The following is a 115,343-nucleotide window of genomic DNA, read 5'->3' as shown; positions in this document are numbered from 1 at the left end:
CTTCTGCATGTTTTGGTGCTGATCGGATGGGTGGTGATCTATTCCTACGATCAGGTCAGTGCAATCGGCGACGCAGAACGACCATCAGTTGAACGAAACCGATGAGCGCCAGGCTCACACCGACAAGACTCGACATCAGTGTGACGAGATCCGTTGCGCCCGGGGCCAGCCCGCAGCCGATCGTGACCACCAATGCCGTCACCACCCGTGATGGCCGCTCCCATACCGTCAGAATGCCGATGTCGTCCAGTCCGGCGCCGACGGCCCGGGCACGCGCGGACTCCTGAAGCAGTGTCAGTGTGGCTATCGCAACCACCAGCGCCGGGGGTGCGCCGAGAACGTATGCACATGCGAGAAAGCACAATTCGCTGCACCGGTCCGCAACCGTGTCCAATACGTAGCCCCAACGGCTTTCGGACTGGCCGATGACGGCAACGGCGCCGTCCACACCGTCCGATACCGCCGATATCAGGATGACGACACCGGCGAGCAACGGCCACCGCGAACCTGCAGCCGACGCCGCGATGGTGGACACGGCCAACGCAACGCCCAACGACGTCACTGTGTTGGGTGATATCCCGCGTTCGACGAGTGGCCGACCCAGCGCATACATCGACCGGAGCCATGGCGCAAGAAACCGTGTGGATATCGGATCGACATTGCTGTGCAGTTCCGACCACCTGGTGAAATATTCCCTCTGCCCGAGTGGTGATGTCGGGTCCGTACTCCGGCGGAGCACGTCAGTGAGCGCGCGCCGCGAAGCCGATCGCGCCCATCAGTGAACTGCCGAACCTTCCCGCGCCGCCAACGTCATGGAGATCGCGAACAACGGTACTTCTTGTCGTCATCGGGAGCCTTTCGAGAACCTGTCAGCGCACGCGTCGCGACTCGTGCGTTGACACGGGAGGGTAGCGCAGACGAAACGGCTTTGGCTGCACCGATTTCTGCTGATGAGTGCGATACCCGAAGGTTGCTACTTCACACATCGATCGCGAACAGGCAGTGACTGTGCACGGGTTTGCCACTCCAGCGTGAGGGTAGTTCATCGTCATGCGGGGTAGCTCAGTTGTGCGCAAGATCGGCGGTCCTTGGTTGGTGGCCGCCGCCAAGTCGACCATCGCGGCTCTGGTGGCGTGGTGGCTGTCCGATCGCGTGATCGAAAGTCCGCAGAGCTTTCTCGCGCCGTACACGGCCCTCTTCATGATCGGGGTGACAGTACGTGCGTCGGGCACAGCGGCCTTGCGGCAGGTCGGAGTCGTCGTGGCGGGGGTCACCGTGGCTGCGGCCACGGTCGTAACGCTGCCGCCGGTGGCCGCCCTTGCCGCCTCGGTGGCAATCGGAACGGCTGTCGGACGATTGCGTATCTTCGCGCCCGACGGGATGTGGGTCGCGATCACTGCCCTGCTGGTTCTCCTCTATGGAAGCGCGATGGACGAGACCATGGTGATGTTCCGTATTGCCGACGTCGCCCTCGGCGCGCTCGTCGGGGTGTGTGTCAACGCACTCGTTCTGCCACCGGAGTTTCTGTCGGAAGCGAGGGATCTCGTCGTCGAGCGGTCGCGGGGGCAGGCCCAGCTTCTGCGAGATCTGGCTCGTGCGGTCAAGGACGGAAAGCACGTGCAGGGGGAACTTCGAACTGATCTGTGGGCGCTGTTGAAGGCTACCGGAGTTACCGCAGCGCTCGATCGAGGCAAGGACAGTCTGCGCGGAAACATCAGGCGAACGCGATGGAGCAGGGTCGGCGGGGAACGGATCTATCGCCCGGTCGCCATCGCATTGGATCGCACCCTGATCTCACTTGCAGCAGTCGTAGTGGGGGTCGAGGCACTCTCGCACAAGGCGGACGCGTGTCAGGAAGGACTTCGCGCGGACGTTGCCGATCTTCTCGAGGCAGTCGCGGATGCTCTCGACGAACTTGGGTACGACCCCGCCCGTCACCACAGCCCGTACGCGCAGATGATGAACCTTCGCCTTCCCGAGGCCATGCGGCTGAATGATGTCGTGCGCGCCGACCTCGACGGCGCAGGTTCGGAGGCGGAGGCGATCTCGGCTATCGTCGTCGCCGTCGACACTGTCAACGCGACCCTGTACGGTCTCGGACACGACCGCACCCCAGCCTCTACATGATGGCGTGTCGTTACTCGCGTTCGAGGGCGAAGTAGTAGTGATGACCGCCGTCGAGAACCAGGGCGGACTTGCCGTTCATGATGCCCATCAGTGTGTCGGGGGAGACCATCTTGAAGTGATCGAAGATCGGTGCGCCGTCGTAGACCATGGTTGCGTGGTCGAACCGCGTGGCTCGACCACATCGAAAGGTACGCCAACGCGGTGCCTCGTTCCGAATAAGTGACTGCAACTAGAAGTAACTGGTAAAGTGGGTAACACATATGCGGCTTCACTGTCGATGGAAGGATGGATGCACCCATGACCAGCACATCTGCAACAGGGACCGGCGTTCTCGATGCCGAGGATGTCTCGCTCCGATTGCTCGATTCGGCTGCACAGCTTTCATATGACCCAGCTGAAGACGTGGCGTGGGAAGAGGAACTCGACCCGAAACTCTACGGTCTGAATCCTCAGTGGAGCACGCTGTACGGCACGGATCTGTGGAACGAAATGTCGGAGGACCAGCGCATTCTGCTGACTCGTCATGAGGTGTGCTCGATCATGAGTACCGGCATTTGGTTCGAGATGATTCTTCAGCAGATGGTCCTACGAGATCAGTACTGCAAGGATTCGTCGGATTCGGACTTCCAGTTCGCCCTCACTGAGATCGCCGACGAGTGCAGGCACTCGATCATGTTCGCTCGCGCGTGCACCAAGATGGGAATCAAGGCCTATCTGCCGCGTCGGATGAGCATCGAGCTCGGCCGCGGGTTCAAGGCCCTCGCATCGGCCGAGGCAGCGTACGGCGGAATTCTCGTCGCGGAAGAGGTTCTCGACGTGATGCAGCGCGACTGGATGCGCGGCGAGGACGTGCTTCCGTTGGTGCGCACGACGAGCAAGATCCACGTCGTCGAGGAGTCCCGTCATATGACATTCGCGCGGCAGCAGATGCGGGAACGGATCGAAGGCAAGGGTGTCGCGCGGCGCAAGACGAGCGCACTCGTGGTTGCGATAGCGGCACGCATCATCGTCTCGAACATGGTCAACAAGGGTGTGTACGCGGCCGCAGGGCTGGACACCGACCGCGCGGTCCGCGAGGCGAAGAACAACGCTCACCACCACATGATGATGCGGACCAGCAGCGAGCACCTCATGGCATTCCTGCACGACTGCGGGCTTGTCACCAAGCCGGCCGAGGCGATCTACAAGCGCCTGCACATGCTGTGATCGGACTCGTTGTGATCACCACTGTCAGAGCCGATTACGAGGATCCAACGTGGCTTTCGCGATAACTCAGAACTGTTGCAACGACGCATCGTGCTTGTCGGTTTGCCCGGTCAACTGCATCCACCCGACGCCGGGGGAGGCGGATTTCGGCAAGACCGACCTCTTGTACATCGATCCCCGTAGTTGTATCGATTGCGGCGCGTGCGCGGACGCCTGCCCGGTGGACGCGATCACTCGGGTGTCGAGATTGACCGATGATCAAGCGATCTATGCCGACATCAATGCCGAGTATTACCAGAACAAGCCGGCCCTCGCGCAGTGGGATCCGCCTAAGTTCCCGCCCGCCGCGGTCAACGACTTCGCTCGGTTCGATGTGGCGATCGTTGGAACGGGGCCGTCCGCGAGCTACACGGCACAGGCGCTTCTGCGAGTTCCGACCAGCCGAATTACGTTCTACGACAAACTCGATGTCGCGGGCGGTCTCGCCCGATTCGGCGTCGCGCCGGACCATATCGGTACACGGCAGATCAGTGAGCACTTCCGAAGCCTGTTCGTTCACCCACGGGTCACGATGAAGCTGGGTGTCGAAGTCGGCGTCGACATCACGCACGAGGAAGTGCATCGCAGGTACGACGCTGTCGTGTATGCGGTCGGCGCAGACAGTGATCGGCCGCTGGACATCCCGGGAATCGACCTTCCAGGCTCGGTCAGCGCACGAACGTTGGTCGGGTGGTACACCGGCCATCCAGGTGTGCGTACAGACGCAATCGATCTCGACGGCATCGAGCGAGTTACGATCATCGGCAACGGAAATGTCGCACTCGACGCGGCCCGGATTCTCACGGCAGATCCCGAAGACCTCGTCGGCACGGATATTTCGTCGCACGCTCTCGCAGCGCTACGTCGCAGCACCGTGAAGGAAGTTGTTGTCGCGGCCAGGCGGGGGCCGGAGTTTGCGGCATTCACGCGCTCCGAATGCCAAGCACTCGTGTCCCGGCGCAGCGTCGAGGTGGCAGTGAGTGGCCAACCGGAAGCCCTGTCCGTCATCGATGATCTGCCGATCTCGGCACCTGCGTCCGCTCTACAGGGTGTGGTGAATTACGAGGGCGCGATTCCGACAACCAAGCGTCGGATTGTCTTCGCCTTCGGTCGTGCGCCTGTGCGAGTGAACGGCACAGATCGGGTCGAGTCGGTCGACTTCGCCGGCGCAACGACGGTCGCGTCCGATCTCGTTCTGCTTGCTATCGGCTATCGCGGAACTCCTTCCCCCGGACTACCTTTCGATGTCGAGCGCGGTGCGATTCGCAATGTCGGGGGACGCATGACCGATGAGGACGGAACCACCGTGAACGGACGGTACGTCGTCGGATGGGCCAAGCGCGGCGCCACCGGAGGCATAGGCGACAACAAAGTCGATGCCGAGGAGACGGTGGACGCGTTGCTGCAGGACCTCGCGAACAATCCTCCCGGCCCGAAAAGGCGGCTACCGCGCGTGCTCGCCCGCAAGGTGTAGCCGCCCCTCGGCACGGGGGACAGGAGTCAGTCCGGTGGGAGCAGGCCCAGCTGTTCGAGGTCGCTCAGGTACTTCTCGATGAGTGCGCGGTCGAGATGCGGAATGTCGTCGCCCCGCTCGACGACGGCGCCGCGGAACACGTCCGCAGGAAGATGTGCACCTGCTGCAGGTACCTCCGGCTGCGCGTATGCGTGCAGTAGTGGCAGTAGCGAACGTGACCTCTGCGTTTCGGGCAGCTCGTCGATCGCGGCCGAGAACCGGGTGAACCACTCGTCGTAGTTCTCGACCCGTTCGATACGACGGCCGGACTCGATCATCCAGTCGACGAACGTGTCGAGGGAGATGCCGTCGTCGTGCGGGTTGAGCACGTCGTACGTGGTATAGCCGTCGACAGCGGCACCGCCCAGCGCCGTGATCGCTGCTGCGCTGAAATCGGCGGGCAGTCCGTCGTAGTGAGCGCGCGGACGCCCGGCTTCGTCGAGCGGAGCCCCAGTGTCGGTGCGGTAGAAGCTACGGGGTGCCAATCCCGTCGCGGCGACGGACAGCATCAATCGGGTGAACACATCTGGGACGTTGAGCTGGCCCGTATAGGCGCTGTGCGCGAGGATCATGTCCGATCGGAAGACGGCTACCGGCAGCCCGAAGTTCTCGAAAGCGTTGCGCAACAGAACTTCACCTGCCCATTTGGATGTTCCGTACCCGTTTGCGTACGATTCGTCGACGCTTCTCGACGGGCTCTCGACGCGGATGTCACCGTTCTCGACGAAGTTCTCGACGCCCGCTGCGACCGCAACCGTGGACGGGTAGGTCACCGGCTTGAGATGATCGGTCGTGGCGAGTCGAACGATCTCGGCAGTGCCGACGACGTTGGGGCCGAACATGTGCTGGTATGGGAGAGCATGATTGACGAGTGCGGCTGGATGGACGATCCGGTCGATGCGTCGAGCCAGCGAGTCCCACGTCCGTTCGTCGAGTCCGAGCCGAGTCTCGCCGATGTCGCCGGCGACGACCTGCAACGCAGCGTCGGCAAGTTGCTGGTACCGAGCGGACAAGGTTGGGTCACCCGAATCGAACGCCGCATCGAGCCGCGCCCGTGCGTCCGAAGCGTTGCGCCCGCGCACCAGGCATACGACGGTCCCGCCGACGTCGGACATCCGCTGCAACCATTCCAGGCACAGGAAGCGTCCGAGATAGCCGTTGGCACCGGTCAACAGCACAGTGCGGGTATCCGTACGTGGCAACTCGGCCGATGCCGCAGCATCGAGTGCATCGGCGTCGAGGAAAGCACCGAGCTCGAGATCCGATGCGTGCACGCGCGTAGCCGCCTTGCCGTGTACCGACTCGAAAGTGATGGTGTCGCCGTTCGAACCCGACCGCGACGCGATGTAGTCGGCAAGCGCGCTCAGGTCGGTGGACGGACCGGTGACGACCCCTACTGGAACTTCCACTTCGAAGATGTCCCGCAGCAGATCCGAGAACGTCAGCGCGGACAGGGAATCGCCACCGAGGTCGGCAAACCGGGCATGGGGACGTACCTCGGTACTCGCGCATCCCAGTAGTGCCTGCGCGGCGTCGCCGACCGTGGCGAGTATCGGTGCGTCCGGGCCCAGCCTCCGAAGTTCACGAAGGCGGTCGGTCTGCGACAGCTCGAGTTCGGTGTAACGGGACTCGAGAACCGAGGCGTACTTCTCTACCAACTTGGGGCGCAGTTGTTTTCCTGCACCCGAGAGTAGCCCGTTCTCCTGCGTGAACGCCTCGTGTTCGACGATCACCTCACGGGGGATCTCGTAGGAATTCAACCCCTGCTCACGAGCGATCCTGTTGAGCGACGCCGTGACCGCGCCCCGCTCGTGCGCGCCGGCGGCAGGGACGACGACAGCGAGGAGGTAGGATCGCTCGCTGTTGCCGTACAGGAAGATCTGGTCGACGAGCTCGCTGGCTCCGAACAGTGCTTCCAGGCGAGCAAGCGCAACGAACTCGCCCTGTGCCAGCTTGAGGACGTTCTTTCGACGGTCCACGTATGCGAGCCGGTCGGGCGCGAGCTCGGCGACGATGTCGCCGGTTCGGTAGTAGCCCTCGGCATCGAACATCTCCGCCGTGACGTCCGGGCGCTTGTAGTATCCGGGCGTAATGGACTCGGTCAGGAGCAGCAGCTCGCCGCGGGGGTGAGGTGTGTCGGTACCGAAGTATCCGAGCTCGGGAACGTCGTCGAGCTTGTAGTCGATCACGGGCGGACGCCTGACGACGCCGTCCTGCAACACCATTCCGGCCTCGGTCGACCCGTAGTTGTCCTGGACCTGTGTGTCCAGGAGTTCGGCGACGAAGTTCTTGACCTCTGCGGCGATCGGAGCAGTCCCGACGACCGCGGCGAGTATGCGACCGCCGAACGTGTGGTCACGGAACTCGGTCAGAACGGTCTCGCGAACGGAGTCTGGGTCTGCGCCGGCGTCGATGCGTCGGTCGATCTCGGCAAGGGCGGTGTGGCGGATCATCTCGCACACGCGTGGCACCAACAACGCAAGCGTAGGGCGGGTGAGGGAAAAATCCTCGAACAGAGTCGAAAGGTCGCTGGCAGCAGTGAAGTTCACCGTTCCACCCGCTGCCAACGTCGAGAACACCAGCCCGCGTCCGGCAAGATGGCTCATCGGCAAGTAGTCGAGGGTGACGACCGGGAAGCCGGGGCCGGTGTCGTCGGACGAGCCAGTGCTGTGCCAGGCACCTGTCCACGTTCCCGACACGATTCGCTCGGTGTGAATTGCACCCTTTGGGGTTCCGGTGCTTCCGGATGTGTAGATGAGCGTCGCGAGCCGTTCGGGGTCGTGGGATTCGACCAGAGGATATGTCGAGTGCTTTTGGCCGCGCGCAATCGCGTCGGCGATCGGTTCGACGTGAACGTCGAATGTCTGTGCAGCTGTGAGGCGATCGCGGTCGGCATCTGTGCGGGCATCGTGATCGAGTACGAGGATCATGCGTACAGACGGGCAATGCTGCGCCACGTCGACCGCCACTGCCAGATTCTCCGAGTCGGCGGCGATGAGCTTCGGTTCGGCCTCGGACACGATGTCGACGAGGCGGTGCGCGGTGGCTCCGGCCTGGAGTGGCACGGCGACTGCACCCAGGCGCACGGTTGCCAGCTCGGTCACGACGTAGTCGACGCCGGCGAATCCGAGTGTGGCAATGAAATCGCCTGGCTCTATCCGATTTTCGCCGTCGGCAAGTGCTGCAGCCACTGCGCCTGCTCGGTCCCAGGCTTCCGCGTACGTGACTGTATCCATCCGCGAAAGCAGTTGAGATTCTGTTCGGCCGTCCGTGGTCACGGTCTCCCGGCCGCGGAAGCCGAGCGCAGGCCGGTCGGCGTATCGGTCCATGATTTCCGACACGATTCGGGTCAGATTCGGTCGGAGGGCTCGCGCAGTATCGGCTACGCGTGGATTCGGTTCTGCTGCGCGAAATTGTTCGTCGATGCGATGCAGTTCGGCGAATCGATGTTCGAGCCTGGTGTCCATGGTGGATGTCATACGCGAATCCCCTCCGTCGTCGGCGTAAATTCGTTACCTTGGGTAAGGATATGCCCAAGGTTGCGTCGTTCGAAGCGTGATGCTGCTCATAGCCCGAAATGTCGCACTGCGAAATTGGCTGTGCTCTTTGGTATTTGCCACGACCGCAGGCTCGAGCCTCGCGGTCGACGAGCGCCGTTTTCGCAGCAGGGGAGTCGGGGGTGTCGTATGGTCGGAACATGGAGCGGACCCGAAAGGACGAGCTGGCCGCGGCTGCGGTCACGGTGCTCGCCGAAAAGGGATCGCGTGGACTGACGCACCGTGCGGTCGACGCGGCCGCCGGGTTGAAGCCGGGTGCGGTGAATTATCACGCCCCCAGTCGGACGCAGTTGCTGACCATGGCTCTGCGGGAGGTGTTCCTCAGGGACATGGACACCGCGACGAAGCACTTCTCGCTCGAGGAATGGTCGCACCGAGCCGTGGTCGATGCCGTCGTCGGGTTCGTCACGGACATGTGTTCCGAGGCCAACCGAGCGAGAGTGATCGCGAGGCATCATCTGCAGGGGGAGTCTCTGACGCATCCTGAGCTGCGGGATGCGTTCGACGTTCAGCTAGCGGCGTTCGTGCAGCTGGTGCGGGATGGACGGGCTGCGGCGGGTGCGCCGCCGAGCACTGCGGCAGCCGAGTTGTTCGCGATGTCCGTCGACGGCTTACTCAGACGGCAGGTCATGATCGGTACGCATCCGCTGGCTGCCGAAGACGTGCGCGCAATCGCTGACATGGTCGCAGTGCAGTAGCTCCGTCGTCCATCACGATTCGGCTGCGTTCGAGTAACGGGTTCATAAACCGACGGTTGCGATTCGAAGTTCGACTGGCAGCAGGCCATCGGTTGCGGGCACGATCGGTCGAGTGACGATGGCGCGGGCTAGCTGCCGCGCCGAGAGGCACATCCGGAGGAGCTGTGGTCTCAATTCCTCCGAACATGCCGGCGGCGGCTCGGACATTCGGGTCGCCACCGGTTGCCGAACTACCCACCACAGCGCTCACTACAAACATCTCAACTTCTCGCGGGACTCGACGGCTGGTCATCCACCCTTCTGTTCGATGCGCTGCGCCCAACGGTGTGACGGGTTTCGCCGAGTCTGGAAACATGGAGCTCATGCCAACGACACCATCTCTGGTCACCGAACACGTCGTTCTGGTCGACGAGGGCGGATCGGCCGTCGGAACGCAGCCGAAGGCGACTGTTCACACAAGACGCACGCCACTGCATCTCGCGTTCTCCTGCTATGTCTTCAACTCTCGCAACGAAGTTCTGATCACACAGCGAGCCGACGACAAGAAGACATGGCCTTCGGTGACGACGAACAGTTGCTGTGGTCACCCGTCGCCCGGGGAAGATCTCGGAGTTGCCGTCGTCCGCAGGCTCGAGCAAGAGCTCGGCATAAAGGTGTCCGGAATCCGGTTGTTGCTCCCCGAATTCCGCTACCGAGCGGTCATGACGGACGGCATTGTCGAGAACGAGCTCTGTCCGGTGTTCGGTGTTGTCTACGACGGTCCGGACCCGAATTCGAATCCGGCAGAGGTCTCACGGGCGGACTGGTATCCGTGGCAAGACTTCGTTCGATTCGTCGACGACGGTGGCGATGTGTCGCCCTGGTGCCGAGAGCAGATGGTGCAGCTGAAAGGGCTCGGTGACGATCCCCTGCATTGGCCGTCCGGCAACACAGCTGACTTACCTCAGGCGGCCCTGTACAGGTCGGACCACGCCTGACCTCGGGCGGCGTCGGGCAATGTCGTTCGAACAACCTACGTCGAAGCGGATATGGTTGACCGGTGCACTACACGTGGAGAACGCCGAGCGCGAGCGAACGAGTAGGCGGATGGGTCGGTAATAATGCAGCAGCGTGCTGAGAACACCCGCCAAGCCGTCCTGCTGGGCGCTGCGATCAGCTTCGAGAAGTTCGGTTACGGAACCTCGAGTCTGTCGACCATCCTCGCCCATGCCGGGGTGACCAAGGGCGCAATGTATTTCCATTTCGCGTCCAAGGAGGAGCTGGCGCACGCGGTGATCGAAGCGCAGCATCAGTTGGCCATGAATGGCGTGCAGGCCGTCACCGAACAGGTACCGGTCGCCCTCGACGCACTCGTCTTCGTCAGCCAGGAGATGGCTCGTCAGCTGGTAGAAGAGCCGGTCGCCCGTGGGGGAATGCGTCTGACGCTCGAGATCGGCAGCATTCAGGGCCCGGTCCAACGGCCGTATCTGGACTGGATCGACTCGATCCGGACACTCGCGACCCGAGCTGCGGGGGAGGGCGACCTCGCGGACGGTATCGATGTGGAAGCGTTGGCGAAATTCGTCGTCGGGGCGTTCACCGGAGTGCAAGTGCTGTCTGAAGTGCTGTATGGGCGTGTGGACCTGTACGAGCGCCTCGCTGAGATGTGGGCGCTGTTGCTCCCTGCTGTCGCGGCGCCTCACGCTGTGGAGCGCGCCATAGCGTGCGCAGCACGTGCGCCGCGCGACTGGACAGTGCCGAGGGCCGGTCTCGATGTGAACGCCTAGTGTGAGGGTGCATACAACACCCCCGCGTGAACGGATCCATCAGATGACCGACGTACTGTCCCGCCGCGACCTCGATTTTCTCCTGTACGAATGGCTCGATGTGGAGTCCTTGACGGCCAGGAAGCGTTTCGCGGAGCACTCCAAGGACACCTTCGACGCAGTGCTCGACCTGTGTGCCGACATCGCGCACAAGCACTTCGAACCGCACAACAAGCTCTCCGATTCCGTCGAACCGAAAATGCGACCGGACGGTACCGTCGAGATGATCGACGAGGTGAAGGCAGCCCTCGACATCTATGCAGCTGCAGGTCTGATCGCCGGTCAATTCGACGAGTCTCTCGGCGGGATGCAACTTCCGACGACGGTGGCGCGGGGCGCGATGGCGTGGTTCCAGGCCGCGAACGCGTCGACCTCGGCCTACCCGTTCCTGACCATGGCCAATGCGAACCTGATCGCCACCTATGGCACTTCCACTCAGATCGACGACTATGTACGCCCGATGCTGGAGGGCAGGTACTTCGGCACGATGTGCCTGTCCGAGCCGCAGGCAGGCTCGTCACTCGCCGATATCACCACGCGCGCGGTGAATAGGGGTGACGGTAGCTACCGGATCTCCGGGACCAAGATGTGGATCTCCGCGGGTGACCATGAGTTGACCGAGAACATCGTCCACCTCGTACTGGCGAAGGTTGCTGGTGGAGGTGCTGGAGTCAAGGGCATCTCGTTGTTCATCGTTCCCAAGGTTCTTCCCGACGGCATACGTAACGACGTCACGCTCGTCGGTCTCAATCACAAGATGGGCAACCGCGGAACCACGAACACGCTACTCGAATTCGGCGACGGAACACATTCGGTGGCGGGCGAATCCGGGGCCGTCGGCTACCTTGTCGGTGAGGAACACCGTGGGTTGTCCTACATGTTCCACATGATGAACGAGGCCCGGATCGGTGTCGGATTTCTGGCGATTTCGCTCGGCTATGTCGGGTACATGAAATCGCTGGAATACGCGAAAGTTCGGACGCAGGGCCGCCCCCTCGGGGCGAAGGATCCGTCGTCACCGCCGGTGGCTCTGATCGAGCACGCAGATGTCAGGCGGATGCTCCTGGCCCAGAAGTCGTACGTCGAAGGTGCGCTGGCTCTCGGCCTGTACTGCTCGCGACTGGTGGACGAGCAGGACACCACCGAAGACGATAGGCTGAGGGCCGACACGACTCTGTTGCTGGACCTGCTGACGCCGATTGCCAAGAGTTGGCCATCGCAGTGGTGTCTCGAAGCCAACAATCTGGCCATCCAGGTGCACGGCGGTTACGGCTACACCAGGGACTACGACGTCGAGCAGTACTACCGGGACAACAGGCTCAACCCGATCCACGAAGGCACGCACGGCATTCAAGGCCTCGACCTGCTCGGTCGAAAAGTCACGATGCACGGCGGCGCGGCGCTGGAGCTGCTGGGCTCTCGGATCGCGGACACCGTACAGCGAGCACTCGAATTAGGCTCGGACGCAGCACAGTACAGCGTCCAGTTGGAAACATCGTGGTCGGATGTCCTTGCCGTCACGGCAACGTTGTGGTCCACCGGAGAACCGGATGTGGCGCTTGCGAACTCTTCGGTGTACCTCGAAGCAATGGGCCACATCGTGATCGCCTGGATGTGGCTCGAGCAGCTTACCGCCGTCCATGGCAAGAGCGGGCACTTCTACGACGGTAAGCGCCAGGCCGCCCGGTACTTCTTCGTGTACGAACTCCCCAAGGTCGCACCGCAACTCGATCTACTGTCCAGCTTGGACCGAACGACGCTCGACATGGACCCGGCCTGGTTCTGAGCAGATCAGCGAGCCAACAACGTGAAAGAATGCTCGCGGATGAGGATCGACGGACCTGAACTTTCGTACGCCTGATCCGGGTCACTGGAGATCACCTGCCGCCAGTCCGCTGACGGCAACGTGAATTCCACGGCGCTGCCCGATGAGTTCACCAACCAGCCGAAGGTGGAATCGTCGTCTGTCGAGGCCAGCTCCACCATCAGCGAGTGGGCGGCTCCGTCGGTCCAGTCGTCGTCGGCGAGCTTGTGGCCGTCGGCGCGATAGAAGTCGACGTACGTCGCGGCGTCGGAGTCGCTGTCGTGCCGGAACCACGTCGGACGTAGCGCTGGGTGCTCTGTCCGTAATGCGATCAGGTCCGCGGTGAACTGCTGCAGTGAACGGTCGGCCCCCGCCCAGTCGTACCAGGAAATCTCGTTGTCCTGGCAGTACGCATTGTTGTTGCCGTGCTGCGACCGACCGATCTCGTCTCCGCCGAGGATCATCGGGACGCCAGCCGACAACAGCAGTGTGGCAAGGTGATTGCGCTGCTGGCGTGCCCGAAGTGCGAGCACACCGTCGTCCTCGGTCGGCCCTTCTGCGCCGCAACCCCACGAGCGGTTGTCGGACTCACCGTCCTCGTTGTTCTCGCCGTTCGCGTCGTTGTGCTTGTCGTCGTAGCTGTTCAGATCGGCGAGGGTGAATCCGTCGTGGGCGGTGACGAAATTGACGCTGGCCAGTGTCGGGCGCCGCGTACTTTCGTATACGTCAGGACTGCCGGTGATCCGTTGTGCGAAGGCGCCGAGCGAACCGGCTTCACCGCGCCAGAAATCTCGGACATCGTCGCGGAACTTGCCGTTCCATTCCGACCATCGGGCGGGGAAACCGCCGACCTGGTAGCCGTGGGTGTCCCAGGGTTCGGCAATGAGCTTGACCGAGGCCAATGTGGGATCTTGATGAACGAGGTCGAGGAAGGCGCTGTGCTTGTCCAGATCGGAGTCCTGGCGGGTCAGTGTGCTCGCCAGATCGAACCGGAACCCGTCCACGTGCATTTCGGTGACCCAGTACCGCAGTGAATCCATGATCAGGGCCAGTGCAGCCGGGTGTCCGACGTTGAGGCTGTTGCCCGTACCCGTGGTGTCGAAGTACGAACTTCTCTCCTCTTCGACCAGGCGGTAGTACGAACGATTGTCGATTCCCTTGAGAGACAACGTCGGGCCCAAATGGTTGCCCTCGGCCGTGTGGTTGTAAACGACGTCCAGAATGACTTCGATGTTCGCTGCGTGCATGGCTTTGACCATGGACTTGAATTCGTCGACTTGTCCGCCGGTGTCACCGGCGCTGCTGTACTCGTTGTGCGGGGCCAGGAAGCCGATGGAGTTGTAGCCCCAGTAGTTCCGTCTACCTTCTTCGAGGAGGTGCGAATCCTGGACGAACTGGTGAACAGGAAGCAGTTCGACCGCGGTGACACCGAGATCGACAAGAGTCTGCACCGCCGCTGGATGCGCGAGACCGGCGTACGTCCCGCGGATGCTCTCGTCGACGTCAGGATGCTGTGCGGTGAAGCCTTTGACGTGCACTTCGTATACAACGCTGTGGCTCAGGGGAGTTCGCGGAGGCGCGTCCGAACCCCAGTCGAACTCGGAGACGGCAACGACCGACAGCATCATCGACGGCGCCGAATCGGCGTCGTTCAGCGTCTCCGGTGCTTCGTGATGGTGCGAGAACACCGACTCGTTCCAGTCCACGGAGCCTGCGATTGCGCGTGCATACGGATCGAGTAGAAGCTTGTTTGCGTTGTGACGCAGCCCCTCCGCCGGATCCCACGGTCCGTCCACTCGAAGCCCGTACTTGGTGCCGTTCGACAGACCCTCGACGAAGCCATGGAAGACGTGACCGGTTCGGTGACGCAACGCCGTCGCGGACACCTCGTCGCCGTTGTCGTCGACGACTACGACAGTGACGGAATCGGCGGTCTCCGAATAGACGGCGACGTCGGCGGTGCCGTCGGGCAGTAGGGAAACCCCAAGGGGGTAAGGGGTGCTCGCATCGATCATTGCTGCTCAGTACCCCACGGGAAGGTCGGTAAACACGTTTGGATGTCCCCCTCCGACGGGTACGGGATCCTTATGGCTGATTACAGAGTTCTGAACCCGACCGGCGACGTCGTCGCGACCAAAGACATCGACAGTGCAGAAGATGCGTACGCATGGTTCATCGACGAGAAAGCCGACAACAGCGAGTTGGGGTGGAGGTTGGAGGTCAACCACGACGGCGAGTGGGCCTTCGTGGACGACACCGAGGGAAACTCCGCAAGTAAATAGGTCGGCTACCGCTGGTTCCGTAGCAACGGAACCAGCGGTACTCCGTTGTCCAACCGCTCCTCGCCGGACTGGACGAATCCGTGGCGGGTGTACATCTCGACGAGGTAGCTCGGCGAATCGATTCGGCACGGTGCTTCGCCGACATCCGCCAATGCCGCTTGGAGTAACCGGGTCGTGTGGCCGTGGCCGCGATCGCTTCGGCGGGTGCACAGATGGCCGAGGCTATAGACGCGTGCGCCGTCTTCTGTCCCTTCCACCAGCCGTACGGTTCCGATCACTGCACCCTGGCGTTCGACCCAGAAGTGTCTCGTGCGCGGCAGCAGGTCGTATCCGTCGAGCTCCGGATGGAACCAGGCTTGCTCGACGACGAACACTTCCACCCTGAGCTTCAGCAGTGCGTAGAGACGATCTGGATCCAGATCCGGCGCCCACGCCCTGGTGAGCGTCGGTGGCCGGTCCGCAACGGAACTGGTGTGAGGTGTTGGCATCGTCGAATAGTCCTCGGTGTTCTTTGGTATAGGTATCGGTTGTGTACCCCGAGACGGTGAAGTTCACCCGTCAACCGATGCGACGTATCTCTCCCGAGTCGTCCCTCTCGATCAACCCACGCCGTTCGAATTCGTCGAGCCAGCCTGTCATAGGCCACCTGTTCCAACGTCGGTGGAACAGAGCCGAATTACGGATGATGTCATCGAGGCGCTCGACGGGAGGTGACGACACCGGGTGGTGCTGATGGTACGCATGTGCGCCGCCGACCCATCTCAGTCCGACACCTGCTGCGCGCGCGGTGGCTGCGAAGTCGGTGTCCTCGCCGCCGTAACCGACGTAGTTCTCGTCGAATCCACCGGTCGCGGCCCACGTGTTCGGTGTCGATGCGAAGGACAGAGACCAGAACAGGTCGTAGTCGGTGCCGACCAGTACCGCGTCCGGCGGTGGGTTCGGACGCGCCGGGTGCGGATCGGTGGCAGCATGCAGACTTTCGGCCGACCACCCGGACGGACTCGGTGGCAGATACGTGACGGGGCCGCACAAGAGGTTCCGGTCGCCGCCTCCGCCGTCCGCTGCAGTTGCGTAGCGTGCGAGCATATCGACGCCAGGTATGCAGTCGACGTCGAGGAAGACGAGGAGATCGGCGTCATTCGACATCGCAATACGAGCGCCGAGATTCCGGGCCGACGCGAGCGGAAGCAACGGACCTGACGTGTCCATCCGAACGACCGTGGCGTTGCTGCCCGCGGCACGGACGACATCGGTGATGTCATCGTCTCCCATCGACACCACGACGTGCTCCGACGGTGGTAGCGACGATCGATGTAGTCCGTGGATCTGCGCGGTCAGATGCTTGTGCCGACCCGAGACGACGGTGATCACCGTCGTCTTCACTGGGCGGACCTGCTTTCGGCGACGGAGCTGAGAATCCGCGCTGCTCGTGCGGCGGCGCCCGGTTGACGCACGGAGCCCCACGCCGCGGAATCGAGAGCACGTGCGCGCGTCAGTAAACTCGTCCACGTCCCGGGATCGGGCCATCCATCGACCAGCACGGCGACGCCTGCAGTCTCGAGTGCCTTCGCAGTCGCGCGCTGTTCGCCGTGCGGGCGCTCCTGTGGGATCACTATCGTCGGCACCCCGGCGCACGCACAGTCGGCTATTGCATTCTGCCCGGCGTGCGTGACGACGACGGTGGCCGAACACAACGTCGGCCACACGTCATCGACCCAGGATCGATCGTCGACACCTGCTGGTACCCAACGGTATTGCGCATTGGCAGATGCAGCGTCGCCGACATCGGACGTGCTCAACGCTGTTCCGCCCGCTCCGCCGAGCACTACAACGGTGGAATCGGTCGACGTCGACTCCCGTGGGCGCCCGTCGAATCGGCTGATTGCGCCGACATAGCTCGTCTTGGCGGCGTACGGATGCAGCCACGGCGGATCGTAGAACGACTGCGCCCACGGCGCAATGATCTGTGTCGCGGCCCGATAGGCAAGCTGGTGCGGCTCGTCGGTGCGGTCGCCCGGCATCGCCATGACCGCGACGTCGACCCCGAGTAGTCGGACGAACAATGCGACCTCGATCGACACGTCCACGACGAACAGGGTCGGCCGTTCTCGCGCGACCCATTCGGCGATCGTGGCCATACGGTCGGTAAGTCCGCGCACCCCTGTCGGTGCCCAGTGTGCGATGCCACCTGCCGTCGGATCGTGAGAATCGGCGGTTGTCTCATCTGTATCGAGGGGGAGGACAATCCACTCGACCTCGCTGTGCGCGGGTCGGTTTCGCGAGGACAACACAGTGAGCGGTTCATCGAGGGAGGTAGCAATCGATGTCGCCCGCGTCACGTGCCCGGATCCGTGATGGTGTGCGTAGTACCCGATCATGCGGCACCAACGATCGATACGGAGTCGCGATCTCTCATCGGCTCGCTCCGGCCATGCCGAATCGACGTGCGAGAGCGCGCGCGTAGATTCCCTCGTGCGCCGACGCTATGTCCGTGCGCTCGCGTTCTCTCGCTTCTCGGGTAGCGGCGGGGGTGTCGAACCGCGCGGCGTGCGCGTGACGCAGCGAGCTGGACAAGCCTGTCGGATCGAATCGATCGATGCCGAAACCGAATGTGTGGCAAGGTCGTTGATCGGAGAAGTAACCGCAGTCGGGCACGACTGCAGCGGTCCCCAGATCATGGCACGCTTCCAACCAGCCGGAATGGGTCCCGAATCGGTACGGGAGTACGGATACGTCGATCTCGGTCAAGTATTGCCACAGTTCTGCATCGGTGAATCGGGGGTGGACTCGAACGGCCACGCCGGGCACGGAACGATAGTGCTCCAGCACGGCCTCGATACGGGCGCTGTCCGGCCCGCCTTCCGATAGGACCTCGAAGTCGATGTCGATTCGGACGGTGGAGTCCGGCAGTTCCGCGATCGTGTCCACGACGGTGTCGATCACCGCCAGGGGATCGAGATTGGACCGAAGGCTCTTCATGTGTACGCCCACGACGAAAGTCGGTGATTCGCCTCGTGGTCGGCCGATCAAATGCAGGGGCGCAACATGCGGATGTGGCAGAACCGTCGCGCGACGGTCCCACCTAGCGGCGATTTCCTGTGCGGCACCTGGGGTGAGTGTGATGAGTTCGTCGGCTGCAGCGACGAGCAAATCGAGGTGGGAGGTGTGCACGGTGTTGTCGACGAAGTGCGGATTGTGCAGATCGTGCACCGTGAAGATCAACGGTTTGCCCGCACTGTCCAATACACGTACGACGTCCTCCAGCTGCTCGACGCTCAGGGAGTCGAATCCGAAGTGCAGGTGCAGCACGTCGAACCGGTTTGTGTGCGCGCTCAACCACTCGGGATCGAGCCATCGCGGTGGCCACCACCGGCCGGTTCCGTCGGCACCGGGTGGTACGGGATCCGGCAGGCGCATGACGCTGCGGCTCCCGCCGACGGGATCGAGGTGTGCGACATAGGCATGGGCAGTGGGCACCGAGGCGACAGTCATCGAGTCAGGATCGAACAATCGAGGATTCCTTTGCGGCAGATCGGTTATACGGGGTGTGGCGGACCCGGCCCGGCTGCTCGAGAGGGAGTGTCTTTGGAGACAACCGAATACTACAGCGAACGTCGACCAGTCTCCGTTGGAGAGATCGACGGACGAACACGGCACTACGGCGAGTTCTACGGAATCGATGAGCCCGCCGACGACCGTCCGGTCCTTCTGGTCTGGGGAAACTGCCAGGCCGAGGCACTGCGAATTGTGCTGTCGAGCTGTTCTGACCTGCCGTACCGCACGCTGCGAGTCCCCCCGGTCCACGAGCTGACGCGAACGGACATGCCGTTTGTCGAGCATGCAGCGAACTCGGCGGCCGTGTTCGCCTCGCAACCCATTCGAGCGGGGTATCGGGGGTTACCCATCGGGACCGCCGACATGCTCGGACGGCCCCGGTCACAGCAGAAGAGCATCGTGTGGCCGGTGATCCGCTACGGCGGTCTCTATCCGTTCCAAGTCATCGTGCGGCACCCGTCCGATCCCTCCGCGGTGCCTCCCGGCGTCCCGTATCACGACCTTCGAACTGTGATCAGTGTGGTCGAGGCCCGGACAGAGTTCGACGAATGGGCTGTGGACATAGCGTCGGAGCGGCTGCGTGCGGCTGCCGAGTGGAGCGTGGAACAACTAAGCATGCGCGAACGCCGCGACTGTGATGTGGGGATCTCGGATGTGCTGCTCGGACTCGGAGACAAGGCGGCGCACACGATCAACCACCCGGGGAACGAGGTGCTGGGCGAGCTCGGTAGCCGCATTCTCGGGGCGCTGGGGTGCGCCGACCCGGTTCTTCCGCAGCGGGAACTGCTCGGCAACATTCGGGCACCGTTGGAAGCTCGGATCATCGATGCGTTGAAGCTCGATGCGCGAGTACGCGAGGCGTGGTGTGTCGACGGCGAATCGGTCGGTCAGAAATCCATCTATGCCGCCCAGACGCGTTGGTACCAAATTCATCCCGAATTCGTCGATGCAGCGCTGTCGCGATACGCAGAACTGATCGACATACTGGGACTGACATCGTGAACTTCGATACCGGCCATCTCGTCATCGGGCCGATCACTCATGGAGTCGTCCGATGCGCCGTGTCGGTTCACCAGGCACTGGCGAGCATAGGCGAACAGCACCCGTTGGCCCGATTGGACAATCCCGATGCTGACATTCCGACCGATGTGCAGCAATGTGGGCTGGTCCACATGCACGTGACAGACAGGTTGTTCGGACGGACCCCTGCAGCGGCCGCACACGCGTTGCGCACGACGGTACGACGCTTGGGCCGTCCCATCTCCATTACGCTGCACGATATTCCGCAGCCCTCCGACGGAGCCGCCATGCTCGCCCGCGTCGAGTTCTATCGGCAAGCAGCGTCCTGTGCTGTCGGTATAGCCGTGTCGAGCGGCCACGAGGCGACATTGTTGGCCGAGCACGTCGACGCGGACCTGAAACCGGCGATCGTGCCGCTGATGATCGAGCGCTACCCCGTCGCCCGGCCCGCGCCGATTGCCGAGCGCACCGTCGGAGTCCTCGGATTCCTCTACCCGGGCAAAGGTCATATCGAAACTCTCGAGGCGCTACGTGATCTGCCGCCCGCGGTGGGTTTCGTCGCTCTGGGGGCGCCCTCACCCGGCCACGAGGACCTGGCCCGCGAACTTCACGCCGCTGCGGCGAGTTCGGGAAGGCCGTGCGAGGTGACGGGGTTTCTCGTCGATGCGGAGCTGCGCGCGAGAGCGTCGCAGGTGACCGTGCCCGTCGCCTATCACCGTCACATGTCTGCCTCGGGATCGATCAACTCGTGGATCGCAGTGAGGCGCAAGCCGCTCGTCCCTCGGACGCCGTATACCGAGGAGCTCGACGCGCGATCTCCCGGCATGGTCCAACTGCACGACAACGACGAGCGAGCACTGCGGACTGCGATCGCCCATGCTGTCGAGAACCCGTCGAGTACATGGCTCGATGCCTCGACCGTGCCGTCGCCGTCGCCGTCCGATGTCGCGCTGGCCTACGCGGAACTGCTTCGGACATGGTCTCGATGACGCCGCGTCCTGTTCGGCTGAACGACGGTCGATCGCTTGTGCCGGACAATCGCTGGGATCTCACGGTCGATCCCGTCGAGACGCCGTCCGTGAGTGTGGTCATCCCGTATTACCAGCAACCGCATCAGCTTTCACTCGTACTGGAGGCATTGACCGCGCAGACGTATCCGTCCACGCAGATGGATGTAGTCATCGCCGACGACGGTTCTGCTGAACCTCCGCCAGTGGACCGGTGGACGTCACGGCTGGACATCTCGGTTGTACGACAGGACGACGAAGGGTTTCGAGCTGCCGCTGCGCGGAATCTCGGCGCCGACGCTTCGAGGGGGTCGATCCTGTGCTTCCTCGACGCGGACACGGTGCCCGGCCCAGACTACGTGCGGCAGGCCGTTCGACTCCCGGCGTCGATTCCCGATGCAGTCGTCGTCGGCCGTCGAAAGCACGAAAATTTAGCTGCGGTAGAAGCTGATTCGCTGGAGTCGTGGATGGTTGAAGTGTCGGCGCGGGCCGACACGAACGACGGCGAACCGCAGTGGCTGATCGAGGGTTACGAGCGTACCGAGAACCTGTTGCGACCAGGATGGGACGGATACAAGTTTATTCTCAGTGCGGTCCTGACGTGCAGCCGTGAATTGTTCGATTCAGTAGGCGGTTTCGATCCCTCCTTCGTCCGATACGGGGGCGAGGACTGGGAGTTCGCCAATCGGGCATTCATGATGGGCGCGGTCTTCGTCCATGAACCGGCAGCGCTCGCCTGGCATGACGGTCCCGACTGGGCCGAGAGGGAGGTCGCTGACCGGACAAGCGAGAAGAACGCCGAGGCACTCGCTCTGGCTCCGCTGATCACCGATCCTGCCGCTCGCACTTCGGGTGTGCACCACGAAATCCCCGACACCGTGGTCCTGATGTCGACACTGGGCCAAACCCCGGCTTCGTTGTTGGCGACGGTTGCGTCCGTGCTTCGTGGATCCGACTGTGGGGTGTGGCTCATCGGTGACGATGCGCCTGCTCATCATGCCGCGCTGGGGATTTGGGATTGTCGGGTGCGCGCAGGGTTTCCCGATGACGAAGTACTTTCGCGGTGCCGCTTCGTCGTCGAAATGTCAGGTCGCGTGCTGTTCTCGGACGAATCGTTGTCGCGCCTCGCAGGGGAGCTTGGTCCAGGTAAGGCAGGAGAGGTCGTGGTGGACTTCGCGCGATCTGACACTGCCGCGCTGACGATGTCGACGTCAAGGGCTGTGCACCGGTCGAGGCGATGGTTCGCTCGGGCGGGAGTGGACGAGCGAGACCTACGTCATGCGTTGTTCGGGGTCCGGCACGTGAGTTGTTCGGAGGCCGCATTGACGGTCGCGGACTCCGAGCCCTGGCTGTCCTGGTGATGCCTCACCGGCGGACCCTCGGCCGCCGATCGCTGATTTGACCGATGTCATGGTCACGTTCCTGGACTCGATCATTTCTCGCTGAGTGACGTGTGGTTAGGTCGCCTCGATCGCGGAGTGTGACGCGTTGTCGAATCGAGACAACACTGCTCGTGCGCAACGAACGACGGTTCCTCGGTCGTGGGAGACCACGTATTCGAACGTTCGCCCGAGTTCGCCAGGTCCCCAACGCAGATCGCGCGCGGACAGTACGCAGCAAAAGAACTGGCCGAGAACGACCACGTTCCATTCCTCGACCAAGGTGTCGGAGGGGTCTATGGACGAGGTGATTATGCCGGGGACCGTCAGGCCGGCCATGTCGATGCCGTAGATGCCGGTATATGCGATGTTTCCGGCCATCCGCTGCCAGCGACGCTGCGTCGGAGATGCGAATTGTCGGGCGTGTTGAAAAGTGCCGAGAACCATCGTGTCGGGCCCAGCGTGCGATGCCTGCGATTCGATCTGACAGCTCATTTCGACGAGTAGCTTCTTCGTGCTGACTGCGCTCGACTGATCGGTCGACGCGATATCGAAGGGCGATCGAGAATCAGATGTCGGCGTACTCCATGTCGGCGAAGCCAGTGCCTCGCGCGGGCCTGTCCCGTCGATGGGGGTCGGTGGAAACAGTGCTCCGATCCCGAAGGACGCGCCGAGCGCCAGCGCCCTCGTCCGGTCTCGCTCCGAGTCGACTCCACTGGCAACGATGACCGCGCCCGTCCTCTCTGCCTGCGCGGCGAGGACGTGCAAGGCTTGGGCGGCCGCGGTGTCCGGAACTGCACATGTCAGCTCGGGCGCAAGAACGATGATGTCCGGTTCGATGAGAGGAAGCAGCGTCATCGACTCGGGCCGAGCACCCACGTCGTCGACAGCGATTCGACGGCATTGGTCCCTGGCTTTCTCTACCTGTATGAGTATTTCCGCCGGATTGTCCACGAGAGACCGGTCGTGGACCACATACGTCTCGGACAGTAGATCGATTCGGCGGGGACTCGGGCACGAGGTAGTGAGTTCGGAGGCCGGAGCATCCAAGGGGCTCACCCTGAGCCGCGCACATCGGTGGCTGCGCAGCTGGGGGACAAAGGATCGTCCGCCTCTCTCGTCTTGTTCGGTCGGACTTACAGTGCAGCGAGACCGATATGCCTAGATTGTTCATTCCTGCTGGCCTTACCTAATCGTGACGGATCCAGATTTCTATGCAGGCGTCCGAAGTATCACGACTTCATAACAAAAGTAACGAATAGATAACGTCAATGAACCGCAGGCACCTTGAATATGTTGTAGTGCAGCAGTATTGCGCCTCTGTAGCCACCTGTCGTAGCTGTCTGCCAAGGTATGTCCATGACCGATTCCATGAAGAGGGAGCTGCACAGGTACCTACAACTCGGACGCGACGCGATTCTGTGGAAGCTCGAGGGGCTCTCGGAGTACGACATGCGTAGGCCCATGACGCCGACTGCAACCAACCTCCTCGGCATCGTCAAGCACCTCACGGCAGTCGAACTCGGATACTTCGCGTGGACATTCGACCGACCGTTTCCCGGTGTCGTGCCCTGGGCCGAGGACGGCGCCGACATCAACTCGGACATGTGGGCGACGGCGGACGAGTCCTCCGATTACGTCATCGACCTGTACCGGCAGATGTGGGCGCACTCCGACGCTACGATTTCCGAGCTACCACTCGACGCAGAAGGCCAGGTACCGCACTGGCCAGTAGATAGAGCCACGGTCACGCTTCACCGGATCATCGTTCACGTGATCGCGGACATGGACCGCCATGCCGGCCACGCGGACATCGTTCGTGAGCTGATCGACGGTTCGGTAGGACTGACCGTCGGGAACAAGAACATGGCGCCCGGCGACGAGGACGAGTGGCTCGACTATCGGCGAACGGTGGAAGAGTCAGCTCGTCGCTTTGCGGATTGATCGACGAGAGCGCGTCGGTGGGCCGTGGCACACTGGCGCCCATGACCGGAATCGAGGTACCCAGTGCCGTAATCGAAGTGGCACGTTCGGCACGGTCGGTTGCCGTTCTCACCGGCGCGGGTGTCTCCGCGGAGTCGGGAGTTCCCACATTCCGTGACGCTCAGACCGGTCTGTGGTCCAATTTCGATCCCGCCGATCTGGCGAGTCCAGAGGGCTGGGCGCGCGACAGTGATCTGGTGTGGGGCTGGTACCAATGGCGAGCCCAGCTGGTTCGGCGGTCGGAGCCCAATGCAGGTCATCTCGCGCTCACGGAATGGCAGCAGCGCGTCCACCTCGACATTGCTACCCAGAACGTCGACGACTTGCACGAGCGGGCTGGGTCTACGGTGATCGCGCACGTTCACGGCAGCCTGTTCGATCCGAGGTGTTCGGAGTGTGGGCTCCATTCTCAGCCGGAACCGGATCCATTCGACGAACGCTCCGATCGGGTGCCGCCACCGTCGTGTCCCGACTGCGGCGGGGAAATGCGGCCAGGCGCTGTCTGGTTCGGTGAACCGCTTCCGGAAACTGAATGGACGGCGGCGGTCGAAGCTGTCGAATCCGCTGACCTCGTGTTGGTGGTCGGTACGTCCGGCGTCGTCTTTCCATTTGCTGGACTTCCCGCGATGGCTCGGAGTACCGGCGCCACTGTGGTCGAGATCAACCCGGTGGAAACGGAGATCTCCGACATGGCCGACTTTCGCTGGCGTACCACTGCGGCGACCGGGCTTCCAGCGCTCGTCGATTCTCTCCGTTAGGCATCGTCGGCAGTCATGCGCTGTCGGCGGTCATGCGCTGAGGAATGCGGGCACCGGGGCGCCATCGAGAAGATGCTCGACGGCTGCGCGCGCGGCAACTGGTCCGACCAGGTTTCCGGTGCCGTTGTATCCGCCGAGGGCGATGACTCCGTCGTCCACAGTCGTGCAGAGTGGGCGGCCGTCCGCGGTGAAGCCGACCGACGCCGCCCACCTACTGGTCACCGTCACCGGATGCGCTGCCATCGACCGGGCCACCGATTCGATGTGTTGTTGAACTGTGGCCGTCGGTTCGTCCGATTCGGACCATTCGTCGTCCGCGAAAAGGTCGCGACCGCCGCCTACATAGAGTCGCCCATCGCTGTCCTGTTGTGCGTAGTCGTATCCCCAGCGCCCGTACACCGGGCACGGCAGGCGACGCGAGAGGACCGGCTCGGTCGCCAGCATCTGCAGTCTCGCTGTTCGTATTCGACCTCGTAACCGAGGGAAAATTCTTTCGAGGTTTCCATCCACTGCGACGATCACGAATGGCGCACTCACCGAGCCGTTTCGGGTATCGACGCGGCCGGATCGAATGGACGTGACAGGGGAATGCTCGAACAGTTGGGCGCGTCGGCGTAGCTGCGAAGCAAGTCCGAGTGCGCGGAGGGCAGGGTTCATGACCGCGTCGTCTGGAAGGAAGATGCCCTGACCCAATTCGTCGTCGTAGGTCTCTACAGCGATGCCGTGCTCGCCCAGAACCCGAGCCAAGATGCGGCAGTCGGACAACTCGACATCGTCGGTGCTTCCAGGGAGTCCGGCGAGCCGGATCGACCCGGTCCGCCGGATGACGCTCGAACCGAGCTTCGCTTCCAGCGAATCGATCTCGACGAGCGTCTTGCGGTACAGCTCGACAGCAACCTCCCCCCAGGACTCGATTGCAGAATGGAGAAAGCTGGCAGGACCACCGAGCAGGAAGCCGCCGTTTCGGCCGGCAGCTCCCGCTGCGGTGCGTCCGGCGTCGATACCGACCACGTCGAGGCCGCGACAAACGAGCGCATCCACCGCCGCGAGCCCGGACCCACCGAGTCCGACGACGCACACGTCCGCCGTCAGTGCATCATCGAGTACAGGTAGCCCTGCCCATGAGGCCACGATCGGGTCGTCGTCCCACGCCGGTCGGGTGCTCACTCGAACTCGAGCCTCATCGACCTCGATGCGAAGTGCAGCACAAGCACGAATCCACCGATCGACACCACTACCGGCAGCCAGACCACGACGGACATCAGCACGGCCACGTCCTCATATGCCACAACGTAAACCGCGATGAAACTCGTGGCGAGAACACAAAACAAGACATGAGAGGCCAACATCCACCGCTCGAAGAAGAATCCGACGAACATTCCGATCTCGATGAAGAACGCAGTCTTGCCCAGGGTGATCTCGGGTGGGAAGTCCGCCACTATCGTCGCTGCGAAGATCGCAATGTTCGCGATTACCACGAACGCGAACGCCTGGTTGAGCGTCGGCCAGGGTCCGAAGAGCCAGAACAGCCCCATGACGTACGCCGCGATCATCGAAGTCCATTGAACAGCTGTGGGGATGGGTGTGGTGGCTCCATACCCGAATCCGATCTCGAGGGTGACGACCAGTGCCATGCTGAGAGTTGCAAGCGCGATGATCTTCTTGACGATGCCTTGGACGGCAAGGGAGGACATCAAGTCCACTCCCCACTCGTAGTGCACTTCGGACGATGTGACTGCACTGCTGCTCATCCAATTCACCCCTTGTGTAAGGACCGCTGGTCGATTCAAACACAGAGGGTCCGGTTCGGGAGTCGCACCGCGCTGGATTGCTCTGTACGTGAACGGGGTTGGAGCGGCGATCGGTCGTCGGGGCGTCCGACCCTCCTTACGTCGTGTTCAGGACGGCTGCGATCACTGACAGCGCCCGCCGGCCTTCCGGAATCGGCAGCAACGGATAGACATGCAGCATCGAAGATGCTTCGTGGTAGTGCAACGAGGCACCGATCGACCGGCAGGCTTTCACAAGAGATCGGGCGTCTGCGTTCGCAATGTCCCGGGTTCCACTGAAGAGTGTGATGGGTGCGAGACCGTGTAGGTCGCCGCGAAGAGGACTGACCCTAGGGTCGTCGACCGGAAGTTCACCTCGGTAGAGTTCACCGGCAAGCCTCGTTCCCGGCACTGCGAGCCATGGATCGTGGGGTGCGATCTTCTCGATCTCGGGGTCGGTCATCGCGACATCCAACCACGGCGAGATCAGCACGATGTGTGCTACCGAAGTGACACCGGCGTCGCGAAGTTGTTGGGCCACAGCGAGCGCCATGCCGCCGCCGGCCGAATCGCCCATGAGTACGACGTGTTCGGAGCCGTACTCCATTGTCACGGACTCGGCGATCTCCGAGGCGTGTCCGACGGTCGTCGACGCCGTCTCTGTCGGGGCCAGGGGGTATATCGGTACGACGAACGTCGTGTCCGTTGCAGCTGCGAGTTTCGCGATCGTTCGCCAATGAGTGGCTGTTATCTCGGCGATGTACGCGCCGCCGTGGAAGTACACACTCGCGCGTGGAGGTGTCGAGTTGTGAGGGGAGACGCGGTACACCGGCCATCCTGAGGTGTCGTCACGCGTCACCGTGACTTTGCTCGTGACCGAACGTGGCGGTTCGTACGACCCCGGTGTCGCAAGGGTCTTGTCGATCCGAGCCATCGTGCGGTCGGCCGAACTGAATCGGCGTTTGGACCCCCGCAACGAAATGGCGAGGGGCATCAGGCGGGCGGCAAGACTGGTCACGCCTTCACTCTTGCACGAGAGTTTCCACACGAACGAGGCCCCACACTTTCAAGTGCGGGGCCTCGCCGAATGTCCACTACCGATGGATCAATAGAAAGTCTTACGTCCGCCCACCGCGCGACCGGTTGCGCCGAGGATGGTCAATACTGCGCCGACGACGACGAGAATGATGCCGATCGTGGTCAAGATGCTGATCGATGCAAAATACCCGATCAGGGCGAGGATGATTCCCAGGACGATCACTGTCTTACCTTCTTTCGATTTTCGGTGCCGCTGTCGCGACATCCGCCGACCTACGTTCGTTGATCGCCGAACTCTCACTGCGTACCCGGGGCGTTCCTCGCGTGGACGAAAACGCCACGACACTCCAAGTTGGAGCGCCGGGCAATTGGTATTACCCCGACAATTCGGGTTCGAAACGTTAACTAACGCCTACATTCTCGGATCGAGTAGTTAAAAGTGAAGCGAGCTGGTATTCCTTACTCATGCAGAGAGGGGCAACAGGGTCGGACGCGCGGTTGGACCTCCCGCCGGATAGCCCTTTCCCGTTCACCGTGGGAACTTTCGTGTACGACATGGCCAACGGTGTGTTGTCTTGGTCGGACGCGCTGTACGGCATCTACGGCTACGAGGTAGACGAGGTCACGCCGACGAAGGACCTGTTGTTGGATGCATGCCACCCTGACGATCGCGCCCAGGCGGCGGCCGCGATGTCGTTGACTGTCGCGTCCGGCATCGGGTGCGTCAACGCTCACCGCATCATCACCCCGTCGAACGACGTCAGGCATATCGTCATCGTGGGCTGTGGAATCACGGACTCGCACGGGGTAACGGTCGAGATATCCGGCTACGCCGTCGACGTCAGTCCAACTACGAATACCGTCGTTGCGGAGAGCGTGAAAGACGCGGTGGAGTCGGTAGTCACCTCCCGTGCGGTGATCGAGCAGGCGAAGGGCGCGCTGATGCTGGCATTCCGCGTCGACGCCGACACTGCATTCGGTGTTCTGTCCTGGCAATCCCAGATGCACAACGTCAAACTTCGGTCGCTCGCGGAACAAGTGATGCTCGACCTCCAAGGCTCCGGTCCGCTCGACGGCGACCTCCGCGCTAACGTCAGTCATCTCATTCTCACAGCGCACGAGCGTGTGCCTGTAGGCAGCGTAAAGCGCGCCCGTGCGAGGACGGACGCGCTTTACACCGATGTGTAGTGCGGCTGGGGAGTGTCAGCCCGCGTTGCTCGCAGCTTCGTTCTCGCTCTTCGCTCCCGACGTGGAGAGCTGGCCGCCCGAGTTCTCGAGGTGCGCGCGGACGAACCAGTGGAACAGTTCCAGCTGACCAGTCTGACCGATCAGCAGATCCTCTGTAACCGGATCGATGTCGCCGATCTCTTCGATCGCCTTGCGGGTATCCCCGATTACGCCGACGTAGACGAGGTCGAGTGCGCCGAGGTGCTCGATGGCGGTCGCACGACCGATCGAGTAGTCGTCCCACGTGCGTCCGTCGACGATCGTTCCCGGCGTTCCGTGGGCGGAGGAACCGAGTGTGGCGATCCGCTCGGCAATCTCGTCGGCGAACCCGCGGACAGCCTCGACCTGTGGGTCCAGCATCTCGTGGACCGAGATGAAGTTGGGCCCGACGACGTTCCAGTGAATGTGCTTGAGAGTCAGATGTAGATCGTTGTACGCGTTCAACCGATCTTGTAGGCGCGCGGCGATGTTTGCGCCCTCGTCGGTGCTCAATCCGGGCACGGTGTAGGAATTCGAATTGCTCATGACACACGGCTACCCGGGGTGGCTTCGTGTGAAACACCCCGGGTAGCGGACATTCGTCTTACTTCTGTTCCGAGTCCTTCGTCAGACTCGAGGTCCCCGCATCGACCGCGCCGGTACCAGCATCGGTTTCGGTTGCAGGGCCCTCGGCGACATCCGCGCCGACTGCGTCGGCGTCTTCCTTCGGCGGCTTCTTCAAGCTCAAGATGATCGAGCCTGCGAGTACACCGATGATCACCACCAGGCTGACCACGGACGGAATTTCTGGGATGGACGTGCTGATCACCTTGTGGCCGGCCTGCAGAATCAGCTTGACGCCGATGAATCCGAGGATGATCGCAAGACCCTTGGACAGGTAGTGGAACTTGTCGAGCAGCCCGGAAAGCAGGAAGTACAGCGCACGTAGTCCGAGGATCGCGAACGCGTTCGAGGAGTACACGATGAACGGATCGTCACTGACCGCGAGAACGGCGGGAACGCTGTCCACGGCGAATACGAGGTCGGCCGCTTCGATGGCAACCACCACGGCGAGCAACGGGGTAGCGACGCGCTTGCCGGCTTCCTTGACGAAAAACTTGGTGCCGTCGTACTCGTCGCGGACCGGGATGATCTTGCGGAGTAGCCGCACGGCGATGGACTGGCTCGGGTCGTACGATTCCTCGTCGTCCTTCATCAGCTTCCAGGCGCTGTACAGCAGGATCGCGGCGAAGACGAACAGAACGACGGTGAACTTGCTGACGATTGCCACGCCGGCCGCTAGGAAGATGCCACGGAAGACGAGAGCGCCGATGACACCGAAGAACAGCACGCGGTGCTGGTACTCGCGGGGCACCTTGAAGTACCCGAAGATCAGCGCGAACACGAAGAGGTTGTCGACAGACAGACTCTTCTCGAGCAACCAGGCGGTGGTGTACTCGACACCTGCTGTGGTTCCGAGGGTGGCGAAGACGACTCCGCCGAAAATCAGGGCGACGCCGACCCACAGTGCGCTCCACCACGCGGCCTCTTTGAAGCCGATGATGTGAGCTCCGCGGTGGGCGAGGAGGTCGATGGCCAGGAGGATGACGACGACGGCGGCGAATGCCGCCCATGCCCATACCGGGACGTTCATCGGCGAGTGTCCTTACTCGTAAGCCGAGACCCGAGGCTCTTCAACTTTGCCTGGTTCTCGGGTTTGGTGGCGTACGCACGTGCTTGCGCAATCAGCTTCTTACCTCGGGGGCTGCGGGAGAACACCTGCAGCTTCTGCATCAGTGACGCCATGAAACGGTGCTCCTTTCGGGCGACGATGTGGAGCGGCGGACCAACGGCCGCGACTACTCCAGTGTGCCTGTTGTGAATACGGCAGTCATCGTCGGATGTCGGACATGTATGCCCGTTTTCGATTGCCGGAAACCGGCAATTTTCGGCTGGTCTTTCAGTCGGCGGAAGGCCAGCCCAGAAGTCGAGCACCGTAGACGGCCGTTTGCAGAGCGAACCGCTCACTCGGTTCGCTCACGTCGTGGCCGGTCAACTCCGCTATTCGCGCGAGGCGGTAGGTGACGGCGCGGACCGACAGGTGCATCGAACGCGCGGTCTCCGCGGAGTTGCCGCCGGTACCGAAATATGTGAACAACGTGTTCAACAGAGGTTCGGCTCCGCCCCTCGCCGACAGCAGCGGTGTCAAGACTGTGTGCACGAGATCCGAGATCGCCGGTCGATCGTCCAACAACACCCGGTAGACAAGCAGCTCGCGAGCGTCGACCACCGGCGCATCCAGCCCGAGCTTGGCTCCGAGGTCGAGGGCATCGAGGGCTTCCCGATAGGACGACGCAACGCCGGTCACGCTGGGGCCGGTCCGCCCGACGCCTATCCTTCGGACCCACCCGGTCGAATCGCTCCGTCTCTCGGTGGCACTACGAACTCGCTCGACTACGTACTCGACCGCGGTGCGATCGGGCGCCGCGAATACGACGACCAACCGACCCTCCTTGCTGGCAACCAGGGTCTCGGAATCGGCCTTCCGGCCTTCCACTGCTCGCTCGACGTCGGTGATCACCGCACCGCCGTCGGTGAACGGTGTCGATGCTGTCACTACGACCACGGCATGCGGGCCGCTCAGATCCAGCCCGAAGTTCTCGGCGCGTCCCATCACCCCTGCGATGTCGGCACTTCCGGAGAGCAAGTCGTCGACGAACTCTCGCCGCGCCGAAACCTCCGCTCGAACGAGAGTCCGGCGCGCGAGCTGAAATCCTTCGGTGAGTTCGGCTACCGCGTCGTCGACGGCATGCAGCATGACCTCGCCCGCGGTGACGACGGCGTTCGGGTTTCGTTCTGCATCGACTACTGCCGGGAGGGTTCTCCACAACCGCCACGCCGAGGACAGATACAGATCGAGAAGTGCGCGAAGAGCGACTCCCTGGAGTGCGGCGGTGTCGCCGTGAGTACGCAGCGTACGAAGTTGTCGCCTCGACAATGGTCGGCCGTCGGCTACCGCAGACGTCAATACGTCGAGGAAGTCGCCGAGGAGGGCGGTGGACAGTCCGCCGGCGTCTTCGGCTGCGAGATCGGCCACGCGACCTCGAGTTTCGTCGCGCGCAGCCGCAGCGGGATCAGGTGTCATCGCGCACCATGATAGGTGTTCAGCGGTTCAGGGCCAGGACCGACAGAAGTTCGTACGCGACGTGCGCCGCAGCGATACCGGTGATTTCGGCGTGGTCGTAGGCAGGAGCAACTTCGACGATGTCGGCGCCCACCACATTCAGCCCGACGAGCCCGCGCAGCGTGTTCAGTAGTTCGCGAGAGGTCATGCCGCCGGCCTCGGGCGTCCCGGTACCGGGGGCATGGGATGGATCGAGCACATCGATGTCGACCGAGACGTACACGGGGCCTGTGTCCAGACGGGCTCGCATTCGGTCGACGATGCTCGCGACGCCGTCGAATTCGTAGTCGTCGGACCTGATGACTTGGAAGCCGAGGACGCGGTCGTCCTCGAGATCCTTTTCGCTGTAGAGGGGCCCGCGAATACCGATGTGCTGGGAGCGTTCCAGATCGATCAGGCCCTCTTCGCTCGCGCGCCTAAACGGGGTCCCGTGCGTGTACGGGGCTCCGAAGTAGGTGTCCCAGGTATCGAGATGGGCGTCGAAATGCAATACGGCCACGGGCCCGTGATCGCGAGCCAGCGAACGGAGAATGGGGAGCGCGATCGTGTGGTCACCACCGAGTGTGAGGATGGACGAGCCATCGGCACGGAGGCCTGTCACTGCGGATTCGACGGTCGCGAGAGCTTCGGCGATGTCGAAGGGGTTGACGCCGATATCGCCGAAATCGGCCACCTGTTGGTTGGCGAACGGCGACACCTTCAGGGCAGGGTTGTACGGGCGTAGCAGTTTCGACGACGCGCGAATGTGGCTCGGGCCGAACCGAGCTCCCGGCCGGTAGCTGACTCCGGAATCGAACGGCACGCCGAGGATGGTGACGTCGGCCCGCGAAACCTCGTCGAGACGCGGCAGGCGCCCGAACGTGGTCGGCTCGGCGTAGCGAGGCACCTTGGTGGCGTCGACGGGGCCAACGGGAGTGGCGGGACTGGCAGGTGAATCCGGGGTGCTCATCTTCCGCTTCTTTCGTCGAAGGTGACTCGCATCGACTGTGAGCGTCGTCGTGGTCGACCGACTTGTCAACTCATGTTTCCTCACGTGATACTCGTGGTGCACGCGCGAAGGAGGAATGACGATGTCGACGGTCTCGATGTCCACTGCAGCTGAACCGACGGCTGCTGAACCCACGGCTGCTGCGCCCAGAATCGGTAGGCGTCTCAAAGATGCGAGACGAGCGCGTCGACTGACCCTCGACGATGTCGCCGAAACGTGCGGTGTCACCAAGGGGTTTCTCTCGAAACTCGAACGTGACCACGTCAACCCGTCGGTGGCGACGCTGGTACGGGTGTGTGCTGCCCTCGATCTCGAGGTCGGATCCTTGTTCGACACTGCACCTGCCGGTGAGCTGGTGCGGGCAGGAGCGCTTCCTCGAGTCGCGTTCGGCGGCGAGAAGATGACGGAGTTCCTCCTTACGCCGTTGGGGGAGCGGAGAATTCAGGTTCTCCTCGGAGAGCTGGAGGCGGGCGGAGGTAGCGGTGCAGAAAGCTACTCCCTGCCGCTGGACGTCAATTTCGTGCACGTGCTCAGCGGCGGGTTGACCATACGGTTCGACGGCGATGTGCCCGGGGGCGTCGTTTCCGAGGAGGTCGTACTCGAATGCGGCGACGCCTTCACGTTCTCCCCGCGCCGACACCACAGCTTCGAAGCCGGTGACGTCGGTGCTCGCGTGCTCTGGGTGCTGAATCCTGCTCTACCCGAAAAACCTCCGTCGGTCAGGGGATGACATGGTTGCGCACCTACGAGCAACGCTGTTCCAAGGTCCGGAATTCTCCGGCGAGACGTCCGACAATCTCGACGTGATCGCCCGCGCTGCCGAAGATGCATCTTCGGTCGGCGCGGACATTCTCGTCACTCCCGAGATGTCGGTAACCGGTTACGACATCGGCGATCTCGTCCGGACTCGTGCCGAACCGGCGGACGGTCCCATTTTCGACGCTGTGGCAGCGCTCGCGCGGCGAACGGGGGTCGCAATCGTCTACGGCTACCCCGAGCTGTCCTTCCAGACCCACGAGAATGCGCCGGGCGTCTACAACGCGGTTCAGGTTGTCGGGGCCGACGGCTCCTCGCTGGCCAGGTATCGCAAGACCCACCTGTTCGGCGATCTGGACCGCGGGCACTTCTTACCCGGTGCCGAACTCGTCGTCCAGTTCGAGATGAACGGAGTAACTTGTGGACTGCTGACGTGTTACGACGTCGAATTCCCTGAAGCGGTTCGCGCGCATTCGGATTCCGGAACTCAGTGGCTCATCGTTCCCACTGGTCTCATGGTTCCCTTCGACATCGTGGCAACACATGTGGTGCCGGCACGGGCATACGAAAGCCAACTGTTCGTCGCCTACGTGAACAGGTGCGGTCGCGAAACCGATCTGCAGTACTGCGGACTCAGCTGTGCCATCGGGCCGGACGGGGCCGAACTCGGTCGCGCTGGACGCAGCCAGGAGTCCATCACCGTCGACATCGACACCGCCGCGTTGGCACAGTCGAGATCGGTCAACACCCATCTGGCCGACCGCAGGTCGGACCTGTACTCGGCAGACGGAAGAGGAAGTTCATGACCACACCCGTGACTCCGGACAGCACGTCCGCCGACGAGGACGAACGCCCGTTGACGATGTTCGGACCCGACTTCCCGTTCGCGTATGACGACTATCTGGCTCACCCCGGTGGACTCGGCCATGTACCGGATTCCGCGGTGGGAACGGAAGTGGCGATCATCGGCGGCGGATTGGCGGGCATGGTCACCGCATTCGAGCTGATGAAACTCGGCATGAAACCGGTTGTCTACGAATCGGACCAGATCGGTGGACGCATGCGGTCGGTACCTTTCCCGGGACATCTCGGTGTGGTCGCCGAGATGGGTGCGATGCGTTTTCCTCCGTCGTCGACGGCGCTGTTCCGCTACCTCGACATGCTCGGGTTGCAGACCGAGCCGTTTCCGAACCCGCTTGCCGAGGCAACCCCCAGCACCGTCATCGACCTGAAGGGCGAAAGCCACTACGCACACGTCCTCGACGATCTCCCGGAGATCTTCGCGGAGGTTGCTCGCGCATGGCAACGCACCTTGGAAGACCACGCCGATCTCGTCCCGCTGCAGCGGGCGATCCGTGCGCGGGACGCCGCAGCGATCAAGAGACTGTGGAACGAACTGGTCGTCCGCTTCGACGACCAGACGTTCTACGGTTTCCTTGCTGCGTCCGAGCACTTTCGGTCGTTCCGACTGCGGGAAGTCTTCGGTCAGGTCGGGTTCGGAACCGGTGGGTGGGACACCGACTATCCCAACTCGATACTGGAGATACTCCGCGTCGTGGTCACCGCGGCCGACGATCACCACCGGGGCATCGTAGGTGGGGCGCAGCAGTTGCCCGTCGGACTGTGGAACACAGAAGTGGAATCGAAGTATTGGCCTGCCGGTACGTCGGTGGCGTCGCTGAACGGTGGGACTCCGTTGCCGCGGGTAGTCGGTCTGCGGCGGACCGCCGCGGGAATCGTCGTGCGCGACAGCAGCGGCGACGAACGGACGTTCCCCTCGGCGGTGGTGACAGCTCAGAGTTGGATGCTGCTCAGCACCATCGCGTGTGACGACGACCTGCTCCCGATCGATCATTGGACCGCAATCGAACGTACCCACTACATGGGGTCGACCAAGGTCTTCGTCCTCGTGGACCGACCGTTCTGGAAGGACAAAGATCCCGCGACCGGACGCGATATCGTCAGCATGACGTTGACCGATCGGATGAGCCGTGGAACGTACTTACTCGACCAGGGTGACGGGCGACCAGGATTGATCTGCCTGTCCTACACGTGGTCCGACGATTCCTTGAAGCTGCTGGCACTCGACGCGGCAGAGCGGACCGACATCGTGTTGCGTTCACTGGAGGGGATCTATCCAGGAGTCGACTTTCGATCCCACATCGTCGGCGAACCGGTCAGCCTGTCCTGGGAGACAGAACGGGACTTCATGGGCGCCTTCAAGGCCAATCTGCCCGGACACTACCGGTACCAGGAACGGCTGTTCGGCCACTTCGTGCAGGACTCGTTCGAAGATCGCCACCGCGGGATCTTTCTTGCCGGCGACGACATCTCCTGGACCGCCGGTTGGGCCGAGGGCGCCATCCAGACCGCGCTCAATGCGGTCTGGGGCGTCGTACATCATTTCGGCGGTGCGTCTGTTCCCGGCAACCCCGGGCCCGGAGATGTTTTCGGCGAGTTGGCGCCCCTTCGGCTCGGCGACCTCTAGCGAGTCTCGATCGAGAGGAATCCCTCGATGGGCTACCGTCGAAGTAGATCGGCGCCGCGTCGGGGGCGGCGCCGGTTCGAGACTCGTATCAGCTGGATTGTCTTCCTGAGGCCCGGTCGAGCAGGGGTTTTGTCCGGTATGGGATGAGTTCGCTCATTGCTATGGACATGTTGGTCCGTTCCACTCCAGGAACTTCGAGAATCAACCCGGCGACTCTGTAGAGGTCGTCCGCATCGACTGCTGCGATCCGAATGTGCATGTCCGAGGCGCCGGAGAGGCCGAAAACCTCGAGCACCTCCGGAATTGTCTCGAGGTGGTCGGTGACTTGGGAGAGCTTGTGCTGATCGACCCGAGTCGTCACGAATGCCTGTAGCGCGTAGCCGAGACTTCGTGGTCGGACCCGATGATCGATCGGGGTGAGAGCCTCCTTGTCCTCCCACCGAGTCAGCCGTGCCTGAACGGTGTTGCGAGACAGGCCTAGGCTGTTCGCCAGCTCTACACCGGTCGCGCGTGGCTTGTCGCACAGAGCGAGCAGTAGGCGGGCGTCGGTTCGGTCGAAATCGGTCATCGGTTCACGGTAGTGGGCCTGCGTTCGTGGCACCCGATCGGCCTGGGGCCAGGTCAGCTACGCGTAGACCACGAGACACAAGGTCGTCCGGCGGATTGTCACCGCGCACGAGGGCAGCGCCGACGCGAGCGAGCGCGGCGCACGTCTGGATCCCATATCCACCCTGGCCCGCGCACCAGAAGAAGCCGTCGAGTGTGGGATCGAACCCCACCACGGGGGTTCTGTCTGCGACGAAGCTGCGCAGGCCTGCCCACGAGGATCGGACGTGGCGAGCCGTCAGAGTCGTTGCCTCGGCGATGGCGTCGAGTGCACGCGCAATTTCCATCTCGTCGGGGCGAGCATCGCGCGGTTCGCTCGGCGTCTCGTCAGCGGGCGAGCACAACATCTGGTGCCCTTCCGGTTTCAGGTAGAACGATTCGTCGATGTCGCTCAGCGTCGGCAACGTCGTGGTGTCGAGTTGCTCGGGTGCAGCGACCATGAAGATCGTTCGCCGCAAGGGACGGAGGCCGACTCGGCGGGCACCTGCTGTCTCCGCGATCGAATCCGCCCAGGCGCCTGCGGCATCGACGACGACCGGTGCTCGATGGACGGTTCCGTCCGCGGACTCCAGATGCCATAGGCCGTCCCGACGCTGGAGGCTCGCGACTCGGCTCGACGTGGCGACGACGCCACCGCGGGCGCGCAGGCCGCGGACGAAACCTTGGTGCAGCGCATGGACGTCGACTTCCATCGAACCTGGTTCGTACAGAGCCACATCGACATGCTCGGGGCGAAGGAGCGGGAAGAGGTCCTTGGCTTCCTGCGGGGTGAGCAACTGTGCGTCGGGCGTGAAATCGCGTACCCGAGCGAACACGGACTCCAGTGCGGCCCCGCGGCCACGTGCTGCGAACTGGAGCAGCGACCGAGGCGAAAGCAGTGCGGAGTCCCAATGGTCCGGCGGGTCGGTGAGGAAACCCCGGCTTGCCGTGGTGAGGGCGCGGATGGCGTCGTTGCCGTACGTCTCGAGGAACAGTGCGGCCGACCGTCCGGTCGTATGGAACGCCAACGTGGATTCGCGTTCGAGCAGACATACAGATCGATCGGTGGCGAGTTCGTATCCGATCGACACACCGGCGATACCACCGCCGACAACGATCACGTCGAACGCCGCATTTCGATCGCTCATGCGCCTGAACACTACCGGCCGCCGAGGTCTGGGCCGCCGAGGTCTGGATAGTGTGCTCACATGCCAGGAATCGAATCGACCGACCAGTTTCGGTTGTCGGGCGCGTGGAACTTTCGTGACGTCGGAGGTGCGCGTACCGCTGACGGGGAGGTCGTGCGTAGCGGAAAGCTGTTCCGGTCGTCCGAACTCAGCCGGCTCGACCCCCGGGGTGTCACTGAATTGGAGACACTCGGCGTCCGGCACGTATTCGATTTGCGTGGTGCGTCGGAGATCGAACGCAGCGGCATCGACCGGGTACCTGCGAGCGCGACAGTGCACAACGTCCCCTACGAGCACCGTAAACGTGAGAAAGCACCGCACGAGGTCGGTGCTGTAGTGGACCCGAATGCCCAGCGGGAATACATGATCCGCGCGTACACGTCTTATCCGTCACTCGACGGTGCCCGGGCAGCCATCAACACGGTTGCGGGTGCACTGATCGAGGGTGACGGTGGAGTTCTGGTCCACTGTGCTGCGGGTAAGGACCGCGCCGGATGGACTGTTGCAACCGTGCTGCGGGCGGTGGGAGTCCACGAGCAGGACATCCTCGCCGACTACATGGCCAGCAACACTGCCATCGAGCCGCTCAGAGCGCATCTCCGATCGGTGTGGCCGACCGGAATCGACGGATCGCCGATCGAATTGTCCGATGCCGTCGTCGGCGTCACAGAGGCGTACTACCTGCGCGGGCTGGAGGCCGTTCGGGAACTGTACGGTTCGTTCGACGGGTACCTCGACGCACTCGCGCTCGACCGCGCATACGTCGACAAATTGAAATCCGCACTGCTGGAATCGACCGATTGAATCGACACGTACCCTGACCACCATGCGTACTGGCCAAACGGCGCCGGATTTTCGGCTACCGGATCACGAAGGGACCACCCGGTCCCTCAGTGAACTGTTGGCCAAGGGTCCGGTGGTCCTGTTCTTCTATCCAGCTGCCACCAGCCCGATCTGCACTGCGGAGGCGTGCCACTTTCGTGATCTGGGCCGTTCGTTCGAGGCACTCGGTGCTCAACGGGTCGGAATCAGTACCGATACGACCGACAAGCAGTCGCATTTCGCGTTGCAGCGATCCTTCGATTTTCCCCTGCTTGCAGACTCGGATGCCTCGGTCGCGGAGCAGTTCGGGGTGCGGCGCGGCAGTTGGTTCGCCAGGCGCAGACGCAAGAAGGAAATAAAGAGCCGTTCCTCTCACGCAGCACAGCGAGGGTTTATCCGGCAGCTGCTGTCAGTGAAGAGGACGACGTTCGTCATCGATCGAAATAGGGTGGTGCGATTGGTTGTGACCAGTGAGCGCGCCCATGTGCACGCCGATCGAGCGTTGGACTACTTACGCTACCTGTCCTGAGTTGTCTTCTCCGCTGAAGAGCGTCGTGTAGACGGCAGGCTTCGTGTTCTCGGCAGGGGCGTCGACTGAAGAGTTGTCGACGTGGCTGAACAAAGCCTCGGTTTTCTTCGATGGTTCCATTCCACGAGCATGCTCTCGATTTCGGTAAAACGCCACTCGGACCCGCGGAGACGCACAGCAATAGATTCGATACGTCCATCGTGTTTGGAATGCAGTCGAACGGAGTGGGAGAATCGCTTTCGTGCCAGACCTCGAAACGGTCCTTGCGGGACTTCGCCGCCGCCCCGACGCCGAGGCAGCGAACCTCTTCGCCGTCGACGCCGCAGATCGACTGATCCTCGACGCGGTGAGCGAGGCTATCCCGGATCTCGAAACTCGGACGATCGCCGTGATCGGGGACCGGTACGGCGCTCTGACGCTCGGGCTCGCGGCTCGACATGGGGTGACCGGTGTGCGCGTCCATCAAGATTCGTACACGGGAGAGATCGCCCTCTCGCACAACGCAGTCGATGCCGGACTGTCGGGTGTATTCGAACACCGCGGTCTGGATGAGACGCTGCTGGACGGGGTGAATATCGTTCTGATGCAGCTCCCTCGGAGCCTTGCCGAGCTCACCGACATCGCCGAGACCATCGCACTGTTCGCAGCCCCCGACGTCCAGGTGTTCGCCGGCGGACGAGACAAGCACATGACGCCCGCGATGAACTCGGTGTTGGGTGCGTCCTTCGAATCCGTCTCCGCGGGCAGAGGCCGTCAGAAAGCCCGCGTTCTCCGCGCCGCGCTGCCGGTTCGTCCGCAGTCCCCGACCTATCCCGTCACTGCGGTTCTCGGTGACGTAGATCTCACGGTGGTCGCCTACGGGGCAGTGTTCGCCGGTGCGAAATTGGACATCGGCACTCGATACCTCGGTGGCTTCGAGAAAAAGATGATGCCCGGCGCCGGGCAGATCGTCGATCTCGGCTGCGGCACCGGCATCCTCGCGTGTCTGCTGGCCCGGGCCCGACCCGACGCCACAGTGCACGCCACGGATCGTTCCGCAGCGGCAGTGGCGTCGGCTCGCGCAACTGCGGCAGCGAACGGACTCGACATCGAGGTGTCGCGAGACGATGCCATGTCGACCTACCCGCAATCCTCGGTGGATTTGATCGTCTGCAATCCACCGTTCCACGAGGGCGCTTCGCTGCACACGGGCAGCGCCGAGAAACTGTTCGAGGCAGCACGGAGGGTGCTGAAGCCCGGCGGCGAGATGTGGACGGTGTACAACTCGCACTTGAACTATCGGCGGGCACTGGCCGATACCGTCGGACCGACCGCAGTGGCGGGGAAGAACTCGAAGTTCACCGTCACCCGGTCGGTCGTCTGAGCTCAAGGCTGCGGAGTGACTGGATGCTGCGCAGCTATTCGACCGGCCCGCCGTCCTCGGGCGTCCCGCTGATCTGACCGCGATCGCGCCCACGGTCCTCGACGAGGGTTCCTTCGATGATTTCCGCTTGGCGCTGGCCATCCGCATAGTCGATGTCGGGGTCCTCGTCGGAGGCGAGGATTTCGTGATCGACGAGTTCTTCTGTCAACTCCTCGTCAGGAGTTTCGGCTACGGAACGCCCGTCGTCCTCGAGTGCGGTGTCGGGCTCTTCTTCGCTCAGCTTCTCGTCCAGGCTTTCACCTTCGAGCGCTTCGTTCGCTGTGGTGCCGAACCTATCGGATTCGCTGTAGTGATCGGGCGGATCCACCACGGTGTCGCCGTCGTCGTTGCGAAGCTCGTCCGAGTCGAGGCTTTCGCTTTGGTCCAATGTGTCGCCGGGTCCGTCTTCGATACTCATCACGCTATTGTCCATGCCCGCAACGGCACGGGAGGAAACTCGGTCGCCGGATGCTCTATCGAGGGGTAGACACGGTAAAGTCCGAATTGTCGGATGTTGGGGTCAGTCCGACTGGGAACTTTTGTCCGTATGTGGCACGTTCTACGTACAACAGCTGGGGAACTCCCCGGCGAAGGCCTGAAACATAGAAGGGCTCGCGCTCTTAGAAGGGAAGTGACACGGTGCGCACCTCCAGCAATCCGGTCTTCCGCAACCTGCCCAAGCAGCAGGGCGGCGGATACGCAACGTTCGGCACTGCAACAGCAGGTGCCTCGCAGGCCGCGCAGTTCGGCCAGCCACAGACTCAGGCCGATCCGTACCAGACCGGTCCCGACTCGCGGGCGATGACGATCGACGACGTCGTCACCAAGACCGGCATCACGCTCGGTGTTCTCTCGATCACCGCGATCGTGGCGTACTTCCTCGTCGACAACAACACCACCCTCGCTGCGCCCTTCGTCATCGGCGGCGGTCTCGTAGGACTCGGCCTCGTGTTGTTCGCGACGTTCGGGCGCAAGATGGACAACAAGGCCGTCGTGCTCGCCTACGCGGTCGCCGAGGGCTTCTTCCTCGGTGCGCTTTCGTTCATGTTCACCGACGTCGAGTTCGGTGGAGTCGGCGGCAGCGCCCTCATCGCACAAGCCATCCTCGGCACGTTCGGTGTGTTCTTCGGCATGCTCGTCGTCTACAAGACCGGTGCAATTCGCGTCACTCCGCGTTTGACGCGCATGATCATCGGCGCCCTCATCGGCGTCGTGGTTCTTGCCCTCGGCAACCTCGTCGCCAGTTTCTTCATGGACGGCGGCTTCGGCCTCCGTGACGGCGGCCCGATTGCGATCATCTTCAGCCTCGTATGCATCGGTATCGCCGCGTTCAGCTTCCTGCTGGACTTCGACCAGGCCGACCAGCTGATCCGTGGCCAGGCTCCGGAGAAGGCAGCGTGGGGCGTCGCGCTCGGACTGACCATCACCCTGGTGTGGTTGTACGTCGAGATCCTGCGACTGCTCAGCTACTTCAACAACGACTAGCAGTACGGCAAAGGCCCCGCACTCACCGTGAGTGCGGGGCCTTTCGCATGTCAGGCCGACATGCCAGGGCTAGCGATCAGCTGAGGCGTTCGAGCACCATAGCCATGCCCATTCCGCCGCCGACACACATGGTCTCGACACCGAACGTCTTGTCCTGCGTCTTCAGGTTGTTCAGCAGGGTCGTGGTGATGCGTGCACCGGTCATGCCGAAGGGGTGACCGACTGCGATGGCACCGCCGGAGATGTTGAGCTTGTCGTGGTCGATTCCCAGGTCACGGGCAGAGCCGAGAACCTGGACCGCGAATGCCTCGTTGATCTCGAACAAGTCGATGTCGGAGATCGACATGCCCGCGATGGCCAGGGCCTTGCGGGTTGCTTCGATCGGCCCGAGGCCCATGATCTCGGGGGACGTGCCGGTGACGCCGGTGGACACGATCCGTGCCAGTGGCGTCAATCCGAGTGCCTTCGCCTTGGTGTCGCTCATGATGACGAGCGCCGCAGCACCGTCGTTGAGGGGGCACGCATTGCCGGCGGTCACGGTGCCGTTCGGCCGGAACACTGGCTTGAGCCCGCTGATCTTCTCGTAGGTGGTGCCGGCGCGCGGGCCGTCATCGGTGGACACGACGGTGCCGTCGGGCAACGTGACCGGGGTGATCTCGCGCTCGAAGAAACCCGAGTTGATTGCTTCCTCGGCGCGGTTCTGGCTGCGGACCGCCCAGTGGTCCTGTTCCTCACGGCTGATGCCCGTCAGGATCGAGACGTTCTCAGCGGTCTGGCCCATCGCGATGTAGGCGTCGGGGAGGTCGCCGTTCTCGCGGGGGTCGGTCCAGGTGTCGGCGCCCTCTTCCTGTGCCTTCTTGGTGCGGGCTTCCGCGTCGGCGAAGAGGGGGTTGTGGCTCTGCGGGAGCGAATCCGAGCTGCCGTGGACGAAGTTGGAGACGCTTTCGACGCCTGCGGAGATGAACACGTCACCTTCGCCTGCCTTGATGGCGTGCAGTGCCATGCGGGTGGTCTGCAGCGAGGACGAACAGTAGCGGGTGATGGTCGTTCCCGGCAGGGAGTCGTAGCCGAGGAGAACGGCAACGATGCGTGCGAGGTTGTTTCCCTGCATGCCGCCGGGGAGACCACAACCGAGCAGCAAGTCGTCGATGTCCGTCGGGTCGAGCTCGGGCACCTTGGCGAGCGCGGCGGCCACCATCTGCACGGTCAGGTCGTCGGGACGAATGTCCTTGAGTGATCCCTTCATCGCGCGGCCGATCGGGGAACGGGCGGTACTGACGATTACTGCCTCTGGCATGAACTCTCCTTGGTTGGCGTGCTTAGAGAAGAAACGACCTGTACTCGAACTTATCGCTACCCGTTCTGCGCCTCGATCTCGGCATCGCGACGGCGCAGAAACCGATCGAGTGACGCAGCGGCACGGGGAACGAATTTTCGAGATTCCGCAGCAGCGGACACCTCGGGAAGGTCGGGGAGTGGACCGCCGTGCCACTCGCCGAGAGCGGCGGCGAGCACCGGCAGCAGTTGACGCGCCGCGAGCTCGTATCCGGCTGCCGATGGATGGAAGCGGTCGGCAGAGAACATCGTGTCCGGGGCCGCAAGGAATTCGGGCGCCAACAGGTCGGCCAACGCCACCGGATGACCTCCTGCCTTCAACGTCGCGTCGGTCTGCGCCCGGGCCAGGCGTCGGCCCCAATTTCGCACCACGGTTCGCAGGGGTTGGGGGATCGCGGTGACGACACCGAGATCGGGACAGGTTCCGACGACCACCACCGTCCCCTTCGCCGTGAGGCGTTCGACGGCATTGCCCAATCGGGCGGCGGAGGCTGCGATGGAGAACTTCTTGGTGACGTCGTTGGCGCCGACGAGGATGACCGCGGCGTCGGGCGGCGGGCCTGCGACGAACATGGCGTCGACCTGTCCTTCCAGCCCCTTCGACGTGGCCCCGGCAATTGCTTTGGTGCTCAGCCGTATTCGCTTGTCGGTCTCCTCGGCCAGACCGCGAGCCACGAGCACTCCCGGCACCTCGGCGGCGACAGCGCAGCCGACCCCGGCCGCGGTCGAGTCCCCGAAGATCATCAGATGAATATCGGCCGAACTTCCGATACGCCACCGCTCCGGGGTGAGGTCCCCCGGTCCGTACACGCCGTCCGCCTCGGGTGGCTTCGCGGTGGATCGCCCGATGACGCCACGCGCCGACGTCGCCTGCGACATCAGGTGCTTGTACGCGGCCCACGATGCGGTCCCTGCTGAGGAGCCTGCGATCACTGTTGCGGCGCCGGCTTTGGCGGCACTGCGCCACCTGTTCACCGGCACGGTTTCACTCCTACGATCTGCGCCACGCCCTACATCGTATGCACTCTTGCCGAACACTCCCGGCGGTACCGAGAAGCCGACTTCCCGTCATCTGGGAAGATAGGTGCATGCGCATCGCTCAGCACATCACCGAACTCATCGGCAACACCCCGTTGGTCCAGCTCTCCTCTGTTGTCGGTGACAACGCGGGGACGGTCGCTGCCAAGATCGAATACCTCAATCCGGGTGGTTCGTCGAAGGATCGGATCGCGATCAAGATGGTCGACGCCGCGGAGGCCTCCGGCGAACTGAAGCCGGGTGGAACGATCGTCGAACCGACGTCGGGCAATACCGGCGTCGGATTGGCACTCGTGGCCCAGCAGCGCGGATACAAGTGCGTGTTCGTGTGCCCCGACAAGGTCGGCGAGGACAAGCGCAACGTGCTGCGCGCCTACGGAGCCGAGGTCGTCGTCTGCCCGACTGCCGTGGCACCGGAGGACCCCACCAGTTACTACAGCGTCTCGGACCGACTCGTCCGTGAAATCGACGGTGCCTGGAAGCCGAACCAGTATTCCAATCCGGCAGGACCGCAGAGCCACTACGAGACCACAGGGCCCGAGATCTGGGCCGACACCGACGGAAAGATCACCCACTTCGTCGCGGGTGTCGGCACCGGCGGCACGATCTCCGGAACGGGCAAGTACCTCAAGGAGATCTCCGGCGGAAAGGTCAAGGTCATCGGAGTCGACCCCGAAGGCTCCGTGTACTCCGGCGGAACGGGTCGTCCGTACCTGGTCGAGGGTGTCGGCGAAGACTTCTGGCCGTCCGCGTACGACGCGTCCATTCCCGACGAGATCATCGCTGTCTCCGACGCCGACTCGTTCGACATGACCCGTCGTCTTGCTCGCGAAGAGGGTCTGCTGGTCGGCGGATCATGCGGAATGGCGGCTGTGGGCGCGATCAAGGTTGCCGAGCGTGAGGGGCCCGACGCTCTCGTGGTGGTGTTGCTGCCCGACGGCGGACGCGGCTATCTCGCCAAGATCTTCAACGACGACTGGATGTCGTCCTACGGTTTCCTTCGCTCACGGCTCGACGGCAAGGTCGACGAACCATCCGTCGGCGACGTTCTGCGTGGGAAGTCGGGTGCGCTGCCCGACCTCGTGCACACGCACCCATCGGAGACAGTGCGTGACGCCATCGAGATCTTGCGGGAGTACGGCGTCTCGCAGATGCCGGTTGTCGGTGCGGAGCCGCCCGTCATGGCGGGCGAGGTCGCGGGCAGCGTCACTGAGCGTGATCTGCTCAGTGCGGTGTTCGAGGGGCGGGCGTCGTTGGCGGACTCGGTCGCACAGCACATGAGCGCGCCGTTCCCGCTGATCGGTGCCGGCGAGCATGTCTCGGACGCCACCAAGGCGCTCGGCGAGACCGATGCGTTGATGGTGGTCGAAGAAGGCAAGCCCGTCGGCGTCATCACGCGCCACGATCTGCTGGGCTTCCTGAGCAAGGGGGCTTAGCTTCGGGGCGACTCCGTCGCCAGTGGCATGGTTATGTGCACCGGAGTGCACATAACCATGCCACTGCGCGGAGCGCCTAGCGGAATGCGCTGGACCCGGTGAGTGCCTGCCCGATCACGAGCTGGTGCACCTCGGATGTCCCCTCGTAGGTGAGGACGGATTCGAGGTTGTTGGCGTGCCGGAGCACCGGGTATTCGAGGGTGATTCCGTTGGCACCCAGGATGGTTCGGCACTCACGAGCGATCTTGATGGCTTCGCGGACGTTGTTGAGTTTGCCGGCGGACACCTGCTCGCCGCGAAGTTCGCCCTTGTCCTTGAGGCGTCCCAGGTGCAGCGCGAGAAGTTGGCCCTTGCCGAGTTCGAGCGCCATGTTTGCGAGCTTGGCCTGCGTCAGTTGGTACGCGCCGAGCGGCTTGTCGAACACTTCGCGCGTCTTCGAGTACTCGACGGCGGACTCGATGCAATCGCGAGCGGCACCCATTGCCCCGAAGATGATCCCGAAGCGCGCCTCGGTCAGACAGCCGAGAGGTCCACTGAGCCCCCGAGCCTCGGGCAGCATCGCCTCGGCCGGTAGTCGTACGTCCTCGAGCACGAGCTCACCGGTGATCGACGCACGCAGGGACAGCTTCTTCTTGACGGTGTTGGCGGAGAACCCGGGCGTATCGGTCGGCACGACGAAGCCGCGGACCTTGTCGTCCGTCTGGGCCCACACGATTGCCACGTCGGCGATGGGCCCGTTGGTGATCCACATCTTGCTGCCGTTGAGCACCCAGTCGGTGCCGTCCTTCTTCGCACGCGTCCGCATCCCGCCGGGATTGGAGCCGAAGTCGGCCTCGGTGAGCCCGAAGCAGCCGATGAGGCTTCCTTCGGCCATGCCCGGAAGCCATTGCTGCTTCTGCTCCTCCGAGCCGTACTTCCAGAGCGCGAACATCGCGAGCGAGCCCTGCACCGACACGAGACTGCGGATGCCCGAGTCCATTGCTTCGAGCTCGAGGCATGCGAGTCCGTAGGCAGTGGCCGAAGTGCCTGCACAGCCATAGCCCTCGAGGTGCATGCCGAGCAATCCGAGCGCACCGAGCTCCTTGGCCAGCTCACGGGCGGGAACCGTCCCTTCCTCGAACCAGTCGGCCAGGTGCGGACGGATGCGTTCGTTGCCGAGCTTGCGCACGGTGTCACGAATTTCTTTCTCCTCTGTATCGAGGAGGGTGTCGAGGGAGAACAGCTCGTCGACGCTCTGCGAGCGGTGCGAATCGGCCACGGTGGAAAGCCTCTTTTCGTCAGCGGTGTCTCCCGCAGGCTACCCACTTCGCTCGACCATTAGTCTGGAAGTCATGAGTGAGCAGCGCAGCAAGGCAGACAGCAACTCCGGGAGTGGAGCCCGCGGAACGACCCACGCGGGTGGGCAGGGATTTTCGACGAAGGCGGTTCATGCCGGTTACGAGCCGGACTCCCTGACCGGCGCGGTCAACGTCCCGATCTACGCGAGCTCGACGTTCGCGCAGGATGGCGTCGGCGGGATGCGGAGTGGCTTCGAGTACGCCCGCACCGGCAATCCGACGCGTCGGCCGCTCGAGGCCAATCTCGCGGCCATCGAATCGGGTACGTACGGTCGGGCGTTTTCTTCGGGCATGGCGGCCACGGACGCTCTGCTGCGGGCGTCGCTGCGACCCGGTGATCACCTTGTCATCCCCAACGATGCGTACGGTGGCACCTTCCGTCTCATCGACAAGGTCTTCACTCAGTGGGGCATCGAGTACTCGGTTGCCTCGGTATCCGACCTAGACGCCGTTCGCGACGCGATCCGTCCCAACACCAAGCTGGTGTGGGTGGAGACGCCGACGAACCCCCTCCTCAACGTCGGTGACATCGCCGCGCTCGCCGAGGTGGCTCACGAGAAGAACACCAAACTCGTGGTCGACAACACCTTTGCGTCGCCATACCTGCAGCAGCCTTTGCAACTCGGTGCCGACGTCGTGTTGCACTCCACGACGAAGTACATCGGCGGCCATTCCGACGTCGTCGGCGGCGCGTTGATCACCGACGACGAGGAACTGGACGCGGCAATCGCTTTCCTGCAGAACGGTGCCGGTGGCGTACCGGGACCGTTCGACGCCTTCCTCACCTTGCGTGGCATCAAGACTCTCGCGCTGCGGATGGAACGGCACAGCGACAACGCAGAGGCGCTCGTCGACCTGCTCGACGGTCATTCCTCGATCTCCCAGGTCATCTACCCGGGATTGGAGTCGCACCCGTCGCACCGCGTTGCCGCCAAGCAGATGCGTCGCTTCGGAGGCATGATCTCGGTGCGTCTCGCGGGCGGCAAGCAGGCTGCGTTGGATTTCTGCTCGCGTACCGAGATCTTCACTCTCGCCGAGTCGCTGGGCGGCGTCGAGTCGCTCATCGAACACCCGGGCGCGATGACGCATGCGTCGACGGCCGGCTCGTTGCTGGAGGTCCCCGACGATCTCGTCCGACTGTCGGTGGGTATCGAGGACGCCGCCGACCTGATCGGTGACATCGAGCAGGCGCTGGGCGCGTGATCGTCGGACTGATCGACTCGGGATTGGGCATGCTGCCCACATCCGCGTGGCTGAAGAAGCTGCGTCCCGAGCTCGATCTGGTCCTGCTGATGGACCCCGACCAGGCGCCGTGGGGTCCCAAGCCCGACGACTGGGTCGTCGCGCGGGTGCTCGGCGCAGTCGACCGAGCGATGGCCGCGGGCGCCGGGGTCATCGTGCTTCCGTGCAATACCGCGAGTGTCACTGCGCTGAGCCACGTGCGTGCGCATCTGGGATCTGCTGTGCCTGTCGTCGGCACAGTTCCTGCGATCAAACCTGCCGCGGCGGCGAGCACCCGGATCGCCGTATGGGCAACGGCAGCCACGACGTCCAGTGCATACCAGGCTCGGCTCATCGAGGAGTTCGCGGCGGACCGGGCAGTGACGCCTATCGCGTGCCACGGTCTTGCGGACGCCATCGATCGCGGCGATGCGGAGGGTGTGTCGGCCGCCATTCGCGCCGCTGCTGCCGCCACTCCGCCCGACGTGGAATCGGTGGTTCTGGGGTGCACGCACTATCCATTGGTGGCAACGGAGATCGTGGCGGCCCTGCCGTCCGGAGTGCGCATTTTCGACAGTGCGGACGCGGTTGCGCGGCAGACGCTTCGGCGGATCGACGAACTCGGCGACGGGGATCAGGGCACGGGTGCGGTCACGGTGTCGCTCAGTGGACGTGACGGCTTTCTGCCGGCCAGTGCCCTCGCTTACGCCGAAGGGCGTCTGTTGGCCGGGGAGCAATCGGTTCACCGGTGACACTCGCGAAGTGCGTTCCCGCACGCTGAATAGAGCTCGAAGTTCAGCGCCGATCGGCCTATTGTTTGCTGAAGTAATTAGCTGTGCTTCAACCGATCGGGAGATGCGATGGTCAACACCGAGCTGGGCGCCGGGACTTCCAGCGCCGCGCCGAGGAAGCGGATGCCCATGGCAGCGGCGTTCTGGACCGTCGGATTGACGTACCTGGTGATCATGGCGTCCTCGGCCGCACCCTCGCCGCTGTATCCGGTCTATCAGCAGGCCTGGGGGTTCTCGTCCACAACGCTGACCGTCGTGTTCGCGGTGTACGCCGTGGCTTTGCTGTCCGCGCTACTGACCGTCGGCAGTCTGTCCGACCACGTGGGTCGCAAACCGATTCTGATCGCTGCGCTGATATTGCTGGTGATCAGCCTGGTTCTGTTCATCGTCGCGGACGGCGTCCCTGGTTTGATTGCAGCCCGCGTGGTGCAGGGCTTGGCCGCAGGTACGGCAACCGGTGCGCTCAGCGCCGCGGTCATCGACCTTCAGCCGAACGAATCGGCAGGCCCGCTCGTCAACAGCGTTGCGCCGTCGATCGGCCTCGCCACCGGCGCGCTAGGTGCTGGACTGCTGGTGCAGTTGGCCCCCGCGCCGACGACACTCGTCTACGCACTTCTCATCGGAGCGGTGGTACTCCTGGCGACGGCGGTGCTGTTCGTGCCCGAAACCTCTGCGCTGCGGGAAGTCGAATCGCGGCGGCATCTTTCACTGCTGCTGTTGCCGAGGGCTTCGTTCCCCACAGGCGCGCGCGTTCCGTTCCTGCTGATCGTGCCCGCACTGGTCGCGACGTGGTCGCTCGGTGGTTTTCACCTCTCCCTCGGCCCGTCGATCATCGGTTCAGTGTTCGGCGTCGACAACCACATCGTCGGCGGTCTCGACATTTTCGCCTTGTTCTCCTCCGGAGCCGTTGCGGCGGCATGTGTTCGAACTCGTCCGCCGAGGGCCGTCATGGTCGTCGGGGCGGTCGTGCTCGCGCTCGGTGTCGGGTTGTCACTGGTGTCGGTGTCGATGGTCTCGGTTCAGCTGTATTTCCTGGGTTCGATCGTCGCGGGTGCAGGCTGGGGGAGTGCGTTTCTCGGGGCCATGCGCACCCTCGGTGCGCTCGTGCCTGCAGATGAACGCGGAAGTGTTTTCGCAACCACGTTCGTGCTCAGCTATCTGGCGTTCAGCGTCCCTGCAGTGATCGGCGGAGTTGCGGTGCACTCGTTCGGGCTCGAGCCGACTGTGCTGGCGTACGGAGGTTTTGTCATCGTCTTGGCTCTCGTGTCGTCTGCGGGTTTCGGACTTGCTTCCCGGCAGGAACGGAGGGCCCCTCGGCCTACCCGATAGGCCAGTTCGCCGGTGATGAACGGGTGGTAGGCGCTCGATCGCGGGCACACGCGCACACCCTGTGACACCATTCGTCCATCTGAACAACTGCTCAGATGAACGAGGAGGGTCTTGTGATCCGGACTGGATCTGTGGTTGCTGTCGCGGTGGGCGCAACGTGTGTGTTTGCGCTCGCATCGTGTAGTGCGCCGACGAATTCTGCGAGCGAGTCGAGTGCAGGCGGATTGGTCCTCGCCGACGGCTACGAGCTGGGCGGCTACAACCCCGTGGCGGGCTACGGTGCTGCGGGCGAGGCCAAGATGTACGACGGTCTGCTACGGCTCGACGGTGCCGATGGCCTACCGGGATTCGAACCCTCGCTGGCGACGGAGCTTCCGACCCCGAATGCCGACGCGACGGTGTGGACGGTCCCGTTGCGCGACGGTGTCACGTTCTCCGACGGTTCGTCCTTCGATGCGGCCGACGTCGTCGCAACGTACGGCGCGATCCAAGACCCCGCCTCGGCGTCGGAAGTGCGGTCCTCGTTCGACATGATCACCGACGTCGTCGCCGTCGACGACCGCACTGTCGAGTTTCGGCTCGCCTACCCGTATGCGGCCTTGCCGACCAAGCTTCTGATCGGCATCGTTCCATCGGAATCAGTCGCTACACCGGGGCTCGCAGCGGAATCCAGTTTGAACACGGCACCGATCGGTACCGGCCCGTACACGCTCGTCGACCTCTCGCCCGATCGTGCGGTCCTGGAGGCCAACGAGAACTACTTCGGTGGCGCGCCGGCAGTGAAGAAGCTGACCCTGCTGTATGTCCCGGACGACAACACCCGCGCCCAGAGGATGGCTGCAGGCGAGATCGACGGCACCAACCTGCCTCCGCTGCTGGCCAAGACGCTCGACGGACAAGATGGTATGTCGTTGTCGTCCAATGCTTCTGCCGACTGGCGAGGGGTATCGTTGCCGACCGACAATCCGGTCGCGGGTGACAAGGCTGTGCGAATGGCATTGAACCTTGCCGCGAATCGGCAGTCCATGGTGGACAACGTCCTGGGCGGATACGGCAAGAGTGCGGCGACGCCGATTCCCGAGGTATACGGCGACGCCTACGATCCGAGCGCGGTGTTCCGATACGACCCGGCCGGGGCCGAGCGCCTACTGGACGAAGCCGGCTGGATCCGGGCTGATGACGGAATCCGCGTCAAGGACGGCACCCGGGCCGAATTCACCGTGATGTACAACTCGACGGACACAGTCCGGCGAGACCTGGCTCAGGCCTTTGCATCCGACGCTTTGGCCGTCGGAGTGGAGGTGAACCTCGAAGCGTTGTCGTGGGACCGGATCGACCCCCGTATCTCGTTCGATTCGACGTTGCTCGGGGGCGGATCCGAGCCGTACGACCCGGATACCCAGGCGTACAACACACTGGACTCGGCGTTCGTGAATCCCGACGTGGGCAGCATCTACGACAACGCGAGTGACTATGTCAATCCTGCTGTCGACGCGGCGCTCGAAACGGGACGGCGAAGCCTCGACATCGCAGAACGCGACGCGGCGTACCGCGATATGCAGCAGGCGTACGTCCAGGATCCCGGGTTCGTGTTCCTCGTGTTCCTCGATCACACCTACGTGTCGAAGGACTCGGACTGGACGATGTCGGGTCCGATCCTCGAACCGCACTCCCACGGTGTCACGTGGGGACCGTGGTGGTCGCTGCAGACGTGGACGCGGCAGTCGTGACCGCCACCATCGCGCGGCCGGTGACTACGTCGGCAGCGAGCCACGACGGGCGAACTCGACGCCGCGGAATTGCCCGCATGATCGGACGGCGCCTGCTGTTCGTCGTCCCAGTGTGCGGCGCAGTCTCGGCCGGTCTGTTCGCGGCTGCTGCCGTGTCGCCGTTCGATCCACTCGTCGCGTACCTCGGTGTGCGCTATACGACGACGACCGACGCGGACAAAGCAATGATCACCGAACAGCTGGGCTTCGATCAATCCTGGTACACCACGTACTGGCAGTGGCTGCAGGGCATCTTCACCGGCGACCTCGGGGTATCGCGATCGTTCGGCCAGCCCGTCGCGCAGGTCCTTGCCGAGCGTGCGCCGTGGACGTTGTTGTTGGCGGGCGTGGGTCTGACGCTCGCTGCGACGCTGGCCCTGATACTGGGTGTCACGGCGGGCATTCGCAGCGGCGGCATCCTCGATCGCTGCGTAACCGGGTTCTGCATCGCCGTTGCCGGCCTGCCCCCGTTCGTCATGTCGCTCGGTGCGATTGCGGTGTTCGCGCTGGGGCTCGGATGGCTACCGGTCGCGGGACTCAGTGACGGGGGAGCCGACCCAACTCCCGGTGGGGTAGCCGTACACATGATCCTGCCGGTCGCAGTCCTCGCAGGGTCGCAACTGCCGTGGTTGTTGCTCGCAGTCAAGGAATCGGTGTCGACCGCGCGTGGCGAGGAGTTCGTCGCAGGCGCGGTGGCCCGCGGCATCCCGCCGTCGATGGTGACGCGAAGACACATCGTCCCGACGTCGCTGGCCCCGTTCGTCAACGTGCTCGGGGTACGCCTGCCGGAACTCGTCGTCGGGGCCGTGCTGGTGGAAGAGGTGTTCTCCTGGCCCGGTGTCGCGGGCGCCATCGTGCAGTCCGCCCGTGATCTCGATATGGCGTTGCTGGCAGTGCTGACGGTGGGAACGACCCTGGCGGTGATGCTCGGATCGCTTCTCGCCGACGTCGCCGTTGCACTGTTGGATCCGCGGGTGAAGACCGATGGATAGGCGCAGGCTGGTACTGGCGGGCTCGGTTCTCGCGCTGCTCACGCTGTATGCGATCGCGGTGCCGTGGTTGTCCGGCATAGACGACAGGGTCACCGATTTCGCCGCAGCGCGCCAGGGTCCGTCGCTCTCACACGGGTTCGGGACCGATTCTGCCGGTCGAGATCTGTTCGTGCGCAGTGCTGCCGCGATCCGCACGTCGTTGGTGGTCGCAGTGGCCTGTGCGGTGCTGGCCACCGTGATCGGGAGCATGGTGGGCGTCGTGGCCGGAGTGTGGGGCGGCTGGGTCGATCGAGTTGTCATGCGCAGTACCGACGCGATCAATGCACTACCGCACCTGCTGCTGGGTATCGTCATCGTCGCGATGTTCCGGGGCAGCATCGTTGCCATCGTGTTGTCGATCGCGTTGACACATTGGACTCAGGTCGCGCGGATCGTGCGATCGGAGATACTCGGGCTGCGCGAGCAACCGTACATCGACGCCGCGGTCCTCGCCGGTGCGAACCGTCGGCACCTCGTCGGCGCGCACGTGCTCCCCGCAGTCCTGCCTCAGGCTTTGATCGCGGTCGTTCTTCTGTTGCCGCACGCGATCTGGCACGAGTCGACTCTGTCGTTCCTCGGCTTCGGCCTTGCGCCGCACGAGCCGAGTCTGGGCACTCTGCTGTCCGAGGCACGCAGTTCCCTCCTCCTCGGGGGATGGTGGACGCTGGTCTTCCCCGCGGGAATTCTGGTTGTGGCGACCGTCGCGGTTGCTGTGCTCGGATCGACGCTACGGCAGGCGGTTTCACCGCCGAAACCCTCGGAGCTGAGACTGTGAACGCATTGACAATCGACAATCTCACGGTGCGTATCCCGCTGGCCGACCGTTCGGTCGTGCATGCCGCGAGCGAGGTGCACCTGGCAATCCCTGCTGGAACCGTCACCGCACTGGTCGGAGAATCGGGTTGCGGTAAGTCGATCCTGGCGTCGGCGATCATGAACATGTTGCCGGTCGAGTCCTCGGTCTCGGGATCGGTCGTGGTGCAGACCCGCGATCGAGTCGTCGACGTGTTCGCCGACTCGTCGTTCCGTGGACGCGACGTGGCGTTGATCCCACAATCGGCATCCTCTTACCTGACGCCGGTGCGTACGGCGAGATCTCAACTGGAAGAGACTATTCGAGTGCTTCGGTCCCACCATGAATGCGACGAGTTGGCACGGTTGGTCGGTCTGGATCCGCGTGATCTGGACTGCTACCCGCACGAGCTGTCCGGCGGCATGGCGCAGCGTGTCGCGATCGCCGGGGCGCTCGTCGGGGATCCTGCTGTAATCGTCGCCGACGAGCCGACCGCCAACCTCGACGGGGACCTGACCGATCGTATCCTCGGGCTGTTGAGACGCTCGGCCGACGACGGTGCCGCTGTCTTGCTGATCACCCACGATCTGTCCTCGTTGATGCGCACGGCCGTCGCTGACCGTGTGGCGGTGATGTACGCCTCGCGGATCATGGAGACCGGACCTGCACATTCGGTGCTCGACGATCCACTGCACGACTACACCCGAGACCTGTTGAATGCGCTGCCATCCCGTGGGCTGAACCCGATGCCCGGAACCGCGCCGCAACTGACGGACTTGCCCGATGAGTGTGTCTATCATCTGCGTCGACCCGAGTCGACTCAGTCCGGCGGAGCTACCGAGCTGGTCACCGTCGGCAATCGGTCGTATCGAACGAGAGTGGTCGCATGAGTCTCGACGCCGTCGACATCACCGCAGGCTACTCCGGAACCTCGGATGTGATTGTGCGCGAGTCATTCTCGATACCTGCCGGAAGTCTCGTCGGGCTGGCAGGGCCGTCCGGATCGGGGAAGTCGACGTTGGCTCGGGTTCTCGCACTGCTCCTCGAGCCACGAGCAGGTGTCGTCTCGATCGACGGTCGTGAGGTCAAGGGCGTCGGATTGGCTGTGTCGTCGGAGATTCGACGGCAGGTCGCCATGTTGTTCCAGTCGCCCAGGGCGGCGACCGATCCTCGAATGACGTTGCGCGCGATCATCGAACAGCCCGCAGCGATTGTGCGCCGCAGAATTGTGGTGGAGGAATTGGCCGAACGGGTCGGGTTGACAGTCGACCTGCTCGACCGTCGTCCGCACCAGGTCAGCGACGGGCAGCTTCAGCGCGCCTGTGTCGCGAGGGCGCTGGCACAGGAGCCGCAGTACCTTATCTGTGACGAAGCGACCGCGATGCTCGATGCTGCTACGACGGCGTCGATCATGCGGCTCGTGCAGAGCGAAGCACGCGATGCAGGTATGGGTGTGCTGATGATCAGCCATGACGCTGAACTGCTCGCGGCGATCGGTGCGGTTGCCGGACAACGGCCGTGATTCTTCGATAGTCGCGGGGCGCGGAGCGAACTCACAGCGTTCTCTGCGTCGAACCTCAGCCTTCGAGTGGAGTGTGGATCGGGAAGGAACATCCACTCGGGTTCAGGAGTCTCGAAATGCGTACCTCGTTCAAAAAGGCAGTTGCTGTCATCGCCGCAGTCGGTGCGGTATCCGTCGGAGGGGCCTCGGTCGCCTCCGCGTCCACCGTCGGCCAGATCGCGGTCCCCGATGTGGTCGGCTACTCGGCGCCCGTCGCGGTCGATGTGCTCGAAAACGCTGGGTTCACGAGCGTGAGGGTCGCGGGCCCGTACGGTGACAGTGCAGAGACCACGGTGACGCGCACGTCGGTCGCGGACGACGCAGTCGTGGCAGAAAACACGCCCATCACGATTTTCGTCGATCCCTGGTGACGTATTCAGAACTCGATCCGCACGTCATCGCTGACGGGACGAGCCTGGCATCCCAGGATCATCCCGTCAGCAATGTCGTCCTCGTCCAGAATTTCCGAATTCTCCATGGCGACTTCGCCATTGCGGATCGTGCACGCGCACGAACCGCACTCACCCTCGCGGCATGAATAGGGGACGTCCAGTCCCTCGGTGAGCATGACCTCGACGAGAGTCTGTGTTCTCGGCCATGCGAACGTGTGCGTTTCGCCGTCGAGTTCGACCGTCGCCGACGCTGCCGACGCATTGTCTTCCTCGCTGACAGGCGTCGGGGGAGCATCGGTGAAGGGGTCACCGGTCAGCGAGGAGAACACCTCGCTGTGGACACGCTCGCGTGGGAATCCCCCGCTGGCAAGGGCTTTGTGCACGGCATCCATGAACGGACCTGGGCCGCACATGAATGCTCTGCGCTCGCGATACGGTGCTGTGACAGTCGACAGTTGATCTATGCTCGGGATTCCCTGCAGTGATTCGAGCCAATGCGTCACGGTCAGTCTGCCCGGATACTCTGCCGCCAGAGCGCGCAGCTCGTCCGCGAAGATCACCGAGAATTCGTCGCGGTTGGCGTAGACAAGTGCGATCGAGCCGACTCCTTCGCGTAATGCGGACTTCAGGATCGACATGACCGGAGTTATTCCCGATCCGGCTGCCAGCAGCAGGAAGTCCTCGTCGAGGTCGGGTGGGGTGAATCGGCCCGACGGCGGAAGCGACTCGATGACGTCGCCGGCAGCGACGTTGTCGCATACCCAGTTGGAGCCATAGCCGTCGACGGTGCGTTTGACGGTGACCTTCGGTGCCTCGTCGCCATGCGGAGAACTTGCCAACGAGTAACATCGAGCGACCGAGCCGGTCCTCTCGCTCGGTATACGCAGCGTCAGGAATTGCCCCGGCCGGTAGTCGAAATTCGCCGGTGCGTCGAAGACGATCGACCTGGCATCCGCGGTCTCCTCGACCACCGCGGCCACTGTGAGCAGCACCGATCGTGAACCATGCTGTTGGTCGGCACTCGCCATCGGGCTGCATCCTTTCGCGGAACTGAAACGTGTTCTAGTTTAGCGGTCGATTCGGGTGTGTGTCGAGACCGCTCGAAGTTCGGTGGTGTCAACGGCGAGCGAGTCGCCTCTACCTACCCGATCGGGCAGGTGGTTACCCGCCCGACCGCTGGTGGGCAGGGACGCGCCGCGACGGCTAACGTTGTAACCTGGATCACATGGTGGCGGGCTCCGTCGCCAACAGGGAAGTTCAGAGGCGATAACCGATGATCGAAGCGGCCTCGACCAGTCAGGCCATGCATGATCTGCACTCGCACCGGAGCGCGGTCGAGGCGCCGAGGGTGCTCAAGTTTCATGCGCCCGAAATCGTGTTCGGCCAGGACTCGCTCGTCGAAGTCGCACATGCTGCCCTTCGCCTCGGCGCACAACGGCCGATGGTGGTCACCGATGCGGGCCTCATCGAGACCGGTTGGGTGGCGCAGTTGACGCTGCTTCTCGACGAGCAAGGACTCGCGCCGACGACGTGGAACGGGCTCACTCCCAACCCCAAGGACGTTGAGATCGAAGCCGGACACCAGATCTACCAGGAATCGGGCTGTGACGTACTGATAGCCATCGGCGGCGGCTCGGTCATGGATGCCGCCAAGGGCATTGCAGTGCTGGCGGGCAACGGTGGATCGATTCTCGACTACGAGGGTGTCGACCGTGCGACCCGACCTATCCCGCCGCTCGTCATGGTTCCGACCACTTCCGGCACCGGCGCGGACGTATCCCAGTTCTGCATAGTCACCGATACCGCCCGATCCACCAAGATCACCATTCTCGGACGGGCACTCGTTCCAGACATCACCGTCATCGATCCGAGATTGTTGACAACGATGCCGGAATGGCTCAACGCGGCAACGGGTCTCGACGCCTTGACTCATGGGATCGAGGCATTCGTCTCGCTCGGGCACAATCAGCTGACCGATCACCATGCGTTGCGTGCGGTCACGATGGTGACCTCGCACCTCGCACGCACGATGGACGAACCGTCGGACATGACGGCCCGGACGTCGATGGCACAGGCGAGTCTCGAAGCGGGTCTTGCCTTCACCAACGCCATCCTGGGGGCGACGCACGCGATGAGCCACCAAGTCGGCGGACTGCTCGACCTGCCGCACGGCGTCATCAACGGTGTACTGCTCCCGCACGTCATCAGGTTCAACGCCGCAGCTGATCCATTGCCCTACGTGGCGATAGCGATGAGTCTCGGACTCCCCGAGGGGCGTGGGTCCGCAGAAGAGGCGGCTCAGGCAGTGGCAGCACGGGTGGAGGAGCTGGCGCGCCAGGTGGGCGTGCCGAAGGGGCTGCGCGAGATCGGTGTCAGTGACACCGACATCGATGTACTCGCGACCAATGCGCTCCGCGACGCGTGCATGTCGACAAACCCACGCCAAGCCTCGCACGACGAGATGGCCGCGTTGTTCAGGATTGCCCTGTGACCACTCAGCCGCCGGATCTGTCACTGCTGACAGGTTTACGGTCGGGCAAGAGCACGTTCTATCCGCAGTATCGAGGCGCGGCCGAGCGTCTGGAACGCGTCGTGCATGCACTCGAGCTGATTTCCCGGGCACTGGTACGCACGGTCGACGGTCCGGAAACGCTGATCTGTGCCGTCGCCGAAGCCGCTCGTGCCCATCTGAGCGCGCAATGGGTCGTCTTCGCTCTCGCCGACGGCGCCCTCCCGGACGCTGGACCACGGCGGCTCGTCCTCGGGCCCGACGCGACTCCGTTTCTGGTCGACGATGTCGTAGGGCCGCCGCTGCCTGACGACGTCGTCGAGTGCCTGGAAGCGATTCGGCTCGCCACCACCGGCGACGGACGCGAACCCCAGATCGCGGCGCACCACGCATTCGTACCCATCGCATTGGATGGCGGAGTGGTCGGAGCGTTCGCAGCGTGGACACCGACGCGGCGAGTGCTCGATGCAACGGATTCGGCGGTGCTCAGTATCCTCGCGAGCCAGACTGCAGTCGCACTGCAGAATTCGGCACTGTATCAGAGCAGGCGAGTGCTGCTCGAACGTAGCGAGAACGCGTACGCGCAGGCGAACCGGACAGCAGCGGATCTCGCAATTCGAAACGCGGAACTCGAAGTGACACAACGTCAACTCGGCGCTGCGCACCGCCATCAGGTGCTCGACGACGAACGGCACCGCATCGCACGAGAGCTGCACGACAGCGTGACCCAGGCGGTGCTGTCGGCCGGGATGCAGATCGAAGTGTGTCGCAACGACATTCCCGCCGATGAGCGACGGGAGCGGTTGGATCTGGCGAAAGAGCTGACCCGCCGCGCCGTCGAGCAGTTACGGTCGGCGATCTACGCTCTCAACAATTCACAGGACGACGACCGCACGTCGCTGCCGGAGATGCTCGAGCAACTCTCGGTCGTGCACATGCCCGACGAGCTCCAGGTCTCGCTGCGGGTCGAGGGAACTCCCGTCGAACTCGACAGCGCATGTGAACACGGTTTGCTGCGAATTGCAGGTGAGGCGTTGTTCAACACCGCAGTTCACGCGGGCGCACATCGAGCGGTCATTCGGCTCGCGTACCGAGCCGGACACGTGTTCCTGTCGATCGCCGACGACGGGCAGGGCGATCCGGCGCATCTGCGACTGATGTTGCGTTTGGCAGAGAGCAACGACGTCGACGGACGGCATCGAGGGCTCGCGAACATGGCAGCGCGAGCACGTGAGCACGGCGGCGTGCTCGAGATCCGTAAGGCCCGAATCGGAGGTGTGCGGATTTCGGTGCGCATTCCTTCCCAAGAGAGTGAGCAGTCGTGACAGTTGAGACAACGTTGGTCCGGATCGTGCTGGTCGACGATCACGCAATACTCCGTGACGGGCTGAAGTCGGTGCTCGAACGCGAGGCAGACTTGTCCGTCGTCGGTGAAGCATCCTCACGAGGGGAGGGGCTCGCCGTCGTCGAGCGAGTCCAGCCGGACATCGTGCTGATGGACCTCAAGCTCTCGGCGAGTACGGACTACGAAGGACTGGCTCTGTGCGCGCAGCTGTCCAGCGCGCATCCCGGTCTCGGGCTGCTGGTGTTGACAACGTTTCTCGATGATCGGCTCGTGGTGGAGGCCGTGCACGCAGGTGCTCGGGGATACGTCGTCAAAGACGTCGACACTACCGAGTTGGTACGCGCTATCCGGGCTGTCTCGCGCGGCGAAAGCGCATTCGACTCGCGCAGCGCGTCTGCGGTCATACGGTCCCTCAATGGTCAAGGATCGGCGGTCGAGAGGCTGACCGACCGCGAACTCGAGGTGCTCCGGTTGTTGGCAACCGGCTTGTCCAACGCCGGCATCGGGACCAAGCTGTTCATTTCGGCGACGACGGTCAAGTTCCACGTCAGCAACATCATGCGCAAACTCGGAGTGAGCCGTCGCGCCGAAGCAGTCTACGCCGCGAGCAAACAGGGACTCATCTGAACGCCACTGTGCGGGAGGTACCGAGGCGGGAGGTATCGAGGACGAGCCAGCCACCGTGATATTCGTCGATCTCGAAAGGCACGCCGGTGCGTCGGCCGAGCGCGGCGAGTGCATCGTTGTCGAACGTCCTGATATGGCCGTGGCACGCAGTCGCTTCCGACTCATAGGGCACGGCGATGACGACGCGTGCGCGGGCGATTCGAATCGCCTCCTCGACGATCCGAGTGCCGACTTCGTCGTCGACGTGTTCGAGGAGATGTAGCGCCGTCACAGTGTCGGCCGAGTTGTCGGCGACCGGTACCCCGGCAGCATCCGAGGTTATGACGGTGAGGGTGGCGCCCAGGTGCGGAGCGACCGTGCCGAGCAGTCGCATCGTTCCCTCGGACAGGTCGGTGGCAGTGACGTCGATCCCGCGGAGCGCGAGCCGGAGCGGAAAGAACCCGAAGCACGACCCGAGGTCGAGGACGCTTCCCTGTACGAGGGATTCTGCGCGGCTGTGGACCGGTGCGAAATCCGAAGTGCCGCCGAGAAGATCGTCGAGGGAATTGCGATAGTAGGTGGTCCAGGCTTCGACGGGATCGGCGACCGTCGATCGCACGAGTCCGACCATGACGACTTCGAATTCGCGTTGCGACAGATTCAAGTCGGTGACTCTCGGGACGAGACTCTCACCGATGTGCGCGGAATCGAGGCCGTGCCGGACGGTGAGGAATTCGGCGCGGTCCAGTTCGATCGTGCCGGGAGCGAGCTGATCGCAGAACTCGACCGTGATGTCCTCGTATCCCCAGCGACCGTCACGAGCGGGAGCAGCGCAATTCGGAGCCAGGGCGTCGAGTTCGGTCATGTCGGTTCTTTCGCTGCGGGGAGGTCGAGTCCGGCGTAGAGAGTACGAGTGCCGTCGGAGAGCAACTGGGCAAGATCGAGCGTCTCGTCCGTCAGCCACTGCTCGTACGCAGACATTGCCACACCGAGGACCATCCAGCCAACGGTTCGCGGAAAATGGTCCGTCGGTGCGGAATGCGTTCGTGCTGCCACATATTCGGCGATGACGTCACGCCAGCCTTCGTACATAAGCATCGAATAGCTCTGCAGAGCTGGATTTCGCAGGATGAGGGCCATCCGCTGGCGGTGTACTGCCTTCTCGTCCTCGGGGAAGGTGTTGAACTGCAACAGAGCCGATCGAATTCCGTCGGCGAGCGAGATTTCATCGGGAAGGCCGGCGAGCAGGGAACGAAGAGCGGCGAGTTGCTCGTCGAAGTCGCCCCAGGGGACGGCGTTCTTCGACGGGAAGTATCGAAAGAACGTACGACGAGCTATGCCGGCGGCCTCGGCGATGTCGTCGACGCTCGTGGAGTCGAAGCCATTCGTGGCGAAGAGTTCGATGCCGAGATCGCTGATCTGCCCCCTCGTCGTGGACGGGCGGCGACCTACCCGGCCGGATGGTTTCTTGCGGCTGACCACTTTTTTCTCTCCGTTTGCTGTCATTATGCACTCGATGCCATTATTGTGGTGAACCGAGTCACTGTCACCCATGACTGTGATCGACCGAATGATTCTCGCCGATGGAGGAACAAGATGTCCCAGAACGCCAAGACAGACGTCGTCGACGCTGCAGTAGTCCAATCGGATCTCATCGAAGAGTCTCTCGTGGAAGAGGTTTCCATCGACGGTATGTGCGGCGTGTACTGACATGTCCGCTGTGAAGGTCGTCGACGCGTTGGATCTCGATGCACGCTGGGCCCTTCACCCGCAGGTGGCGCTGCGTCCCGAGTCGTTCGGGGCGCTGCTCTACCACTTCGGGACGCGCAAGCTCTCCTTTCTCAAGAATCGCACCATCGTAGCGATCATCGAGTCCCTACCCGAGCATCCCGATATGCGCTCGGCGATCGCTGCGGCAGGCATCGACGAGGCCGGTATGGCCCCGTACGTGAAAGCTCTGGCCACTCTGGCTGATTCGCGCATGATCACCACTCTCTGATTTCCCGACTGCCCCGATTTTCTCTTTCCCCCCGACGAAGAGGACAGCCCCATGACCTCCATGCTCGAAAGACCAGCACCACCGCCCGCGGTCGGTAAGTTGGTCGATCAGTTCGAACTCGGACTGGATGCTCCGATCTGTCTGACCTGGGAGCTGACCTATGCCTGCAACCTCTCGTGTGTGCATTGTCTGTCCTCCTCGGGTCGTCGCGACCCGAACGAGCTGACTACCGAGCAGTGCAAGTCGATCATCGACGAACTGCAGAAGATGCAGGTCTTCTACGTCAACATCGGTGGCGGCGAGCCCACGGTCCGCAGTGATTTCTGGGAGCTGGTCGATTACGCGACTGCGCACCAGGTCGGGGTGAAGTTCTCCACCAACGGCGTGAAGATCGACAAGAAGGTCGCCGCTCGGCTTGCCGCGTCGGACTACGTCGACGTGCAGATTTCCATCGACGGTGCCACCGCCGAGGTCAACGATGCGGTGCGCGGGCCCGGTTCGTTCGACATGGCCATCCGCGCTCTCGAGAACCTGCAGGAAGCGGGCTTCAAGGACGCGAAGATCTCGGTCGTCGTCACCCGACACAACGTGAGCCAGCTCGACACGTTCAAGGCACTGGCCGACAAATATGGTGCGACGCTTCGTATCACGCGGCTTCGTCCGTCCGGTCGCGGCGCGGATGTGTGGGACGATCTGCACCCCACTGCCGGTCAGCAGCGTGAGCTGTACAACTGGTTGGTCGCCAACGGTGAAGGTGTTCTGACGGGTGATTCCTTCTTCCATCTGTCGGCGTTCGGTGACGCGCTCCCCGGCCTCAACCTCTGCGGCGCCGGACGTGTCGTCTGCCTGATCGACCCGATCGGCGACGTCTACGCCTGCCCGTTCGCGATCCACGAGAACTTCCTCGCCGGCAACATCGTGCGAGACGCGCGTCCCGCGACAGCGACATCCCCAGGTATGGGCGGGTTCCAATCCGTCTGGCAGACATCGGAGTTGTTCCAGGATCTGCGTTCTCCGCAGACATCGGGCGCGTGCACCAAGTGCGCGCACTTCGACGCATGCCGCGGTGGTTGCATGGCCGCGAAATTCTTCACGGGCCTCCCCATGGATGGTCCGGATCCCGAATGCGTGATCGGCAACGGTGAACTGGCGTTGGCCGGCGCGGGGGAGATCCCCAAGTCGAGCGTCGACCATTCCCGCACCGGGCAGCGCAAGACACCGAGAGCGTCGGTGCCGCTCACTTTGATGATGCGGCCGCCGGCCAAGATCTGCGACGAGAATCCGCTCGCAGGAATGGAATAGGAAGAACAGCTATGGCCAAGAGTGCCTGGTTCGAGACCGTTGCCGAAGCGCAGCGTCGTGCCAAGAAACGTCTACCGAAGTCCGTGTACGCCGCGTTGGTGGCGGGTTCGGAGCGAGGAATCACAGTCGACGACAACACTGCGGCGTTCGGTGAATTGGGGTTCGCCCCACATGTTGCCGGGTTGTCGGACAAGCGAGATTTGTCGACGACCGTCATGGGTCAGCCACTGTCGTTTCCGGTCATGATTTCGCCGACGGGTGTGCAGGCGGTCCATCCGGACGGTGAGGTCGCCGTTGCCAGGGCTGCGGCTGCCCGCGGCATTCCCATCGGATTGTCCTCGTTCGCCAGCAAGTCGGTCGAGGAGGTCGCTGCAGCGAATCCGCAGACGTTCTTCCAGATGTATTGGGTCGGATCACGGGAGGTGCTGCTCCAACGGATGGAGCGTGCACGGGCAGCGGGTGCAGTCGGGTTGATCATGACGCTGGACTGGTCGTTCTCCAACGGTCGCGATTGGGGTTCGCCGTCGATTCCGGAGAAGATGGATCTGAAGGCGATGGTCCAGTTCGCTCCCGAGGGCATCACGCGGCCGAAGTGGTTGTGGGAGTTCGCCAAGACCGGCAAAATTCCTGATCTGACGACTCCGAACCTGACTGCGCCCGGTGGCGGGCCTGCTCCGACGTTTTTCGGTGCGTATGGCGAGTGGATGGGTACACCTCTTCCCACCTGGGAGGATGTGGCGTGGCTGCGGGAGCAGTGGGGTGGGCCGTTCATGCTCAAGGGTGTGATGCGGGTCGATGATGCCAAGCGCGCGGTCGATGCAGGTGTCTCGGCGATTTCGGTGTCCAATCACGGTGGTAACAATCTCGATGGAACCCCGGCACCGATCCGGGCGTTGCCTGCCATTGCCGACGCGGTGGGCGATCAGATCGAAATCACTCTCGATGGTGGTATCCGCCGAGGTAGCGATGTCGTCAAAGCACTCGCGTTGGGTGCGCGTGCGGTGTTGATCGGTCGTGCGTACCTGTGGGGTCTGTCGGCTGGTGGTCAGGCTGGGGTGGAGAATGTGCTCGACATTCTGCGCGGTGGAGTCGATTCTGCTGTGCTCGGGCTCGGACATTCCTCCGTGCATGATCTCTCACCCTCGGATGTGGTGATGCCGGCCGGGTTCGACCGCAGGCTGGGTGTGTGACCGGTTGGTTCGAGACCGTCGCCGAGGCTCAGCGGCGCGCGAAGAAACGTCTACCGAAGTCTGTCTACGCCGCGCTGGTGGCGGGCTCGGAGCAGGGCATCACAGTCGACGACAACGTGGCGGCGTTCGGTGAACTCGGGTTCGCCCCGCACGTCGCGGGGTTGTCGGACGTGCGTGATCTGTCGACAACGGTTATGGGACAGGATCTCTCGTTCCCGGTGATGGTTTCGCCGACGGGTGTGCAAGCTGTGCATCCGGACGGTGAGATTGCGGTTGCTCGTGCGGCAGCATCGCGGGGAATCGCACTGGGGTTGTCGCTGTTCGCGAGCAAACCCGTCGAGGACGTCGTCGCAGCCAACCCGCAGACGTTCTTTCAGTTGCACTGGGTCGGCTCACGCGAGTATCTGTTGCATTTGATGAATCGCGCACGTGATGCCGGGGTTGTCGGATTGATCCTGACAATGGATTGGTCGTTCTCGGAAGGGCGTGATTGGGGAAGCCCGTCGATCCCGGAGACGGTGAACCTCGCCGCGATGACTCGCTTTGCGCCGGAGGCTCTTGCCCGCCCCAGATGGCTGTGGCAGTTTGCGCGAAGTGGCGCGATCCCCGATCTGTCCGCGCCGAACCTTGCTCCGCCCGGCAAGCCTGCGCCGACCTTCTTCGGCGCGTACCGCGATTGGATGTCCACCCCGTTGCCGACGTGGGAGGACATTGCGTGGTTGCGTGAGCAGTGGGGTGGTCCGTTCATGCTCAAAGGCATCACCCGTGTCGACGACGCTCAACGAGCCGTCGACATCGGTGTGACTGCGATTTCGGTGTCCAACCACGGGGGGAACAATCTCGACGGCACACCCGCAACCATTCGCGTATTGCCCTCGATCGTCGACGCGGTCGGCGATCGAGTGGAGATCACCCTCGACGGTGGAGTCCGGCGAGGCAGCGACGTCGTCAAGGCGGTTGCCCTTGGTGCCCGAGCAGTCATGATCGGCCGTGCTTACCTGTGGGGTTTGGCAGCGGGCGGTCAGGCCGGTGTCGAGAACGTGCTGGACATCCTTCGTGGTGGCGTCGATTCCGCGGTGTTGGGGCTCGGGCATTCATCGGTGCAGGATCTGTCGCCGTCGGACGTCGTGACGACTACTCCGTCGAATACGCCAATCGCATCTGACTCGCGGTCGACCTGAGCAGAGAAATCAGATCGGGGTCGTCGTGCACCAACCTGCCCGTCCGCCCGATCACCGCGAGAGAGCCGGATACTCGTCCACCGTCGTCGCGGACTGGGACGGCCACCGACGCTCGTCCTACCTTGATTTCGTCCGTCTCGACGGCGATATCGGTCGTGCGGATCCGGCTCAGCTCTATCGCGAGCTCGGCCAGATCTACGATGGTGTGGGACGTGAATTTCCTGAGATCGGACAGTACGACGCCATCGGGTCTGTTGGCCAGCAACAGTTTCCCGATCGCCGACGCATGGGCATGAGTCACCAATGCCGTCTCCCCGGACAGTTCGTGGTCCGGGTCTCGATCGATCAACTGAATTCGATCGTTCTCGTACGACGCCAGGTACACCCCGAATCTGATGCGGGCACGAAGCTCGTCGACGATGTGGTGATTGTCGACCACGCTCGCGGGGGCCGCTATGGCGAGCTCTCTCGTTCTGCGACCGAGAGCGAAGCCCGACAGGTCTTCGATACGCACCAGAAAGCCGTCGGCCACTAGGAGATTGAGCAGTCGGTACGCCGTGGCGGGTGGAATTCCGGTGGCGTGCGCGACTTCCTTGGCCGTTGCCCCCGAACCTAGATGTGCGACGGCCTCGAGCAACGCGAGCGCCTTCTGGACTGCACGAGGTTCGTGTCCTCCGACTTCGGTTGCCCGTGCTGTCCTCACCGCCATCAGCGCGCGTCGGTCCAGGGGCTCTTCACCAGGGCAACTGCGCCGCGCGCATTCTCCCCGTATGCGGCGAAACCCGGAAGAACATCACTGCTTTCGGCGCTGTCGAAAACTCCGACCGCGGCGAGGGCTCGAGGACTGCGCCTGTACAGGTATGCGTGCCAGCAGAATCCGGAAAGCGCCAGTACACCGAGCATGACCACCATCGTGACGTTCTGCTCGATACCCGCCGTCACGACGAGGTTGCCCAGGACGGCGCATCCTGCGCCGCACGCGAGGACTCCCGCGAGCACAACCGTCGCGGTGAGTTCTCCGATACGCCTGAGGAAGACCACTGCTGCGATCGCCACGACGGCGTATCCGACGATGAGTGCTGCCCGCGCCAGAAGTCGGACGTCGTCGAGCACGACCGAACCACTGAGCGCAACGAAGGTCGAGCTGATCACGGTCGATCCACCGAGAATTACGCAGAGTGCGACGTGCGGTGTTCGGAAGGTTCTATGGACGCGGGCGAACCGATGGGGCACGACGTTTTCGATCCCCATCGTGTAGACGAGTCTCGACGCCGCATTCGACGACGCCATTGCCGAGGCGAGCCACGAGCAACTCAGCCCGAGGTTCAACGCGATGACCAGCCACGCATCGATACCCGTCGACGTCCCGTGCTGGTAGGCGCCGAGCAGCACCCCTCCGCGACCGGACCACACGGCCCATGCAGAAAAGGTGAAAAGCGCACCGCAGATGATCGGGGTGAGCAGAACGGTTCTGGTGACAGTGACGAGCGGACGCTTGGCCTCGGGACCGAAGAAGGTTGCGCTCTCGAACCCCGCGAGTGCGAACATTGCACCGAGAGCGACGAGGAGTAGACCGTTGGGCGATCCGGACGGCTCGACGATGACCGGCCTGTTGTCCGGCAACAGCAGTAGCGCGGTGATGAATATCAGCGAGCACAGCTCGACCACCAGGATTGCAGTCGCAGCGAATCTGACTCCGCGGACGAGGCATGCCAGTATTCCGAGCGCGAGCACGACGTGAATCGCAAGTGCGCCAGCGACTCCACCGGTAGGTATCCCGACCTCGCGCAGCACGGTGCGCACAGCGTGACCGCCGAAATACAGCGTCAGCGCGCCACTGGCGCAGTACTTGCACAACATCGCTGCGCCGACGGTCAACGCCCCACGTGACCCGGACCCTTTCGTCACGAAGCTGTAGAGCCCGCCGGACGACGAAAACCGCCTCGTGAACTGTGAGACGCAGAATGCGATCAACGACACGACGATCGTGGCCGCGAAGACTGTGAGCAGACCGCCGAGCAATCTCTCGTGGCTCAACATCGTGATCGGCAGAATCACCATCGATGCCGCAGGAGCGGTCGTCGCCACCGACTGCGCGAACACTTCGATCCCCGACAGCTGACGGCGGCCGAGCGCACGCAGAGGTGACAGTGCGGGCCGATCCGGCTCCCGCGCGGCGAAGGAGGCGGTGATGGCCTGTTCGAGTGCGGACATAATGGCCAGAAAGTAGCCCCGCATTGTTGCGAATGCATTGCGTCGATGCTTCGCCTGAATTCAAGTGAGTGAGAACTCACCACGAGTCGATACCGACGTTCTCACCCGATAATTCGACGAACGTTTCGCACGGTACGCATTCCCGAATTCTCGGCATTCCACGATTGACCGAACTCGAAACCAGCCGATGTCGGCCGGGAGTACGAGTGCGAGCCGGCATAAGGAGTGGAAGAACACATGGCAGTTACACGGAGATCGTTCATGCGTGGCCTGGGTGTCACAGGCGGTGCAGGACTCGCCTACGGAGCGATGTCGACGATCGGTCTTGCGCCATCGGCCGCGGCGGCGCCCAAGCGGTTTCAGTCGCCCGCGATGGCCGACCTGATCGGAAGGGTCGAAGGAAGCCCGAAGATCGTTGTTCTCGGCGGCGGGCCTGCTGGTCTCTGCTCAGCGTACGAGCTGCAGAAGGCCGGATACGCCGTGACGATCCTCGAGGCGCGTCAGCGGCCGGGCGGGCGAGTGTGGTCCATCCGCGGAGGAGCCGAGGAGACCGACCTCAACGGGGAGACCCAGAAATGTACCTTCTCCGACGGACACTTCTACAACATCGGTGCAACACGAATCCCGCAGAGCCACATCACGATGGACTACTGCAAAGAACTCGGCGTCGAGTTGCAGACATTCGGAAACCAGAACGCGAACACACTGGTCAACTACAAGAGCAGCACTGCGTTGAATCAGCAGTCGGTGTCCTACCGCGCGGCCAAGGCCGATACCTACGGCTACATGTCGGAGTTGCTGCAGAAGGCTGCCAGTAGAGGTGCTCTCGACGACGTCCTGACCCCCGATGACAAGGACGCTCTGTCTGAGTTCCTGTCCAGCTTCGGCGACCTCTCCGACGACGGGCGCTACATCGGGTCCACTCGTCGCGGATACAGCTCGGAGCCGGGTGCAGGCCTGAACTTCGGTGACGAGACCAAGCCCTACGGCATGTCCGACGTGATCCAGAGCGGCATCGGAAGAAACTTCAGCTTCGAGTTCGGTTACGACCAGGCGATGCTGATGTTCAGCCCGGTGGGGGGCATGGATCGGATCTACTACGCGTTCTCCGACGCCATCGGCGAGGACAACATCGTCTACGGGGCCGAGGTCACGGCACTGAACAACACGTCCGACGGCGCGACGGTGGAATACACCAAAGACGGTTCGATGGAATCGATCTCGGCCGACTACGTCATCTGCACCATCCCGCCTGCCCTCGTCACGCGACTGGACAACAACCTGCCCGCCGAGGTCCTGCTCGCGTTGAAAGCGGCCAAAGCGACACCGTCCGGGAAGATGGGCATCGAGTACTCGCGACGGTGGTGGGAGACCGACGAGCGCATCTACGGCGGCGCCAGCAACACCGACATGGACATATCTCAGATCATGTTCCCGTACGACCACTACAACTCGGATCGCGGTGTCGTCGTCGCCTACTACAACACGGGTAAGCGGCATCAGGCATTCGAATCCCTCACGCACAAACAGCGTCTGGCGAAGGCGGTTGCCGAAGGATCGATGATCCACGGTGACAAGTACACCAAGGACATCAGCTCGTCGTTCTCCGGAAGTTGGCGCCGAACGAAGTACTCCGAGAGCGCATGGGTGTCGTGGGCGGGGGCCGGAGATTCGCACGGCGGTGTCGCGACGGCCGAATACTCCACGCTCCTGAAGCCCGTCGAGCACATCTACTTCGCGGGAGATCACCTGTCCAACGCCATCGCCTGGCAGCACGGCGCCTTCACCTCCGCGCGCGACGTCGTCACTTCCATTCACGAACGTGTCACCGCGTCCTGATCCCTGTTCGTCCCTCGAAAGGAAATCTCTCTTGTCCAAGAACACACGTTCGTTCGCCGCCGCGCTCGCTGCCGGGGCAATCCTGTTCACCGCGGCGTGCTCGTCGGATTCGGATGCGGCGCCTGCCGACACCGAATCCGCCTCTGGGGCCAGATCGGTCATCGAGCCGGGTGAAGCGAATCCGATGATCGCGCAGGGCGTCGAAATCTCCGGTGATGCAACAGTCTACAAGTCCAGTGGAATCGGACCGACAGCGCTGAACGACGATGCGGCAGAAGGAAGTCCGGAATCGTACATCGACACCGAACAGTTCTCGGGTGGGACCTTGCCGTCCGGTGTGACGGTCACCGAGGCTCAGGGAATCGGCGTGCTGAAGAAGATCCGCGACAACCTCGAAGATCAGGGCTATGCACTCGAGGATGTCGTGACGATGCGTGTGTTCCTCGACAATGCACCTGGTACCGATCGTGCCGACTATGCGGGCTGGAACCGCGCCTATCGCCAGTTCTTCGCGAACACCAATCTCGATACCGATGCGACAGAGCTCGTGCCGATGGGTACCGCGGAGCCCTCGGCACCCATCGAGCGTAATTCAGCGCGACCGTCACGGTTCGCCCTCGAGGTTGCTTCGCTCCCCGTGCAAGGGTGGCTTGTGGAGGTCGAGGTGGATGCTGTGAAGTGACGGCTCCGGTCTCGTGATTGATGGGGCTCCGCCCCAGTGGCGCGGTTAAGTGCACTGGCGTGCACTTAACCGCGCCACTGCGGCGGGCGGGGCGGGTCAGTCGGTTCCGAAGCCGGCCAACAGTCCTGAGTACTTCTTGGGTGGGGGAGCGGCGAACTCCGCACGCTTCCCAGTGCGCAGACCCATAGTCACGAGCGACTGCACGAACAACGTCGCTGCTGCTACCCCGTCGACGACGGGTGCGCCGATCTCCGACGAGATGTGCCCACAGAGGTCGGCCATACCGGCGCACCCGAGGACGATGGCGTCGCTGCCGTCCCTCTCCATGGCATCTCGGCACGCTTCGGTGATGATCTTTCTGGCGTCTGGGTCGGTCTCCAATTCGAGAACCGGAATCTCGCAGGCGTGGACCCCGCGACAGTGGCGGGACAGTCCGTAGTGTTCGGCAAGGTCCCAGGCACGTCCGGTGGTTCTGCCCAACGTCGTCACTACGGAGAAGCCGCGACCGAGAAAACTCGCGGCGTGCATCGCAGCTTCCGCGATTCCGACGACCGGGCCCGTCGCCGCCTCGCGCGCAGCGTCCATGCCTGGGTCACCGAAGCATGCGATGACGTAACCGTCGGCGCCCTGAGCTTCGCCGAGCGCGATCTGCTCCAAAATTCCGGGGACACTGAGGGCTTCGTCCACGTGAGACTCGATGGAGGCAGGCCCCATCGACGGACTGACCGCGTCGACGAGTGTGCCCGGGCCTGCGACGGCCCGGGCACACTCTCCGATCGTTGCGGTCATCGACAGCGTGGTGTTCGGGTTGACGACCTTGATGAGCACGGGCCGGATCCTATGCCTTCACCGGCGCGTCGAGGTGATTGGTCACTGCGAGCTTGGTCTTGGTCGCCAGATAGTAGTAGAGGGCGAATCCGACGCCGCAGCCGATGAACCAGCTGTACTTCGACGCGGTCGCCATCCCGGCGATCTCCATGCCGTCGATTGCACCGTTGAACAGCACGGTGAACATGGCCAGCAATGCACCGACGATCGTGGCGTAGACGGCCGCCGGGTTGTATCCCTTGGAGTACCAGTATTTTCCGGCCGGCGACATCGTGAACAGTTCGTCTACTACTACCTTCTGCTTGCGCACCAGGTAGTAGTCGGCGATCAGTACGCCGAACAGTGGTCCGATGAACGCACCGAGGGTCTCGAGCGTCAGGTGGATCACATCCGGGTTGTTGTACAGGTTCCACGGCGTGATGAGCACGGAACCGACCGCTGCGATCATGCCGCCTGCACGCCAGCTGATCTTCTGGGGGCTGACATTGGAGAAGTCGAATGCGGGAGAGATGAAGTTGGCGACGATGTTGATGCCGATCGTGGCGATCGTGAAGGTGAGCGCGCCCAGCACGATGGCGAACGTGCTGTCGATTCGAGCGACGGTCTCGACAGGGTCGGTGATGAGTTCGCCGAAGACCGGCAGCGTCAACGACGCGGTGACGACGACGAGGATGGAGAAGACGAGGAAGTTGACCGGCAGGCCGAGGAAGTTGCCCTTCTTGACCGCCGCGTAGGACTTGCCGTAGCGAGAGAAGTCGCCGAAGTTGAGCATCGGTCCGGAGAAGTAGGAGACGACGAGCGCGATCGCACCGAGCATGACGGGAACTGCGCTGAATCCCGTGTACTCGACTTCACCGAGGTTGAGATCGATTGCGCCCCAGCCTGCCTTCCAGATCAGGTAACCGCACAACGCGAACATGACGACATATACCGCAGGTCCGCAGAAGTCGATGAATTTGCGAATCGATTCCATGCCCCGCCAGAACACGGCGGCCTGCAGTACCCAGAGGAACAGGAAACTCGCCCACCCGAGCGCCGAGAGACCGGCGAAACCATAGTCGGCAGTCACGGCATACGGGGCAAGGCTTGGGAAGAGTTTGATGAGGACGATGTCGAGTGCCGCAGATGCGAGGAATGTCTGAATGCCGTACCAGGCAACGGCGATGAGGCCGCGAATGATTGCCGGGATGTTGGCGCCCAGTACTCCGAACGATGCGCGACAGATCACCGGATACGGCACGCCCGAGACCTGGCTGGGCTTGGCGACCAGATTGCAGAAGAAGTAGACGATCGAGATGCCGACGAGGAGCGAGATGAGCACCTGCCAGCTCGCAAGGCCAAGTGCGAACAGGCTTCCTGCCGTGACGTATCCGCCGACGGAGTGAACGTCGGACATCCAGAACGCGAAGAGATTGTAGGAGGTCCACGTCTGCTTCTTCAGCGGTGCGAGGTCCTCGTTCGTCAGCCGTGGGTCGTAGCTGTCCTTGATCAACCCGCCGCCGACCGGATGGCCCGCGGCCTCTACCAAGTCGCCGCTCGGCTCAGCAGAGGGCGATAGGGGGCCGTTCGCTGTATCTGTCATCGATGCTCCTGATGCCTAGCGTGGAGCCGCAGGGCTCCACTCCTGGAGAGAATGAATCGGTCCACTCCACGGTGGTGAAGACCGGCGAAACAAAAGGTAGCGACGAAGTGTTGCACCTGCGTGACGACATGGATATATCTTTCATCCGGCTCAGTCGGCCGTCGGATCCGCCAAGAGTCCCGATTCACTCGTGATGGACGAGATCACCGTATTGAGTCTTCCTGAATGCGATTGAGCGATCTCCAACAATGCGTCCGAATCGCGGTCGAGAAATGCTTCGAGCATCGTGCGATGATCCGAATGCAACGATGCCCGGTCCGACCCCGCGACGTGCACCATGGGTTGAATGGGTTCGGTGATGTTCCAGGCCGATTCCAGCATATGGAGGAGTCGCTTCATTCGCGACGGATTGGTCAGAGACATGTGGAATTGACGACTCCTGCGGTGGTACTCGCGGGGATCGTCGGCGGAAATCGATTCCTCCAGTAAGCGATTGGCCTCGATCGCCTGTTCTCGGTCGCTGTCCGTCGCGAGTTCGACGGCAGTTGCCAACGCAGCTGTTTCCAGTACCTCTCTGACGATGTACATCTCCCGCAGTTCGGCGGAGGTGAGTTGTGCCACGGTATATCCGAGATTGGGTCGGTGATCCACCAATCCTTCACCGATGAGAGTCTTCAATGATTCGCGAACCGGTATTCGACTGACACCGAAGACCTCTGCTACCTCGTTGAGCGGAATGGGCGTGTTCGGTGGTGCGTCGCCGGAGAGAATTACTCTGCGTAGTTCGTCGAGAATGGTCGACTGCCTACCTCCGGGTTCATTGATACTCAACTTCGCCAGGAGTACCGATCGCCGACGTGGTGGCATGTCAGGTTCCTTCCGTTACACAACGGGCACGCTAGTGGCTCGTGTTTGAAGTCGTTTTACGGGTCGCTTTCTTGAGGATTTCCTCCGGGGTTTTGGTCCAGACGAATGGTGTGGCGCGGGTGTTCCAGCCGTTGATGAACGCACGGATTTTCGATGTCAGATCGGTGACGGAGGTGAAGACGCCGCGGCCGAGTGCTTGACGTTGGATGACCCCGAACCACACTTCGACGAGATTGAGCCACGACGCTGATGTCGGAGTGAAATGGACTGCGATGCGGGGGTTCTCGGCTAGCCAGGCTTTGACTTCGGGGGTCTTGTGGGTGGCGTAATTGTCGGCGATCAGGTGCAGCTCCTGGCTGGGGTAGGCCCGTGCGACCTGTTTGAGGAACGCCAGGTATTCGGTACTGCGGTGGCGCGGTTTGCAGGAGGCGGTGACCTTGCCGGTGGCGATATCGAGTGCTGCGAACAGTGTTGTGGTGCCATGTCGTTTGTAGTCGTGGGTGTGCCTCTCGACCGAACCGGGCTGCATCGGGAGCATCGGTTGGGTGCGGTCGAGGGCCTGGATCTGGGACTTTTCGTCCAGTGACAATACGATCGCGTTCTCGGGTGGATCGAGGTACAGACCGACGACATCGTGGACCTTGGCGACGAGCTCCGGGTCGGTGGAATATTTGAACGTCTCCGCCCGCCACGGCTGCACACCGTACTCACGCCAAGCGTTGGCTACAGCGTAGAAACTTATCCCGAGATGGTCGGCTAGCAACCTCGAACTCCAATGTGTGACACCGAGTTTCTTCGGTGGCGGCATCAACGTCGCTGTCACGATCGCCGAGTGATCGAGCGTCCGCGGCCGGCCCGATCGATGCAGGTCCGACAGGCCGTCGATGCCTCGTTCGCCGTACCGTCCACGCCAGGTGATCACCGTCGGACGCGAAACGCCGCACCTGCGTGCGATCTCCGAATTCGACACCCCATCGGCGGCGAGCAACACGATCCTCGCCCGCAACGCCAACCCTGCAGGCGCGGTCGGTGCCCGCAAGATCGCTTCGAGCTTGTCCCTGTCGCCGTCGATCAACCCGAGAGGTGCGATTCGCATCCCTCATTTTCGCATCCCGACACTGTCAAACCAATTCAAACACGCGACACTAGCGGGACATTGTTTCGGCTGTGTGAAGATCGGTCCACCGGACGGAGAGATACCATCGGCCGGTGCCGAAGAACGACGATGTCCGCCCCGGGTTCGACGAACTCGGACCGAGAGCGTGGCCGACTGTCGACGGGTCCGTGACGGTCGTCGTCCCGTTGGGTTCGTTCGAGCAACATGGCCCGCACCTTCCGCTCGACACCGACACTCGGATTGCGGAAGCCGTTGCGCAGCGTCTGACGAACGTGGTGCTCGCACCGTCGATCGCCTACGGTTCCAGCGGTGAGCACGCGGGATTTCCGGGGACGATATCCATCGGCGCCGACGCGCTTCGATCGGTGCTCGTCGAGTACGGGCGATCTGCGTGCGCGTGGGCGGACCGGGTGTTGTTCGTCAATGGCCACGGAGGGAACATCGCCACCCTGACCGCCGCCGTGGAGCTACTGCGTTACGAAGGTCGAGACGTTGCGTGGGTCCCGTGCGCGGTGCCTGACGCCGATGCCCACGCAGGGCGGACCGAAACGTCGCTGCTGCTCTGGCTTTCACCGGACGTCGTGGACGTCTCGCGTGTCGAGGTGGGCAACACCGACGCACTCGGAGACCTCCTTCCGCGGCTGAGGGACGGAGGGGTGCGGGCTGTGGCACCCAACGGCGTGCTCGGTGACCCGCGTGGGTCCAGCGCATCCGAGGGCGAGGTGATTTTCGCCGATATGTGTGCCCGCACAGCCGCTGTCCTGCGGCGATGGGTGCCGTCTCCCCGAGGAATGTTGACCTGATCCGGGAGTCCGGAAACGGGCGTCGAAACGGGTTCTCGGTATGTTCCTTGTTTTCTCCGGCGGTCGATAACACTTCGCCGCGATGTCCGCTTACGATCACCTGATGGGTCAAGGACGATTGCCTGATGGCTTCGGGGTGCGCGTCGATCCTCGGGTACGAACTTACTCGGACGGTCGCGTTCTGATTGGCGGATCTCCGACACGGATGCTCAAGCTTGCCCCGACGGCTGCGGCCATGATCGGCGACGGATTTCTCGAGGTAACCGATTCGCAGTCCGCGCTCGTCGCTCGGAAGTTGCTCGATTCGGGTGTCGCCAACCCCCGACCGATGTCGATTCCGTCCCCGCGTGATGTGACGGTGGTCGTGCCCTTGAAGAACAACGCTGCAGGGCTCAGTAGGCTGCTGCCGGCGCTGCACGGGTTGAACGTGATCGTCGTGGACGACGGTTCGGACGATCCGGTCAAGGCCCCGCCTATGGCCTGGAGCGTCGGCGGGGTGACGGTACTACGTCACGCGACCTCGCGAGGGCCCGCGGCGGCACGAAACACCGGACTTCGCAGTGCAACAACTGATTTCGTCGCCTTTCTGGACTCCGACGTCGTGCCGCGCAAGGGATGGCTCGAGGTGATGCTCGGCCATTTCTCCGATCCGGCCGTCGCTCTCGTAGCACCGAGAATCGTGGCGCTGGAACCCGAGGGCAATGCGCTGGCGAGGTACGAGCACGCGCGGTCGTCCCTGGATCTGGGACGCAAAGAGGCTGCAGTGCGAGCGGGAAGCTCGGTGTCCTATGTGCCGAGTGCTGCGATGTTGATTCGTAGACAGGTGGCGCAGGAGTGCGGCGGGTTCGACGAGTCGATGCACGTGGCCGAGGACGTCGACCTCTGCTGGAGGTTGCAGGAAGCGGGGTGGCGTCTGCGCTACGAACCGGTGGCCCACGTGGCGCACGACCACCGGGTGACATTCGGCCGCTGGTTCGGACGCAAGCTGTTCTACGGCACCGGTGCGAGCCCGCTCGCCGAACGGCACCCGGGAATGGTTCCGCCGATCTCGATGTCCCCGTGGACGCTGGTCGCATGTTTGCTCGCTGTGAGCTTCACCAAGTTCGGTCTGCTCGGAGCGCTGTTGACGCTCGGCGTCACCATCGGCCGCCTCCGCAAAATGTTCGTAGGGCTCGATCAACCCACTCGGATCGCAGCGATACTTGCGACCGAGGGTTTCATCGGAGGTATGTGGCAGCTCGCATCCGCCCTGTGTCGCCATTATTGGCCGATCACGCTCCTCGCGGTAATTCTGTCCAGTCGGATTCGAAAGATCGCCCTGGGACTTGCGGTGGCAGAAGCGTTGTCGGACTGGTACAACCATCGTGAACTAGGTGGACTCGATCCGGTTCGGTACGCATTTTTCAAGCGAATCGACGACGTCGCCTACGGAGCAGGACTGTGGTCGGGAGCTGTGAACGCGCGAAGCGTCAAGGCGCTGACGCCACGAATGGACACATGAGCACTGCCCGTGCCGTGGACGTGATCGTCGTCGGTGGCGGGTCGTGCGGATCGGTCGTCGCGGCCCGGTTGAGCGAGGACCCATCGTGTTCGGTGATGCTGCTCGAGGCGGGATCGGGGTTCGGTTCGCTCGGCGACGTACCGCAGGACATTCTCGATGCACGCATTCTGCCCATCGGGCCGCAGAGTGCCTGGGTCGATACCTACCTCGCCGAGTTGACCCCGACGCTCACACGGACCGTGGCGCGGGGCCGCGTACTCGGAGGGTCTGGGGCAGTGAACGGCGGCTACTTCATCCGCGCGCGACCCACGGACTTCGACGCGTGGCCGAAGTCGTGGTCCTTCGACGACGTCCTCCCGTACTACCGCAAGCTCGAGAACGACACGGACTTCTCCGGAAGCTTCCACGGCGAGGCGGGGCCGATGCCCGTCTCGCGTGTCGCAGAGAACTCGAGGTCTCCGATCACCGAGATGTTCGTCGATGCGGCACACAGCGCCGGTTTTGCGGACGACTCGGACAAGAATTCACCCGTATCCGCCGGTGGCGTCGGACCGGTGCCGCGCAACATCTTTCGTGGCGTACGCACCAATGCTGCTGTTGCATACCTCCTTCCGGCATTGAGCCGCACCAACTTGACTGTCGTCGATGGGGCACGTGTCCTCGCCGTGACGTTCGACGGGATGAAAGCGAGCGGAGTCACCGTCGCGCGCGGACAGTCGGTCGAGCATTTGAAGGCAGAACGAGTAGTCCTGTGCGCAGGGGCGGTTCGTACACCGCAGCTGTTGATGTTGTCGGGTGTCGGACCGGTGAGACACCTTGTCGAGAAAGGTGTTTCGGTGAAGATCGACCATCCTCGAGTGGGTCGAGGGTTCAGCGATCATCCGGAAGTCGGTGTCTACTATCAGGTCTCGGACGCGGAGGCCGGTGAATCGCCGCTCGAGGCAGTCCTTCACGTCGACGATCTGGAAATACGTCCGTACTCGGTACCGTTCGACCGAATGATTCCAGGACTCGAAAACGGCGACCCGATGATAGGCGTCGGATTGATGCGACCGGAGAGTCGAGGCGATATCACTCTACGGACCGCCGATCCCTGCGATACACCGTTCGTGCGCTATCGATATCTGGAGACCGAATCGGATCGATCGGCGTTGTCGGCCGGCCTCGATGTGGTCGGCGAGATGATCGGTGGCGTCGCGCCGCTCGCAACCGTCGTCGGCGATCCGTTGCTCGGGCGGCTCGGGACCTCGCTTCATCTGTCCGGTAGTTGCGCGATGGGCGACGACAGCTCGGTGCTCGACGATTCGTGCCGGGTCCGGGGGATCGACGGTCTGTACGTTCTCGACACTTCGGCATTTCCTGTCGTACCGACGAGAGGACCACACGCGACGGCGATCATGCTCGCCGAACGCGGAGCGGACATCATGCGGGGCACGGTGGCGTAGGTTCGTGGTCTGCGGGCCATTCACGGCGCGCAGAGAATGGGGCTAACCCGATGTCTGATAAGTCTCCTCGCAATTCCATGACCAAGAAGTCCGGAAAGTCGTTGAAGGAGAAGCGCGCGGACAAGAAGACGAAGGCGTCCGGCGACACGAGCATCGACATTTCCGCGACGAACAAGAAGCGCTGACCGAAGGCAGGCCCTTCGGCCTCGGCGCTCAACCACCGGGGAAGAAGGGGTTGTATTCTGCGTGTGTGAGCTGCGTTACAGTAGGGTGACCGCGCCAGAAGAGGTAGCTGTGTGATGACTGGAAGAATCCGGGGGCAGGGCAACCCGTGGGTTGCTGTTCGCCCTGGTGAGGACATCGATGTCCTTGCTCGACGGATGACGACCGCGCATCGGTCGTTCGTCGAGGACAGGTCACCATCGGACAGCGTTCGCTCTGTGGTTCTCGATTCCTGGTTGCGAAGCAGAACGCAAGGCGTGGACCCGGACGGCGGTGACGACTCGGTCGTCCTCTCCGGCGCCGAACTCGATCGATACCGCGATGGCCATCCGATGTCGATCATCAGGCCCGTCATCCGCAAGCTGCTCGTCGAAGATGCAGCCGATACCGGCCTGCTCGTCGCGATCTCGGACGCCGAAGGTCGCCTACTGTGGGTCGAGGGCGATTCCGCCGCGAAAGACCGTGCCAGTTCGATGAATTTTGCGGAGGGCGTCGACTGGAGCGAGGAGAGCAAAGGGACCAATGCTCCTGGAACTGCTCTCGCCGTCGATCACTGTGTGCAGATATTCGCTGCGGAGCACTTCAGCCGATCCGTCCACGAGTGGAGCTGCTCGGCTGCACCTGTGCACCACCCGACCAGTGGTCAAATCCTGGGCGCTATCGATATCACGGGCGGACCGCGTGTGGCGGTGCCAGAGGTGCTCTCGTTGATCCGTGCCACGGTCGCAGCAGCGGAATCGGAGCTGCGTGTGCATCTGATGAACTCGCCGAAGTCGCTGGGGGACACGGCCCCTCGCTTGGAAGTACTCGGATCCGGTAAGCCGGGGGTGGTGCGGAGTTCCGGTCGCGTCTCGCTGTCGCAGCGTCATGCCGAGATCCTCCTTCTGCTCGCCGACCACCCGGAGGGACTGAGTTCGGATCACCTCGCGGTGCTACTCGACGAGCACGAGCTGGACTCGGTCACCATCCGTGCGGAGATGTCACGGTTGCGGAAGGCCTTCGGCTCGGCAGGTCTCGCGTCACGTCCCTATCGCCTGGTGGGGGAGCTGAATTCCGACGTCGGCGACATTCGCCGTGCCCTGGACCGCGGCGATGTGGAAGCAGCGCTGCGGATCTACACCGGTCCGGTTCTGCCGGGATCTTCGGCGCCCGGCATCGAGGAGATTCGCGAGGAACTCCGCTCGCGCGTTCAAGCGGCATTGCTGCGGGTGGGTGACCCCGTCCTGCTCGCGCAGTGGACGTCGTCGATTCACGGCCGGGCCGACGTCATCGCCTGGGAGGCCTACCGGGCGACTCTGAGTCGCGACTCCGCCCTGTACGGCCAGGTCAACGCTCGTATAGACCTGCTCGATCGACAGCTGGGCGTCTGATAGTCGCGTGCATGAGTCGCTATGTCATAGCTGCACGCGGTGCAGCAACGTAGTTGCAACGTTGCAGGCTCTAGTGTTCTGAATCACATCAGTTCTGTTGATCAGAAGGAGTCCTAGATGTCTGTTTACGCCCGCCCCGGTACCGAGAATTCGGTCATGTCGTTCCAGCCGCGCTACGAGAACTGGATCGGCGGCGAGTGGGTACCACCGGTCAAGGGCCAGTATTTCGAGAACCCGACTCCCGTCACCGGTGAGAACTTCTGCGAGGTAGCTCGCTCCACGTCCGAGGACATCGAGCTCGCACTCGATGCCGCACACGCCGCGGCACCTGCATGGGGCAAGACCTCCGCAGCAGAGCGCGCCGTGATTCTCAACAAGATCGCCGATCGTATCGCCGAGAACCTCGAGTCGATCGCGCTCGCCGAGTCCTGGGACAACGGCAAGCCGATTCGCGAGACTCTCAACGCCGACATCCCGTTGGCCGTCGATCACTTCCGCTACTTCGCCGGGTGCATCCGTGCGCAAGAAGGCTCGCTGTCCGAAATCGACTCCGACACAGTCGCGTACCACTTCCACGAGCCCCTGGGTGTCGTCGGCCAGATCATTCCGTGGAACTTCCCGATCCTCATGGCGGTATGGAAGCTCGCCCCCGCGCTGGCAGCCGGAAACGCTGTCGTCCTCAAGCCGGCCGAGCAGACACCCGCATCGATTCTGCACCTGATTTCGATCATCGGTGATCTGCTTCCCGCTGGAGTGCTCAACGTCGTCAACGGGTTCGGTACCGAGGCCGGCAAGCCCCTCGCGTCCAGCCCGCGTATCGCCAAGATCGCGTTCACCGGCGAGACCACCACCGGACGACTGATCATGCAGTACGCCTCGCAGAACCTGATTCCGGTCACCCTCGAGCTCGGCGGCAAGAGCCCCAACGTCTTCTTCTCCGATGTTCTTTCGGCCAACGACGACTACCAGGACAAAGCACTCGAAGGCTTCACGATGTTCGCCCTCAACCAGGGTGAAGTGTGCACCTGCCCGTCGCGTTCGCTCATCCAGGCAGACATCTACGACGAGTTCCTCGCGCTCGCAGCGATCCGCACCAAGGCTGTGCGACAGGGCAATCCGCTCGATACCGACACGATGATCGGTGCCCAGGCATCGAACGATCAGCTCGAGAAGATCCTGTCCTACATCGAGATCGGCAAGGGCGAGGGTGCGCAGGTCGTCACCGGCGGTGAGCGTGCTCAGCTCGGCGGAGACCTCAACGGCGGCTACTACGTTCAGCCCACGATCTTCACCGGCAAGAACGACATGCGCATCTTCCAGGAGGAGATCTTCGGACCGGTCGTCTCGGTGACATCGTTCAAGGACTACGACGAGGCCATCTCCATCGCCAACGACACCCTCTACGGACTGGGTGCAGGCGTGTGGTCGCGAGACGGGGGCGTCGCCTATCGTGCGGGTCGCGACATCAAGGCCGGTCGGGTGTGGACGAATACCTACCATCAGTACCCGGCGCACGCTGCCTTCGGTGGATACAAGCAGTCGGGCATCGGCCGCGAGAATCACAAGATGATGCTGGATCACTACCAGCAGACGAAGAACCTTCTTGTCAGCTACGCGCAGAAGGCCCAGGGCTTCTTCTGATGCCTGACGGGTCGGGTCCAGCTCCGGCTGCACCGGCGCGTCTGCGAGCCACCGCCGGGGCGATGGAGCTTCTCCGTCGCCTCGGCGGTATCCACGGCGCACTGATGATGCATCAGTCCGGCGGTTGCTGTGACGGGTCGTCACCGATGTGTTATCCCGCAGGCGAGTTCATCGTCGGAGACCGGGACGTATTGCTCGGGCTGCTCGATCTTCGTCTCGGTGTCGATGACATCCCTGACGATCTTCCCGACGGTGACGACGCAGTGCCGGTGTGGATTTCGGGTTCGCAGTTCGAGGCGTGGAAGCACACGCAGATGGTCCTCGACGTCGTGCCCGGGCGTGGATCCGGCTTCTCCCTCGAGACACCGGAGGGTCTGCGGTTTCTCAGCCGAGGGCGCGCGTTCACCCCGGAGGAGAACGACGCACTGAAAAACACGGCGCCACTGGTAGGCGTCGACTGGGAAGAGGGACGCAGGCCGCCGGTTCCACGCGACGTTCTCGTCGTCGCAGAAGCGGTGGATGCGTGTCCGGTTCCGGGAATGCTCCAGGGGTAGATGCTCCGCCCCAGTGGCGCGGTTAAGTGCATTGCAGTGCACTCAACCGCGCCACTGGCGCCGGAGGCGCCTGCGATCGGCGCCGCACCGGACTGGTAGCGCTGTAATCCTGTCGTCATATTTCGATCACTCCGCGCTTACACCGCGGGCATATCTTGATTCGATTCGCTTCCCCCCGGGCGATTACGAGCTGACTGCTTCGAGAGAGGCCGGACATGTCCACCAAACCAACAGGCGCCCACCACGACGGGACCGAGTCCCACGTCGAAGGAAGCGAATATCTGGCGAAACGTCAGTTGAAGAAGGGAACCGCGGGTTGGGTTCTGCTCGCCGGCCTCGGCGTCAGCTATGTCATCTCGGGTGACTACTCGGGCTGGAACTTCGGTTTGGAGCAGGGCGGGTTCGGCGGTCTGTTGATCGCGGGAATCGTCATTGCCGGCATGTATCTAGCGATGGTGCTCGGCATGGCCGAGATGTCCTCGGCGCTGCCGGCGGCGGGCGGTGGCTACACGTTCGCGCGTCGCGCGCTCGGACCGTGGGGCGGATTTGCAACAGGGACAGCGATTCTCATCGAGTACGCCATCGCGCCGGCAGCTATTGCGACCTTCATCGGTGCCTACGTCGAGTCTCTCGGGCTCTTCGGAATCACCGACGGGTGGTGGGTCTATCTCGCCGTGTACGCGATCTTCATCGGGATCCATCTCGCCGGCGCGGGTGAAGCTCTCAAGATCATGTTCGTGATCACCGCGATCGCACTCGTAGGCCTGGTGATCTTCGCGTTGTCGGCGGTGGGCCAGTTCGACTCGGCCAACCTGACCGATATCGCTCCGACCGACGCCGCGGGTGCATCGAGCTTCCTGCCGTTCGGATATCTCGGAATCTGGGCGGCTGTTCCGTTCGCGATCTGGTTCTTTCTGGCGATCGAAGGTGTGCCGTTGGCAGCCGAGGAAGCGAAGGACCCAACCAAGAACGTTCCGCGAGGAATCATCGCGGCCATGGCTGTTCTCCTCGTGACCGGTGCAGGTGTGCTCTTCCTCGTCACCGGAGCAGGTGGCGCGGAGGCGATGCAGGCGTCGGGCAATCCGCTGGTCGAGGCTCTCGGTGACAGCTCGGCCGCGAAGGTCGTCAACTACATCGGGCTCGCAGGACTGATCGCGAGCTTCTTCTCGATCATGTACGCGTACTCGAGGCAGCTGTTCGCACTGTCGCGTGCCGGCTACCTGCCGAAGACGCTGTCGGTGACCAACTCTCGCAAGGCTCCGACCCTTGCGCTGATCGTCCCGGGCGTCATCGGGTTTCTGCTTTCGCTCACCGGTCAGGGCGCGATGCTGCTGAATATGGCCGTGTTCGGCGCTGCATTGAGTTACGTTCTGATGATGGTCAGCCACATCGTGCTGCGTCGCAAGGAACCGCACATGGAGCGTCCGTACCGCACCCCGGGCGGCATTGCCACCACCGGATTCGCCCTCGTCATCGCAGCTCTCGCGGTGGTTGCGACCTTCCTGGTGGACAGCACCGCCGCGCTGTGGTGCCTCGCGGTCTTCGCGGCATTCATGGTGTACTTCGGCGTCTACAGCCGTCATCATCTCGTCGCGAATTCACCGGACGAAGAATTCGCCGCACTCGCGGAAGCAGAAGCCGAACTCGAATGAGCATCTATACACAGTCGGTATCCGGCACGACCTATCAGTTCGACGGCCTCGTCGAACTGATGGCGAAGGCAACGCCCTTGCGCTCCGGCGACGAACTGGCCGGCTGCGCTGCGCAGTCCGATGCAGAACGGGCCGCAGCACAATGGGCACTGTCCGAGGTGTCTCTCGACGTGTTCCTGCACGATCTGCTCGTTCCGTACGAGACCGACGAGGTCACCCGGCTCATCATCGACTCGCACGACCGGACCGCATTCGGTGCCGTGAAGCACCTGACCGTCGGCGGGCTGCGGGATTGGCTGCTCGACGCCGCCGCATCGCCGGATTCGGCGTCGATCCTTCGGTCCGTCGCAGCGGGGTTGACGCCCGAGATGGTCGCCGCTGTCAGCAAGATCATGCGCAATCAAGACCTGATCTCGGTTGCACGGGCTGCCGAGGTGACAGCGACTTTTCGGACGACCGTCGGATTGCCGGGGACATTGAGCACGCGGTTACAGCCGAACCACCCGACCGACGATCCACGTGGAATCGCCGCCGCGACGCTCGACGGCCTTCTACTCGGGTCCGGCGACGCGGTCATCGGGATCAATCCCGCGACCGATTCTCCGCACGCCACATCGGATCTGCTCTACCTGCTCGACGACATTCGACAGCGTTTCGAGATCCCGACGCAGTCGTGCGTGCTCTCGCACGTGACGACGACGATGGAGTTGATCGGCAAGGGAGTTCCCGTCGATCTCGTCTTCCAATCCGTTGCCGGCACCGAGGGTGCGAATTCCGGTTTCGGCGTGCATGTTTCGCTACTCCGCGAGGCCAACGAGGCAGGCCGCTCCCTGCATCGTGGAACGGTCGGAGACAACGTCATGTACCTCGAGACGGGGCAGGGGTCGGCGCTGAGTGCGGGCGCGCACCTGGGTATGGACGGAAAGCCTGTCGACCAACAGACGTTGGAAACTCGTGCGTACGCGGTGTGTCGAGATCTCGAGCCGTTGTTGGTCAACACGGTCGTCGGATTCATCGGCCCGGAGTATCTGTACGACGGTAAGCAGATCATTCGTGCAGGCCTGGAAGATCACTTCTGCGGCAAGCTTCTCGGTCTGCCGATGGGCGTCGACGTCTGTTACACCAACCACGCCGAAGCCGACCAGGACGACATGGATACCCTGCTCACACTGTTGGGGGCCGCAGGGGTTGCCTTCGTCATCGCGGTGCCCGGCGCCGACGATGTAATGCTCGGGTACCAGAGTCTGAGCTTCCACGACGTCCTGTACGTACGGCAGGTACTGGGGTTGAAGCCGGCACCCGAATTCGCTGCGTGGCTCGATCGCCTCGGGATGGTCGATTCCACTGGACGGATCCTCGACGTCGACGCCGTGGGCTCACCGCTTCGGGCGCTGACCGGTGCGCGATGAACGAACTCGAACCGAAGCGTCCGGACAGCGCGCTGTGGGATGAGCTCCGCCTGAGCACTCAGGCCCGGATCGGGCTCGGACGCACCGGTGACTCCCTACCGACTCGTCGGGTGCTGGAGTTCAGGTCCGCACACGCGGCAGCACGAGACGCGGTCCACATGCCGCTCGAGGTCGAGAAGTTCGCGGCGGACGTGGAGAAGGTGGGCGTCGGCGCGCCCGTTGTCGTGACGTCGAAGGCGACGTCGAGGGCCGAGTACCTGCGTAGGCCGGATCTGGGTCGCACCCCCGACGACCTGTCGTCGATCGACAAGGGCGACTTCGATCTCGGATTCGTCCTGAGCGACGGTTTGTCACCGAGAGCGTTGATGGATCACGGTTCGTCGATGCTCGAAGCGCTGGTGGCGGAGCTGTCGGACACGTATTCGATTGCGCCACCTGTGATTGCGACAGAGGCCCGAGTAGCGCTCGGTGACCATATCGCCGAGGCGATGGGTGTGCGTACCGTCGTTGTGCTGATCGGGGAGCGACCAGGTCTTTCGGTGGCGGACAGCCTCGGGATCTATCTCACTCACCTACCCGCGCCCGGGAAGTCCGATGCCGATCGGAACTGCATCTCGAACATTCATCCTCCGGAAGGCCTCGGGTATCAGCAGTCGGCGAAGATCGTTGCGGGTTTGATCTCCGGTGCGCGGAAGTTGGGTAGATCCGGCGTCGCTCTCAAAGACACCTCGCGTGCTGAAGCGCTCGAGTCGTCGGAGGCGTTGACCATCGAGTAGCACCCCTTTCCGGGGGTAGAGTAGCGTGACTCAGGTCACTACCCTGGCCGGTATGGAGAGTCTCAGTTTTTCGTCGGGAAGTTCGTCGACGCCGCTTCTCGAGGACACTATCGGCGCAGATCTCGATCGGGCCGCCGCTGCGCACGCTGGACGCGACGCACTGATCGACGTGTCGTCAGCTCGACGATGGACCTACTCGGAGTTTCTCGCGGACGTCGAATTGTTGGCGGCCGGCTTGCTCGTGAAAGGCGTGGGGCGTGGCGACCGCGTAGGGATGTGGGCCCCGAACTGTCCCGAATGGGTTCTGGCCCAGTACGCGACTGCGAAGATCGGTGCGATTCTGGTCAATATCAATCCGGCGTATCGGACGCACGAGTTGCGTTTCGTGCTGAAACAGGCCGGAGTATCGGTGCTGCTGTCGGCACAGGAGTTCAAGGGCTCGGACTACGCCGCGATGATCGACGAAGCGCGCACCGAGGCACCCGACCTACGCGAAGTCGTGTATATCGGCAGCTTCGGTTGGGAACTGATGACCGACAGAGGGCACCGCGCGATAGCCGAACATCCCTCGATGGTGGCAGACGTGCAAGCGACGTTGAACGCGCACGATCCGATCAATATCCAGTACACCTCCGGGACAACAGGATTCCCCAAGGGCGCCACGTTGAGTCATCGGAACATCTTGAACAACGGCTACTTCGTCGGCGAGCTGTGCCACTACACCTCGGCCGACCGTGTCTGCATTCCGGTGCCGTTCTATCACTGCTTCGGCATGGTGATGGGAAATCTCGCGTGCACCAGCCATGGCGCTGCGATCGTCATCGCAGGCCCGGCTTTCGACGCCGCATCGACGTTGACCGCCGTCGAGCAGGAACGGTGCACCTCGCTGTACGGGGTGCCGACGATGTTCATCGCCGAACTCGCGCTGGCCGAGTTCGATTCGTTCGATCTGAGTACTCTGCGTACCGGAATCATGGCCGGTTCGCCGTGCCCGACCGAGGTGATGAAGCAGGTCATCGAGCGAATGGGAATGTCGGAGGTCTCGATCTGTTACGGGATGACCGAGACGTCGCCGGTGTCGCTGCAGACTCGGAGCGAGGACTCCATCGAGCAGCGAGTGTCGACGGTGGGTGCCGTTGGGCCGCATCTCGAGGTGAAGATCGTCGATCCGGTCGACGATAGGACGCTGCCCCGCGGAGAGTCCGGGGAACTTTGCACCCGTGGTTATTCGGTCATGCTCGGGTACTGGGAACAGCTGGAGAAGACAGCCGAGGCGATCGACGGCGAGGGATGGATGCATACCGGCGACATCGGCGTCATGGATGACCTCGGCTACGTGTCGATCACCGGACGGATCAAGGACATGGTCATCCGCGGAGGCGAGAATGTCTATCCGCGGGAGATCGAAGAGTTCCTGTACACCCACCCCGATATCCTCGACGCGCAGGTGATCGGCGTTCCCGACGCCAAGTACGGCGAGGAACTGATGGTCTGGATTCGGATGAAGGACGGCGCGGCGCCGCTCGACGCCGACGCGGTCAAGGCGTTTTCCGCCGGCAAATTGGCGCACTACAAGATCCCGCGATACGTTCACGTCGTCGACGAATTTCCCATGACGGTCACCGGAAAGGTGCGCAAGGTGGAAATGCGCGAGCGGTCGCTGGACCTCATCTGACTCTTACAACCGCTTCGGCTGTCTACAACCGTCATTCGTGTTGTGAACGCGTATTCAGTGTGTGAGAGCGCGAGCCTTCGCTCGTTCGAATCGCATGTACACGTCATGGAAGCTCCATAAGTCCTTCCAAGTCCAGCGGAATACTACGTACCCCTCGTCACGAAGGGCGTCTTCCCTTTCCTTCTCGCGCGCAAGTGTCTCCGCACGCCCGCCGTACTTGGCCATTCCATCGAACTCGCCGATGATCCGAAATTGTGGCCAGAAGAAGTCGACCCGGAAATTCAGACCCGGCACCCGATACTGCAGCGACGGCGTAGGCATGTCATGGTCGATCATCTGCAGACGGCTGAGTGTCTCGCCTGCGCTTTCGCTGAGACCGTTCATTCGTGCGACTGCGCGGCGTGCCGCAGCGATGTTGTGCAGTCTGGAACTCTGCTCGAGAATCTCCGTCAGCTCGTCCGTCGTGATCGCGTACTTCCGGAGTGCAGAATCTCCGATCACCACCGCGTGATCCATATCGACGATTCGGGCAGTGTCGATGACCGTGCGAGCAGGGGAGGTGACCGGTAACGAATCGATCTCTACGACGGTCGCGGTTGTGAGAGCTGCGGTGTGTACGTGAACGCTCGACGTCTTTCGGCCGCCCGTCGACCTATCGGCAGTGAGGTGGACCCGGTCGAGCTCGGTGTTCCACATCGTGAGGCCATGCATCACCGCTGCCGAGATGTGGCTCACGGCATGATCGGTTCGGCCTCGGACCGCGGCGACCGCCCTGAGTCGGTGAACAGCAGTCGGCGTCAGGCCGTCGTACCCACGTGCGGGGTAGTAGATGCCTGTGGCGATCTTCCTGATCTCGCCTGCGTCGACCAGTCGGCGAAACTCGGCGTCGGTGTATCCAGCTGCCGACGCTGCTGTGCGCGTGAAGAATCCGTCCGAATCGGGGTGCATGCGACGATCGTGCAGTCGAGATCGTCGCATTGCCACCACCTGACCTGGGATTGTGGATGAACCGGGCAGCTGTGGATGGATTCTGGTTCGTTCGTACCACTCGACACTTCCTGCTTCCTACAACGTCCGTGTTCGTTTACAACGTCGATCCGGGTTGTAAACGCACATCTCGGTTGTGAAGAGTGGACTCGAGGAATACTCTCCCCATGACCGAGCCACAGTGGACGCCGTCGTCGGAGGATATCGAGAGCGCCCGCATCACGGATTTCGCCACGCAGGTAGGGCAGACGTACGGGGTGTCTTTCGACGACTACACGGCACTGTGGACATGGTCGACAGACAACCTCGAGCAGTTCTGGCAGGCGGTGTGGGACTACTTCGACATCATCGCGGACGAGGATCCGACCGCAGTGCTGGGCAGTGTCGACATGCCGGGAGCACAGTGGTTTCCGGGGGCAAAGCTCAACTATGTCGACCAGGTCAAGCGGCACGTCGACCGTGGTGGAGTCGCCATCGAGTACATCGCGGAGGACGGCACCGAGCGGGCGCTGAGCTGGGACGAACTGGCCCGCCAGGTCGGCGCACTCGCCGCGACTCTGACTTCGGCCGGAGTGGGTACGGGCGATCGGGTCGTCGGATACCTCCCCAATATCCCCGAGACTGTGGTGGCGTTTCTCGCGACGGCAACCGTCGGTGCGATCTGGTCCGCATGCGGTCAGGACTACTCTGCCTCGGCTGCCCTCGACCGCTTGGGTCAACTGGAACCGAAAGTACTCGTCACTGCCGACGGATACTCCTACGGAGGCAAATTTCACGACAAGAAGGCCGATGTGGCGTCCCTGCGTGCCGGACTCGCGACGGTGGAGTCGGTGATCCAGGTGGGTGACAACGTCGCCGAAGGGTCGACGAGCTGGACAGACGCCACTTCCGGCGCACACGAATGGGTGTCGACGCCGGTGCCGTTCGATCATCCGCTGTGGGTCGTCTTCTCCTCGGGTACGACGGGTCTGCCGAAGGGTATCGTGCACGGGCACGGTGGAGTGTTGCTCGAACATCTGAAGTCGGTTGCACTGCAGTCCGACATCGGGCCGGAGGACACGTTCCTCTGGTACACCAGCCCGAGTTGGATGATGTGGAACTTCCAAGTCGCAGGACTTCTCGTCGGTGCCACCATCGTGTGTTTCGACGGCAGTCCCGGATTTCCGTCACCCGACGCGTTGTGGTCGATCGCGGCACGACGACGGGTGACGTTCCTCGGGACGAGTCCCGGTTACGTGTTGGCCTGCATGAAAGCTGGTGCGCGTCCCTCCAGTGAACACGATCTGAGTGCACTTCGCGCTGTCGGAATCACCGGATCCTCGCTGCCCGCGTCGTCATCGATCTGGTTGGCGGACAACGTCGGTGCGCATGTTCCGGTGTTCTCGATCTCGGGTGGCACCGATGTCGTGTCGGCGTTCGTCGGCGGTGTCCGGACGGTACCGGTGTGGCCGGGTGAGCTGTCGGCGCCGTACCTCGGCGTCGCACTCGATTCGTTCGGTGAACGCGGTGAGTCACTTCTCGGTGACGTCGGCGAATTGGTGATCACGCAGCCGATGCCGTCGATGCCGATTCGCTTCTGGAACGATGTCGACGGAAGTCGCTATCGCAGTGCCTATTTCGACAGCTTCCCCGGAGTGTGGCGGCATGGGGACTGGATCACCCGCACCGAACACGGGAGTGTCCTTGTGCACGGCAGGTCCGATTCCACGCTGAACCGCAACGGAATCAGAATGGGAAGCGCGGACATCTACCAGGCAGTCGAATCGTTGCCCGAAGTCGTCGAATCACTGGTGTTGGGAGTCGAATCCGAGGACGGCGGTTACTGGATGCCTCTGTTCGTAGTGTTGGCCGACGGCGCCGAACTCGACGATGAGCTCCGCCGGAAGATCAAGGACGTCATCACCGAACACGCATCGGCGCGGCACGTTCCCGACGAGATCATCGCGGCGCCTGGAATCCCGCATACGAGAACGGGGAAGAAGCTCGAAGTCCCGCTCAAGAAGATTTTTCAGGGCCGCGAGCAGTCAGGTGCATTCGACCGAACCTCGGTCGACGCTCCGGAACTGGTGGATTGGTTCGTCGCACGTGGGCGCGATCACGAGCGGTGACGCGTCCATTTCGCCAGGAACTCCTTCTCTTCGGCGGTGATGCGGCGCAGTCGCTCCGAGCCGATATCCACCATCGCCATCTGAGTGGTCGCGAGTACCGCGGGAGCGGAATCGGCCGCTGCGCCGGATGGACGCACCTCGTAGCCGATGGTGAAGTCGACGGATCGCACCTGCTCGAACCACAGGGCTATGTCGAGCGGGCTGTGGGAATGGCGCAACGGCTTCTTGTACGAGATGTTCACGTTCGCGATCAGTGCGCTCTTGATCAGCGACTCGTTGGCTTCGCCTGCGCTGAGAAGCCATTCGATGCGAGCCTCCTCCAACAAGGTGACCATTCTGGCGTGATTGATGTGGGCGAAGGCGTCCATGTCGGACCAGCGGACTGTGATGGTGGCGTGGTAGGCCTGTTCGACGTGTGTCACCGCCATACGTTCTCATGCCCACGGTGATCTAGAGTCCGGGTGTGTTGATCAGAAACGTGGTCCTGGCTCCGGGTGGAGACGCCGTCGACGTGCAGACGGTGTGCGGCGAGATCGCCGAGGTCGGGCCGGCCCAGTCGACGACACGTCCGATCGAGGGAGACGTTCTCGACGGTGGGGGCGCCGCATTGCTTCCCTCGTTCGTCGACAATCACCTGCACCTGACGCAGTGGGCGGCGTCCTTGACGCGGATCGACGTCTCCGGGGCGGATTCCGCAGTGGACCTCGTCGACATACTCGCGCGGTCCAACGAACGGCACGGTCACGGGATTCTCCGAGCCCAGGGATTCCGAGATGCGCTGTGGCCTGATGCACCGCACAAAGATGTACTGCAGAACGTGCTGCCGGGGCGACCTGTTGCCGTCACGAGCATGGACCTGCACACGCTATGGCTCAGTCCCGCTCTACTGGCCGATCTGGGCATGGATCATCCGACCGGTGTGCTCCGAGACCACGAGTGCATGGAGGGACTCAACGCCCTCGACAAGCTGACGAACATCGATGACAGCGATCATGACACTCTCGCCGCAACCGCCGAGTTGGCGCGACGCGGAATCACCGCGGTCACCGACTTCGAGTACGCGGACAACCGGGCAGTGTGGGGCCGACGTATCGAGCACGCAGCACCGGCGGTCGACATCCATTTCGCAGTGTGGCGGGAGTGGCTGGAACACGAACTCGTCCTCGGCGCACGCACCGGCGACGCCATCGCCGAGCACGTCGCACTCGGACCGCTCAAAGTCATGTTCGACGGTTCACTCAACACCCGGACCGCGTGTTGCCACGATCCTTATCCCGGCGGAAGCTCGAGCGGTGTGTTGCTCGAGACGCCGGAGGACCTCGTCGCGCTCATGGCGAGCGCTCGTTCAGGTGGAATCCTGCCGGCGATCCACGCGATCGGCGACAGGGCCAACTCACTGGCACTCGACGCGTTCGAGCGGGTCGGTGGCGGTGGCCGGATCGAACATGCGCAGCAGCTTGTCGCCTCCGACGTGCAACGCTTCGCCGCCTTGGGTGTCAGCGCTTCGGTGCAGCCCCAGCACGCGATCAGCGATCGCGACGTCGCGGACGAACTCTGGGGCGGTCGAGGGTCGATCGCGTACCCCTACCGGTCGTTGCATCGAGCGGGGGCCCGGCTTCTCTTTGGGTCCGATGCGCCGGTCAGTCCGCCTTCGCCCCTCGACTCGATCGCCGACGCCGTATGGCGGACCGACGACGAGCGGCCACCGTGGCATTCGGAGGAGGCGTTGCCGCTCGACATCGCGATTGCCGCCGCATGCGGCGGAAGGGCCTCCATCGAGCTGGGGATGTCGGCAGACGTAGTACTCCTGGCCGAGCATCCGGCAGTTCTGAGCAACAAAGACCTTCGCGCGGTCCCGGTGCTGGCTACGGTACGGGCGGGAGCCATCACGTTCGGTGGGTCACCGACGTGAGCGAGGTGCCCGCGTGGCAGGTGTACGGGGAAGCGGACCTGCCACTTCCGCTCGCTGCTGCGCTGGCGGCATTCGTCGAGCAGGGTTACCACGGGACGTCGGTGCGGGAGATTGCCGGCCGAGCCGGTCTGTCGGTACCGGGGCTCTACCATCACTATCCGTCGAAGCAGGCCATGCTTGTCGGCTTGATGTCTGCGTCGATGGACGAGCTGCTCGCCCGGTCCCGCCAGGCGGAGTCCGGAGCCGGCTCTTCTCCGCTGGCACGCTTCGACGCTGTCGTTCGGTCGCTGCTGTTGTTCCATATGTATCGACGGGACCAGGCGTTCCTGGGATCGACCGAGATACGCAGCTTGGAGCCTGCCAATCGGGCCCACTATGTCGGCCGACGAGACGAACAACAACGCATGCTCGACGGGATCGTGGCGGCGGGCATCGAGTCCGGTGACTTCGATCTCCGGCATGTGGAGGACGCATCGCGAGCGGTGACGTCGATGTGCGTCGGTGTCGCAGGGTGGTATCGACCGGACGGACCGTTGAATCCCGCCGAACTCGTGGAGATCTACCTCGGTATAGCTCGGCGAATTGTCGGGGCAGCAGGGTAGGTTCGCGACCATGGCATCGTTGAGCGATTCGGACGTTCGAGAGTTTCTTGACCACGGGACCAGGACGGGCAAGCTGGGCTACGTCGCCCGGGACGGTCGCCCGCTCGTAGCCCCGGTGTGGTTCGTCGTAGAGGACGAGGCGATCGTGTTCAACACTGGCGCGGACACCGCGAAGGGCAAGGCCATCGCACGTGACCCGCGGGTTGTGCTGACTGTCGACTTGGAAGAACCGCCGTATGCATTCGTGCAGGTCCAGGGGGTTGCGGACGCATCGGAGGAGCCCGCGGACTTGCTGCGGACAGCCACAGCTATCGGCGAGCGGTACATGGGGGCCGACCGAGCGGAGGAATTCGGTAGACGTAACGGAGTCCCGGGTGAGCTGGTCGTTCGCATCAGGCCCACCAAGATCATCGCGTCGCTGAACATGACTGCTTGATCCGGTGTGCTGTTCGACTGACGGCACCACCTGGCTTTGGTCAACTCCACTGGGTGACCTGTAGATTGGACCGGTGCTGATACTGGACGTGGAACGGGGGTGCTCGGCCCAGTCTCGCAGGTGTGGGTGGGCGCGGGGCGGCGCCGCGACGTTGCCCGGGTGCATCGTGCAGATCAGCTGCCTCTCGAGGGCTCACGATCGACGCCTGTAACGATCGTGCCCCCCAACGAGGATGTACCGATGGGTAACTTCATCAACGCGCGGGGCGGCGAGTCGTTCTGATTGCGAAAAACTATTACATTTGTGTGTTCGGTGCTCGAAGAGCTTCGGTGAAATCGATGTTCGGCGAGGGCGCGTGATTGTGGGAAAGAGAGGATTCGATTGGACCCGCTAGGTTGGGAAGAATCAGCCGAAGGTGCATCTGAAGGTCACGGAGTGCCCGAATCGTCCTTTCCGCTCTCTCCCGCACAGCTCGGCATGTGGTTCGCTCAACACGTCGATCCATCGGTACCGGCCAACATTGCCCAGTACGTCGAACTCCGCGGTGATCTCGACCGCGATCTACTCCAGCGGGTCTCGTCGGAGGCCGCGCTCGAAATGCAGTCCGGATTCGTTCGGATCGTCGAAGTGGATGCCGAGCCGCGGCAGTACGTCGACCCGTCCCTCGACGATTCCCTCGGGTACCGCGATCTCCGCGGGGAGGCGGACCCTCGCGCGGTTGCACTCGCGTGGATGCGCGCTGACTACAGTGCGCCGATCGACATCCTTCGTGACCGCCTGATCTCCGCCACCGTCCTTCAACTCGAGGACGATCTGTACTTCTGGTACGAGCGGGTCCACCACGTCGTCCTCGACGGATTCGGCGCGGTGACGTTCATGAACCGTGCCGCCGAGCTGTACACCGCTGCGGTCGAGGGCACGGAGCCCAAGAAGAACTTGTCGTCCGACCTGCGCAAGGTCTACGACATCGATGTCTCCTATCGCGACTCGACGCGGTTCGACACCGACCGCGAGTATTGGGCACAGCGAATCGCCGGCATCGATTCGGTGACGAGCCTTGCCGGCCGTAGCGCCGCGCCTGCGGCGGTCAGTCAGATCGACTCGAGGTCTGTGTCTCCTGCCGCCGTGTCCGGTATCGATGCGCTCACCGAAGCCACAGACACAACACTGGCCAGTGTCGTCATCGCTGCATTTGCGGCGTACATGGCGCAGATGACCGGTCGCGAGGACGTCGTCCTCAGCTTGCCTGTGACCGCTCGCACGACGGCCGTGCTTCGGCGCTCGGGTGGAATGGTCTCCAACGTGGTTCCGCTGCGACTCGACGTGTCGAGAGATACCACCGTCGAACAGCTACTTGCACGTATCGGGACCGAGGTTACCGGTGCCCTGCGGCACCAGCGCTACCGCCACGAGGACATCCGACGCGACGCGGGCGGATCGAGCGGCCAGGCGTCGTTCTTCGGGCCCTGGGTCAACATCATGCTGTTCTTCGGCGAAGTGCGACTCGGCTCCATGGTCGGGGGCATCAACATCCTCTCGACGGGTCTGATCGAGGATTTCGGCCTCAACCTCTACCAGAGCGTGGCGGGCAGCAAGACTCACATCGATTTCGAATCGAACCCGAACCTGTACTCGTCCGAGGAATCGGAGCGGAACCACAGCAGGTTCGTCGACTTCTTCGATCGGTTCGTCGAGTCGACTCCGGACGCTCGGGTGTGGGATCTCGCCCTCGCCACCGAAGACGAACAGAATCAGGTACTCGGAACCTGGAACGACACGGCGCGGGAGCTCGTACCGACCACGTTGCTGTCCGAATTTCATGCGCGCGTGGATGCCGACCCGTCCGCGACAGCGCTGGTGTTCGAGAACCGATCGCTGTCCTACGGTGAACTGGGCGCGCGAGTCGGCGGCCTTGCCCGGATCCTGATCGACAAAGGCGTCGGTCCGGAGACTCTCGTAGGTCTGTCGATTCGACGGTCGCTCGATCTGGTCGTCGCGATGTACGCGATCGTCGAGGCAGGTGGTGCATGGGTTCCGATCGATCCCGATCACCCCGCGGATCGCACGGCCTACATCCTCGACTCCGCGCAGCCGTTGTGTGTGCTGACAGTCTCCCGCGATGCGGTCGAACTTCCCGCGGGCACGGACGTCGTCGAGGTCGATCTGGTCGACTTCGGGAAGCTGACGGGATCACGCGTCGAGGACCGAGAAAGACTGTCCCCGTTGCGGATGGACAACACGGCGTACGTGATCTACACCTCGGGCTCGACGGGCCGACCCAAGGGTGTCGCGGTCTCGCACGCGGCAATCGACAATCAGCTGCAGTGGATGACCGCCGAATACGGTCTGGACTCCTCGGATGTCTACCTGCAGAAGACCGCGACGACGTTCGACGTATCGCTGTGGGGCTTCTTTCTCCCGCTTCGAGTCGGCGCCACCATGGTGCTCGCAACTCCGGACGGCCATCGCGACTCGATATACGTAGCAGACAAGATCGCCGAGTACGGCGTCACCGTCACCGACTTCGTGCCGTCGATGTTGTCCGTATTCGTGGCCAACGCACCTGCCGGAACGTGTGGTTCTCTCCGGCACGTATTCGTCATCGGTGAGGCGCTGCCGGCGGAAACCGCCGCAGCGTTCCGTGATCTCTCCCGAGCAGGTCTGCACAACCTGTACGGTCCGACCGAGGCTGCTGTGTCGGTCACCTACTACGAGAGTGGAACTGCGGATCTCAAGACCGTCCCGATCGGCGTTCCCGAGTGGAACACTCGAACGTTCGTACTCGACGGGAGACTGCGCCCGACTCCGATCGGTGAGGCCGGCGAACTCTACCTTGCTGGTGTTCAACTGGCGCGCGGCTACGTCGGACGACCCGATCTGAGCTCGGATCGCTTCGTTGCCAACCCATTCGGGTCGGCGGGGGAGCGGATGTACCGCACAGGCGATCTCGTCAAGTGGCGCGCCGATGGCACGATCGATTACATCGGCCGTACCGACTTCCAGGTCAAGTTCCGCGGCCAGCGAATCGAACTCGGCGAAATCGAGACGGTTCTCCTTGCACACGAGTCGATTTCCCAGGCCGTTGCACTCGTCGTTCCCACCGCGACCGGTGAACAATTGGTCGCATACGTCGTGCCGGCGCCTGGCGACGCCGTCGACGCCTCCCACGCGGTGGAGTTCGCCGGACGGTCACTGCCCTCGTACATGGTCCCGGCCTCGATCATGGTGCTCGACGAACTTCCGCTCAACACGAGCGGCAAGCTCGACCGCAAAGCGCTGCCTGAACCGGTGTTCACCAGTGTCAAGACGTACCGAGCACCACAGAGCCATGCCGAATACGTTGTCGCGGGGGTGTTCGAGGACGTCTTGGGCGCAACACACGTCGGTCTCGACGAGGACTTCTTCGAACTCGGCGGAAACTCGCTGATTGCAACACAACTCGTGACCCGTGTCGGTTCGGCGCTCGGAATTCGATTGGGCGTCCGCGAGTTGTTCGAGGCGCCGACTGTCGGCGCTCTCGCTGCTCGTGCAGAGTCGGCTGCGACCGTCGGCAACGATGCCCCTGTGCTCGAGGCACGCGAGCGTCCCGACCGGATTCCACTCTCGCCCGCTCAGCAGCGGATGTGGTTTCTCAACCGGTTCGATCCGTCGACTGCGGTGTACAACCTCCCGTTCACCGTTCGTCTGACCGGCAAGCTCGATGTCGACGCACTGTCGGCCGCGTTCGCCGACGTCGTGCGCAGGCACGAGACGCTTCGCACCATCTATCCTGAGGTCGACGGCTCGCCGGAGCAGGTCGTGCTCGACCCTGCCGGCGTTCCTACGGACATAGTGCCCACCCGGATCGCTCGCGAGAACTTGCCTCGGCACCTCGGTGAGCTGGTGGGTAAGGGCTTCGATGTCACCGTCGACGCACCATTCCGTACCGCGATCTTCGAGATCTCACCCACCGAGCACGAGTTCGCGATGGTGCTCCACCACATCGCTGCCGACGGCGCGTCGTTCGGTCCTCTCGCCCGCGACGTCCTGGTTGCGTATTCCTCGCGCGCGGACGGCCGCGAGCCGGACTGGTCGCCGCTGAGCGTGCAGTATGCCGACTACTCACTGTGGCAGCGAGCGGTACTCGGACCGGAATCGGACCCGACATCGTTGTCTGCGCGCGAAATCCGTTACTGGAGCAGCACACTCGAAGATCTGCCTGATCAGCTGACGCTGCCGTTCAGTCGTCCGCGTCCCACCGTCTCGTCCAATTCCGGAGCCAAGCTGAGGGTCGAGTTGCCTGCGGAGTTGCACTCGTCGCTCGCCGGCCTCGCACGTGCCAACAGTGCGTCGCTGTTCATGGTGATGCAGTCCGCGTATGCGATCCTGCTCGCCAGGCTCAGCGGCACCACCGACATCGCCATCGGAGCTCCCGTCGCCGGGCGCGGCGAGCCTGCACTCGACGACCTCGTCGGAATGTTCGTCAACACTCTCGTCCTGCGCACCGAGGTCGATCCAGGGGATTCTTTCGAGACCCTGGTCGGTCATGTCCGAGATACGGACCTGTCCGCGTTCGCACACGCAGGCGTCCCGTTCGAGCGGCTGGTGGAGGTCCTCAATCCGGCGCGGTCGACGGCGCGTCATCCGTTGTTCCAGGTCGCGCTGTCACTCGAATCGGCCATGTCTCGCGAACTCAATGTGGGTGGATTGCGGGCGGTAGCAGACGAATTCGACGTCCCGATCGCCAAGTTCGACCTGCAGCTGTGGCTGACCGAGCACCACGACGACGACGGCAGGCCAGCCGGGATCGACGCGGTATTCGAGTACGCCACCGACTTGTTCGACGCCGAACTCGTCGAGAGTTTTGCAGCGAGATTCACCGCGATCCTGAACTCGGTCACCGCGGATCCTCGCCGGCCGGTCGGGGACGTGCAGATCATCGAGTCGGACGAGTATCGGTCCGTTGCGTCGGAGTGGAACGTCTCGGGTGTGGACGTCTCGGAACCCACGACCCTGGTGAACCTCTTCGGCGAGGCGGCGGGCGCCTACTCGTCGAACGTTGCGGTGACGTTCGGCGACAATGCACTGACCTACGCAGAGTTGGACTCTCGGACGAATCGACTTGCGCGTCTGCTGATCTCGCACGGGGCGGGGCCGGAGACGCTGGTCGCCGTAGCGCTGCCTCGTTCCATCGAGTTGGTCGTCGGACTTCTCGCTGTGGTCAAAGCGGGCGGAGGATATCTTCCACTCGATCCGAACTATCCGGTCGATCGCATGGAATTCATGCTCGAGGACGCGCGCCCGATCAGTATTCTGTACTCGGGCGCGGCTGGTGTCGAATTGCCGACAGATGTCGAAAAGCGATCTTGTGCAAGCACACTCGATCTCGACACGATAGATCTCGAGGAGTATTCCGACGCGCCGATCACCGACGCCGGCCGGCGTGGACCCCTCGGTCCCGACAACGTCGCCTACGTGATCTACACGTCGGGCTCGACCGGCCGACCCAAGGGTGTTCTTGTCTCGCACCGCAACGTGGTGCGGCTGTTCGCGAACACCGACGAGGTGTATCGATTCGGTGCGGACGACGTGTGGACGATGTTCCACTCCTATGCGTTCGACTTCTCGGTGTGGGAGCTCTGGGGCCCACTGCTGTACGGCGGAAGACTCGTGGTGGTGGATTACTTCACCTCGCGCACACCCGAGGCGTTTCATCGATTGTTGGTCGACGAGCAGGTCACTGTCCTCAACCAGACGCCGTCGGCGTTCTATCAGCTGTCGGAGGCGGACCGGACCGCCGTGCAGGTCAGCAGTGTCGACGTCAGCAGTGTCGACCCAGAGTCGAACGGTGCGGTCTCGCATCTCGACGGTGTGATCGCACAGACCGATACCCTTGCCCTGAGGTATGTGATCTTCGGCGGTGAGGCGCTCGAACCGCGCCGCCTCGCGGGGTGGTTCGATCGGCACGGCGATGCGAAGCCTCAGCTGGTCAACATGTACGGCATCACCGAGACGACCGTGCACGTGTCGTATCAGCTATTGACGGAGGCTGCTCTCGCCGCGACTTCGGCTTCGGTCGTGGGCAAGCCGATCGCCGGTCTTCGCGTGTACGTCCTGGACGCACGCCTGCATCCTGTCCCCATCGGTGTTCCGGGGGAGCTCTATGTCGCCGGTGGCCAGTTGGCACGGGGGTACCTCGGCAGGCAGGACTTGACCTCGGTTCGATTCGTCGCCGATCCGTTCGGTTCCGGTGACGGGCATTCGCTGCTCTACCGCACCGGTGACGTCGCACAGTGGAACGCGGCCGGTGAGCTGGAATACTTGGGACGCTCGGACGACCAGGTGAAGATTCGCGGGTTCCGAATCGAGCTCGGTGAGATCGAAGCTGTTGTCACCGACCAGGATTCGGTAACCCAAGCCGCTGTCATCGTCCGCGAGGACATGCCGGGCGCGGCTCGGCTCGTGGCCTACGTCGTGGGTGAGAATTCGAACGGCAGTGCCACCGTCGACGTGGACGCTCTGCGCGTCAACGTGGCCGAGCAGTTACCGGAGTACATGGTGCCATCGGCATTCGTGGTTTTGGACTCGATCCCGCTGACGGTCAACGGAAAGCTCGATCGTCGAGCGTTGCCTGCACCTGTGTTCGAAGTACGCGAATTCCGTGCGCCGACGACTCCGATCGAGGAGATCGTCGCCGAGGTGTTCGCCGAAGTACTCGGGGTCGAGCGGGTCGGTCTCGACGACGATTTCTTCGAGCTGGGCGGCAACTCGCTGATCGCTACCCAGGTCGTTTCTCGACTGGGCGTGGCGCTGGATGCCAGCGTTCCCGTGCGCATGCTCTTCGAGGCTTCCACCGTTGCGCTGCTGGCAGTGCGGGTGGAACAAGCAGCCGGCGAGGGCGGTCGCACCGCGCTCGTCGCCTCTGCTCGACCCGAGCGAGTTCCCCTGTCCCTTGCGCAGCAGCGGATGTGGTTCCTCAACCGGTTCGACCGCGATTCGACGGCGTACAACATTCCGTTCGCGTTGCGACTGACCGGCGAGTTGGACGTGGCAGCCCTCCAGGTGGCCATCATGGATGTCATCGACCGCCACGAGTCGTTGCGAACCGTCTACCCGGACACCGCCGAGGGTCCACGGCAGTGCATTCTCGACGCGGCCCAGACCGTTCCGAATCTGACTCCGATTCTGACGTCGGCGGCGGATATTCAGCGTCAGGTCTTCGCGTTGGCTTCCACCACGTTCGATGTGACCGTGAACGTTCCCATTCAGGCACGGTTGTTCGAGATCGGACCGCGTGAACACGTGGTTGCGATGGTTGTTCACCACATCTCGGCCGACGGTTGGTCCATGGGCCCGCTCGCCCGAGACATCATGATCGCCTATGCCGCTCGGACTGCGTGGGAGCATCCCAACTGGCTGCCACTGGCTGTTCAGTACGCCGACTACAGCCTGTGGCAGCGTTCCGTTCTCGGCTCGGAAGACGACTCGACATCGCTCATTTCGAGCCAGGTCGAGTACTGGGCCGACATCCTCGCAGGACTCCCGGATCAGCTTGATCTGCCGACCGATCGTCCGCGGCCGAGCCGTCAGTCGTACAAGGGTTCGTCCATCCGGTTCGAGATCCCCGCAGAGATCCATCGTGAGCTGTCAGGCCTGGCTCACGCGCACAACGCATCCTTGTTCATGGTCGTCCACGGCGCTCTTGCCGTCCTGCTCGCCAGGTTGTCCGGGTCGGACGACATCGCCATCGGAACTCCGGTGGCCGGTCGCGGCGACGCCGCGCTCGACGATCTGGTCGGGATGTTCGTCAATACGCTTGTGCTGCGCACCGATATCGATGGTTCGAGGTCGTTCTCGGAGCAGATCGGTCGCGCTCGGGAAGTGGCACTCGGTGCGTTCGGTCATGCGGATCTGCCGTTCGAACGCCTCGTCGAGGTGCTCAGCCCGGCACGTTCTCAGGCACGCCACCCACTGTTCCAGGTGATGCTGTCGTTCGAGAATCTCACCCGGACACACGTCGAACTTCCCGGCCTGTCGGTCGACAGCGTTGCGCTCGACGCCGAGGTTGCGAAGTTCGACCTGCAGCTCAACGTCACCGAGTCGATCGGTGTCGACGGGCGTGGGCAAGGCATGTCCGCCGAATTGACCTATGCAATCGACCTTTTCGATTCGGAGACCGTCCGTAGCTTCGCATCTCGTTTCGTTCGAGTGCTCGAGGCGGTCGTCCGGGATTCCTCGGTAGCGGTGGGTGATATCGATCTTCTCGACGTCGGCGAGCGCGAACGAGTCGTGTCGACGTGGAACCGTACGCAGCACGATCTCGCCCCGGGACGGACGCTGGTCGACCTCTTCGACCGCCAGGTCTCGGTCAGTCCCGACGCGACGGCAGTTGTCTACGAAGGCGAGAGACTGACGTACTCGGAATTCGACGTCCGGGTCAATCGTCTTGCCCGGTATTTGATCTCGATCGGGGTCGGTCCGGACATGCTGGTCGGTCTCGCGATCGGCCGCAGTCTGGAACTACTGGTCGGGATGTACGCCATCGTCAAGGCGGGCGCCGGATACGTGCCGATCGATCCGACACAACCGGCCGAGCGCAACGAGTACATCGTGTCGACTGCGTCGCCGGTGTGCGTGTTGTCCACGACGCGTGATCATCTCGAAATCGCCGACATCGAGGTCATCGATATCGATGTGCTGGATGTGGACGGGTACTCGAGCGCGCCCGTCGCCGACAGTGACCGAGTGTCTCCGCTGCGTGAATCGAACACGGCGTACGTGATCTTCACGTCCGGTTCGACCGGACGTCCCAAGGGCGTCGCGGTGGCGCATTCGGCGATCGTCAACCGGTTGCTGTGGATGCAGAACGAGTATCCGATCGGTGCCGAAGACGCTGTGCTGCAGAAGACTCCGTCGACGTTCGACGTGTCGGTTTGGGAGTTCTTCTGGGCTCTGCAGACCGGGGCTTCGATAGTTGTCGCAGTGCCCGACGGCCATCGCGACGCCGTCTACCTACTCGAACTCATCCAGCGTGAACGTGTGTCGGTCGCACACTTCGTACCGTCGATGTTGGCGGTATTCGTTCCGGAGGTCGAAGTTCGCCGCGCAGCGGGAAGCTCGTTGCGTCTGGTCTTCGCCTCGGGTGAAGCACTCGCCCCGACGACGGCACAGGCGCTGCGTCGAGCATTGCCCAAGGTCTCCCTGCACAATCTGTACGGCCCTACCGAAGCCGCCGTCGATGTCACCTACCACCAGGTGAGCGACGTCGACACCGTGGTGATGCCGATCGGCGCGCCCGTGTGGAACACGTCGGTATTCGTGCTCGACGCTCGTCTGTCTCCGGTGCCGGTCGGTGTCGCAGGTGAGCTCTATCTAGCGGGCGCTCAACTGGCCCGTGGCTACGTCGGGCGCCCGGACCTGTCTGCGGACCGGTTCGTCGCACACCCGTTCGCGGAGGCTGGAAGCCGGATGTACCGTACCGGCGACGTCGTGCGGTGGAATCGTGCGGGCGAACTCGAATATCTCGGCCGGAGTGATTCCCAGGTCAAACTCAGAGGTCTTCGAATCGAGCTCGGCGAGATCGAGACAGTTCTGCTCGAGAGTGCACAGATTCAGCAGGCAGCTGTGTTGGTGCGCGGCGAGCAGTTGGTCGCCTACGTTGTCGTCGCGCCCGAGACGGATCTACGGCCGGCGCGGGCAATGCTGGCGCAGCGACTGGCCGAGTACATGGTGCCGTCCGTTTTCGTGCCGATGACGGAGTTCCCGCTAGGCGCGACCGGCAAGTTGGATCGCCGTGCGCTGCCCGATCCAGAACATGTCCAACGCGAGTACCGCGAACCCGTCACGCCCACCGAGCAGACGGTCGCGCGCGTGTTCGCCGAGGTGCTCGACGCTTCCGAGGTCGGGCTCGACGACGACTTCTTCGAACTCGGCGGAAACTCTTTGATCGCGACGCGTGTCGTCACGCGACTGGGCGCGGCCCTCGATGCCGAGATCGGTGTGCGTTCGCTCTTCGAGAATCCGTCGGTAGCCGCATTGGCCCGAGCGTTGGCCGAGAGGGCGGGCGCCGGCCGGCGTAAGCCGTTGGTTCCGCAGGTGCGCCCCGAGTTGGTTCCCCTGTCGCTTGCGCAGCAGCGAATGTGGTTCCTGAACAGGTTCGATACGGCCTCAGGGGTCAACAACATTCCTGTTGCCGTCCGCCTGTCCGGTCTGCTCGATCGACAGGCACTCAACGTGGCCGTTGCCGACGTGTTGGATCGGCATGAGTCGTTGCGAACCGTATTCCCCGAGGTCGATGGGTCGGGGCACCAGTTGGTGCTGCCGACGAGTGAGGTCATCCCGGATCTCGCGCCGATCGAGGTCTCCGGAGGAGACATTTTCTCGGTACTGGAAGAGGTCGCAACGACGGGCTTCGACGTCACCGTCGAGCTGCCGCTTCGCGCGCGCTTGTTCGAGATCAGCCCGACCGAGCACATTCTGGTGCTGGTCGTCCATCACATCTCCACGGACGGCTTTTCGATGGGTCCGCTCACGCGGGATGTCATGACCGCGTATGTCGCGCGATCCGAAGGGGTGCAACCCAACTGGTTGCCACTGCCGGTTCAGTACGCCGATTACAGCCTGTGGCAGCGCGACATGCTCGGGAACGAGGACGACCCGAATTCCCTGCTGGCTCGTCAGCAGGACTACTGGAAGACAACTCTCGCGGGGATACCTGCCCAGTTGGATCTGCCGGTGGACCACCCGAGGCCTGCCGTCGCATCCAATCGCGGCGCCGGTGTGACCTTCGATATCGACCAGGACACTGTCAACGTCCTGACCGACGTCGCGCATCGTCACAGCTCGTCGTTGTTCATGGTGATGCACTCGGCCTTCGCCGTCCTGCTCGCTCGCATGTCGGGAACCGACGACATCGTGATCGGTACCCCGGTGGCCGGGCGCGGTGAGTCGGCGCTCGACGATCTGATCGGCATGTTCGTCAACACGCTCGTTCTTCGAACTCCGGTCGACGGCCGTGCGCGTTTCGAAGATGTTCTCGCGCGCACCCGTACGACTGATCTCGCGGCCTTCGCCAACGCCGACGTTCCGTTCGAACGGCTCGTCGAGGTGCTCAACCCGGCTCGCTCGCAGGCTCGCCATCCATTGTTCCAGGTGATGCTGTCCTTCCAGAATATGGAGCGGACCAATCTGGAGCTGCCAGGACTGTCGGTGTCGGTGGTCGATTTCGCAACCAAGGGGTCGAAGTTCGATCTTCAGTTGACGATGAGTCAGAAGGTCGACGAGCACGGTGTCGACGCAGGGTTGTCCTGTCTCTTCACTTATGCGACCGACCTTTTCGACGAGACCACCGTCGAGGCGCTCGCGGATCGGTTCCAGCGCATCGTGCAGGCGGTCGGTGCCGATCCGGCAATCATCGTCGGAGACATCGATTTTCACGATCCCGACGAATACGACCGACTCGTACGGTCGATCAACGACACCGAGCACAATGTCGACGACCGGCACACCTTGGTCTCCCTCTTCGACGCTCAGGTTGCACGCACCCCGGACGCGCCTGCGCTGGTTCTCGCCTCGGAAACCGAAGAGCCGTCTTCGGTTCTGAGCTACGCGGAGTTCGATGCACGAGCCAACTCCTTGGCTCGGTGCTTGATCGACAGGGGGGTAGGGCCGGAGTCCACGGTGGCGCTGGTCGCACGACGTTCCTTCGATCTGTTGATCGGTATGTATGCGATCGTCAAGTCCGGCGCAGCGTACGTGCCCATCGATCCCGACCAGCCTTCCGCCCGCAACGAACATGTGCTGGCGACCGCACAGCCGTCCATCGTCCTCGCCACTGCCGACATCGCCGAGTCCCTGACGACGAACGCTCCGATCTGTGTGTTCGACCGGCTCGATCTGAGCGACGTACTGTCGACGCCGATCACGGATGCCGACAGGACTTCGCCTCTGCGACCGGACAATCCGGCCTACCTGATCTTCACTTCGGGCTCGACCGGCAAGCCGAAGGGCGTCTCGGTCAGCCATCGCGCGATCGTGAATCAAATGCTGTGGCGACAGGATGTCTACCCACTGTCCGATGCCGACGTGTTGATCCAGAAGACACCGGCGACGTTCGACGTGTCGGTGTGGGAGTTCTTCTGGGGGTTGGAGAACGGCGCCTCACTGGTCATCGCGCCCCATGATGCGCACCGTGATCCGAGCCGGATCACCCGCATCATCGAGCGGGAGCAGGTGACGCTGGCGCACTTCGTTCCCTCTGTGCTGTCGGTCTACGTCACCGATCTCGACACCGACGCGTGCCGTTCGCTACGGCTGCTCTTCGTCGGCGGTGAGGCGCTCACGCCGTCGACGGTGAGCCGGGTACGGCGCGTGTTCCCCGGGGCCGAACTGCACGACCTGTACGGACCAGCCGAGACCGCCGTGGATGTCACCTATCACGCTGTCACGGAGGCTGATTCCGTGCACGTGCCCATCGGTGTGCCGCTGTGGAACACCCAGGTGTACGTGTTGGACAGCCGGATGCACTCGGTGCCCGCGGGCGTTCTGGGGGAGCTGTATGTCGGTGGTGTTCAGCTCGCTCGGGGTTACGCGGGCCGGGCGGACTTGACGGCCGAACGATTCGTGGCAAATCCATTCGGAGAGAAGGGGACTCGTCTCTACCGAACCGGTGACCTCGTGCGGTGGAACCCGGACGGTGAGCTGGAGTACGTCGGACGCAGTGATTTTCAGGTCAAGCTTCGTGGTCAGCGCGTCGAACTCGGTGAAATCGAGTCCAGTCTTCGTGCGGCCGGCGAGAACGTCGACGATTCGGTCGTCGTCGTGTCGTCGGATGCGCGGGCGGGCGATCGTCTCGTCGCCTATGTCGTACCGACGCCGGGTCGATCCGTCGATTCTGCTGCGTTGCGTTCGGCACTGAAGTCTTCGTTGCCGTCGTACATGGTCCCGTCCGCGTTCGTGACGCTGGACTTCCTGCCGCTCAATGCCAGCGGCAAGCTGGACCGGCAGGCCCTGCCGGTGCCCAGTGTCGATGTCGCGCAGTTCCGTTCGCCCGTCACGCCGATCGAGGAGATCGTCGCGCAGGTGTTCGCGGACGTTCTCGGTGCGGAACGGGTCGGTCTCGACGACGATTTCTTCGAACTGGGCGGAAACTCGCTGGTCGCAATGCAGCTGGTGTCGAGGCTCGGTGCCGCGCTCGAGACGAGCGTCGGAGTACGCGAACTGTTCGAGAATTCGGCTGTCGGTGCGCTGGCCGCGAGCGTGGAACGCAAGGCCGGAACGGGTGGTCGTGCCAAGCTCGGACCGCAGACCCGTCCGGCGAAGATCCCGCTGTCCCTTGCGCAGCAACGGATGTGGTTTCTCAACAGGTTCGACACCGCGTCGGCCGTCAACAACATCCCGGCGGCAATCAGGCTCACCGGCGCCCTCGACGTGGACGCGCTCACGGCTGCGGTGAGCGATCTGCTGAGCCGTCACGAGTCGCTCCGCACGGTCTACCCTGACGACGACGGATCCGGGTATCAGAAGATCCTGCCCGTCGGTGATGTCACGCTCGATCTGGCACCGGTGCTCGTCCAGGCGGACGAACTACCCGCGAAGATGTACGAGTTGGCTGCCACCGGTTTCGACGTCACACTGCACGTTCCGTTCCGGGCCCGTCTCTTCCGTGTCTCGGCAGATGAGCACGTACTGATGTTCGTGGCCCACCACATCGCTGCCGACGGATTCTCGATGTCTCCGCTGGCGCGGGACGTGATGACCGCGTACGTGTCCCGCACGGAAGGACAGGAACCCGGTTGGCCGGTGCTCGACGTCCAGTATGCGGACTTCGCCATCTGGCAGCGAAATGTACTCGGGTCCGAAGCCGATCCGGGATCGCTGCTCGCGCAGCAGGAGTCGTACTGGCGCGATGTCCTCGCGGAACTGCCGGACGAAGTGACATTGCCGTCCGATCGACCGCGCGGCGAGGCCTCGTCGGGTCGAGGCGATGTCGTGTCCTTCGAGGTGCCCGCTGCTGTCCACCGACGACTTTCGATGCTGGCGCGCGAGAACAACGCCTCGTTGTTCATGGTCGTCCACAGCGCCGTCGCGGTGCTGCTCGCCCGCATGGCGGCGACCGAGGACGTCGTCGTCGGCACACCTATCGCAGGTCGCGGAGATGCCGCACTCGACGACGTGATCGGCATGTTCGTCAACACGTTGGTCCTGCGCACCGAAGTGGACGTCTCGACGACGTTCAGCGAACTGCTCGCGATATCGCGTGATGTGGATCTGGCTGCGTTCGCGCACTCCGACATTCCGTTCGAGCGACTGGTGGAGGTGCTCAATCCCGAGCGCTCGCAGGCCCGCCACCCGCTGGTGCAGGTGTTGCTCGCGTTCCAGAACATCCGTCGGACCGAGTTCGAACTACCTGGCCTTACCGTCGCGCCGATGGACGTCGACGCTGCGACTGCCCGCGCAGATCTGCAGCTGACTGTTACCGAAGCAGTGGCAGTCGACGGGGCGCTCGACGGCCTGCAGGTGTTCTGGACCTATGCGACCGACCTCTACGACAGACGCACCGTCGAAGAGTTCGGCGCGCGGTTGCTGCGCGTTCTCGACTCGGTCGTCGACGATGCGGACGTGGTGATCGGGGAGATCGATCTACTCGGTTCCGAGGAAAGAACGTTGGTGACGTCGACCTGGGCCGGCGTCGACGGTGTCGCCGCAGACTCGACCCTGGCCGAACTGTTCGGGCGTCGGGCGGAGCGTTCGCCGGAGTCGACAGCGGTGGTCTTCGGTGCCGAACGGCTGAGCTACCGGGAACTCGACGAGCGATCCAACAGACTTGCGCGTCATCTGATGTCGACGGGGGTCGGCCCGGAGTCTCTGGTCGCTGTGGCATTGCCTCGATCGGTGGACCTGGTCGTCACGCTGTTGGCTGTGATCAAGTCCGGCGGCGGATACGTACCGGTGGACCCGACGAACCCGGCCGATCGCATCGCCTATGTGCTGGAGGACTCTGCACCCACTGCGCTCGTGACCTGGTCGGGCCGCGAGTTCTCCGCGCCTCACGAGCTCGACAGCGTCGAGGTCGACCTCCTCGACCTGTCGGCGCACGAGAAGTCGCCGATCGACGACGCCGAGCGCAGTCGTCCACTGCGGCCGTCCGATGTTGCATACGTCATCTACACCTCGGGTTCGACCGGCCGACCCAAGGGCGTCATGGTTCCGCACGTCGCGGTCGCGCGTCTGATGGCGAACACCGACGGGTTGTTCGAATTCGACAGCAATGACGTATGGACGTTGTTCCACTCGTACGCATTCGATTTCTCGGTGTGGGAACTGTGGGGCCCTCTGCTTCACGGTGGCACGCTCGTCGTGGTGGACTACTTCACCTCGCGGTCACCGGAGTCGTTCCGAGAGTTGTTGATTCGGGAGAACGTCACAGTCCTCAACCAGACGCCCTCAGCGTTCTACCAGTTGGCGGAAGTGGACCGAGTTCTCGGCGCCGACGGGCAGAATCTGCAGCTTCGGTACGTCATCTTCGGCGGTGAGGCACTCGAACTGCGGCGGTTGTCGGACTGGTTCGCCCGGTACGGCGATCGTTCTCCGGAACTGGTCAACATGTACGGGATCACCGAGACCACCGTGCACGTATCGCACCGCCGCCTCGACGAAGAACTGGTGTCGAGCGCCACGGGTTCCGTCGTGGGCGGTGCAATCCCAGGACTTCGCGTCTACGTGCTGGACGCACGACTCCAGCCGGTTCCGGTCGGGGTGGCCGGTGAAATGTATGTTGCAGGCGGCACGTTGGCCCGCGGATACCTCGGTCGAACGGACTTGACGGCCACTCGCTTCGTCGCCAACCCGTTCTCGGGAACCGCGGCGCACGCCGGTGGTTCGCTGATGTATCGGACCGGAGACGTCGCACGTCGAACCATCGACGGAGATCTCGAGTTCGTCGGCCGCGCCGATGATCAGGTCAAGATCCGAGGCTTCCGAATCGAGCTCGGCGAGATCGAGTCCGCAGTGCTCGCCGACGACTCGGTGGGACAGGTGGCCGTCGTCGTCCGCTCCGATCGACACAACACGCTCCAGTTGGTCGCCTACGTCGTCCCGGTGTCCGGTGCGACCGTCGACGCGGCGGACCTTCGTACCTCGGTAGCGGCATCGCTGCCGGAGTACATGATTCCGTCGGCCTTCGTGGTGGTGCCCGAGATTCCACTGACCGTCAACGGCAAGCTCGATCGTCGCGCGTTGCCGGAGCCGGTCTTCGAGGTGCGTGAGTTCCGTGCGCCGTCCACTCCGATCGAAGAGATCGTGGCAGAGGTTTTCGCCGATCTGCTCGACGTCGAACGCATCGGTGCCGACGACGACTTCTTCGAGCTCGGCGGCAACTCGTTGATCGCGACCAGGGTGGTGGCGCGCATCGGCACTGCGGTCGGTGCCTCGGTGCCGGTCCGTGCCCTGTTCGAGGCCCGCACCGTAGCGAAACTCGCTGTCGAGGTCGAGCGGGCCGACGGCGACGCTCGGGTGGCGTTGGTTGCTCGCGAGCGGCCGATCGAGATCCCACTGTCGTTGTCGCAGCGTCGAATGTGGTTCCTGAACCGGTTCGATCCCACGTCCACGGCGTACCTCGTTCCGTTCGCACTTCGGCTCTCCGGCGATCTGGACATCGGCGCCCTCGGCGCGGCCGTCGCGGATCTCGTCTCTCGCCACGAGTCGATGCGAACCATGTACCCGGAGACCGAGAACGGACCGGTGCAGCAGATACTGCACCCGTCGCAGGCACTCCCCGAACTGTCGGTCACGGAGGTTGCTGCGGAGAACGTTGCCGAGAGGATCGCCTCTCTTGCATCGACACAGTTCGACGTCACGACCGAGGTACCGATCCGAATCGAGCTCTACCGGACCGGAGCGGACGAACACGTGCTCGCGATGGTCGCCCACCACATCAGCGTCGATGGGGTGTCGGTCGCTCCGCTGGCTCGCGACTTGATGACGGCGTACGCAGCTCGGACCACGGGCGCCGAGCCGGGATGGGCTCCGTTGCCGGTGCAGTACGCCGACTTCAGCCTCTGGCAGCGCGACATGCTCGGCTCCGAAGACGACGCGGATTCGACAGTGTCTCGGCAGCTCGGCTACTGGACCGAGGCGTTGGCAGATGTTCCGGACGAGCTGACACTTCCGTCCGATCGCACGCGGCCTGCAACCCAGTCGTTCACCGGTGGCAGTGTCGAATTCGGGATCGACGCCGATTTGCACGGACGGCTTCGCGATCTGGCGCGGTCGCGAGGTGGCACCTTGTTCATGGCGGTGCACGCGGCGTTTGCAGGTCTGCTTGCCAGGCTCTCCGGTACCACGGACATCGCGGTCGGCACGCCCATTGCGGGCCGAGGCGACCGCGCCCTGGACGATCTGATCGGAATGTTCGTCAACACATTGGTTCTGCGTACACAGGTGGACGGCGCGTTGCCGTTCACCGAACTCGTCGATCGTGCGCGTGAGGTTGACCTCGGCGCATTCGCCAACGCGGACGTTCCGTTCGAGCGGTTGGTCGAGGTCCTCAACCCCGTTCGTTCGACTGCTCGGCATCCCCTGTTCCAGGTCGGGTTCTCCTTCCAGAATCAGGGAGTCACGGACCTGGCGCTTCCGGGTCTCGACATTGCTGCGATGGAGATCGAGTCCGGCGTCGCACAGTTCGATTTGCACCTGATCGTGGTCGATCGCTACGACGTAAGCGGAACACCTGCGGGCATGTCGGCCGAGTTCACTTACGCGAAAGACTTGTTCGACCACTCGACGGTCGAGAAGATCGCCACCCGGTTCGTTCACTTCCTGCACACAATCGTGGAGCGGCCCGAAACTCCGGTCGGCGACGTCGACCTGCTCGGCAGCTCCGAGCGCGCCCTACTCGTCGAGTCTCCGAACGCGACGAGTCATCCCGTCGACCGCAACGCCACTCTGGTCTCGCTGTTCGACGAGCAGGTCGCGAGGCACCCCGACTCGATTGCTCTGGTCGAGGGCGATCGACGGTGGACGTACCGCGAATTCGATTCCCGGGTCAACGCACTGGCGCGCTATTTGATCGGCCGCGGAGTCGGACCGGAAACACGGACTGCATTGGCGATTCGCCGCAGTGCGGATCTGGTCGTCGCGATGTTCGCTGTCGCGAAGACCGGTGGCGCGTATGTGCCTGTGGACTCCGAGCAGCCGATCGAGCGGATCGAGTACGTACTCGACTCAGCCTCGCCGATACTGCTGTTGTCCACCGAGCGCGACGGAGAAGCGTTCTCGGACCGGTCGATCGCCGACACCTCCGTGGTGAGGATCGACACCCTCGACCTGTCTTCGTACACGAGCTCACCGGTCACGGATTCGGAGCGAACTGCGCCATTGCGCACCGACAACTGTGCCTACGTCATCTTCACCTCGGGATCTACGGGCCGACCCAAGGGCGTTGCCGTCAGCCATTCGGCAATCGTCAATCAGTTGACGTGGAAGCGTGCCGAGTTCGATCTCGGGCCCACCGATTCGGTTCTGCTCAAGACCGCAGCGACGTTCGATCTGTCGGTATGGGAGTTCTGGTCCGCTCCGACGTCGGGGGCGACGCTCGTCTTGGCCGGGCCCGACGACCATCGTGATCCTGCTCGACTTGCCGACATCATTCGACGCGAGTCGGTCACGACGCTCCACGTGGTGCCGTCGATGCTGACCGCCTTGATGGTGAACGGCGACAACACTGTTCCGTCGTCGCTGAAGCGAGTACTGGCCATCGGCGAGGCGCTTCCGGGTGATACCGCCCGACGTTTCTTCGAGCACAACGACGCGGAATTGTTCAACCTGTACGGCCCGACCGAGGCTGCAGTGTCGGTGACGTCGCATCGAGTGACGTCCGACGAGAATGCCAGCGTCCCAATCGGTCGGCCGGAGTGGAACACCCGGGTGTACGTACTCGATGCCCGCCTGCATCCGGTCCCGGCAGGTACCACCGGCGAGCTCTACCTCGCCGGCGCACAGTTGGCTCGCGGCTACCTGGGGCGCCCGGACCTGACTGCCGAACGGTTCGTGGCAGATCCGTTCGATCCGAACGGTGGAAGGCTGTACCGCTCCGGTGACCTTGCGTTCTGGAACGCGGACGGGGAGCTGGTCTTCTCGGGCCGTTCCGATTTCCAGGTCAAGATCAGGGGCTTCCGGATCGAGCTCGGCGAGATCGAGGCAGCGATGCGAGCGCTGGACGTGCTCGCCGATGCCGTGGTGATCTTGTACTCGGATCCGCACACCGGTGATCGGCTGGTTGGCTACCTGGTTCCCTCCGCGTCGGCGACGGTCGACATCGAGGATGTGCGAACGGCGTTGAGCTCGTCGTTGCCGTCGTACATGGTGCCGTCCGATTTCGTCGTCCTGGCGGCCTTGCCGCTCAACGCCAACGGCAAACTCGATCGTGTCGCGCTCCCCGCTCCCGTGTTCGAGGCGTCGGAGTTCCGTGCCCCGACCAATCCGATCGAGGAGATCGTGGCCCGCGTGTACTCCGAGCTACTCGGCGTAGCTCGGGTGGGACTGGACGACGACTTCTTCGCACTCGGCGGCAACTCGCTGGTGGCAACACAGCTCGTCGCACGCCTCGGTGCTGCACTGGATGCGTCGATTTCGGTTCGCTCGGTCTTCGAGGCTCCAAAGGTCGGCGCGCTTGCCGCTCGGGTGGAGTCGTACGTCGGACAGGGTGCACGTACTCCGCTCGTCGCACGGACACGTCCGGAATCCGTTCCGCTGTCCTTGGCGCAGCAGCGCATGTGGACCCTCAATCAGGTGGATCCAAGCTCGGATGCATACAACATTCCGGTGGCTATTCGACTCACCGGTGTCTTGGACGTCTCAGCGCTGCGAGCTGCAGTGGGTGACCTCTTCCGCAGGCATGAGATCCTGCGTACCCGCTACCCGGACACGGCGGACGGGCCCATCCAATCCGTCGTCTCCATGTCGGACGCGCTGCCGGCGCTCGAATTGCGTGAGATCTCGGCCGCAGATGTGCCTGGCGTCGTAGGTGAGGTCGTCACCGCTGGATTCGATGTTGCGAACGCGGTTCCGGTACGCGCCGAGCTCTTCTCCGTCACCGAGGCGAGCGGAAAGGAGTTCGTGCTCGTCTTCGTCGCCCATCACATCAGCGCCGACGGATTCTCCATGCGTCCGTTGATCAGGGATGTGATGACCGCGTACGTCGCACGAACAGCAGGCGATGCACCGCAGTGGACGGAACTTCCCGTGCAGTACGCGGACTACTCGCTGTGGCAGCGTGAGGTACTCGGATCCGAGGACGACGCCGACAGTGTGTTGTCCAGTCAGATCGCGTATTGGTCCGACGCGCTGGCAGGCGCGCCCGAACGACTTGCGCTGCCGACCGACTTCCCGCGACCGGCCCGGGCGTCCATGCGTGGCGGACGTATCGAGTTCGGTGTCGCGCCCGACATCGCGGCGAGAGTGCAGAAGACTGCGCGTGAGCACAACGCAACCGTCTTCATGGTGGTGCACAGCGCACTGGCGGTTCTGCTGTCGAAGCTGAGTGGTGAACAGGACATCACCGTCGGTACTCCGGTTGCCGGGCGAGGCGATGCTGCACTCGACGACCTCGTCGGCATGTTCGTCAACACGCTTGTACTACGGACCTCGGTCACGCCGAGTACGACATTCGCGGATCTGCTGACTCAGGTCCGCGAGAAGGACCTCGCTGCGTTCGGCAACGCCGACGTGCCGTTCGAACGGGTCGTGGAGGTGGTCGGGCACAAGCGTTCGGCGGCGTACAGCCCGCTGTTCCAGGTCATGCTCACC

The 115,343-nt window shown here is 63.1% G+C and carries 93 protein-coding genes and 1 pseudogene (2 of these 94 only partly in view); 58 read left to right on the top strand and 36 right to left on the bottom strand.

Features of this window, described 5'->3' with window-relative positions:
- Positions 1 to 105, top strand: the final stretch of a protein-coding gene (locus tag WDS16_RS14570; protein WP_338885971.1) for a YihY/virulence factor BrkB family protein. It extends 783 nt beyond the left edge of the window; 105 of the gene's 888 nt are visible here — the last part of the coding sequence; the start codon falls outside the window, past its left edge; it ends in the stop codon at positions 103 to 105.
- On the opposite strand, the gene WDS16_RS14565 is transcribed toward WDS16_RS14570, so the two are convergent.
- Positions 56 to 613: a CDP-alcohol phosphatidyltransferase family protein gene (locus tag WDS16_RS14565; protein ID WP_338885970.1), complete on the bottom strand. Its 558-nt coding sequence runs from the start codon at positions 611 to 613 to the stop codon at positions 56 to 58. The genes WDS16_RS14570 and WDS16_RS14565 overlap by 50 nt on opposite strands.
- Before the next feature lie 437 nt (positions 614 to 1,050).
- Here WDS16_RS14565 and WDS16_RS14560 point away from each other — a divergent pair, with 437 nt between their 5' ends.
- Positions 1,051 to 2,127, top strand: a complete 1,077-nt coding sequence (locus WDS16_RS14560; protein ID WP_338885969.1) for an FUSC family protein — start codon at positions 1,051 to 1,053, stop codon at positions 2,125 to 2,127.
- Between the two features lie 10 nt (positions 2,128 to 2,137).
- Here the strand turns inward: WDS16_RS14560 and WDS16_RS14555 are convergent.
- A pseudogene (locus tag WDS16_RS14555) lies at positions 2,138 to 2,281 on the bottom strand (DUF4334 domain-containing protein); the annotation flags it as partial.
- A gap of 143 nt (positions 2,282 to 2,424) precedes the next feature.
- On the opposite strand from WDS16_RS14555, the gene WDS16_RS14550 reads away from it, so the two are divergent.
- Both WDS16_RS14550 and WDS16_RS14545 read left to right on the top strand, forming a co-directional pair.
- Complete coding sequence (locus WDS16_RS14550; RefSeq protein WP_338885968.1) at positions 2,425 to 3,333, top strand: diiron oxygenase; 909 nt, start codon at positions 2,425 to 2,427, stop codon at positions 3,331 to 3,333.
- A gap of 49 nt (positions 3,334 to 3,382) precedes the next feature.
- Entirely contained in the window at positions 3,383 to 4,846 is a 1,464-nt protein-coding gene (locus WDS16_RS14545) for an FAD-dependent oxidoreductase (RefSeq protein WP_338885967.1), read from the top strand.
- A gap of 26 nt (positions 4,847 to 4,872) precedes the next feature.
- Here the strand turns inward: WDS16_RS14545 and car are convergent, their stop codons facing one another.
- Complete coding sequence (gene car / locus WDS16_RS14540; protein WP_338885966.1) at positions 4,873 to 8,364, bottom strand: carboxylic acid reductase; 3,492 nt, start codon at positions 8,362 to 8,364, stop codon at positions 4,873 to 4,875.
- A gap of 218 nt (positions 8,365 to 8,582) precedes the next feature.
- Between car and WDS16_RS14535 the strand changes: the two genes are divergently transcribed.
- From WDS16_RS14535 to WDS16_RS14520, 4 genes are all read left to right on the top strand, one after another.
- A complete protein-coding gene (locus WDS16_RS14535) occupies positions 8,583 to 9,140 on the top strand; it encodes a TetR/AcrR family transcriptional regulator (RefSeq protein ID WP_338885965.1) in 558 nt (185 codons plus the stop codon).
- A gap of 362 nt (positions 9,141 to 9,502) precedes the next feature.
- The gene (gene idi / locus WDS16_RS14530) at positions 9,503 to 10,117 is read left to right on the top strand and encodes an isopentenyl-diphosphate Delta-isomerase (RefSeq protein WP_422395671.1); all 615 of its coding nucleotides are present in this window, start codon (positions 9,503 to 9,505) and stop codon (positions 10,115 to 10,117) included.
- Between the two features lie 123 nt (positions 10,118 to 10,240).
- Positions 10,241 to 10,906 (top strand): ScbR family autoregulator-binding transcription factor, encoded by a 666-nt coding sequence (locus WDS16_RS14525; RefSeq protein WP_338885964.1) that lies wholly within the window; start codon positions 10,241 to 10,243, stop codon positions 10,904 to 10,906.
- Positions 10,907 to 10,949: 43 nt separating this feature from the next.
- Positions 10,950 to 12,731: an acyl-CoA dehydrogenase gene (locus tag WDS16_RS14520; RefSeq protein WP_338885963.1), complete on the top strand. Its 1,782-nt coding sequence runs from the start codon at positions 10,950 to 10,952 to the stop codon at positions 12,729 to 12,731.
- A gap of 5 nt (positions 12,732 to 12,736) precedes the next feature.
- Here WDS16_RS14520 and glgX read toward each other — a convergent pair whose 3' ends face one another.
- Positions 12,737 to 14,764, bottom strand: coding sequence for a glycogen debranching protein GlgX (gene glgX, locus WDS16_RS14515; RefSeq protein WP_338885961.1), 2,028 nt, complete (start codon positions 14,762 to 14,764; stop codon positions 12,737 to 12,739).
- Positions 14,765 to 14,836: 72 nt separating this feature from the next.
- Here glgX and WDS16_RS14510 point away from each other — a divergent pair, with 72 nt between their 5' ends.
- Complete coding sequence (locus tag WDS16_RS14510; protein ID WP_338885960.1) at positions 14,837 to 15,031, top strand: hypothetical protein; 195 nt, start codon at positions 14,837 to 14,839, stop codon at positions 15,029 to 15,031.
- A 5-nt stretch (positions 15,032 to 15,036) separates the two neighbouring features.
- Here WDS16_RS14510 and WDS16_RS14505 read toward each other — a convergent pair whose 3' ends face one another.
- From WDS16_RS14505 to WDS16_RS14490, 4 genes are all read right to left on the bottom strand, one after another.
- Entirely contained in the window at positions 15,037 to 15,519 is a 483-nt protein-coding gene (locus WDS16_RS14505) for a GNAT family N-acetyltransferase (protein WP_338885959.1), read from the bottom strand.
- A gap of 70 nt (positions 15,520 to 15,589) precedes the next feature.
- A complete protein-coding gene (locus WDS16_RS14500) occupies positions 15,590 to 16,414 on the bottom strand; it encodes a glycosyltransferase family 2 protein (RefSeq protein ID WP_338885958.1) in 825 nt (274 codons plus the stop codon).
- A complete protein-coding gene (locus WDS16_RS14495) occupies positions 16,411 to 17,370 on the bottom strand; it encodes a glycosyltransferase (protein WP_338885957.1) in 960 nt (319 codons plus the stop codon). The genes WDS16_RS14500 and WDS16_RS14495 overlap by 4 nt, the downstream gene beginning before the upstream one ends.
- A 73-nt stretch (positions 17,371 to 17,443) precedes the next feature.
- Positions 17,444 to 18,523, bottom strand: coding sequence for a hypothetical protein (locus WDS16_RS14490; RefSeq protein WP_338885956.1), 1,080 nt, complete (start codon positions 18,521 to 18,523; stop codon positions 17,444 to 17,446).
- Positions 18,524 to 18,616: 93 nt separating this feature from the next.
- Here WDS16_RS14490 and WDS16_RS14485 point away from each other — a divergent pair, with 93 nt between their 5' ends.
- Genes WDS16_RS14485 through WDS16_RS14475 form a run of 3 tightly spaced genes read left to right on the top strand, consistent with a single transcriptional unit; the run spans position 18,617 to position 21,974 of the window.
- Positions 18,617 to 19,588 (top strand): WcbI family polysaccharide biosynthesis putative acetyltransferase, encoded by a 972-nt coding sequence (locus tag WDS16_RS14485; RefSeq protein WP_338885955.1) that lies wholly within the window; start codon positions 18,617 to 18,619, stop codon positions 19,586 to 19,588.
- Positions 19,585 to 20,595 carry a hypothetical protein gene (locus WDS16_RS14480; RefSeq protein WP_338885954.1) on the top strand — a complete coding sequence of 337 codons (1,011 nt, stop codon included), beginning with the start codon at positions 19,585 to 19,587 and terminating at the stop codon, positions 20,593 to 20,595. The genes WDS16_RS14485 and WDS16_RS14480 overlap by 4 nt, the downstream gene beginning before the upstream one ends.
- Positions 20,592 to 21,974, top strand: a complete 1,383-nt coding sequence (locus WDS16_RS14475) for a glycosyltransferase (RefSeq protein WP_338885953.1) — start codon at positions 20,592 to 20,594, stop codon at positions 21,972 to 21,974. Before WDS16_RS14480 ends, WDS16_RS14475 begins: the two co-directional genes overlap by 4 nt.
- A 96-nt stretch (positions 21,975 to 22,070) precedes the next feature.
- On the opposite strand, the gene WDS16_RS14470 is transcribed toward WDS16_RS14475, so the two are convergent.
- Positions 22,071 to 23,042 (bottom strand): DICT sensory domain-containing protein, encoded by a 972-nt coding sequence (locus WDS16_RS14470; protein WP_338885952.1) that lies wholly within the window; start codon positions 23,040 to 23,042, stop codon positions 22,071 to 22,073.
- A gap of 309 nt (positions 23,043 to 23,351) precedes the next feature.
- Here WDS16_RS14470 and WDS16_RS14465 point away from each other — a divergent pair, with 309 nt between their 5' ends.
- Together WDS16_RS14465 and WDS16_RS14460 are read left to right on the top strand one after the other, a co-directional pair.
- Positions 23,352 to 23,936, top strand: coding sequence for a DinB family protein (locus tag WDS16_RS14465; RefSeq protein ID WP_338885951.1), 585 nt, complete (start codon positions 23,352 to 23,354; stop codon positions 23,934 to 23,936).
- Positions 23,937 to 23,977: 41 nt separating this feature from the next.
- Positions 23,978 to 24,733, top strand: coding sequence for an NAD-dependent deacylase (locus tag WDS16_RS14460; RefSeq protein WP_338885950.1), 756 nt, complete (start codon positions 23,978 to 23,980; stop codon positions 24,731 to 24,733).
- Between the two features lie 30 nt (positions 24,734 to 24,763).
- Here the strand turns inward: WDS16_RS14460 and WDS16_RS14455 are convergent, their stop codons facing one another.
- The 4 genes from WDS16_RS14455 to WDS16_RS14440 form a co-directional block, all read right to left on the bottom strand.
- Entirely contained in the window at positions 24,764 to 25,900 is a 1,137-nt protein-coding gene (locus WDS16_RS14455; RefSeq protein ID WP_338885949.1) for an FAD-dependent oxidoreductase, read from the bottom strand.
- On the bottom strand, positions 25,897 to 26,484 hold the full coding sequence (locus tag WDS16_RS14450; RefSeq protein WP_338885948.1) for a giguanylate cyclase: 588 nt from the start codon (positions 26,482 to 26,484) through the stop codon (positions 25,897 to 25,899). The genes WDS16_RS14455 and WDS16_RS14450 overlap by 4 nt, the downstream gene beginning before the upstream one ends.
- A 136-nt stretch (positions 26,485 to 26,620) precedes the next feature.
- Positions 26,621 to 27,520 (bottom strand): alpha/beta hydrolase, encoded by a 900-nt coding sequence (locus tag WDS16_RS14445; RefSeq protein WP_338885947.1) that lies wholly within the window; start codon positions 27,518 to 27,520, stop codon positions 26,621 to 26,623.
- 87 nt (positions 27,521 to 27,607) lie between these two features.
- On the bottom strand, positions 27,608 to 27,763 hold the full coding sequence (locus WDS16_RS14440; protein WP_338885946.1) for a DUF6131 family protein: 156 nt from the start codon (positions 27,761 to 27,763) through the stop codon (positions 27,608 to 27,610).
- Positions 27,764 to 28,095: 332 nt separating this feature from the next.
- Here WDS16_RS14440 and WDS16_RS14435 point away from each other — a divergent pair, with 332 nt between their 5' ends.
- Positions 28,096 to 28,728, top strand: a complete 633-nt coding sequence (locus tag WDS16_RS14435) for a PAS and ANTAR domain-containing protein (RefSeq protein WP_338893452.1) — start codon at positions 28,096 to 28,098, stop codon at positions 28,726 to 28,728.
- Between the two features lie 15 nt (positions 28,729 to 28,743).
- Here WDS16_RS14435 and WDS16_RS14430 read toward each other — a convergent pair whose 3' ends face one another.
- The 5 genes from WDS16_RS14430 to speB all read right to left on the bottom strand — a co-directional run bounded on the left by WDS16_RS14430 (position 28,744) and on the right by speB (position 32,879).
- Complete coding sequence (locus WDS16_RS14430) at positions 28,744 to 29,292, bottom strand: DNA starvation/stationary phase protection protein (RefSeq protein WP_338885945.1); 549 nt, start codon at positions 29,290 to 29,292, stop codon at positions 28,744 to 28,746.
- Between the two features lie 58 nt (positions 29,293 to 29,350).
- Positions 29,351 to 30,400 (bottom strand): TerC family protein, encoded by a 1,050-nt coding sequence (locus WDS16_RS14425; protein ID WP_338885944.1) that lies wholly within the window; start codon positions 30,398 to 30,400, stop codon positions 29,351 to 29,353.
- Positions 30,397 to 30,552, bottom strand: a complete 156-nt coding sequence (locus WDS16_RS14420; protein WP_338885943.1) for a hypothetical protein — start codon at positions 30,550 to 30,552, stop codon at positions 30,397 to 30,399. The genes WDS16_RS14425 and WDS16_RS14420 overlap by 4 nt, the downstream gene beginning before the upstream one ends.
- A gap of 154 nt (positions 30,553 to 30,706) precedes the next feature.
- Positions 30,707 to 31,891 carry a PucR family transcriptional regulator gene (locus WDS16_RS14415; protein ID WP_338885942.1) on the bottom strand — a complete coding sequence of 395 codons (1,185 nt, stop codon included), beginning with the start codon at positions 31,889 to 31,891 and terminating at the stop codon, positions 30,707 to 30,709.
- A 19-nt stretch (positions 31,892 to 31,910) separates the two neighbouring features.
- Positions 31,911 to 32,879 carry an agmatinase gene (gene speB, locus WDS16_RS14410; protein WP_338885941.1) on the bottom strand — a complete coding sequence of 323 codons (969 nt, stop codon included), beginning with the start codon at positions 32,877 to 32,879 and terminating at the stop codon, positions 31,911 to 31,913.
- Positions 32,880 to 33,000: 121 nt separating this feature from the next.
- On the opposite strand from speB, the gene WDS16_RS14405 reads away from it, so the two are divergent.
- Genes WDS16_RS14405 through WDS16_RS14395 form a run of 3 tightly spaced genes read left to right on the top strand, consistent with a single transcriptional unit; the run spans position 33,001 to position 36,162 of the window.
- Positions 33,001 to 33,648, top strand: coding sequence for a helix-turn-helix domain-containing protein (locus tag WDS16_RS14405; protein ID WP_422395833.1), 648 nt, complete (start codon positions 33,001 to 33,003; stop codon positions 33,646 to 33,648).
- Between the two features lies 1 nt (position 33,649).
- Positions 33,650 to 34,480 (top strand): carbon-nitrogen hydrolase family protein, encoded by an 831-nt coding sequence (locus WDS16_RS14400; RefSeq protein ID WP_338885940.1) that lies wholly within the window; start codon positions 33,650 to 33,652, stop codon positions 34,478 to 34,480.
- Positions 34,477 to 36,162 carry an NAD(P)/FAD-dependent oxidoreductase gene (locus WDS16_RS14395; protein WP_338885939.1) on the top strand — a complete coding sequence of 562 codons (1,686 nt, stop codon included), beginning with the start codon at positions 34,477 to 34,479 and terminating at the stop codon, positions 36,160 to 36,162. The genes WDS16_RS14400 and WDS16_RS14395 overlap by 4 nt, the downstream gene beginning before the upstream one ends.
- An 88-nt stretch (positions 36,163 to 36,250) precedes the next feature.
- Here WDS16_RS14395 and WDS16_RS14390 read toward each other — a convergent pair whose 3' ends face one another.
- Together WDS16_RS14390 and WDS16_RS14385 are read right to left on the bottom strand one after the other, a co-directional pair.
- Entirely contained in the window at positions 36,251 to 36,730 is a 480-nt protein-coding gene (locus tag WDS16_RS14390) for an Lrp/AsnC family transcriptional regulator (protein ID WP_338885938.1), read from the bottom strand.
- A gap of 4 nt (positions 36,731 to 36,734) precedes the next feature.
- On the bottom strand, positions 36,735 to 37,895 hold the full coding sequence (locus WDS16_RS14385; RefSeq protein WP_338885937.1) for an FAD-dependent oxidoreductase: 1,161 nt from the start codon (positions 37,893 to 37,895) through the stop codon (positions 36,735 to 36,737).
- A gap of 60 nt (positions 37,896 to 37,955) precedes the next feature.
- On the opposite strand from WDS16_RS14385, the gene WDS16_RS14380 reads away from it, so the two are divergent.
- Together WDS16_RS14380 and WDS16_RS14375 are read left to right on the top strand one after the other, a co-directional pair.
- A complete protein-coding gene (locus WDS16_RS14380) occupies positions 37,956 to 38,738 on the top strand; it encodes a tyrosine-protein phosphatase (protein ID WP_338885936.1) in 783 nt (260 codons plus the stop codon).
- Positions 38,739 to 38,760: 22 nt separating this feature from the next.
- Complete coding sequence (locus WDS16_RS14375; RefSeq protein ID WP_338885935.1) at positions 38,761 to 39,285, top strand: peroxiredoxin; 525 nt, start codon at positions 38,761 to 38,763, stop codon at positions 39,283 to 39,285.
- Here the strand turns inward: WDS16_RS14375 and WDS16_RS14370 are convergent.
- Complete coding sequence (locus tag WDS16_RS14370; RefSeq protein ID WP_338885934.1) at positions 39,268 to 39,405, bottom strand: hypothetical protein; 138 nt, start codon at positions 39,403 to 39,405, stop codon at positions 39,268 to 39,270. The genes WDS16_RS14375 and WDS16_RS14370 overlap by 18 nt on opposite strands.
- A 121-nt stretch (positions 39,406 to 39,526) precedes the next feature.
- On the opposite strand from WDS16_RS14370, the gene WDS16_RS14365 reads away from it, so the two are divergent.
- Positions 39,527 to 40,648 (top strand): class I SAM-dependent methyltransferase, encoded by a 1,122-nt coding sequence (locus tag WDS16_RS14365; protein WP_338885933.1) that lies wholly within the window; start codon positions 39,527 to 39,529, stop codon positions 40,646 to 40,648.
- Between the two features lie 34 nt (positions 40,649 to 40,682).
- On the opposite strand, the gene WDS16_RS14360 is transcribed toward WDS16_RS14365, so the two are convergent.
- Positions 40,683 to 41,105, bottom strand: a complete 423-nt coding sequence (locus tag WDS16_RS14360; protein WP_338885932.1) for a hypothetical protein — start codon at positions 41,103 to 41,105, stop codon at positions 40,683 to 40,685.
- Between the two features lie 221 nt (positions 41,106 to 41,326).
- Here WDS16_RS14360 and WDS16_RS14355 point away from each other — a divergent pair, with 221 nt between their 5' ends.
- Positions 41,327 to 42,172 (top strand): Bax inhibitor-1/YccA family protein, encoded by an 846-nt coding sequence (locus WDS16_RS14355; protein WP_338885931.1) that lies wholly within the window; start codon positions 41,327 to 41,329, stop codon positions 42,170 to 42,172.
- Positions 42,173 to 42,248: 76 nt separating this feature from the next.
- Here WDS16_RS14355 and WDS16_RS14350 read toward each other — a convergent pair whose 3' ends face one another.
- A complete protein-coding gene (locus WDS16_RS14350) occupies positions 42,249 to 43,469 on the bottom strand; it encodes an acetyl-CoA C-acetyltransferase (protein ID WP_338885930.1) in 1,221 nt (406 codons plus the stop codon).
- A 56-nt stretch (positions 43,470 to 43,525) separates the two neighbouring features.
- A complete protein-coding gene (locus WDS16_RS14345; RefSeq protein ID WP_338885929.1) occupies positions 43,526 to 44,488 on the bottom strand; it encodes an SGNH/GDSL hydrolase family protein in 963 nt (320 codons plus the stop codon).
- 107 nt (positions 44,489 to 44,595) lie between these two features.
- Here WDS16_RS14345 and WDS16_RS14340 point away from each other — a divergent pair, with 107 nt between their 5' ends.
- Positions 44,596 to 45,981, top strand: a complete 1,386-nt coding sequence (locus tag WDS16_RS14340; RefSeq protein ID WP_338885928.1) for a cystathionine beta-synthase — start codon at positions 44,596 to 44,598, stop codon at positions 45,979 to 45,981.
- 76 nt (positions 45,982 to 46,057) lie between these two features.
- Here WDS16_RS14340 and WDS16_RS14335 read toward each other — a convergent pair whose 3' ends face one another.
- Positions 46,058 to 47,239, bottom strand: a complete 1,182-nt coding sequence (locus tag WDS16_RS14335) for an acyl-CoA dehydrogenase family protein (protein WP_338885927.1) — start codon at positions 47,237 to 47,239, stop codon at positions 46,058 to 46,060.
- A gap of 73 nt (positions 47,240 to 47,312) precedes the next feature.
- On the opposite strand from WDS16_RS14335, the gene WDS16_RS14330 reads away from it, so the two are divergent.
- The 9 genes from WDS16_RS14330 to WDS16_RS14290 all read left to right on the top strand — a co-directional run bounded on the left by WDS16_RS14330 (position 47,313) and on the right by WDS16_RS14290 (position 56,184).
- Complete coding sequence (locus WDS16_RS14330; protein WP_338885926.1) at positions 47,313 to 48,521, top strand: cystathionine gamma-synthase; 1,209 nt, start codon at positions 47,313 to 47,315, stop codon at positions 48,519 to 48,521.
- Positions 48,518 to 49,291, top strand: a complete 774-nt coding sequence (locus tag WDS16_RS14325) for a glutamate racemase (RefSeq protein ID WP_338885925.1) — start codon at positions 48,518 to 48,520, stop codon at positions 49,289 to 49,291. The genes WDS16_RS14330 and WDS16_RS14325 overlap by 4 nt, the downstream gene beginning before the upstream one ends.
- A 108-nt stretch (positions 49,292 to 49,399) precedes the next feature.
- A complete protein-coding gene (locus WDS16_RS14320) occupies positions 49,400 to 50,659 on the top strand; it encodes an MFS transporter (RefSeq protein ID WP_338885924.1) in 1,260 nt (419 codons plus the stop codon).
- Positions 50,660 to 50,754: 95 nt separating this feature from the next.
- Positions 50,755 to 52,389: an ABC transporter substrate-binding protein gene (locus tag WDS16_RS14315; protein WP_338885923.1), complete on the top strand. Its 1,635-nt coding sequence runs from the start codon at positions 50,755 to 50,757 to the stop codon at positions 52,387 to 52,389.
- Positions 52,344 to 53,420 (top strand): ABC transporter permease, encoded by a 1,077-nt coding sequence (locus tag WDS16_RS14310; RefSeq protein ID WP_338885922.1) that lies wholly within the window; start codon positions 52,344 to 52,346, stop codon positions 53,418 to 53,420. Before WDS16_RS14315 ends, WDS16_RS14310 begins: the two co-directional genes overlap by 46 nt.
- Positions 53,413 to 54,234: an ABC transporter permease gene (locus tag WDS16_RS14305; RefSeq protein ID WP_338885921.1), complete on the top strand. Its 822-nt coding sequence runs from the start codon at positions 53,413 to 53,415 to the stop codon at positions 54,232 to 54,234. The genes WDS16_RS14310 and WDS16_RS14305 overlap by 8 nt, the downstream gene beginning before the upstream one ends.
- Positions 54,231 to 55,142, top strand: coding sequence for an ABC transporter ATP-binding protein (locus WDS16_RS14300; RefSeq protein ID WP_338885920.1), 912 nt, complete (start codon positions 54,231 to 54,233; stop codon positions 55,140 to 55,142). The genes WDS16_RS14305 and WDS16_RS14300 overlap by 4 nt, the downstream gene beginning before the upstream one ends.
- Positions 55,139 to 55,774 (top strand): ABC transporter ATP-binding protein, encoded by a 636-nt coding sequence (locus WDS16_RS14295; protein WP_338885919.1) that lies wholly within the window; start codon positions 55,139 to 55,141, stop codon positions 55,772 to 55,774. The genes WDS16_RS14300 and WDS16_RS14295 overlap by 4 nt, the downstream gene beginning before the upstream one ends.
- A 116-nt stretch (positions 55,775 to 55,890) precedes the next feature.
- Positions 55,891 to 56,184: a PASTA domain-containing protein gene (locus WDS16_RS14290; protein WP_338885918.1), complete on the top strand. Its 294-nt coding sequence runs from the start codon at positions 55,891 to 55,893 to the stop codon at positions 56,182 to 56,184.
- Positions 56,185 to 56,189: 5 nt separating this feature from the next.
- Here WDS16_RS14290 and WDS16_RS14285 read toward each other — a convergent pair whose 3' ends face one another.
- Entirely contained in the window at positions 56,190 to 57,233 is a 1,044-nt protein-coding gene (locus WDS16_RS14285) for a ferredoxin--NADP reductase (protein ID WP_338885917.1), read from the bottom strand.
- Positions 57,234 to 57,508: 275 nt separating this feature from the next.
- On the opposite strand from WDS16_RS14285, the gene WDS16_RS14280 reads away from it, so the two are divergent.
- From WDS16_RS14280 to WDS16_RS14270, 3 genes are read left to right on the top strand one after another with little or no spacing between them, the layout of a single operon-like run.
- Positions 57,509 to 58,696: an iron-containing alcohol dehydrogenase gene (locus WDS16_RS14280; RefSeq protein WP_338893448.1), complete on the top strand. Its 1,188-nt coding sequence runs from the start codon at positions 57,509 to 57,511 to the stop codon at positions 58,694 to 58,696.
- Positions 58,693 to 60,039, top strand: a complete 1,347-nt coding sequence (locus WDS16_RS14275) for a MadS family sensor histidine kinase (RefSeq protein ID WP_338885916.1) — start codon at positions 58,693 to 58,695, stop codon at positions 60,037 to 60,039. The genes WDS16_RS14280 and WDS16_RS14275 overlap by 4 nt, the downstream gene beginning before the upstream one ends.
- Entirely contained in the window at positions 60,036 to 60,686 is a 651-nt protein-coding gene (locus WDS16_RS14270; protein WP_338885915.1) for a MadR family response regulator transcription factor, read from the top strand. The genes WDS16_RS14275 and WDS16_RS14270 overlap by 4 nt, the downstream gene beginning before the upstream one ends.
- Here the strand turns inward: WDS16_RS14270 and mftM are convergent.
- Both mftM and mftR read right to left on the bottom strand, forming a co-directional pair.
- Positions 60,679 to 61,530 carry a mycofactocin oligosaccharide methyltransferase MftM gene (gene mftM / locus WDS16_RS14265; RefSeq protein WP_338885914.1) on the bottom strand — a complete coding sequence of 284 codons (852 nt, stop codon included), beginning with the start codon at positions 61,528 to 61,530 and terminating at the stop codon, positions 60,679 to 60,681. The genes WDS16_RS14270 and mftM overlap by 8 nt on opposite strands.
- Entirely contained in the window at positions 61,527 to 62,147 is a 621-nt protein-coding gene (gene mftR, locus WDS16_RS14260) for a mycofactocin system transcriptional regulator (RefSeq protein ID WP_338893446.1), read from the bottom strand. Before mftR ends, mftM begins: the two co-directional genes overlap by 4 nt.
- 114 nt (positions 62,148 to 62,261) lie before the next feature.
- On the opposite strand from mftR, the gene mftA reads away from it, so the two are divergent.
- From mftA to mftD (WDS16_RS14235), 5 genes are read left to right on the top strand one after another with little or no spacing between them, the layout of a single operon-like run.
- Positions 62,262 to 62,375 (top strand): mycofactocin precursor MftA, encoded by a 114-nt coding sequence (gene mftA / locus WDS16_RS14255; RefSeq protein ID WP_338885913.1) that lies wholly within the window; start codon positions 62,262 to 62,264, stop codon positions 62,373 to 62,375.
- A gap of 1 nt (position 62,376) precedes the next feature.
- Positions 62,377 to 62,664: a mycofactocin biosynthesis chaperone MftB gene (mftB, locus tag WDS16_RS14250; RefSeq protein WP_338885912.1), complete on the top strand. Its 288-nt coding sequence runs from the start codon at positions 62,377 to 62,379 to the stop codon at positions 62,662 to 62,664.
- 51 nt (positions 62,665 to 62,715) lie between these two features.
- Entirely contained in the window at positions 62,716 to 63,966 is a 1,251-nt protein-coding gene (gene mftC, locus WDS16_RS14245) for a mycofactocin radical SAM maturase (protein ID WP_338885911.1), read from the top strand.
- Between the two features lie 11 nt (positions 63,967 to 63,977).
- Positions 63,978 to 65,156 carry a pre-mycofactocin synthase MftD gene (mftD, locus tag WDS16_RS14240; RefSeq protein ID WP_338885910.1) on the top strand — a complete coding sequence of 393 codons (1,179 nt, stop codon included), beginning with the start codon at positions 63,978 to 63,980 and terminating at the stop codon, positions 65,154 to 65,156.
- A complete protein-coding gene (mftD, locus tag WDS16_RS14235; RefSeq protein WP_338885909.1) occupies positions 65,153 to 66,337 on the top strand; it encodes a pre-mycofactocin synthase MftD in 1,185 nt (394 codons plus the stop codon). Before mftD (WDS16_RS14240) ends, mftD (WDS16_RS14235) begins: the two co-directional genes overlap by 4 nt.
- On the opposite strand, the gene WDS16_RS14230 is transcribed toward mftD (WDS16_RS14235), so the two are convergent.
- The gene (locus tag WDS16_RS14230) at positions 66,291 to 67,046 is read right to left on the bottom strand and encodes an IclR family transcriptional regulator (protein WP_338885908.1); all 756 of its coding nucleotides are present in this window, start codon (positions 67,044 to 67,046) and stop codon (positions 66,291 to 66,293) included. The genes mftD (WDS16_RS14235) and WDS16_RS14230 overlap by 47 nt on opposite strands.
- A complete protein-coding gene (locus tag WDS16_RS14225) occupies positions 67,046 to 68,551 on the bottom strand; it encodes an APC family permease (protein ID WP_338885907.1) in 1,506 nt (501 codons plus the stop codon). The genes WDS16_RS14230 and WDS16_RS14225 overlap by 1 nt, the downstream gene beginning before the upstream one ends.
- 261 nt (positions 68,552 to 68,812) lie before the next feature.
- On the opposite strand from WDS16_RS14225, the gene WDS16_RS14220 reads away from it, so the two are divergent.
- Together WDS16_RS14220 and WDS16_RS14215 are read left to right on the top strand one after the other, a co-directional pair.
- Positions 68,813 to 70,390 carry a flavin monoamine oxidase family protein gene (locus WDS16_RS14220; protein ID WP_338893445.1) on the top strand — a complete coding sequence of 526 codons (1,578 nt, stop codon included), beginning with the start codon at positions 68,813 to 68,815 and terminating at the stop codon, positions 70,388 to 70,390.
- 31 nt (positions 70,391 to 70,421) lie between these two features.
- A complete protein-coding gene (locus WDS16_RS14215; RefSeq protein WP_338885906.1) occupies positions 70,422 to 71,072 on the top strand; it encodes a Rid family hydrolase in 651 nt (216 codons plus the stop codon).
- A gap of 96 nt (positions 71,073 to 71,168) precedes the next feature.
- On the opposite strand, the gene WDS16_RS14210 is transcribed toward WDS16_RS14215, so the two are convergent.
- The 4 genes from WDS16_RS14210 to WDS16_RS14195 form a co-directional block, all read right to left on the bottom strand.
- Entirely contained in the window at positions 71,169 to 71,900 is a 732-nt protein-coding gene (locus WDS16_RS14210; protein ID WP_338885905.1) for an aspartate/glutamate racemase family protein, read from the bottom strand.
- 10 nt (positions 71,901 to 71,910) lie between these two features.
- Positions 71,911 to 73,482: an NCS1 family nucleobase:cation symporter-1 gene (locus WDS16_RS14205; protein WP_338885904.1), complete on the bottom strand. Its 1,572-nt coding sequence runs from the start codon at positions 73,480 to 73,482 to the stop codon at positions 71,911 to 71,913.
- A 150-nt stretch (positions 73,483 to 73,632) separates the two neighbouring features.
- Positions 73,633 to 74,349, bottom strand: coding sequence for a GntR family transcriptional regulator (locus WDS16_RS14200; protein ID WP_338885903.1), 717 nt, complete (start codon positions 74,347 to 74,349; stop codon positions 73,633 to 73,635).
- Between the two features lie 31 nt (positions 74,350 to 74,380).
- A complete protein-coding gene (locus tag WDS16_RS14195) occupies positions 74,381 to 75,445 on the bottom strand; it encodes an IS630 family transposase (protein ID WP_338885902.1) in 1,065 nt (354 codons plus the stop codon).
- 113 nt (positions 75,446 to 75,558) lie between these two features.
- Between WDS16_RS14195 and mftE the strand changes: the two genes are divergently transcribed.
- The 11 genes from mftE (at position 75,559) to WDS16_RS14140 (ending at position 88,514) form a co-directional block, all read left to right on the top strand.
- Positions 75,559 to 76,269: a mycofactocin biosynthesis peptidyl-dipeptidase MftE gene (gene mftE, locus WDS16_RS14190; protein ID WP_338885901.1), complete on the top strand. Its 711-nt coding sequence runs from the start codon at positions 75,559 to 75,561 to the stop codon at positions 76,267 to 76,269.
- 103 nt (positions 76,270 to 76,372) lie between these two features.
- Positions 76,373 to 77,770, top strand: a complete 1,398-nt coding sequence (mftF, locus tag WDS16_RS14185; RefSeq protein ID WP_338893443.1) for a mycofactocin biosynthesis glycosyltransferase MftF — start codon at positions 76,373 to 76,375, stop codon at positions 77,768 to 77,770.
- The gene (mftG, locus tag WDS16_RS14180; protein ID WP_338885900.1) at positions 77,767 to 79,215 is read left to right on the top strand and encodes a mycofactocin system GMC family oxidoreductase MftG; all 1,449 of its coding nucleotides are present in this window, start codon (positions 77,767 to 77,769) and stop codon (positions 79,213 to 79,215) included. The genes mftF and mftG overlap by 4 nt, the downstream gene beginning before the upstream one ends.
- Before the next feature lie 50 nt (positions 79,216 to 79,265).
- Entirely contained in the window at positions 79,266 to 79,400 is a 135-nt protein-coding gene (locus tag WDS16_RS14175; protein WP_338885899.1) for a hypothetical protein, read from the top strand.
- Positions 79,401 to 79,514: 114 nt separating this feature from the next.
- Positions 79,515 to 80,807 carry a transcriptional regulator gene (locus tag WDS16_RS14170; protein ID WP_338885898.1) on the top strand — a complete coding sequence of 431 codons (1,293 nt, stop codon included), beginning with the start codon at positions 79,515 to 79,517 and terminating at the stop codon, positions 80,805 to 80,807.
- A 117-nt stretch (positions 80,808 to 80,924) separates the two neighbouring features.
- Entirely contained in the window at positions 80,925 to 82,448 is a 1,524-nt protein-coding gene (locus tag WDS16_RS14165; protein WP_338885897.1) for an aldehyde dehydrogenase family protein, read from the top strand.
- Between the two features lie 62 nt (positions 82,449 to 82,510).
- Complete coding sequence (locus tag WDS16_RS14160) at positions 82,511 to 83,002, top strand: DUF779 domain-containing protein (RefSeq protein ID WP_338893441.1); 492 nt, start codon at positions 82,511 to 82,513, stop codon at positions 83,000 to 83,002.
- Between the two features lie 215 nt (positions 83,003 to 83,217).
- A complete protein-coding gene (gene eat / locus WDS16_RS14155) occupies positions 83,218 to 84,654 on the top strand; it encodes an ethanolamine permease (RefSeq protein ID WP_338885896.1) in 1,437 nt (478 codons plus the stop codon).
- Positions 84,651 to 86,063, top strand: a complete 1,413-nt coding sequence (locus tag WDS16_RS14150) for an ethanolamine ammonia-lyase subunit EutB (RefSeq protein ID WP_338885895.1) — start codon at positions 84,651 to 84,653, stop codon at positions 86,061 to 86,063. Before eat ends, WDS16_RS14150 begins: the two co-directional genes overlap by 4 nt.
- Entirely contained in the window at positions 86,060 to 86,839 is a 780-nt protein-coding gene (eutC, locus tag WDS16_RS14145) for an ethanolamine ammonia-lyase subunit EutC (RefSeq protein ID WP_338885894.1), read from the top strand. The genes WDS16_RS14150 and eutC overlap by 4 nt, the downstream gene beginning before the upstream one ends.
- Positions 86,840 to 86,891: 52 nt before the next feature.
- The gene (locus WDS16_RS14140) at positions 86,892 to 88,514 is read left to right on the top strand and encodes an AMP-binding protein (RefSeq protein WP_338885893.1); all 1,623 of its coding nucleotides are present in this window, start codon (positions 86,892 to 86,894) and stop codon (positions 88,512 to 88,514) included.
- Positions 88,515 to 88,568: 54 nt separating this feature from the next.
- Here WDS16_RS14140 and WDS16_RS14135 read toward each other — a convergent pair whose 3' ends face one another.
- Positions 88,569 to 89,462 carry a type IV toxin-antitoxin system AbiEi family antitoxin domain-containing protein gene (locus WDS16_RS14135; RefSeq protein ID WP_338885892.1) on the bottom strand — a complete coding sequence of 298 codons (894 nt, stop codon included), beginning with the start codon at positions 89,460 to 89,462 and terminating at the stop codon, positions 88,569 to 88,571.
- A 206-nt stretch (positions 89,463 to 89,668) separates the two neighbouring features.
- Between WDS16_RS14135 and WDS16_RS14130 the strand changes: the two genes are divergently transcribed.
- A complete protein-coding gene (locus WDS16_RS14130; RefSeq protein WP_338885891.1) occupies positions 89,669 to 91,609 on the top strand; it encodes an acetoacetate--CoA ligase in 1,941 nt (646 codons plus the stop codon).
- On the opposite strand, the gene WDS16_RS14125 is transcribed toward WDS16_RS14130, so the two are convergent.
- Positions 91,597 to 92,031, bottom strand: coding sequence for a thioesterase family protein (locus WDS16_RS14125; RefSeq protein ID WP_338885890.1), 435 nt, complete (start codon positions 92,029 to 92,031; stop codon positions 91,597 to 91,599). The genes WDS16_RS14130 and WDS16_RS14125 overlap by 13 nt on opposite strands.
- A 41-nt stretch (positions 92,032 to 92,072) precedes the next feature.
- On the opposite strand from WDS16_RS14125, the gene WDS16_RS14120 reads away from it, so the two are divergent.
- The 4 genes from WDS16_RS14120 to WDS16_RS14105 form a co-directional block, all read left to right on the top strand.
- The gene (locus tag WDS16_RS14120; protein WP_338885889.1) at positions 92,073 to 93,521 is read left to right on the top strand and encodes an amidohydrolase; all 1,449 of its coding nucleotides are present in this window, start codon (positions 92,073 to 92,075) and stop codon (positions 93,519 to 93,521) included.
- Positions 93,522 to 93,526: 5 nt separating this feature from the next.
- Positions 93,527 to 94,123, top strand: a complete 597-nt coding sequence (locus WDS16_RS14115; protein ID WP_422395832.1) for a TetR/AcrR family transcriptional regulator — start codon at positions 93,527 to 93,529, stop codon at positions 94,121 to 94,123.
- 10 nt (positions 94,124 to 94,133) lie between these two features.
- Positions 94,134 to 94,559, top strand: a complete 426-nt coding sequence (locus WDS16_RS14110) for a PPOX class F420-dependent oxidoreductase (RefSeq protein ID WP_338885887.1) — start codon at positions 94,134 to 94,136, stop codon at positions 94,557 to 94,559.
- A gap of 435 nt (positions 94,560 to 94,994) precedes the next feature.
- On the top strand, positions 94,995 to 115,343 hold the 5' portion of the coding sequence (locus WDS16_RS14105) for a non-ribosomal peptide synthase/polyketide synthase (RefSeq protein WP_338885886.1). The gene runs 618 nt beyond the window's last position; 20,349 of the gene's 20,967 nt are visible here — the first part of the coding sequence; the start codon lies at positions 94,995 to 94,997; its stop codon lies off the right edge, out of view.

The organism is Rhodococcus sovatensis, assembly GCF_037327425.1.
Taxonomy (GTDB): domain Bacteria; phylum Actinomycetota; class Actinomycetes; order Mycobacteriales; family Mycobacteriaceae; genus Rhodococcoides; species Rhodococcoides sovatense.
Note: the sequence above shows the minus strand (reverse complement) of the source record. Positions and strands in the feature narration are given on the sequence as shown.

Coding starts and splice junctions, on each gene's coding strand:
- WDS16_RS14315 (WP_338885923.1), top strand. CDS start 50,755: ATGAACGAGGAGGGTCTTGTGATCCGGACTGGATCTGTGGTTGCTGTC.
- WDS16_RS14520 (WP_338885963.1), top strand. CDS start 10,950: ATGACCGACGTACTGTCCCGCCGCGACCTCGATTTTCTCCTGTACGAA.
- WDS16_RS14230 (WP_338885908.1), bottom strand. CDS start 67,046: ATGGCGGTGAGGACAGCACGGGCAACCGAAGTCGGAGGACACGAACCT.
- WDS16_RS14195 (WP_338885902.1), bottom strand. CDS start 75,445: ATGCGAATCGCACCTCTCGGGTTGATCGACGGCGACAGGGACAAGCTC.
- WDS16_RS14350 (WP_338885930.1), bottom strand. CDS start 43,469: ATGCCAGAGGCAGTAATCGTCAGTACCGCCCGTTCCCCGATCGGCCGC.
- WDS16_RS14560 (WP_338885969.1), top strand. CDS start 1,051: ATGCGGGGTAGCTCAGTTGTGCGCAAGATCGGCGGTCCTTGGTTGGTG.
- WDS16_RS14415 (WP_338885942.1), bottom strand. CDS start 31,891: ATGACACCTGATCCCGCTGCGGCTGCGCGCGACGAAACTCGAGGTCGC.
- WDS16_RS14390 (WP_338885938.1), bottom strand. CDS start 36,730: ATGACCGATTTCGACCGAACCGACGCCCGCCTACTGCTCGCTCTGTGC.
- WDS16_RS14435 (WP_338893452.1), top strand. CDS start 28,096: ATGGCCAACGGTGTGTTGTCTTGGTCGGACGCGCTGTACGGCATCTAC.
- WDS16_RS14330 (WP_338885926.1), top strand. CDS start 47,313: ATGAGTGAGCAGCGCAGCAAGGCAGACAGCAACTCCGGGAGTGGAGCC.
- idi (WP_422395671.1), top strand. CDS start 9,503: ATGCCAACGACACCATCTCTGGTCACCGAACACGTCGTTCTGGTCGAC.
- glgX (WP_338885961.1), bottom strand. CDS start 14,764: ATGATCGATGCGAGCACCCCTTACCCCCTTGGGGTTTCCCTACTGCCC.
- eutC (WP_338885894.1), top strand. CDS start 86,060: ATGAACGAACTCGAACCGAAGCGTCCGGACAGCGCGCTGTGGGATGAG.
- WDS16_RS14535 (WP_338885965.1), top strand. CDS start 8,583: ATGGAGCGGACCCGAAAGGACGAGCTGGCCGCGGCTGCGGTCACGGTG.
- mftA (WP_338885913.1), top strand. CDS start 62,262: ATGTCCCAGAACGCCAAGACAGACGTCGTCGACGCTGCAGTAGTCCAA.
- WDS16_RS14465 (WP_338885951.1), top strand. CDS start 23,352: ATGACCGATTCCATGAAGAGGGAGCTGCACAGGTACCTACAACTCGGA.
- WDS16_RS14165 (WP_338885897.1), top strand. CDS start 80,925: ATGTCTGTTTACGCCCGCCCCGGTACCGAGAATTCGGTCATGTCGTTC.
- WDS16_RS14200 (WP_338885903.1), bottom strand. CDS start 74,349: ATGCCACCACGTCGGCGATCGGTACTCCTGGCGAAGTTGAGTATCAAT.
- mftD (WP_338885910.1), top strand. CDS start 63,978: ATGGCCAAGAGTGCCTGGTTCGAGACCGTTGCCGAAGCGCAGCGTCGT.
- WDS16_RS14525 (WP_338885964.1), top strand. CDS start 10,241: ATGCAGCAGCGTGCTGAGAACACCCGCCAAGCCGTCCTGCTGGGCGCT.
- WDS16_RS14475 (WP_338885953.1), top strand. CDS start 20,592: ATGACGCCGCGTCCTGTTCGGCTGAACGACGGTCGATCGCTTGTGCCG.
- WDS16_RS14175 (WP_338885899.1), top strand. CDS start 79,266: ATGTCTGATAAGTCTCCTCGCAATTCCATGACCAAGAAGTCCGGAAAG.
- WDS16_RS14320 (WP_338885924.1), top strand. CDS start 49,400: ATGGTCAACACCGAGCTGGGCGCCGGGACTTCCAGCGCCGCGCCGAGG.
- WDS16_RS14395 (WP_338885939.1), top strand. CDS start 34,477: ATGACCACACCCGTGACTCCGGACAGCACGTCCGCCGACGAGGACGAA.
- mftB (WP_338885912.1), top strand. CDS start 62,377: ATGTCCGCTGTGAAGGTCGTCGACGCGTTGGATCTCGATGCACGCTGG.
- WDS16_RS14360 (WP_338885932.1), bottom strand. CDS start 41,105: ATGAGTATCGAAGACGGACCCGGCGACACATTGGACCAAAGCGAAAGC.
- WDS16_RS14400 (WP_338885940.1), top strand. CDS start 33,650: ATGGTTGCGCACCTACGAGCAACGCTGTTCCAAGGTCCGGAATTCTCC.
- WDS16_RS14375 (WP_338885935.1), top strand. CDS start 38,761: ATGCGTACTGGCCAAACGGCGCCGGATTTTCGGCTACCGGATCACGAA.
- WDS16_RS14420 (WP_338885943.1), bottom strand. CDS start 30,552: ATGGCGTCACTGATGCAGAAGCTGCAGGTGTTCTCCCGCAGCCCCCGA.
- WDS16_RS14450 (WP_338885948.1), bottom strand. CDS start 26,484: ATGAGCAGCAGTGCAGTCACATCGTCCGAAGTGCACTACGAGTGGGGA.
- car (WP_338885966.1), bottom strand. CDS start 8,364: ATGACATCCACCATGGACACCAGGCTCGAACATCGATTCGCCGAACTG.
- WDS16_RS14550 (WP_338885968.1), top strand. CDS start 2,425: ATGACCAGCACATCTGCAACAGGGACCGGCGTTCTCGATGCCGAGGAT.
- WDS16_RS14305 (WP_338885921.1), top strand. CDS start 53,413: ATGGATAGGCGCAGGCTGGTACTGGCGGGCTCGGTTCTCGCGCTGCTC.
- WDS16_RS14225 (WP_338885907.1), bottom strand. CDS start 68,551: ATGTCCGCACTCGAACAGGCCATCACCGCCTCCTTCGCCGCGCGGGAG.
- WDS16_RS14385 (WP_338885937.1), bottom strand. CDS start 37,895: ATGAGCGATCGAAATGCGGCGTTCGACGTGATCGTTGTCGGCGGTGGT.
- WDS16_RS14490 (WP_338885956.1), bottom strand. CDS start 18,523: ATGACTGTCGCCTCGGTGCCCACTGCCCATGCCTATGTCGCACACCTC.
- WDS16_RS14295 (WP_338885919.1), top strand. CDS start 55,139: ATGAGTCTCGACGCCGTCGACATCACCGCAGGCTACTCCGGAACCTCG.
- mftG (WP_338885900.1), top strand. CDS start 77,767: ATGAGCACTGCCCGTGCCGTGGACGTGATCGTCGTCGGTGGCGGGTCG.
- mftM (WP_338885914.1), bottom strand. CDS start 61,530: ATGACCGAACTCGACGCCCTGGCTCCGAATTGCGCTGCTCCCGCTCGT.
- WDS16_RS14130 (WP_338885891.1), top strand. CDS start 89,669: ATGACCGAGCCACAGTGGACGCCGTCGTCGGAGGATATCGAGAGCGCC.
- WDS16_RS14170 (WP_338885898.1), top strand. CDS start 79,515: ATGACTGGAAGAATCCGGGGGCAGGGCAACCCGTGGGTTGCTGTTCGC.
- WDS16_RS14425 (WP_338885944.1), bottom strand. CDS start 30,400: ATGAACGTCCCGGTATGGGCATGGGCGGCATTCGCCGCCGTCGTCGTC.
- WDS16_RS14370 (WP_338885934.1), bottom strand. CDS start 39,405: ATGGAACCATCGAAGAAAACCGAGGCTTTGTTCAGCCACGTCGACAAC.
- WDS16_RS14460 (WP_338885950.1), top strand. CDS start 23,978: ATGACCGGAATCGAGGTACCCAGTGCCGTAATCGAAGTGGCACGTTCG.
- eat (WP_338885896.1), top strand. CDS start 83,218: ATGTCCACCAAACCAACAGGCGCCCACCACGACGGGACCGAGTCCCAC.
- mftF (WP_338893443.1), top strand. CDS start 76,373: ATGGGTCAAGGACGATTGCCTGATGGCTTCGGGGTGCGCGTCGATCCT.
- WDS16_RS14430 (WP_338885945.1), bottom strand. CDS start 29,292: ATGAGCAATTCGAATTCCTACACCGTGCCCGGATTGAGCACCGACGAG.
- WDS16_RS14205 (WP_338885904.1), bottom strand. CDS start 73,482: ATGACAGATACAGCGAACGGCCCCCTATCGCCCTCTGCTGAGCCGAGC.
- WDS16_RS14510 (WP_338885960.1), top strand. CDS start 14,837: ATGGCTGATTACAGAGTTCTGAACCCGACCGGCGACGTCGTCGCGACC.
- WDS16_RS14140 (WP_338885893.1), top strand. CDS start 86,892: ATGGAGAGTCTCAGTTTTTCGTCGGGAAGTTCGTCGACGCCGCTTCTC.
- WDS16_RS14220 (WP_338893445.1), top strand. CDS start 68,813: ATGCGTGGCCTGGGTGTCACAGGCGGTGCAGGACTCGCCTACGGAGCG.
- WDS16_RS14380 (WP_338885936.1), top strand. CDS start 37,956: ATGCCAGGAATCGAATCGACCGACCAGTTTCGGTTGTCGGGCGCGTGG.
- WDS16_RS14150 (WP_338885895.1), top strand. CDS start 84,651: ATGAGCATCTATACACAGTCGGTATCCGGCACGACCTATCAGTTCGAC.
- WDS16_RS14505 (WP_338885959.1), bottom strand. CDS start 15,519: ATGCCAACACCTCACACCAGTTCCGTTGCGGACCGGCCACCGACGCTC.
- WDS16_RS14565 (WP_338885970.1), bottom strand. CDS start 613: ATGTATGCGCTGGGTCGGCCACTCGTCGAACGCGGGATATCACCCAAC.
- WDS16_RS14110 (WP_338885887.1), top strand. CDS start 94,134: ATGGCATCGTTGAGCGATTCGGACGTTCGAGAGTTTCTTGACCACGGG.
- WDS16_RS14135 (WP_338885892.1), bottom strand. CDS start 89,462: ATGCACCCCGATTCGGACGGATTCTTCACGCGCACAGCAGCGTCGGCA.
- WDS16_RS14160 (WP_338893441.1), top strand. CDS start 82,511: ATGGAGCTTCTCCGTCGCCTCGGCGGTATCCACGGCGCACTGATGATG.
- WDS16_RS14405 (WP_422395833.1), top strand. CDS start 33,001: ATGTCGACGGTCTCGATGTCCACTGCAGCTGAACCGACGGCTGCTGAA.
- WDS16_RS14340 (WP_338885928.1), top strand. CDS start 44,596: ATGCGCATCGCTCAGCACATCACCGAACTCATCGGCAACACCCCGTTG.
- WDS16_RS14280 (WP_338893448.1), top strand. CDS start 57,509: ATGCATGATCTGCACTCGCACCGGAGCGCGGTCGAGGCGCCGAGGGTG.
- mftC (WP_338885911.1), top strand. CDS start 62,716: ATGACCTCCATGCTCGAAAGACCAGCACCACCGCCCGCGGTCGGTAAG.
- WDS16_RS14290 (WP_338885918.1), top strand. CDS start 55,891: ATGCGTACCTCGTTCAAAAAGGCAGTTGCTGTCATCGCCGCAGTCGGT.
- speB (WP_338885941.1), bottom strand. CDS start 32,879: ATGAGCACCCCGGATTCACCTGCCAGTCCCGCCACTCCCGTTGGCCCC.
- WDS16_RS14285 (WP_338885917.1), bottom strand. CDS start 57,233: ATGGCGAGTGCCGACCAACAGCATGGTTCACGATCGGTGCTGCTCACA.